The following is a 110127-nucleotide window of genomic DNA, read 5'->3' as shown; positions in this document are numbered from 1 at the left end:
TCGTCCTGGTGTCTGGGTGTGGCCACAAAAAAACCTCCCGGGTACGGGAGGCGGCGCGTCTGAGGTTCTGCTTCAGACGCGCTGTTGAATGATGATCACGAACGTGCTCATGGCAGCAGGGTACACCCCTGCCGCCACGAGCCCGTCGCGGCTCAGACGCCGCCGGACCGGTCGGCCGGCTTCGGCCCGAGGTGCGCCAGCGTCTCGGGTCGCAGGATGCGCTCCAGCTCGTCCTTCGGCAGCAGGCCCTTCTCCAGCACCAGCTCGGCCACGCCCCGGCCCGACGCCAGCGCCTCCTTGGCCAACTCGGTCGCAGTCTGGTAGCCGAGGTAGGGGTTCAGCGCGGTCACCAGCCCGATCGAGTTGGCCACCTCGATCGCGAGGTGCTCACGGTTCGCGGTGATGCCCTTGACGCAGTTCTCGGTGAGCGACGTGATCGCCGTCCGCAGGCGGTAGAGACCGGCCGACAGCGAGTAGCAGATCACCGGCTCGAACGCGTTGAGCTGCAGCTGGCCCGACTCCGCGGCCATCGAGACGGTGACGTCGTGGCCGATGATCTGGAACGCCACCTGGTTGACGACCTCGGGAATCACCGGATTCACCTTGCCGGGCATGATGCTCGAACCCGCTTGACGCGCCGGCAGGTTGATCTCGCCGAGTCCGGCGCGCGGGCCGGACGACAGCAGCCTCAGGTCATTGCAGATCTTCGAGAGCTTCACCGCGACGCGCTTGAGCACGCCCGACATCTGCACGAACGAGCCGCAGTCCTGCGTGGCCTCGATGAGGTCGACGGCGGTGACGAGCGGGAGCCCCGTGATCCGCGAGAGGTGCTGGCGCGCGAGTGGCACGTAGCCGTCGGGGGCGTTCAGCTGGGTGCCGATCGCCGTCGCGCCGAGGTTGATCTCGTGCAGCAGCATGACCGCCTCGCGCAGTCGGGTGCGGTCCTCGGCGATCATCAGCGCGTAGGTGCCGAACTCCTGGCCGAGCGTCATCGGCACGGCGTCCTGCAGCTGGGTGCGGCCCATCTTCAGCACGTCGTGGAACTCGACGGCCTTCTCCGCGAACGCGGACTCGAGCTCGCCCATCGCCGCGATCAGGTCGTGCGTCGCGTTGATGACCGCGATCTTCACGGCGGTGGGATAGACGTCGTTCGTCGACTGGCTGAGGTTGACCTGCTCGTTCGGGTGCAGGCGGTCGTAGTCGCCGAGCGGGTGACCGAGGATCTCCAGCGCCCGGTTGGCGATCACCTCGTTGGCGTTCATGTTCGTCGAGGTGCCCGCGCCGCCCTGGATGACGTCGACGACGAACTGGTCGTGCAGGGCGCCGTGCCGAATCTCCTGACAGGCCTGGACGATGGCCGCGTGCCGCTCGTCGTCGAGCAGGCCGAGGTCGTGGTTCGCCTCGGCGGCGGCCTCCTTCACGGCGGCCAGGGCCTGGGGCAGGTAGGGACTGATGGCGATGGGGACACCGGTGATCGGGAAGTTCTCCATGGCGCGCAGGGTGTGCACGCCCCAGTAGACGTCCGCCGGTACCTCACGTTCTCCGAGCAGGTCGTGCTCGATCCGAACGTTCGTGAGATCGGTCATACGACCATCCAAGCACTCGAGAGCGCCCCGCGCCCCGGTCAGCGCAGCTCGGCTCCGAGTGTCGCGGCGGCCGCGACGATCTGCTCGCGGGCGGCCTTGATGTCGGCGTCCGTGAGCGTGCGGTCCTCGGCGCGCAGGCGCACCTTGAAGGCGAGGGACTTGCGGCCCTCGCCGACCTGGTCGCCCGTGTACACGTCGAACAGCCGCACCGACTCCAGCAGGGGGCTGGCGCCGGCGATCACCGACTCCAGCTCGCCGGCGGGGAGTTCGCTCGCGACCGTGAACGCGAAGTCCTCCTTCGCCACCGGGAAGGCCGAGAAGTGGGGCTTCGGACCGATGGCCGGAGCCGCGGCGATGAGCGCGTCGAGGTCGAGCTCGGCCGCAGCGACGCGACCGGGCAGTCCGTGGGCCTCGGCGACCTTCGGGTGCAGCTCGCCGGCGTGACCGACGACCGTGCCGTCGATGCTCAGGCTCGCGCAGCGACCGGGGTGGAACGGCGCGAGCGTCGCGGCCTCGACGGTGAGCTCGACGTGCAGGTTCGCCGCGACGAGCTGGGCGATCGCGAGCGCGTCGGTCCAGGCGACGGCGCGACCCGGCCCGGCCCAGCCGGAGCGGGTGCGCTCCCCCACCAGCACGAAGCCGGCGTGGCGGGGCTGCTCGGGCAGCGCCGCGTCGAGGGCGGCGAGCTCCTCGTCGGTAGGGCGACGGTCGACGCCCAGGATCGGCGCCGCGGGGCTGCCGGGCTTCGGGCTGAAGACGCGACCGATCTCGCTCAGCGCGACCGACTCGTGTCCGCGTCCGATGTTCAGCGATGCGGCGCGCAGCAGGCCGATGAGGACCGTGGGCGTGAGCCCGGGCTCCTCCGCCGACAGCGGGTTCGCGAGCCGGACGAGGTCGCGGCGCGAGTCGTCGGCGGGCAGGCCCAGCCTGTCGAGGTCGGCAGGACCGACGAACGGCAGCGTGGTGACCTCGACCAGACCGGCCCCGGCCAGCACGTGGCCGACGCGGCGGCGCAGCTCCTGCTCGCGCGAGAGCCCGCGACCGCCCGTGGGCGTGGGCAGCACCGACGGCACGTTCTCGTAGCCGGCGGTGCGCAGCGCCTCCTCGACGAAGTCGTAGGGGTCGTTGAGGTCGAAGCGCCAGGACGGAGGCGTGACCGTGAACCGGTCGGCCTCGCGCGTGACCGTGCAGCCGTTGCGCTCGTACGTGTCCTGCGCCTGCTCGGGCGTGATCGGCAGGCCGCTGATCCGCGCGGGCAGGTCGACGGGGAACGAGACGGGCTCGCGGCCCGGAGCCGTGCCGACGACCGTGGCGCCGGGCGCCAGGGTGCCGCCGGCCAGCTCGACGAGGAGCTCGGCGACGCGCGTGGCGCCCACGAGCGGCAGCTGCGGGTCGACGCCGCGCTCGTAGCGCTTCGCGGCCTCGGACGGCAGCTTGTGCCGCTTGACGGCGCGGAAGATCGTGACCGGGTCCCAGTACGCGGCCTCGACCACGACGTCGGTGGTGCTGGCGTCGATCTCGGTGTGGGCGCCGCCCATCACGCCGGCGATGCCGATCGGGCCGCTGGAGTCGGCGACGAGCAGGTCGTCCGGGGTGAGGGCGCGGTCGACGTCGTCCAGCGTCGTGATCCGCTCACCCGCCGCGGCGCGACGCACGACGATGTCCCCGTCGATCTTGGCGCGGTCGTAGCAGTGGTTGGGCTGGCCGAGCTCGAGCATCACGTAGTTGCTCACGTCGACCGTGAGCGAGATCGGGCGCATCCCGGCGTCGGTGATCCGCTTGGCCATCCACGCGGGCGTGGTGGCGGCGGGATCGATGCCCTCGACGACGAGCGTCGTGAACACCGGGCAGCCCTCGGGGTCCTCGACCCGGACCGGATACGCGGGCGCGTCCGCGGACGGCACCTCACGGTCGGCGGGATCGGAGAACGGCACGTCGAACGCCAGGGCGGCGTCGCGGGCCACGCCGCGCAGGCTCAGCGCGTAGGCGCGGTCGGGGTTGACCTCGAGGTCGAGGGTCTGCTCCCCCAGGCCGAGCAGGGCGATCGCGTCGTCGCCGGGCTCGGCCGAGCCGGGGGGCAGCACGACGATGCCCTTCGCGGTGGTCTCGTCCTCGGCCAGCCCCAGCTCGGAGGTGGAGCAGATCATGCCGTCGGAGACGTGACCATAGGTCTTGCGCGAGCCGATCTCGAAGCCGAGCGCGGGCAGGTAGGTGCCCGGCAGCGACACGACGACGAGGTCGCCGACGCCGAAGTTGTGCGCACCGCAGACGATGCCGCGCGAGGGCACGTCCTCACCCGGGGCGTCGGGCACCGACGGGTCGTTGTGCGCGCCGACGTCGACCCGGCACCAGTTGATGGTCTTGCCGTTCTTCTGCTCCTCGGGCGAGATCGCCAGCACGCGACCGACTGTCAGCGGTCCTGACAGGCCGCCGCCGAGGATCTCCTCGAGCTTGAGGTCGTACATCGTCAGCCGGTCGGCCAGCTGCTCGGTGGTGACATCGGCAGGAAGTTCGACGAGCGACCGCAGCCACTCCACGGGAACACGCATGTCAGAGACCAACTCCGAAGGGCTCGGTGAAGCGGACGTCGCCGTCCCACAGGTCGCGCAGGTCGGCGATGTCGTAACGGCTGGTGACGGTGCGGTCGAGGCCCATGCCGAACGCGAAGCCCGAGTACTCCTCGGGATCGACCCCGCAGGCGACCAGGACGCGCGGGTTCACGACGCCGCAGCCGCCCCACTCGACCCAGCCCTCGCCGCCACACGTACGGCACGAGGCGACCTCGGCCGGATCGTTGTGGCACACGTAGCAGAGCAGGTCGACCTCGGCGCTGGGCTCGGTGAACGGGAAGTACGAGGGACGGAACCGGGTGGTGATCTCGGTGCCGTAGACGGCGCGCGCGAAGTGGTCGAGCGTGCCCTTGAGGTGCGCCATCGACAGGCCCTTGTCGATCGCCAGGCCCTCGACCTGGTGGAAGACCGGCATGTGCGTCGCGTCGGCCTCGTCGGTGCGGTAGACCCGCCCGGGGCACACGACGTAGATCGGCGGCTTGCGGGTGAGCATCGTGCGCGCCTGCACCGGAGAGGTGTGGGTGCGCAGCACCATCGCGGCCGACTCGGGGTCGAGCCAGAACGTGTCCTGCATCGTGCGCGCGGGGTGGTCGGGACCGAGGTTGAGCGCGTCGAAGTTGAGCCACTCGGCCTCGACCTCGGGTCCCTCGGCGACCTCCCAGCCCATCGCGACGAAGATGTCGGCGACGTGCTCTTGGATCGTGGTGATCGGGTGGCGCGCGCCGACGGGCTCGACGTCGACAGGAAGGGTCACGTCGACGGTCTCGGCGGCGAGCCGGCGCTCGAACTCGACGGCCTCCACCTCGGCCGTGCGGGCGGCGAGCGCCTGGTTCACGGCACCGCGGGCCTGGCCCACGCGCTGGCCGGCGTCCTTGCGCGCGGCCGGGGGCAGCGCACCGATCTCGCGGTTCGCCAGCGCGAGGGGCGAGCGGTCGCCCGTGTGGTCGATCCGCACCTGCTTGAGCGCGTCGAGGGAATCGGCGGCGGCGATGGCCGCGAGGGCCTCGTCACGCATGCGTTCGACCTCGTCGGCGCGCAGGGGCGTCACCTCGACGGGGTCGTAGTCGGAGTTGGGCGCAGACACGCCCTCCAGTCTATCGGCGCGTCAGGACGTGAGGGTGTCCGGCTCGTTGATGGGGAACCACACGCAGATCGACGCTCCCCCGCCCTCGGCGTCCTCGATGACGATGGAGCCACCGTGCTGGTCGACGACGCCGCGCACGATGAACATGCCCAGGCCGCTGCCGGCGCCCGGCCCCGACCGCCAGAAGCGGCTGAAGATGCGGACGCGGGACTCCTCGGGGATGCCCTGGCCGTTGTCCACGATGCGCACGGCGACGCCCTCGAGCTCGCCACGCTTCTCGCTCGACACGACGACCTCGCGCAGGCCCTCGCCGTGCCGGATCGCGTTCTCGATGAGGTTCGTCAGCACCTGCGTGACACGGTCGGCGTCGCCCCAGACCACGGGCGCCTCGCCGTCGACGCGCGCCGTCGGCGCAGTCTCGGAGGCGCTGAAGACCGAGCCGAGCACCCGGTCCGCCAGCTCGTCGAGCCGCACGGGCTCGGTGCGCAGCGACAGACGACCGGCGTCGATGCGAGCGGCGTCGAGCAGCTCGGTGATGAGGCGGCTCAATCGGTCGGCGTCCGCGTCGATCGTCTGCAGCATGAAGAGGCGCTGCTCCTCGGTGAAGGCGTCCCAGCGGCTCAGCAGCGTGGCGGAGAAGCCCTTGATGCCCGTGAGCGGCGATCGCAGCTCGTGCGCCACCGTGGCGACCATGTCGGACTTCTCGCGGTCGCGCTGCAGGCGCACGCGGGCGTTGCGCATGCTGACGATCACCTTGACGACCTTGCCCGCCGGGCGCTCGCGCACGAGGGAGGCGGTGATCAGGTACTCACTGCCCCGCGGGGAGTACCACGACGATTCGCTGATCCGGCTGCGGATGGCCAGACCGTCGTAGGGCTGGACCGAGTCGAACCAGCTGTTGCCGGCGAGATCGTCGAACGGGACGGCGTCGCGCAGGTGCATGCCCAGCATCTCGTCCCCGACGGCACGGGCCCAGTAGCGGACCCACCGGTTCGCCAGGGTGACCCGGGCGTCGGCGTCCGCGACGATGATCCCGTCAGGGAACTCTTCGAACGGCACGGCAGGAGCCTAGCCCTGCTCGCGCGCCGAGGTGTACAGGCAGACCGCTGCGGCCGTGGCGAGATTCAGGCTCTCGGCCCGGCCCAGGATCGGCACGTGCACCACCCGGTCGGCCGCCGCGGACCACTCCGCGGGCAGGCCGTGCGCCTCGTTGCCCATCAGCCACGCGGTGGGCGCGGCCAGGTCGAGGTCGTCGTCGAACAGCCCGGTGTCCCCCGCGCCGTCGGCGGCCAGCACCTGGCAGCCGCGTCGCTGGAGCTCGGCGATCGTCGCCTCGACGTCGCGCTCCACCGCGATCGGGAGATGGAAGATCGAGCCGGCGGTGGAGCGCACCACCTTGGGGTTGAGCGGGTCCACGCTGTCGCCGGCCACGACGACGGCCGCCGCACCGGCGGCATCGGCGCAGCGGATGACGGCCCCGAGGTTGCCGGGGTCGCGGATCTCGGCACACACGACGACGAGGCGGGCGTCCTCGGGGACGTCCTCGAGCGTCGTGAGGACCGAGCGGCAGCGGGCCACGAGGCCCTGCGGGGTGACGGAGTCGGCGATCTCCTCGACCACGTCGTCGGTGACGACGTGCCAGGTCTCGGCGAGCCCGACCAGCTCGGGGTATCGCTCCGTGGCGTCGACGGTGGCGAACACCTCGATCACCACGCCGCCCTCGGTGAGCGCTTCTCGCACTGCCTGGGGGCCTTCGGCGAGGAACTCGCCGGTCTTGGCCCGGAACGCACGCGTGGCGAGCCGCCGAGCGGTCTTGACCCGTCCTGAGCGGACGGTCAGATCGCCGGGGCTCGCCACGTGTGCTGCTGCGCCGGAGCTCAGACGGCCGAGTCGGCCTTGGGAGCGTTGACGTCCTCGGGGAGGTTCGCCTTGGCGACCTCGACGAGGGCGTTGAACGCCGCGATGTCGTTGACGGCGAGATCAGCGAGGATCTTGCGGTCGACCTCGACCTCGGCGGCCTTCAGGCCCTGGATGAAGCGGTTGTACGTGATGCCCTGCGCGCGGGCAGCCGCGTTGATGCGCTGGATCCACAGGCGACGGAAGTCGCCCTTCCTGGCCTTGCGGTCGTTGTACGAGTAGACCAGCGAATGGGTGACCTGCTCCTTGGCCTTGCGGTACAGGCGCGAGCGCTGGCCCCGGTAGCCGGAGGCCCGCTCGAGGACTTCGCGGCGCTTCTTCTGCGCGTTCACCGAACGCTTGACGCGTGCCACAGTGTTACTCCTTCAAAATCTACGAAAAGTTCGGGGCGCTCAGAGACCGAGCAGCTTCTTGACCTGCTTGGTGTCAGCCTTCGACACCTCGGTCGTGCCGGCGAGGCGGCGCTTCCGGGTCGAGGACTTGACCTCCAAGAGGTGGCGGCGGTTGGTCTGCTCGCGGCGGAGCTTGCCCTTGCCGGTGATCTTGACGCGCTTCTTCATGCCCGAGTGGGGCTTGAACTTCGGCACGGTTATGCCTCCATGTCTGGGTCGAGGTTCTCGGAGCGACGGCGCGGCTTCTTCTCCGTCGCGTTCTTCTGGTGTTCTTCGCGGTGCGCTTTCTCGGCCTCGGCCTCGGCGACACGCTCTGCCTCGCGCGCGGCGGTGGTCTCGGCCTTCTCGGCCTTGACCTCGGCCTGCGCCTCGGACTTCTTCTTGTGAGGGCCGAGCACCATCGTCATGTTGCGACCGTCCTGGCGGGCGTTCGACTCGATGAAGCCGAGATCCTCGACGTCGGCGGCCAGCTTCTGCAGCAGGCGGAACCCGAGCTCGGGTCGGTGCTGCTCGCGGCCACGGAACATGATCGTGATCTTGACCTTGTCTCCGGCCTTCAGGAACCGCACGACGTGACCCTTCTTGGTGTCGTAGTCGTGCTGGTCGATCTTCGGGCGGAGCTTCATCTCCTTGATGACCGTGTTCGTCTGGTTGCGTCGCGACTCGCGCGCCTTCTGGGCGGCTTCGTACTTGAACTTTCCGAAGTCCATGAGGCGGCAGACCGGGGGCCGGGCCTGAGGGGCGACCTCGACGAGATCGAGATCGGCCTCGGCGGCCAGGCGCAGGGCATCCTCGATGCGGACGATGCCGACCTGTTCACCGCTCGGTCCGACGAGACGGACCTCCGGTACGCGAATGCGCTCGTTGACGCGCAGATCTGTGCTGATGGATCCTCCTGAGATCGGGTTTGGAGGACACGAAAAAGGTGGCCTCCGTCGAAGCGAAAGCCACCACTCGCACCATACGGTGCCGCGCGCGGTGAATCGTTCGAGAACGACTCACTGCGGGTGACCCCCGGATCCGTGAACCCGGCAGGTGGGAGTGACCTCCACTTCGATCAACAAGCATAGCAGCCGAAACCTTCCCCGACGAACTCGACCCGGTGCGTCGTGGATCACGACTACCGTGTCGGCCATGCAGAGTGAGCTCTTCGCCCAGTCCAACCTCGAGAAGCAGACGACCGAGCGCTTCGTCGTCCAGAACCCGCAGATGCTGCGTGTGTCGCTGGGCGAGGACGTTCTCGCGGTCAAGGGCGCGATGGTCGCCTTCCAGGGTGCGGTGGCCTTTCACCACGAGAGCGCGGGCTCGATGGGCCGGCTGCTGAAGAAGGCCGTCAGCGGCGACGACGTCCCGCTGATGCGCGTCTCCGGGCAGGGCGAGGTCTTCTTCGCCGACACGGCCGGCTTCGTCTTCCTCGTGCACCTCGACGGTGACGCGCTCAGCGTGAGCGGGCACAACCTGCTCGCGTTCGACGCTTCGCTGCGCTGGGAAATCAAGCGGCTGAAGGGCGCGAACATGATGACGGGCGGTCTGTTCAACATGGAGCTCTCGGGCACGGGCACCGTCGCGCTGCACGCCGTCGGACAGCCCGTCGTGCTCGACTGCGCGCAGCAGCCCACGCACGTCGACGTGAACGCCGCCGTCGCGTGGTCGTCGTCGCTGCAGCCCCAGGTCGTGAACTCGATGAACATGACGTCGATGCTCAGGGGCGGGTCCGGCGAGGCCTTCCAGTACCGCTACCACGGGCCGGGCTTCGTCGTCGTCCAGCCGAGCGAGTGGGACAGCGGCGTGAGCGGCTCCTCCGGCGGCTCCTCGGGCGGCAGCGGCATCCTGGGCGACCTGTTCACCTGACTCGACAGGTCAATCGGCACGAAACACCGCCGTCATCCGACGCGCGCACACTCGATGCATGATGTGGCGCGTGCGGACGACCCTGGAGGACAGGCCGGGCATCCTGGCCGAGATCGCCCTGGCGTGCGGCCGGGCCGAGGTGAACATCGCGAGCATGCAGGTCTTCCCCGGGGATCCCACGGTCACGGACGAGTTCGTGGTGACCGCGCCCGAGGGCATGACCGACCTGCAGCTCGCCGAGGTCTTCGAGAAGGCCGGCGGCGGTCGCGTGGCGGTGACGCGCACCGGGCCGGACGCGCTCGACGACGAGGCCACGCGCTACCTGCGGGGCGTGCACGAGGTGCTCGAGGCCGGACGCGACGTCGAGAGCGTCCTGCGCGATCTGCTGGGCACGACTCCCCCGGACGTCCTGGACTACCGCGGGCACGACGTGCTCGACCTCCAGCGGCGCAACGGCACGAGCCTGCGGATCAGCCGAGCCGTGCCGTTCACCCCCACGGAGCGGTCGCGCGCGCAGGCGCTGCTGTCGCTCGTCAGCGACGCCGGGATGGACGTGCCGCTGCTCCAGCCCGCCGAGCGCCATCCCCTCCCTCTCGTCCGGCCGGCCACCCTGGCCGACATCGACGCGGTCGCCGCGCTCCACCAGCGCTGCAGCGCCGAGACGCTCTACCACCGCTACCAGGTGCCGCTGCGGATGCCGATGACCACGCGGATGGCCCGCCGGCTCGTCATGCCCGACAGCGGGGTGGCGATCGTCGTGCAGTCGGGCCTCGACCTCGTGGGGCACGGCCTGATCGAGCGGGTCGAGCACCGCTGGACGTTCCACCTGCTCGTCGAGGACGCGTGGCAGGGGCGCGGCGTCGGCACGATGCTCGTCAAGCAGGGCGCAGGACGGGCGCGGGCCCTCGGTGCCGAGCGACTGACCTTCGTCACGGCCACCTCGAACGACACCCTGCTGCGCACCGTGGGACGCGCGGGCTTCGTCGCGCGGGTGGAGCGGCACGACGGGAACATCCACGTCACGGTGCCGCTCGCGGGGGTGTCACCCCTCGTCGACTGATCCGCCGACCGGCTCGATCCACGCGGTGCCCGCGGGGGTGCGCACGAGGACGTGCTCGGCGGCCACGTGCTCGAGGTCCTCGGTCTCGATGACGCCGAACGTCGGCTGGCCGAGGTCGAGCAGCATGGCCGAGGCGCCATCAGCCAGCGCCGCGCGCGCGGCATCGCGACCGTGGACGGGAACGGGCCGCGACTCGGGGTTCCAGCGGCTCATCGTCTCCAGCGACGTGAACGCGAGCAGGGCCGTGCGACCGTCGGCACCCGTCATCAGCACGGCGGCCATGTCGGAGTTCTTGTCGCTCCCATCGGTGGCCAGCTCGCCCAGCACCGCCACCACCGGGACGAACACGCGCGCCGTCCCGATCGTGGCGAGCACCGTGGTGTCGTCGGTGAGGTCGAGCGAGGGGTCGAGCCCGCCGTCGTCGTCGGGGAACGCCGGCTCGGCCAGCGAGCGACCTCCGCCGAAGCTGTCGCCGTGGCTCATCGCACGTGGCCGGAGAGCCAGCTCACGGCCGCACGGGCCGGGTCGCCCTCGCTGCCCTGGATCGCGAAGAGCGCGAAGCGTTGGCCGTCCTTCGTCTCGAGCGTGGGCCAGGGGGCGCCGGGGCGCATCGACACGAGGGCGATCTCGTCCCACGCGAGCGAGCGGCGGCGCCAGCCGTTGACGAAGGTCAGCCCCTGCTCGTCGGCGGTGACGCGGCTGAGCGTGACGAACAGCGCGAACAGCGCGACGAAGCCGATCAGCACCCAGATCGTCACGGTCTGCGACGTGGTGAACTTGTAGTCCTCGGGCAGCCGCAGGCCGATCACGAGCGCCAGGATCGCGAGCACGACCGCCGCCGCCCACATGACGAGGATGACGCCGGTGGGCCGGAACGTGCGGCGGGTGGACTCGCTCATCGTCAGATCCGGCACGACAGGATGTCCGTGACGAGGATGCCGCGGCCGCCGAGGGCGTACAGCTCGTCCATGATCTTCTGGGTGGCGTCGCGCGGGACCATCGCCCGGACCGCGACCCACCCCTCGCGATGAAGGGGCGAGACCGTGGGCGACTCGATGCCGGGCGTGAGGCGCACGGCCTCGTCGACGTTCTGGACGCGGATGTCGTAGTCCATCATCACGTAGGTGCGGGCGACGATGACGCTCTGCAGGCGGCGCTGGAAGACCGCGAAGCCCTCGGGCTGCTCGGAGGCCGACCGCGAGACCAGCAGGGCCTCGGACGTGAGGATCGGGTCGCCGAAGACCTCCAGACCTGCCTGGCGCAGCGTGGTGCCGGTCTCGACGACGTCGGCGATCGCGTCGGCGACGCCGAGCCTGATCGACGTCTCGACGGCGCCGTCGAGGCGCACCACCTGGGCGTCGATGCCCAGCCGCTCGAGGTGCGCGCGGACGATGCCGGGGTACGACGTGGCGATCCGGCGGCCCTGCAGCTCGGACTCGCTGGTCATCTGGCCCTCGGGGGCGGCGAAGCGGAAGGTGGACCCGGCGAAGCCGAGCTCCATCACCTCGTCGGCCTTCGCGCCGGAGTCGAGCAGCAGGTCGCGCCCGGTGATGCCGACGTCGAGGGTGCCCTCGCCGACGTAGATCGCGATGTCTCGGGGACGGAGGTAGAAGAACTCGACGTCGTTGTCGGTGTCGACGCTGACGAGGTCCTTGGCGTGGCGGCGCTGGCGGTACCCGGCTTCGGTGAGCATCGCGGCAGCGGCCTCGGCGAGGGCGCCCTTGTTGGGGACGGCGACCTTGAGCATGTGGGGATTCCTAGAGGTGGGAGTAGACGTCATCGAGGGAGATGCCAGCGGCGATCATCATCACCTGCGCGTGGTACAGCAGCTGGCTGAGCTCCTCGGCCGCACGCGCAGGTCCCTCATGCTCGGCGGCCATCCACGACTCGGCGGCCTCCTCCACGAGCTTCTTGCCGATCGCGTGCACGCCCGCGTCGAGCTCGGCGACGGTGCGCGAGCCCTCGGGGCGGGAGGCGGCCTTCTCGGACAGTTCCGCGAACAGGCCATCGAACGTCTTCATCGTGGTCATCCTATCGGCGGGGCGTCAGGCCCCGGACGGTCACCCATGCGGACAGCGCGGCCTCGGCGGCCTCGCGGCCCTTGTCCTCGGGCGAGCCGGGCAGTCCGGCGCGGTCGAGCGCCTGCTGCTCGGTGTCGCACGTGAGCAGGCCGAACCCGACCGGCACGCCGGTGTCGAGCGCGACGCGGGACAGACCGTCGGTGGTGGCGGCGGAGACGTACTCGAAGTGCGGCGTGCCACCGCGGATGATGACGCCGAGCGCCACCACCACGTCGTATCCGGCCTTCGCGCAGGCCTGGGCGATGATCGGCAGCTCGAACGAGCCCGGCGCGCGCAGGACGGTGACGTCGGTGACGCCCGCCTCCTCGAGCGCACGCTCGGTGCCGCCGAGGAGGCCGTCCATGACCTCGGTGTGCCAGCTCGAGGCGACGACGGCGACCTTGGCGCCGCTGCCGTCGACCTTCAGCTCGGGTGCTCCGTGTCCGGCCATCTCAGTTCTCCTCGTCCAGCTGCAGGTCCGGCAGGTCATGACCCATGCGGGCGGCCTTCGTCTGCAGGTACCGCAGGTTGTCGGGGGTGGGCGCGATGACCACGGGGAGCCGCTGGGCGACCTTGACCCCGTACTGCTCCAGCTGCGTGGACTTGTCGGGGTTGTTCGTCAGCAGCCGCACCGACGTGACGCCGAGGTCGCGCAGGATCTGGGCGCCGGCGGCGTAGTCGCGCTCGTCCTCGCCGAAGCCGAGCGAGAGGTTCGCGTCGACCGTGTCCTGGCCCTGGTCCTGGAGCTCGTAGGCGCGCAGCTTGTGCAGCAGGCCGATCCCCCGGCCCTCGTGGCCGCGCAGGTAGACGACCACGCCGGCGCCCTCGGCCACGACCTGCGCCATGGCGGCCTCCAGCTGGGGACCGCAGTCGCAGCGACGCGAGCCGAAGACGTCGCCCGTCAGGCACTCGGAGTGCAGGCGCACCAGCACGTCCTCGGTGCCGGGCTCGCCGTGGACGAGCGCGATGTGCTCGGCGCCGTCGATGCGGTCGCGGAAGCCGAGGGCGCGGAAGGTGCCGAACTCGGTGGGCAGGTGGGAGTCGGCGAGGCGCGAGACCTGGGACTCGTGCAGGCGCAGGTACACCTGCAGGTCGGCGATCGACACGAGCGCGAGGTCGTGCTCGTCGGCGAACGCGCGCAGCTCGGGGGCGCGCTTGAGGGTGCCGTCGTCGTTCATGACCTCGCCGATGACGCCGGCGGGCGTCAGGCCGGCCAGGCGGGCGAAGTCGACCGCGGCCTCGGTGTGGCCGGCACGCTCCAGCACGCCGCCCGGCTTCGCGCGCAGCGGCACGATGTGCCCGGGCTGGACGAGCTCGAACGGCTCGGTGGCCGAGTCGGCCAGCACGCGGCACGTGCGGGCGCGGTCGCTGGCCGAGATGCCGGTCGTGACACCGTCGCGTGCGTCGATCGAGACCGTGTAGGCCGTGCGGAGGCGGTCGCGGTTGTGCGGGGTCATCAGCGGGATCGCCAGGCGGTCGAGGATCTCGCCGACGACCGGCGCGCAGATGAGGCCGCTGGAGTGACGGACCAGGAAGGCCATCAGCTCGGGCGTCGCCTTCGACGCGGCGAAGATGATGTCGCCCTCGTTCTCACGGTCCTCGTCGTCGACGACCACGATCGCCTTGCCGTCGCGGATGTCGGCGATCGCGCGCTCGATGCTGTCGAGGCGGACCCCGGTGTACTGCTCCTCGCTCATGAGTGAGCTCCCTTCTCGAGCAGGCGCTCGACGTACTTGGCGATGACGTCCACCTCGAGGTTGACGCGGTCGCCGGGCTTGCGGGTGCCGAGCACGGTGTCGGCGAGAGTGGTGGGGATCAGCGAGACGCTGAACCAGTCGTCGCCGGCCTCGACGACCGTGAGCGACGTGCCGTCGACGGTGATCGAGCCCTTGTCGACGACGTAGCGGGCCAGCTCGGCCGGCAGGCTGAACCGCACGACCTCCCAGTGCTCGCTGGGCGTGCGGTCGAGGAGGGCGGCGGTGCCGTCGACGTGGCCCTGCACGATGTGGCCGCCCATGCGGGCGCCGGCCTGCATCGCGCGCTCGAGGTTGACCTCGGCGCCGGGCGCCAGGTCGCCCAGGCTCGTGCGGACGAGCGACTCGCGCATGACGTCGGCGCTGAACGTGTCCTCGGTGGGGTCGATCACGGTCAGGCAGCAGCCGTTGACGGCGATCGAGTCGCCGTGGCCGGCGTCCGACGTGACGACCGGGCCGCGGATCGTGATCCGCACGGAGTCGCCGAGGTCCTCGAGGGCCACGACGGTGCCCTTCTCCTCCACCAGTCCGGTGAACATCAGTCCATGTCCTCTCTGGGCATCCGGCCGGGAGTGCCGATGATGCGGATGTCGGGGCCGACCATCGTCAGGTCGGTGATGTCGATGGGGCGGATGTCCGCCAGCGTGGTGGCCTCGCCCTCGAGGGCGGCGCGGCCGGAGCCGAGCATGGCCGGGGCCATGTAGCCGATGACACGGTCGATGAGGCCCTCGCCCCAGAACGCGCCCGCCAGGCGGGGACCGCCCTCGAGCCACACGTGGTGGATGCCCTCGGCCTGCAGCTCGGCGAGCACCTCGTGGGGATCGCGCGAGGCGATCTGGCGCGTGGGCGCGACGCGGTCGAACACGCGGTAGTAGGCCGGGATCTTGGACTCGCCGACGATGACGCGCAGCGGCTGCTGGTCGTACGGCAGCGGCTTGTCGTCCTCGTCGCGCACCGTGAGGCGCGGGTCGTCCGACAGCACCGAGTAGGTGCCGGCCATGATCGCGTCGCACTCGGCACGGAAGCGCTGCACGTCGCGGCGCGCGGTCTGGCTGGTGATCCACTTGCTGGTGCCGTCGGGAGCCGCGCTGAGCCCGTCGAGCGTGGCCGCGTACTTCCACGTGACGAACGGGCGGCCGTGCAGGTGGCGGTGCGCCCAGAAGCGAACGAGGTGGTCGGTCTCGTCGGCGAGGACGCCGCCCTCCACCTCGACGCCCGCCTCGACGAGCGCCTTCGCTCCCCCGGCACCTTCGGCCGGGTCGGTGGTGCCGAACACGACGCGGGCGACACCGGCGCCGATGAGCGCCTGCGTGCACGGGCCGGTGCGGCCCGTGTGGTCGCAGGGCTCGAGGGTGACGACGGCGGTGGCGCCGCGGGCGCGGTCGCCGGCCTGCGCGAGCGCGTCGACCTCGGCGTGCGGGGTGCCCGCGCCGCGGTGGACGCCCGTGGCGATCTCGGCGCCGTCCGCGTCGAGCAGGACACAGCCCACCTGCGGGTTGGGCAGCGTGCGGCCCACGGTGCGGGCCGCGTCGATCGCGCGACGCATCGCGTCGGTCTCGGTCTGACTGGCCACCGGTCTCCCTGCGGTCGGGCTCACGACACACCGGGGACGGCTCGGACGCACGGGGCGGCCGAGCAGCGTGCGCCTTCCATCCGGACTTTCACCGTCGGTACCGGAATTCCACCGGTTCAACCTCGGCCCTGCGAGAGGACCTCGGGTCGCGGACTGTCACCGCCGGTTCGGACTTGCACCGACCCCGGAGCACGCGAGCGAATTGCTCGTACGGGGGAAGTCTAGCGGCTCAGTGACAGGCGCCGACGGCCGTCTCACGCAGGCGCTCCACCATGGCGCCTGGATCGTCGGCGCCGTAGACCGCCGAGCCCGCCACGAAGGTGTCCGCGCCGGCCTCGGCGCAGCGCTCGATCGTCTCCAGCGAGACCCCGCCGTCGACCTGCAGCCAGATGTCGCCGCCGACCTTGTCGAGCAGGGCGCGGGTGCGGCGGATCTTCGGCAGGCACAGGTCCAGGAACCGCTGGCCACCGAAGCCCGGCTCCACGGTCATGATCAGCACCATGTCGAGCTCGGGCAGCAGGTCCTCGTAGGGCTCGATGGGCGTCGCGGGCTTGAGCGCCATCGAGGCACGAGCGCCCTGGGCGCGCAGCTCGCGGGCCAGCCGCACCGGGGCCTTCGCGGCCTCGACGTGGAACGTGACGCTGGAGGCGCCGGCCTCGACGAACTGCGGGGCCCAGCGGTCGGGGTCCTCGATCATCAGGTGCGCGTCGATGGGCTGGGTCGCGGCCTTCGCGAGGGCCTCGATCACGGGGGCGCCGAGCGTCAGGTTCGGCACGAAGTGGTTGTCCATGACGTCCATGTGCAGGAAGTCGGCCGTGGGGATCCGGGCCGCCTCCCCCGCCAGGTTCGCGAAGTCGGCGTTGAGCAGGCTCGGCGTGATGCGCATGGGGCCGAGCGTATCGGTCAGGATCGGCGCAGCAGGGCCAGGTACATGGCGTCGGTGCCGTCGGTGTGCGGCCACCAGTGGTGCTCGGACTCGACGGTGACGTCGGAGCGCTCGGCGGTGACGGCCTCGACGACCTCGCGGGTCTCGGCGGGCAGCGGCGAGCACGTCGCGTAGCCCACCACTCCCCCGGGCCGGACGAGGTCGAGCGCGCGCGTCAACAGCTGGCGCTGGAGCTCGACGAGCTCGGGCACGTCCTCGGGACGGCGGCGCCAGCGGGCCTCCGGCCGACGACGGAGCGCACCGAGTCCGGTGCACGGCGCGTCGAGGAGCACGCGGTCGAAGGACTCCTCCTCCCACGGGCCCTCGCGGCCGTCGTGGACGACGACCTGGACGTTGCTGAGCGCGCGCACGGACTGCCGGACGAGCTCGGCCCGGTGCGGCTGGACCTCGTTGGCCACGAGGCTCGCGCCACGCTCGGCGGCCAGCGCACCGAGCAGCGCGGCCTTGCCGCCGGGGCCGGCGGCGAGGTCGAGCCAGTGCGTGTCGTAGCCCTCGACGGGCGCCTCGGCCGTGGTGATGGCGACCATCTGCGAGCCCTCGTCCTGGACCCCGGCGCGGCCGTCGCGCACGGCAGGCACGAAGCCCGGGTCGCCGCCGCCGGTCATGATCCGGGCGTACGGGCTCAGCCGTCCCGTCTCGCCGGGCAGTGACCTCGGGTCGATCAGGCCGGGACGGGCGACGAGCGTGACGTGCGGCGGCACGTTGTCGGCGGCGAGCAGCTCCTCCAGCTGGTCGGGGCCCACCGCGTCCTCGAGCGCCGCGACGACCCACGTCGGGTGCGAGTACCGGATCGCCAGCGCCGCGTGCCGGTCGAGACCGGCGGTCAGCTCGGTGATCCAGGTGTCGAGGCCCTTCTGGCCGATCTTGCGCAGCACCGCGTTCGTGAAGCCGACGGGTCGGTGCCCGATCCGCCGGCGGACCAAGTTGACCGTGGTGTCGACCGCCGCGTGCGGGGGCACCCGCATCGCCAGCAGCTGGTGCACGCCGAGCCGCAGGGCGTCGCGGACCGCGGGGTGGACGGTGCCGGTGGCGACCCTGTCGATGATGGCGTCGTACGTGCCCTGGTGGCGGATCGTGTTGCTGGTCAGCTCGGTCGCCAACGCGGCGTCCCGGTCGGAGAGGTCCTTCAGCAGCGTCGGCAGCAGCAGGTTGACGTAGACCTCGCGCGTGCGGACGGCCGACATGACCTCGAAGGCCACCTCGCGGGGATCGGTGATGGCGCTCATCCGAACACCACCTCGGTCGCTCCGCCGAGGCCGCGGCCCCAGTCCGCTGCGCGCATCGCCTTCTTGCCGTGCGGCTGGACCTCGCCCAGGACGACGTCGGTCGTGGTCGTGCCCACCCGGACCTCGCGCTTGCCGATCGCGGCGACGCCGGGCTCGAGCGTGGACTCCTCGGAGATCGTCAGCGGACCGACCTTGACGCGGGCCCCGTCGAGCTCGGTCCACGCGCCGGGCGCGGGCGTGCAGCCGCGGATGTGCCGGTCGACGGCGAAGGCGGGGCGCTTCCAGTCGATGCGGGCGTCCTCGGTGGTCAGCTTGTGGGCGTACGAGACGTTGTCCTCGGGCTGGCGCACCGCGCCGATGTCGCCGTCCTCGATGTGATCGACGACGTCGACGGTCAGCACGGCGCCCTGGTCGGAGAGGCGGTCGAGCAGCGTGCCCGTGGTGTCGTCCTCGCGGATCCGCTCGGTGATCGTGCCGAGCACGGGGCCGGCGTCGAGCGCCTCGACGAGGCTGAAGACCGTGGCGCCGGTGATCTCGTCGCCGGCCATGATCGAGCGCTGGACCGGTGCGGCACCGCGCCAGGCCGGCAGCACCGAGTAGTGCAGGTTGATCCAGCCGAGCTCGAGCGCGTCCAGCACGTCGCGACGCAGCAGGGCGCCGTACGCGACGATCACGCCCAGCCGCGCCTGCGTGGCTGCGAGCGCCTCGAGGAACTCCGGATCGGAGGTCGAGGCGGGCTTGAGGACGTCGATGCCGTGCGCCTCGGCGGCCAGCGCGACGGGCGACGGCTGCAGCGAGCGGCCCCGGCCGACGCGGGCGTCGGGACGCGTGATCACCGCCGCCACCTCGTGGCGGCTGGCGACGAGCGCCTCGAGCGTCGGCACGGCGGTGGCCGGGGTCCCGGCGAAGACGATTCTCACCCGGCGAGTCTAGGTCGTCGGTCGGGAGCGCTCAGAACGCGACGGGGTCGATCTGGATCCGCACCGGCGGCTCCTTGGCCGCGCTGCGCTCGGCCGCGAGCTGCTTGAGCACGGTGGCGAGGGCGAGACCTTCGCGGCGGGGCACGCGCAGGATGAGTCGCTCGCGGCCGGGCTCGACCGGCACGGGGCCGAGCACGTCGACGAACGCGGGCCAGTCCCGCTTCGCGAGGACGCCGATGACGTCCTCGGGTCCGTCGACGGTGGCGAGCCGGCCCACGGGCGGGAGGTGTGTCTCGGCACGGTCGGTGAGCTCGCGCGCCGCGACCGTGACCGGATCGGCGCGCACGAGCGCCTGCAGGACCGTGGAGTCCCCCACCGCGACGGCTCGCGCGCCGAACGCCGCCAGGGCGAGCGCGTTGAACCAGCGGCGGTGCGACTCCTCGACGACGCGGACGTCGTCGCGGCCGAGCATGAGCCACGTGTCGAGCAGCACGACCACCGCGTAGCCACCGGAGACCGTGGGCTCGGCGCCGGGCGTGGCGAGGACGAGCGGTGAGCCGTCGCCCTCGACGTGGTCGAGCACGGCGCTGCCGCCGGAGGTCAGCACCGTGCGGTCGGGGAACGCTGCCCCGAACTCCTCGGCGGTGCGCAGCTGCCCGACCACGGGGGCGCGCAGGCGGGTGCCGCCGCACTCGCCGCAGCGCCAGGCCGGGACCTCGGTGGCGCACCAGCGGCACACGAGTGGGGCGTCGGCGCGGTGCTGCAGGAGCGGGCCGTGGCACTGCGGGCACGTGGCCGGCGTGCGGCAGTCCTGGCATGCCAGCGACGTGCGGTAGCCACGACGAGGCACCTGGACCAGCACCGGGCCCTCGGCGTTGCGGACGGCCTGGAACACGGCCGCGGGCAGCCGGGCCGCGGCCGCACCGTGCTCGGTGCCGTCGGTGACCTCGACGAGCGGCCACTCGCGGCGCCGTGAGGACTGGTCGGCGACGATCTCGGCGCACCAGCCCTGCTGGACGAGTGACTGCGCCTCGGCGGTGCGGGCGTGCCCCGCGATGAGGACGCCCGCACCGGCCTCGATGGCGCGGGTGAGCAGCACCTCGCGGGTGTGCGGGTACGGCGCTCGCGGCTCGGCGTGCAGATCGTCGCCGTCGTCCCAGATCACGACGAGGCCCAGGTCCTTCACCGGTGCGTAGGCGGCGCCCCGGGTGCCCAGCACGACCCGGACCTCGCCGCGCGTGACGCGCAGGAAGCTGCGGTAGCGCGCGGCCGGCTTGTCGGCCGCGGTGAGCACGACGTGGGCGTCCGGTCCGAGCGCCTCGGCGAAGACCTCGTGCCAGCGGGTGGCGTCGCGGACGTCGGGGACGCAGACCACCGCTCCACGACCCGATCGGACGACGGCGGAGACCGCCTCCGCGACGGCGCGCTCGGGCTCGTGGCGCGGCAGCACGTTGAGCACCGCACGCGGCGACTCCCCCTTCGCGAGGGCCTCGACGAACGTCGCACCGTGCAGGTAGGCGTGCCACGAGGCGCTGCCGATGTCGGGCGGCGTGGGCGCGGGGTCGGACGGCGGGTGCGCCTCGGCCCGCGCATGGCGCGGCGGGATCGCGAGCCTCAGGACGTCGGCGACGGTGCCGGCGTAGCGGTCGGCCAGCGTGCGGGCCAGGTGGGCCGTCTGGGGCGAGAGGACGGGCTCGGAGGAGACGACCTTGGCGACCTGGGCGAGCTTGCCCTCGTGCTCGGAGCCGTCGGCCAGCTCGAGGACGAAGCCGTCGACCAGCCGTCCCGCGAAGCGCACCTTGACCCGGCAGCCGGGGACGACGCCGTCGGCCAGCTCGTCGGGAACCGCGTAGTCGAACGGGCGGTCGAGATGCGACAGCGGCGTGTCGACGAGGATCCTCGCGACACGCCGCTGTGCTTCACTCACTCGGCTGTTCTACCAGCCGGAGCTGACATCGCTCACACCCCGGCGGCGGCGCGCAGGGCGTCGGCGCGGTCGGTGCTCTCCCACGGCAGGCCGGGGCGGCCGAAGTGACCGTAGGCGGCCGTCTCGGCGTAGATCGGGCGCAGCAGGTCGAGGTCGCGGACGATCGCGGCGGGGCGCAGGTCGAAGACCTCGAGGACCGCCTGACGGATCGTGTCCACGGGGACGACCTCGGTGCCGAACGTGTCGACGTAGAAGCCGACCGGGTGGGCCACGCCGATCGCGTACGCGACCTGGACCTCGGCCTTAGTGGCCAGACCCGAGGCGACGATGTTCTTGGCGACCCAGCGCATCGCGTAGGCGGCCGAGCGGTCGACCTTGCTCGGATCCTTGCCGCTGAAGGCGCCGCCGCCGTGACGGGCGTAACCACCGTAGGTGTCGACGATGATCTTGCGGCCGGTCAGGCCCGCGTCGCCCATGGGGCCGCCGATGACGAACTTGCCCGTGGGGTTGATGTGCGACTTGTAGCTCGACGCGTCGATGTCGTACTGGCTCAGCACCTCGTCGATGACGTGCTTCTTCAGGTCGGACGGGAGCTGGTGCTCGAGGTCGACGCCCTCCTCGTGCTGCGTGGAGATGACGATCGCCTCGACGCGGACGGGCTTGTCGTCGTCGTCGTACTCGATGGTGACCTGGGTCTTGCCGTCGGGACGCAGGTACGGGAGCGTGCCGTCCTTGCGGACCTTGGTGAGCTGCTCGGAGAGGCGGTGCGCGATCGTGATCGGCAGCGGCATGAGCTCGGGGGTCTCGTCGCAGGCGAAGCCGAACATGAGGCCCTGGTCGCCGGCGCCCTGGAGGTCGAGCGGGTCGGTGGCGCCGCCGAGGCGGGCCTCCTCGGCCTTGTCGACGCCCTGCGCGATGTCGGGCGACTGCGCGTCGAGGGTGACCTGCACCGCGCAGGACTCGCCGTCGAAGCCCTTCGTGGAGGAGTCGTAGCCGATCTCGAGCACCCGGTCACGCGCGATCCGCGCGATGTCGGCGTACGCCTCGGTGGTGACCTCGCCGCCGACGAGCACGAGGCCCGTGGTCACGAACGTCTCCGCGGCGACGCGGCTCTTCGGGTCCTGCGCGAGAAGGGCGTCGAGGATGCTGTCGCTGATCTGGTCGGCGATCTTGTCCGGGTGACCCTCGGTCACGGACTCCGAGGTGAAAAGACGGCTCACGGTTACCTCTCTGGCTGATGGACTACGACGTGCTGGACGTCGTGACGACTGTAGTGGGCGGGTGGTGACGGGGCCCGTTCATTCCACGCGTTGGACGACCGCGTCCCAGATCGCGTGGGCGATCTCGGCCTTCGCTGCGCGGGGCACCGGGTGCTCGGCACCCTCGGCCGTGAGGATCGTGACCTCGTTGTCGGGCTGGCCGAACGTGCGCTCGGAGCCGACGTCGTTGACGACCAGCAGGTCGCAGCCCTTGCGCGCCATCTTGGCGCGGGCGTGGTCGAGGACCGACCCGTTGGCGTCGCCGGTCTCGGCAGCGAACCCGACGATCACGGGCGAGCGACCGGAACGGGTGCGCACGAGCTCGACGAGGATGTCGGGGTTCTCGGTGAGCTCGATCGTGGGGGCGACGCCGTCGGCCTGCTTCTTGATCTTGGCGTCGGCGAAGGCGGTGGGCCGGAAGTCGGCCGGGGCGGCGGCCATGACGACGGCGTCGGCGGACTCGGCGGCCTTGAGCACGGCCTCGCGGAGCTCGGCAGTGGTGACGACGCGGACGACGTCGACGCCCGCGGGCACGGGGACCGAGACGTTGGCGGCGACCAGGGTGACGGTGGCGCCGCGGGCGAGCGCCGCCTCGGCGAGGGCGATGCCCTGGCGGCCGGACGAGCGGTTGCCGAGGAACCGGACCGGGTCGAGGAACTCGCGGGTGCCGCCGGCCGAGACGACCACGTGCTGGCCGGCGAGGTCGTGCGGGCGACCCCGGAGGACCTGCTGGCAGATCGCGAAGATCGCGTCGGGCTCCGGCAGCCGGCCCGGGCCGGTGTCGGCGCCGGTGAGACGGCCCGAGTCGGGCTCGATCACCAGGACGCCGCGATCGCGCAGCGTGGCGACGTTGGCGACCGTGGCGGGGTGCTCCCACATCTCGGTGTGCATGGCCGGGGCCATGACCACCGGACAGCGGGCGGTGAGCAGCGTGTTCGTGAGCAGGTCGTCGGCCAGGCCGTGCGCGGCGCGCGCCAGCGTGTTGGCCGTGGCCGGGACGACCACCACGAGGTCGGCCGTCTGGCCGAGCTTCACGTGGGGCACCTCGGGGACGTTCTCGAAGACCCCCGTCTGCACGGGGTTCCCGGAGAGGGCCTCCCACGTGGGGGCGCCGACGAACTCCAGCGCCGACTCGGTGGGCACGACGCGGACGTCGTGCCCCGCCTCGGTGAAGAGTCGCAGCAGCAGCGCCGCCTTGTAGGCGGCGACGCCGCCGGTGACCCCGAGGACGATGCGACTCATCGCCGGAAGGCTCAGGCCTCGGTGGGGGTCTCGGTCGCGACGGCGTCGGCCGGCACGTCCTCGACGGTCAGCAGGCCGGCGTTGATCTCGCGCAGCGCGATCGACAGCGGCTTCTCCTGGACCTCGGTCTCCAGCAGGGGGCCGACGTACTCGAGCAGGCCCTCGCCCAGCTGGGAGTAGTAGGCGTTGATCTGGCGGGCGCGCTTGGCGCTGTAGAGGACCAGCTTGTACTTGGAGTCCGCCTTCTCGAGCAGGTCGTCGATCGGCGGGTTGGTGATGCCTTCGGCGGCAGAACGTGTCGTGGACACTCAGAATCTCCAGAAGTTTCGAGGTTCACCCGGCAGGGTCGGCTGGCGGGCGTGATCTGAACAAGTCTACCAACTCGCGCCCCGCTTCCTCGACTTCGGTGTTGACGATGGTGGTGTCGAACTCCGACACCGCCGCCAGCTCCTCGCGCGCGGTGGCCAGGCGGCGCTCGCGCTCGGCCTCGGTCTCGGTGCCGCGTCCGACGAGGCGGCTGACCAGCTCGTCCCAGCTGGGCGGGGCCAGGAAGACGAGGTAGGCCTCGGGCAGGGCCTCGCGCACCTGACGGGCGCCCTGCAGGTCGATCTCGAGCAGCACCGACTCCCCCTGCGCCAGCTTCCTCTCCACGGGCGCGCGCGGGGTGCCGTAGCGGTTGACGCCGTGGACGGTGGCCCACTCGAGCAGGCCGTCGTTGTCGACGAGCCGGTCGAACTCCTCGGGCGAGACGAAGTGGTAGTGCGTGCCGTCGACCTCGCCGGGGCGCGGCGGGCGCGTGGTCGCCGACACCGACATGGCGATCTCGGGGTGGTGCTCGCGGATCCAGGCCGCGACGGTGCCCTTGCCGACCGCGGTGGGTCCGGCGAGGACGATGAGCCGGCCGCGCTCAGCCACGGCGGCTGATCTCGGCCACGAGCCCCTTGGCCTGGTTGGTGCCCAGGCCGCGCAGGCGCCGGCTCTCGGCGATGTTCAGCTCGGCCATGATCTGCTGCGCGGTGAGCTTGCCGATGCCGGGGATGCTCTGGAGCAGGTCGAGGACCTTGATCTTGGCGACGGCCTCGTTGCGCTTGGCCTCGGCCAGCACGTCAGCGATGCTGGCGCCGGAGTGCCGCAGGCGGTTCTTCACCTCGGCGCGCACCTGGCGCGCGGCGGCGGCCTTGGCCAGCGCCGCCCGGCGCTGCTCGTCGGTCAGTTCGGGAAGTGCCATGGTCTCCTCACTTCTTCGACAGGTCGATGCCGCACTCGTCGTGCACGTGCTCGACCACGTCCTCGCGTTCGGCCTTGGTGTCGTTGAAGGCCTCGTGGGCGGCGGTGATCCGGTCGACGTCCTGCTTGGACAGCGCGTTCACCTTCACCTCGTCCTTCATGTCCTCCAGCGCCAGGCCGGACGTGCGGTGCGCGATGACGACCTTCTTGGTCGACACGGCGATCGACTTCCACTCCTTCTTCACGTCGGCCGGCGCGACGCGCGAGATCTTCGTCGTGACGTCGGCGTAGGTGGAGAAGGCGGCGTCGCTCTGCTCGCCGAAGGTGGCCAGCGGCTCGCGCCCCGCGTCGACCGCGTCGCAGTACGGTCCCCCGCCCGAGCAGCCCGCCAGGGTCGCGAGACCGAGGACCACGGACAGCAGCAGGGAGGGTCGTCGCACCCCGACAGGTTACTAGCGCGAGCCCTCGCTCCTGCGGTCCGTGCGCCGCGTGTATCAGCGCGTCCTCTTCCTGCCTCGTCTCGGATGTGCGCACAATGAACTTCGTGACCAGTGAGAAGTCACCCGAACCAGCAGCTCCCGACGAGGGCCCGTGGATTCGCTCCGGCGAGGCCTTCGCCCGCTGGCGTGACGGGGACCGTGGAGCGATCGACGACCTCGTCCGGGAGATGACCCCCGTGCTGTGGCACGTCGTGCGGGCGTACCGCCTCGACGAGGACGTCTGCGAGGACGTCATCCAGTTCACCTGGCTGACCCTCGTGCGCAAGGCCGACGCCGTGGAGAACCCCCGCGCGGTGTCGTCCTGGCTCATCATCACGGCCCGGCGCCAGGCGTGGCGGGTCGCCTCACGGAACCGGCGCGAGGACCCGGCCGACGACGAGCTGCTCGCTCCCGTCCTGCCCAGCTCCCCCGCCGCCGAGTCCGAGGCGGTCGAGGCCGACGAGAGCCACCGGCTGTGGTCGGCGGTCGCCCAGCTCAACGAGCGCTGTCAGCGCCTGCTGCGGGTGATCGCCTTCGACGACCGTCCCGACTACCAGCACATCTCCGAGGACCTGGGCATGCCCGTGGGCAGCATCGGACCGACGCGTCGGCGCTGCCTCGAGAAGCTCAAGGCCGTCATCTCCGGCGAGGGGGCCACGTCATGACCGAGCGCGATCCGATCTTCACCGATCTGCGAGCGATGTACGAGGACCTCGATCCGCCGCCGGCCCACCTGGCCGACGCCATGATCGCGGCCATCGCCGCCGAGAACCTCGACGCCGACTACGAGCTGCTGAGCCTGTTGGGTCGCAGCACCGAGCTGGTGGGCACCCGGGGCTCGGGCGTCATCACCATCGAGTTCTCCCACGACGAGACGTCCATCCTGCTGCGCGTGGCCGAGGTCGACGAGACCACCCGCCGCGTGGACGGCTGGGTCACCGGCGCCGGCGCCAGCCACGCCCGCCTCACCGCAGGCAACCAGACCTGGAGCGCCGACGTCACCGACGGCCGGTTCGAGTTCGAGTCGCTGCCCGCCGGGCTGATCCGCATCTACTTCTCGGGTGACACCGAGCTCGCCACCCCCACCTTCGAGATCTGAGGACCCACATGGCCCCCGAGAACAACGACGAGCGTCGCGTCCCGAGGCTGGAGCAGTTCGACGAGTGGACCCGTCACCGCTCCGTCGCCGAGGAGCAGGGGCGACTGCTCGCCGCGGAGTCCGGCGCGCAGGTCGACGGCGTCCGCGCCAACGCCACCGCCTACCTCAGCACCCGCCTGCTGATCTCCACCCTGATCGACGTCGAGGCCGCGATCGAGGTGCTGCGCGAGGCGGCTCGGCCCTTCGACTGGACCGTCGAGGAGGATCCCGACTACCCCCGCATCACGCTGGAGGAGTCCGAGGAGGAGCGCCGCAGCCGCGTCGAGCGCTATCCGTGGGCCACCGGCTCTCTCGGTCTGGCCCGGGTGATCATCGCCGCGACGCAGAACTCCCCCACCCGTCCGCCGGACGCGTGGACCCTGCTGCAGGCGGCGCGTGCCAGCAACCCCGAGGGTGACCTCCTGCGGGGCATCGGGCTCGACCACGTCCTCACGACCTCCCCTTTGACCCGGGGCAACCCCCTGACGCGGGGCAATCCGCTCACCCGGGGGAACCCGCTCACGCGCGGCAATCCGCTCACGCGGGGCAATCCGCTCACGCGGGGGAACTCGTTCGCCATCGAGTCCTACGCCGACCAGGGCAGCGGTGGTCGTCAGCCGGTGGCCTTCGTGGGGCCTGCGCCGATGCGCAGTCCCGACGACCCCGACGCTCCGCGCCGGCCACGGATCGGCGTGGTCGACACCGGCTGCGGCGAGCACACCTGGTTCACGTCCGCGGTCCACGACGGCTCCGGCCTGCTGGAGGGCGCGACGATCGGCCGGACCGACGCCGAGAGCGACCCCGAGCGGGTCGGCGACGTGTCCGGGCCGCTCGACGGCTCACTCGACGAGGCGTCGGGACACGGCACCTTCATCGTGGGACTGCTTCACCAGGGCGCTCCCGACGCCGACATCCACTGGTGGCGGCTGCTCGACTCCGACGGCACGACGCCCGAGTCCGACCTGGCCACGGTGCTCATGCAGATCGCGAAGCTCGTGCGGCTGGGCGACGAGAAGGGACTGGCGCTCGACGTCCTGAATCTCTCGTTCGGCTACTACCACGAGACGCCGGTGGACCACCTCTTCGATCCCACGCTCTACGAGATCCTCGCAGCGATCGGCCGCACGGGCACCGTGGTCGTGTGCTCGGCGGGCAACGACGCCACCACGCGCCCGATGTTCCCGGCCGCCTTCGCGCCCTGGGACGGTGCGGAGCAGATCGTGAAGCACGATCCGCGCAGCACGCCGATCGTCGCGGTGGGGGCGCTGAACCCGAACCTCGTGACCGACGCGCTGTACTCGAACGCCGGCCCCTGGATCAGCGTGCACCGGCCAGGATCCTCGCTCGTCAGCACCATGCCGGCGTTCCAGGGTGGGCTGGAGCCGGTGGCCCGCATCCGCCACGGTCAGCGCGACCGCGAGGCGATCGATCCGGACGACTTCCGCGGGGGCTTCGCGGTGTGGAGCGGCACCTCGTTCGCGGCTCCCGTGTACGCCGCCGAGCTGGCTCGAAGGATCGGTCGACACCTTCCGGCGCCCGACGCCCCGGCCCTGTCGTCGGAGAAGATCGTGGAGCAGAACACCGCAATCGTGGCCAAGCTGGCAGACGCTCGACCATGATGAAGGCATGCTCGCCGCGCAGGAACTCCATCGCCGGGGCCTCGAGCACCTTCATCAGTGGCGCTTCGCATCGGCCCGCCGGGAGTTCCGCCGTGCGCTGACGCGCGATCCCTCGGACGAGCTCCGCGCGCGGATCCTCGTCAGTCTGGCCCTGGTCGTCGCCGAGCTGGGTGAGCCGGACGCGGGCCTGGAGCTCTGCGCGGAGGCGCACGCGATCGGGGTCGACTCCCCCGAGATCACCGCCCTGATCACGAGCCAGGAGGCGGCGCTGCACCAGCGGCGCGGTGAGTACGAGCGGTCGCTCGCGCTGTACGAGCAGTCGATCGACGACCTCCCCGACGGCTCGCTCGAGCTCGCGAACAGCCTGAACGACCTCGGGGTGGTGCGCCTGAGGGTGGGTGACTTCGCCGCCGCGGAGGCCGACTTCGCCCGCACCGCCGCGGCCTTCGAGGAGCTCGGGGACGCGATCGGGCACGCCACGGCGCTGCACAACCGCGGATATGCCGCGATGCGGCGCTGGGACCTCGCGGCGGCCCTGCGCCTCATGGAGGAGGCGCGACCGGTGCTGGCGGAGGGCTCGCAGGTCGGGCTCGCTCTCGTCGACCAGGACCGTGCGGAGGCGCTGATCCACGCGGGCATGTCGAGTGAGGCCGTCCCGCTGCTCACCTCGAGCGCCGCGATCCTCGGTCGACACCGCCACCACCAGATGCGGGCGGAGTGCGAGTTCGTCGCGGCCAGGGCGATGCTCGCCACCGACCCGCAGCGGGCGCTGCGTCTGGCCCGGCGCACCGCCCAGCGCCTGCGCCGGATCGGCAGCGAGTCCTGGGCCCTGCGCACCGAGGTGGTCGTCGCCGTCGCCGAGGCACGTCTGGCTCCGGTGTCGTCGGCGTGGCTCGAGCGCACGGACCGGCTTGCGGGCGACCTGCGGGGCCACCACCTGGACCACGAGGCCCAGCTCCTCGACCTGAACGCGGCCCGCGCGGCCACGGGCATCGGCGAGGTCGACGTCGCTCTCGCGCGGCTCGAGCGCGGCCGCACGAGCGAGACCGACTCGCTCACGGAGCGGCTCCTCGAACGCGCGGCACTGTGCGATCTCGAGCTCGCGGCGGACAGGAGCTCCGAGGCGCTCGTACACCTGCGCACCGGCCTCGACCTCCTGCACGACTGGCAGTCGTCGTTCGGCAGTCTCGACATGATGAGCTCGGTCGTCGGCCACGGCCGTGGCCTCGCGACGACCGGGATCCGCATCGCGCTGGCGGACGGCGATCCCGAGGTCGTGTTCGAGTGGTCGGAGAGGGCGCGAGCCCTCACGTCGCGGGTCGTGCCGGTACGGCCGCCCCGCGACGACCGAGCGGCGGCCGACCTCATGGAGATCCGCACCCTCACCGTCACCGAGCCCGAGCCCGGCACCGCGGAAGCCCGTCGGCTCGCCGAGCTGCGCGAGCGGGTTCGTCGGCGGGCCTGGCTCGACGCGGGGTCCGGTGAGGTGCACCAGATCAGCGATCTCGAGGACGTCGAACGCGCGCTCGGTGCCGATACCGCCCTCGTCAGCTACCTCTGGGACGGCGACGCCCGCCTGCTCGCGCTCGTCGTGACCGACGCCGTGCGCCAGCTCGTGGACCTCGGTCCGTCCGCACCACTCGTCCGCGTGCTCGCGGGTCTGCGTGCCGACCTGGACGTCAACGCCAGCGTGCTCGGCGACGCGATGGCTCGGGTCGTGCGCCTCGGCCTCGAACGGCGCCTGGCCGACGTTGCTGCCGCGCTCGTGCAGCCGGTGCTCGACCTGATCGGTGACCGGCGGGTCGTCCTGGCGCAAGCCGGCATCCTCGCCGGTGTCCCGTGGTCGATGCTGCCCGGGCTGGTCGGACGTCCCGTCACCGTCGCCTCGGGCGCCACTCGCTGGCTCGCCGTCCGCGGGCTGCCCCAGCCTCGCTCCGCCGGCCTCGTGGCAGGACCGGGCGTACCGCGCGCGATCGAGGAGGTCAAGCAGTCGGCAGCGCGCTGGCCGGGCGCGGTCGCTCTCACCGACGGCGACGCGACCGTCGCGGGAACCCTCGAGCTCGCCGGACGGGTGGACCTCCTGCACGTGTCGGCTCACGGCCGTCACGCCGTGGAGAACCCACTCTTCTCCGGGCTGCTCCTCGCCGACGGCCCCCTGTTCGGGTACGACCTCGACCAGCTGGCCGAGGTGCCCGAGGTCGTCGTCCTCTCGGCGTGCGAGGTGGGTCGCTCGACGCAGCGCTGGGCCGAGGAGTCGCTCGGCATGGTCAACGCGTGGCTGCACGCCGGCGCACGATGCGTGATCGCCTCGCCCGCGGCGGTGGCGGACGACGAGGCCTGTGAGGTCCTGCAGGACGTGCACCGTCTCATGGCCGCCGGCACTCCCCCGGCCGTCGCCCTCGCCGAGGCCACCGCCGACCGGCCGACCTCGTTCGTCAGCTTCGGCGCCGGCTGGTGACGGCTGGCGTCAGAGCAGGGACAGGGCGTCGTTGGTGGCGGCGGCCGCGGCGCGCAGGGCGGTGACGTCGGGTCCCTTGGACAGGACGTCGCGCGAGGTGCTCGGGACGATCTGGTCGGTGACGGTGCCGAAGAGGCGGCGCAGGTCGTCGACCGTGCCGCCCTGGGCGCCGTAGCCCGGGACCAGGATCGGTCCGTTGAACTCGAGGCGCTGGGTGTCCAGGTGCGCCACGGTGGCGCCGATGACGGCGCCGAAGGAGCCCATCGGGTCGGCGCCCTCGTTGGCGTGGCCCAGCTCGACCAGGACCTCGTCGCCCACCGACATGCCGGAGGACGTCGTGGCGGCCTGGTAGCGGATCGCCTCCGGGTTGGAGGTGAACGCGAGCACGAACACGCCCGCGTCGTTCTTCTCCGCGGCGGCGAAGAACGGCGTCAGCGAGCCGAAGCCCAGGTACGGGCTCACGGTGATCGCGTCGGCCGCCATCGGGGCGTCGTCGTCGAGGTAGGCGTCGGCGTAGGCGCCGGCGGTGGAGCCGATGTCGCCGCGCTTCACGTCGAGGATGGTCAGCGTGCCGGTGTGCCGCAGGTCCTGGAGCGTGCGCTCCAGGATCGCGACGCCGGCCGCGCCGAACCGCTCGAAGAACGCCGACTGCGGCTTCACGAACGCCACCTTGCCGGCGAACGCCTCGACGCACGTGGCGGCGAAGCGGTCGAGCCCGTCGACCGAGTCCTCCAGCCCCCACTCCTGCAGGAGGTGGGCGTGGGGGTCGATGCCGACGCACAGCGGACCGTACGCCTGCATCGCCACGTGGGCGCGGCTGCCGAAGCTCATCGCGCGACCGTCTCCGCCCAGGACTGCAGCGGCCGCACGCCGATGCTGCCGGCGATCTCGGCCTCGATGCCCTGCACCGCGGCGGCGAGCGCCTGCACGGTGGTGAGGCACGGGATGCCCTCGGCCACCGCGGCCGTGCGGATCTCGTAGCCGTCGACGCGCGCGTTGGCGCCGCTGGAGAGGCCGTGCGGGGTGTTGACGATCAGCTGGACCTCGCGGTCGTTGATCTTCTGCACGACGGTGCTGCCCTGCGAGCCCTCCTCGTGGAGCTTGCGCAGCACCGTGGCCTGCACGCCGTTGCGCTGCAGCACCTCGGCGGTGCCGCTCGTGGCGAGGATCTCGAAGCCGAGGTCGGCCAGGCGCTTGATCGGGAAGATCATGTGGCGCTTGTCGCGGTTGGCCACCGAGACGAAGACCGTGCCCGAGGTGGGCAGGCCGTTCTGAGCACCCGAGGCCGACTGGCTCTTGGCGAACGCCGAGCCGAACGACGCGTCGATGCCCATGACCTCGCCCGTCGAGCGCATCTCGGGACCGAGCAGCGTGTCGACATATCGACCGTCGTAGGTGCGGAACCGGTTGAACGGCATCACCGCCTCCTTCACCGCGATGGGCGCGGTGGCCGGCAGCCGGCCCCCGTCGCCCTCGGCGGGCAGGACGCCGGCGGCGCGCAGGTCGGCGATCGACTCGCCGAGCATGAGGCGCGCGGCGGCCTTCGCCAGCGGCGTGGCCGTGGCCTTCGAGACGAACGGCACGGTGCGCGACGCGCGCGGGTTGGCCTCGAGCACGTAGACCGTGTCGGAGCTCAGCGCGAACTGGATGTTGATCAGTCCGTGCACGCCGACGCCGCGGGCGATCGCCTCGGTGGAGGCGCGGATCTTGTCGATCTCGAGGCTGCCGAGGGTGATCGGCGGCAGCGCGCAGGCCGAGTCGCCGGAGTGGACGCCGGCCTCCTCGATGTGCTCCATGACGCCGCCGAGGAACAGCTCCTCGCCGTCGAAGAGCGCGTCGACGTCGATCTCGACCGCGTCGTCGAGGAAGCGGTCGACCAGCACCGGCCGGTCGGGCGAGATCTCGGTGGCGTTCTCGATGTAGGTCGAGAGCGACTCCTCGTCGTAGACGATCTCCATGCCGCGGCCGCCGAGCACGTACGAGGGGCGCACGAGCACGGGGTAGCCGATCTCGTCGGCGATCTGCTTCGCTCCCTCGAACGTGGTGGCGGTGCCGTGCTTCGGCGCCGGCAGACCCGCGGCGGTGAGCACGCGGCCGAAGGCGCCACGCTCCTCGGCGAGGTCGATCGCCTCGGGCTGGGTGCCGACGATCGGGACGCCGGCGGCCTTCAGGCCCGCGGCCAGACCGAGCGGCGTCTGGCCGCCGAGCTGCACGACGACGCCCGCGACGGGTCCGGCCTGCTGCTCGGCGTGCACGACCTCGAGCACGTCCTCCAGCGTGAGCGGCTCGAAGTAGAGCCGGTCGCTGGTGTCGTAGTCGGTGGAGACGGTCTCGGGGTTGCAGTTGACCATGACGGTCTCGTAGCCCGCCTCGGACAGCGCGAGCGACGCGTGCACGCACGAGTAGTCGAACTCGATGCCCTGGCCGATGCGGTTCGGGCCCGAGCCCAGGATGATGACGGCCTCGCGCTCGCGCGGCTCGACCTCGGTCTCCTCGTCGTAGGACGAGTAGTGGTACGGGGTCTTGGCCGAGAACTCGGCGGCGCACGTGTCCACGGTCTTGTAGACGGGACGGACGCCCAGCGCGTGCCGGACGCCGCGGACGACGTCCTCGGACAGGCCGCGGATCCGGCCGATCTGCGCGTCGGAGAAGCCGTGGCGCTTGGCGTGCTGGAGCAGCTCGGGCGTGAGGCGCTCGGCGGCAGTGAGCTCGGCGGCGACCTCGTTGAGCAGCGCGAGCTGGTCGACGAACCACGGGTCGATCGCGGTGGCCTCGAAGACCTCCTCGGGCGTCGCCCCGGCACGCAGCGCGTCCATGACCTCGCGCAGGCGGCCGTCGTGCGGCACCGACGCCGACTTCAGGAGCGCCTCCTTGTCGAGGTCGACCCATTCGCGCTCCCACGAGAACACGGCATCGGGACGCTCGAGCGAGCGCAGCGACTTCTGCAGCGCCTCGGTGAAGTTGCGGCCGATGGCCATCGCCTCGCCGACCGACTTCATGTGCGTGGTCAGCGTGGCGTCGGCGGCCGGGAACTTCTCGAACGCGAACCGCGGGACCTTGACGACGACGTAGTCGAGCGTGGGCTCGAAGCTCGCCGGAGTCTCCTGCGTGATGTCGTTCGGGATCTCGTCGAGGGTGTAGCCGATGGCGACCTTCGCGGCGATCTTGGCGATCGGGAAGCCGGTGGCCTTCGACGCCAGCGCCGACGAGCGCGAGACGCGCGGGTTCATCTCGATGACGACGATGCGGCCGTCGACCGGGTTGACCGCGAACTGGATGTTGCAGCCGCCGGTGTCGACGCCGACCTCGCGGATGACGCCGATCGAGATGTCGCGCAGACGCTGGTACTCGACGTCGGTCAGCGTCATCGCCGGGGCGACGGTGATCGAGTCACCGGTGTGGACGCCCATCGGGTCGAGGTTCTCGATGGAGCAGACGATCACCACGTTGTCGGCGGTGTCGCGCATGACCTCGAGCTCGTACTCCTTCCAACCGAGGATCGACTCCTCCAGGAGGACCTCGGTGGTGGGGCTCAGCGCCAGGCCGGAGCCGGCGATGCGGAGCAGGTCGTCGTGGTCGTACGCCAGGCCCGAGCCCGAGCCGCCCATCGTGAACGAGGGCCGCACGACGACCGGGTAGCCGCCGAGCGTCTCGACGCCGGCCTCGCACTCCTCCATCGTGTGGCAGATGACCGAGCGGGCCACCTCGGCGCCCCACTCCTTCGGCAGGTCCTCGACGATCGCCTTGAAGGTCTCGCGGTTCTCGCCCTTCTCGATCGCGTCGATGGACGCGCCGATCAGCTCGACGCCGTACTTCTCCAGGATCCCCGCCGCGTCCAGCTGCATGGCGCAGTTGAGCGCGGTCTGGCCGCCCAGGGTGGCCAGCAGCGCGTCGGGGCGCTCGGCGGCGATGACCTTCTCGACGTACTCGGGGGTGATCGGCTCGACGTAGGTCGCGTCGGCGAACTCCGGGTCGGTCATGATCGTGGCCGGGTTGGAGTTCACCAGGACGACGCGGATGCCCTCCTCGCGCAGCACGCGGCAGGCCTGCGTTCCCGAGTAGTCGAACTCGCACGCCTGGCCGATGACGATCGGGCCGGACCCGATGACCAGGACGGACTCGATGTCAGTGCGCTTCGGCACGGGCTGCCTCCATGAGGTCGGTGAAGCGGTCGAAGAGGTAGCCGGCGTCGTGCGGACCCGCGGCGGCCTCGGGGTGGTACTGGACGCTGAACCCCGGGCGGTCCAGCAGGGCGATGCCCTCGACGACGTCGTCGTTCAGGCACACGTGGGTGACCCGGGCCGGGCCGTAGGGCGTCTCGAAGTCCTCGTCGAGGGGCGCGTCGACGGCGAAGCCGTGGTTGTGCGCCGTGATCTCGACCTTGCCGGTGGTGCGGTCCTGCACGGGCTGGTTGACGCCGCGGTGGCCGTACTTGAGCTTGTAGGTCCCACGGCCGAGCGCACGGCCGAAGATCTGGTTGCCCAGGCAGATGCCGAAGTAGGGTGTGCCGCGCTCGAGGACGCCCTGCACGAGCTCGACCTGGTGGTCGGCGGTGGCGGGGTCGCCGGGGCCGTTCGACATGAACACGCCGTCGGGGTTCAGCTCGAGCACCTCGTCGAGCGTGGAGGTCGCGGGCAGCACGTGCACCTCGATGCCGCGCTGCGCCATCAGCCTGGGGGTCATGCCCTTGATGCCGAGGTCGAGCGCGACGACCGTGTACTTCTTGTCGCCCTCGGCCGGCACGACGTGCGCCTCGGGGACGGTGACGTCGGCGAGGTAGTTCGACCCGGTCATCTCGGGAGCGGCCGTGACCTGCGCCAGCAGCTCCTCGGCGTCGAGCTCGGTGCTGATGCCGGCCCGCATCGAGCCGCGCTCGCGCAGGTGACGCGTGAGGGCGCGGGTGTCGATGCCGCTGATGCCGACGACGCCGCTGTCGGTGAGCAGGTCGTCGAGGCTGCGGTCGGCGCGCCAGTTCGAGCGCTGGCGGGCGGGGTCGCGCACGACGTATCCGTCGACCCACACCTGCCGGGACTCGAAGTCCTCGGCGTTCGCGCCGGTGTTGCCGACGTGCGGGGCCGTCATCACGACGATCTGGCCGCGGTACGAGGGGTCGGTGAGCGTCTCCTGGTAGCCGGTCATGCCGGTGTTGAAGACGATCTCGGCCACGGTGGTGCCGGTGGCGCCGTAGGAGCGGCCGCGGAACGTGCGACCGTCCTCGAGGACCAGGATGGCGGGGGGATGCGTCACTGACCGATTCCTTCCACGAGATGTCCGTCCAGGACGGTGGCCTTCCCGGCGAGGAACGTCGCGACCACGCGGCCCGGCAGCTCCCGTCCGGCATAGGGGGTGTTGCGCGACAGGCTGGCCGTGTCGGCGGGTTCGATCGTACGCGTGGCCGCCGGGTCGTAGAGCACCACGTGGGCCGGTTCGCCGACCGCCAGCGGGCGGCCGTGATGTGCGACACGCCCGATGCGCGCCGGGGTGGCGCTCATGACCTCGGCGACGCGCTCCCAGCTGAGGGCGCCGGTGTCGACCATCGTCTGCTGGACGATCGACAGGGCGGTCTCGAGACCGATCATCCCGAAGGCGGCGGCGCCCCACTCGCACTCCTTGTCCTCCATGGGGTGCGGGGCGTGATCGGTGGCGACGATGTCGATCGTGCCGTCGGCCAGACCCTCGCGGACGGCGAGGACGTCGTCCTTGCTGCGCAGCGGCGGGTTGACCTTGAAGATCGGGTCGTAGCTGCGCACCAGCTCGTCGTCGAGCAGCAGGTGGTGGGGCGTGACCTCGGCGGTGACGTCGATGCCGCGGCTCTTGGCCCAGCGCACGATCTCGACCGAGCCGCGCGTGGACAGGTGGCACACGTGCAGGCGGCTGCCGACGTGCTCGGCGAGCAGGACGTCGCGGGCGATGATCGCCTCCTCGGCGACCGCGGGCCATCCGGTGAGGCCGAGCTCGCCCGACAGTGGGCCCTCGTTCATCTGCGCGCCCTCGGTGAGGCGCGGCTCCTGGGCGTGCTGGGCGATGACGCCGTCGAACGCCTTGACGTACTCCAGCGCCCGACGCATGAGGACCGCGTCGCTCACGCACTTGCCGTCGTCGCTGAAGACGCGGACCTGGGCGGCCGAGTCGGCCATCGCGCCGAGCTCGGAGAGCCGCTCCCCCTCCAGGCCGACGGTGACGGCGCCGATGGGCTGCACGTCGGCGTAGCCGTGCTCGCGGCCGAGGCGCCAGACCTGCTCGACGACGCCGGCCGTGTCGGCGACGGGCTCGGTGTTGGCCATCGCGAACACGCACGTGAAGCCGCCGCGGGCGGCGGCCTGGGTGCCGGTGCGGACGGTCTCGGCGTCCTCGCGGCCGGGCTCGCGCAGATGGGTGTGCAGGTCGACGAGGCCCGGCAGGGCGATCAGGCCCGCCGCGTCGACCGTCTCCTCGCCGCTGAGGTCGGCGCCGATGGCGGTGATGACGCCGTCCTCGACGAGGATGTCGGCGGCCTCGCCGCCCAGGATCCGGGCGCCCTTGATGACCGTGCTCATGTGTTCTCTCCTTCAGTGGCTCCACCGAGGAGCAGGTACAGGACGGCCATGCGGACGGCGACGCCGTTGGTGACCTGCTCGACGATGACGGAGCGGTCGCTGTCGGCGACGTCGGCGTTGATCTCCATGCCCCGGTTCATGGGTCCGGGGTGCAGGACGATCGCGTGGTCGGGCAGCCGGTTCATGCGGGCGACGTCGAGCCCGTAGCGACGGCTGTACTCGCGGGCGCTGGGGAAGAACGAGGCGTTCATCCGCTCGCGCTGGACGCGCAGCATCATGACGGCGTCGGCCTTCTCCAGGCTCGCGTCGAGGTCGTAGGAGGTCTCGACCGGCCAGGTCTCGACGCCGACCGGAAGCAGCGTGGGCGGGGCCACCAGCGTGACGTTGGCGCCGAGCGTGTCGAGCAGCAGCGCGTTCGAGCGGGCGACGCGGCTGTGCAGGACGTCGCCGACGATCGTGACGTTCTTGCCGGCCAGGTCACCGAGGCGGCTGCGCATCGTGAAGGCGTCGAGGAGGGCCTGCGTGGGGTGCTCGTGGGTGCCGTCGCCGGCGTTGACGACCGCGCCGCGCGTCCACTCGGAGGTGGCGAGGCGGTGCGGGGCGCCGGACGCGTGATGGCGGATGACCACCGCGTCGGCGCCCATGGCCTGCAGCGTCAGCGCCGTGTCCTTCAGGCTCTCGCCCTTGCTGACGCTCGAGCCCTTGGCGCTGAAGTTGATGACGTCGGCCGAGAGACGCTTCGCGGCGGCCTCGAAGCTGATGCGCGTGCGGGTGGAGTCCTCGAAGAAGAGGTTGACGATCGTGCGGCCGCGCAGGGTGGGCAGCTTCTTGATGGGGCGCTGGGCGACGCTGAGCAGCTCCTCGGCGGTGTCGAGGATGCGCACCGCCTCGTCGCGGGTCAGGTCGCCGGCGCTGAGGAGGTGCTTCACGCGTCGCTCCCCTCGATCGTGACCGAGTCGTCGGTGCCGTCCGTGTCGCCGAGGCGGACGCGGACCTTCTCGGTCTTGGAGGTCGGGAGGTTCTTGCCGACGAAGTCGGCGCGGATCGGCAGCTCGCGGTGGCCGCGGTCGACCAGGACGGCCAGCTGCACGGCCTTCGGGCGACCGAGGTCGCTGAGCGCGTCGAGCGCGGCCCGGATCGTGCGGCCACTCATGAGCACGTCGTCGACCAGGACGACGACGCGCCCGTCGATGTCCTCGGGGACGTTGGTGTGCTCGAGCGCGCGAGGTGCCTTCAGGCGCAGGTCGTCGCGGTACATCGTGACGTCGAGCGCGCCCGGCTTGATGGTGGTTCCCTCGACCTCGGCCATCTTCGCGGCGATCCGCTCGGCGAGCTCGACCCCGCGGGTGGGAATCCCGAGGATCACCACGCCTTCGGCGTCGCGATTCCGCTCGAGGATCTCGTGGGTGATGCGTGTCAGCGCACGCGAGATGTCGGTGGCATCCATGACGGTGCTCAAAGCCGACCTCCTTCTCCGCCTCACGGGACGGTGGTTAAAGGATGGTTCGGGGCGACTTTATCAGTGGGCGACGTTCGGCTCCGCGCACGGTCCGCGCGCCGGACGGGGCCCGGGGGACGAGTCTTTCTACCTCTCGTTCGCTGGGGCGACATCTTGGTACCAAGATGTCGGCGCGAGCGCGACGACGCCTGCCGCCAGGCCGGTGGCCAACAGCAGGTAGACGGTCAAGAAGGTCGCTCCACCGTCCACGACCGATGCGAAGGCCCACGCGAGGGACGCCAGCGACGTCACCGCCCACACCCACCGCGTACGCCCCAGCCGTCCGACCCGCAGCCCGGACAGACCGAGCAGAGCCGCCAAGAGACCAAGTCCTGATCCGAGGGCGGTCACCAGCACGAACGCGGCGTTGACCTCCGACTCGAAGACCACGCCCCCGAGGACCTGCCGGTCGCTCGACGCGTAGGCGACGGCACAGAGGATCATCCAGACGGCGAGGACGAAGCCCGAGAGCGCCGCGACGACCATGGCTGCTCTCGCGCCCCACGAAGGGAGTGTCGGACCTGTTGCGTGCATCCGTCGATGGTGGCAGGCCGGAAGCGCGCACCGCAGGTGAGCGCCGAGGTGCGCTAGAACGAGACATGCGCACCTTCGAGATCCGACCGATCGGTGTCGTCCGGAACCACCGGACGGACGTGCAGCACTCCGATCAGTGGGGCGCGGTCCACAGCACGATCACCGTCGACGAGCGGTTCGGGGAGGCCTGCCTCCAAGGACTCGAGAGCTTCTCCCACGTGGAGGTGCTGTTCGTGTTCGACCAGTTCGACGAGCCCAGCGAGCCCGGTGAGCCGCAGCCGTACCGCGGGCGCGCCGACCTCCCGACCATGGGGATCTTCGCGGGGCGCGGGCCACGACGGCCGAACCGGATCGGCGTGACCTGCTGCCGCATCGATGCGGTCGACGGACGCGAGCTCACCGTGGTCGGCCTGGACGCCGTGGACGGCACGCCCGTGATCGACCTCAAGCCGACGATGGTCGAGTTCGTGCCGACCGACGCGCGTCAGCCGGCGTGGGTCAGCGCGTTCATGTCCGAGTACTTCGACGACTGAGCGTCAGAGCTCGCCGAGCAGCTTCTTCCAGAACGGCCGCCACCGCTCGCGATCCTCGGCGGAGCCGAGGGCTGCGTGCTGGACGGCCACCCGGTCCGCGGAGATGTCGACGTTCACCGACGATCCGTCGGCGAGTTTGGCGCGCCAGTAGCGCCACTTCTCGGTGGACCTCACCCGCGGTTCGGCCGCGAGGGCCACGCCGTCGAACTCCTCGCGGCCCGAGACGACCGCGAGCCACCGGTCGAGCAGCTCGTCGAGCGACCCGACCACCTTCTTCGAGGCCGTCACGGCGTGGTCCCCCGCCGCCAGCTGGCCCTTCTCGCGCAGGCCGTGCTGGTGCCCGTACTCGATCGCGATGGTCTGGGACCACCAGCCGTCGTTGAACGGCTTGCCGTTGCCGGCGTGCGTCGTGATGCCGAGATCGTGCACCCGCTGCAGCGCGAGCCGCGCGATCTCGGCATGAGGCGCGGTCAGCCCTCCCTGCGCGGTGAGCCACGTGTCCCAGTCGGTCCAGTCGGTTCCGGTCGCCGTGGAGATGCTCGCCGCCTTCGATGCCATGGGGACGAGCCTGCCATCAACCTCGGCCGATGATGCCCGCTTCTCGAGCGGCGGCCACCGCGGCGGTGCGCGAGCTGACGCCGAGCTTCGGGTAGATGTGCGCGAGGTGGGACTTCACGGTGGTCTCGCTCAGGTGCAGCCGCTGGGCGATGTCGGTGTTGCTGTGGCCGGCGGCGACGAGGCTCAGCACCTCGAGCTCGCGCGCGCTCAGCGACGTGTGGGGCTGCTGCATGCGGGCGAGCAGGCGCGTCGCCACCGAGGGCGACAGCGCGGTCTGGCCCGCGGCGGCGGCGTGGATCGCGGCGGTGATCTCCTCGGGCGCGGCGTCCTTCAGCAGGTAGCCCGCGGCACCCGCCTCGATCGCCTCGATGATGTCGGCGTCGGTGTCGAAGTTGGTCAGCACGAGCACCGCGGGTGGGTCGGGCAGCGCGCGGATCTCGCGGGTCGCGACCGCGCCCTCGAACACGCGCTGGAACTGCAGGTCCATCAGCACCACGTCGGGCCGCGCGCGCCGGGCCTCGACGAGAGCCTCGGCGGTGGTTCCCACCGCGCCGATGACCTCGATCTGCGGATCGGTCTCGAACAGGGCGGACAGGCCCGTCCGCATGAGCGGATGGTCGTCGACGATCAGGACGCGCACGCTCATGGGCTCACCCCGAAGCTCGCCACGACGCTCGTGCCCCGGCCGGGCTGGGACTCCACGACCACCCGTCCGCCGAGGTCGGCCGCGCGCTCCTGCATCGCGGCCAGCCCGAACGACCGGGACGCTCCGTCGCGCCTGGTCAGGGTCTCCGCGTCGAAGCCCACCCCGTCGTCGACCACGTCGAGGATGATCTCGTCGTCGAGCCGCGTGAGCGTCAGGTCGACGCGCTCGGCCCGCGCGTGCTGGATGACGTTGGCCATCGCGCCCTGGGCGATCCGCAGCAACGCGGTCTCCACCGGCGTCGGCACGGCCCGCCCGTCGGAGGGCACGTCGACCTCGACACGCAGGCCGGTCGTCTCGCGGGTCTGCTCCCCCAGCCGCTCCAGCGCGTCGCCGATGCCGCCGTCGCGCAGGGCCGGGGGCGCGAGGGCATGGATGAACTCGCGGGTCTCGGCCAGCGCCTCCGCGGCCGCCTCGCGTGCCTGCTCGAGCCGCTCGCGCCCCTTCGGCGTTCCGGGATCGCTTCGCTGGGCGGCGTGCAGCAGCATGATGACGCTCGACAGCGACTGCGAGACGGTGTCGTGGATCTCGCGCGCGAGCCGCTCCCGCTCGGCCACCACCCCGGCGGCGTGCTCCGCGATCGCCAGCTGGTCGCGGGTGCGTGTCAACTCCTCGATGAGACGCTGCCGACGGGTCACCTCGCGGTTCAGTGCCTCGTAGCCCAGTCCGATGACGATGGCGACGCCTGCGCCGAGGGCAGGGCCGATGATGCCCGCGACGTCGAACCCGCGGTGCAGCCCGAACGCGCCGACGGCGACGACCGTGGCGACCACCACCGCCACGATGCCGCGCACCGTGCCGAGCAGTCGCAGGTAGAGGAAGAACAGCGCGAACGCCAGGTAGGTGGCCTCCACGCTCCACGCCAGCAGCACGATCCACTCGACGGTCAGGGCGCCGACCCACCACCAGCCCCACCGGCCGGACTCGGGCAGCGCGCCGTCGGGCCACACCCCCACGACGTAGGTGGCGGCGAACAGGATCGCCAGGGCGATCACCGCGATGCTCTCGGCTCGCGTGCCGTCGGCGGAGGTCAGCACCAGCACCGTGAGCAGGGCGCCCACCAGCAGGTGCAGGGACAGCGAGAGCCACGCCGAGATCGAGCCGATCCCCCGGCGTCCGTCGTGCGATCTCACGCCCACATCACGGCTCCAGTCTAGGCGTCGCGGTTCTCGCGGGCGTCGTACGAAAGGTGGAGTTCCCGTCCATCCTTCGGGTCCGGGAAAGCGTTCCCGCGCACGATGGCCCGGCCCCGGAAACGAGACACCGTGGAGACAGTGCACGAGGTCATCAGGACCCGTGCCCGACCCAGCCCGGAGGACCCGCCCATGTTCGTCGCCTGGCGCGATCTGAGAGTGGCCAAGGGGCGCTTCGCCCTCATCGCCACCGTCGTCACGCTCATCACGATTCTCGTCACCTTCCTGGCCGGCCTCACCGGAGGACTGGCCCAGCAGAACGTCTCGGCCATCACCTCGCTCCAGGCCGACCGCATCGTGTTCTCGGCGGAGGATGCGCAGTCGCCGTCCTACGCCGACTCCGCGATCACGCGCGACCAGGCCGACGCGTGGGAGCGTCGCGACGGCGTCACCGCCGTCGACCCGTTGGGCATCAGCACGACACGGGTGTCCGCGGGCGATCGGCACGAGACGGTCACCGCGTTCGGCGTCGCGCAGGGCGCGTCGGCCGTGCAGGCTCCCGCCCCCGGTCACGTGACGATGAGCACCGAGACCGCGCAGGAGCTCGAGGTCGAGAAGGGCGACCACGTGCGCATCGGCGCGAAGTCGTTCGTCGTCACCACCGAGCCGGACATCACCTGGTACTCCCACCTGCCGGTCGTGCGACTCGACCTGAGCGATTGGCAGGACGTGGGCGCCCGACCCGGCGAGCCCGCGCCCTTCGCCACCGTGCTGGCCGTGTCCGCGTCGGACACCGACTTCGCGGCAGCCGACGCGGTGGCCGGCACCACCTCCGAGGGCGTGCTGTCCTCGCTGACCGCGCTCGGGTCGTTCCGGTCCGAGATCGGCTCGCTGCTGCTCATGGTGGGGATGCTGTTCGGGATCTCGGCGCTGGTCGTCGGCGCGTTCTTCACCGTGTGGAGCATCCAGCGTCAGCCCGACGTGGCCGTGCTCAAGGCGCTCGGCGCGACGAACCGCATGCTCACCCGAGACGCCCTCGGGCAGGCGGCGGTGGTGCTGCTCCTCGGCGTGAGCGCCGGCATCGCGGTGACCGCCGCGCTCGGCGCCGTGGCCGGCAGTGCGTTGCCCTTCGTCCTCAGCCCGCTGACGACCCTGCTGCCCGGCCTGATCATGACCGCGCTCGGACTCGCCGGCGCCGGACTCGCCACCCGCTCCATCACCCGCACCGACCCCCTCAACGCCCTGGGGAGCAACCGATGATCGACCTGTCCCACGTCACCCTGACCTTCCCCGACGGCGCCTCGCGCGTGACCGCGATCGACGACGCGAGCCTGCGCGTCGAGGCCGGAAGCACGGCCGGCGTCACCGGTCCCTCCGGCTCCGGGAAGTCCAGCCTGCTGGCCGTCGCGTCCACCCTGATCACCCCCGACCGGGGCACCGTGACCATCGACGGCGTCGAGACCACCGACCTCAGCCTGACCGAGAAGGCCGAGCTGCGGCGCACGAAGATCGGCCTGGTCTTCCAGCAGTCGAACCTGCTCGGCTCGCTGACGGCGTACGAGCAGCTGCTCGTGATGAACGAGCTGACGACCGATCCGAAGCGACGCGCCGAGCGACACGCCACCCGCGAGCGCGCCGCCGAGCTGCTGGACGCGGTCGGCCTCGCGGGCGACCGGGACAAGCGGCCCGCCCAGCTCTCCGGCGGGCAGCGCCAGCGCGTGAACATCGCCCGCGCGCTGATGCACCGTCCGTCGGTCCTCATCGTCGACGAGCCGACCAGCGCCCTGGACCAGGAGCGCGGCGGCCAGATCGTCGACCTGCTGCTTCGGCTGACCGAGGAGAACCACACCGCGACGATCCTGGTGACGCACGACCAGCGGATCCTGCCGCGCCTGACCAGCGCCCACCGCATGGTCGACGGGCGGCTGCGGGCCCTCAGCGCGTCGGATCGATGATCGTCATCCCGGCGAGCGTCGCGCGGTCGAAGACCGGCAGCAGCTCGGCGGCCTCCTCGAGGCCGATGGTGCGCTCGATGAGTCGCTGGGGCTGGAGGGCGCCCTGCTCGATGAGCGCCATCATCCCCGGATAGTCGGCGGCGGCCATGCCGTGACTGCCGAGGAGGTCGAGCTCCCAGCCGATGACGCGCTCCATCGGCACGCGCGGGTGCCCCTCGATGGCGGGTAGGAGTCCCACCTGGGCGAGTCGACCACGTCGGCGCAGGCTGAGGATCGCATCGGCGCAGGTCTGCTCGCTGCCGACGGCGTCGACCGCGACGTGGCTGCCGCCTCCGGTCAGCTCGGCGACCGCGGAGGGAATGTCGCGGCCGTCGGCCAAGAGGACGTGCTCGGCACCGAGGTCGGTCGCGACGCCGAGCGCCTCGGAGTTCCGGTCGACCGCGATGACCCGGGCGCCGAGCGCGCGGGCGATCATGACCGAGCTCAGGCCGACTCCCCCGGCGCCGACCACGGTGACCCACTCGCCCTCGGCGACGCGGGACCGGCCGACGAGTGCGCGGTACGCGGTGGCGAACCGGCAACCCAGACTTGCCGCGGTGGCGAAGTCGACCGAGTCGGGGATGCGCACGAGGTTCGTGTCGGCGGCGTGGACGACCACCCGCTCGGCGAACGAGCCCCCATAGGTGAAGCCGGGCTGCTCCTGGTCGGGGCACACCTGCGCGTCGCCTACGAGGCACCACTCGCACGTGCCGCAGCCCGCGACGAACGGGACGGTGACGCGGTCGCCGACCTGCCAGTCGCGCACGTCGGGGCCGAGCTCGACGATCTCCCCGGCCAGCTCGTGGCCCGGCACATGCGGGAAGGCGACGCCGTCGTCGTGCCCCGCCCACGCGTGCCAGTCGCTGCGGCACAGGCCGGTCGCGACGACCCGCACCACGACTCCGCCGTCGGGCGCCGAGGGCTCGGGGACGTCGCGGACCTCGGGACGGGACCGGGCGGAATCGAGGACGAGCGCGCGCATCCGGCCATCTTCGCAGGATGCGCGCGCTCTCCGCGGGATTCAGCCCTGGGCGCCCACGAGGTCGGCCAACGGCGTGGGCGTGCGGCCGCCGACGCGCTCGACGACGTCGGTCACCCGGGCCAGCTTGCCCAGGCGGATCGACGTGCCGAAGGAGACGAGCAACGGCGCGAACTCCTCAGGGACGCCTGCGGCGACGAGTCCGCCCCGGTAGGCCTCGTCGTCGACGTTGAGCACCTCGATCGGCCGGCCGGCGAGCTGCTCGGCGAGCGCGGCGAAGTCGTCCGCGGTGATCGCGGCGGGACCGGTCACGTCGTAGACCTCGCCCTCGTGGCCGTCGCCAGTCAGCACGGCCGCGGCCACCGCGGCACAGTCGGCGCGCGTGACGTAGGCGGCGCCGCCGTCGCCCGTGTTCACGAACAGCTGGCCGCTGGCGGCCGCCTGGCGGATCGTGTCGACCTGCATCTCGGCGTAGAGGTTGTTGCGCAGCATCGTCCACGCGAGGCCGCTGGCGCGCAGCGCGTCCTCGGTGGCGGCGTGGTCGGGCACGACACCGGACGGGTTGTCGGGCGTCGGCTCCGGGATCGACGTGTAGGCGACGTGGCTGACACCCGCACGGGAGGCGGCGTCGATCGCGGCCAGGTGGCCGTCGAGGCGGGCGCCCACGATGTCGGTCGAGATCAGCAGCATCCGGTCGACGCCGGCGAGCGCCTCGACGAGGGCGTCGGGCTGGCCGAAGTCGGCCTCGCGGACGATCGCGCCGCGCTCGGCGTAGGTGGCGAGCTTGGAGGGGTCGCGCGTGAGCAGCACGACCTCGGAGGGATCGACGGTGGCGAGGAGCTGGTCGGCGACGAGGCGGCCGAGCTGGCCGGAGGCACCGGTGACGGCGATGGTCATGAGCATTCCTGATCTGTAGTCACGATGATGGCGATTCGTTCGCAACTGTAGTCATCATGGTGGCGATATGGCAAGATGGGGTCGTGGCCCGTTCGACCAACACCCAGTTCGCGGTGGCAGTGCACGTCCTCACGTACCTCGCCGCCGGTGCTGCGGCGGGTCGCACCACACCCGTCGGCTCCGAGGAGCTCGCCGGCAGCACGGCGGTGAACCCCGTCCACGTGCGCAAGGTGCTCGGCCCCCTGCGCGAGGCCGGTCTCACGGCGTCGCGGCCCGGCGCGCACGGCGGCTGGGAGCTGGCCGTCGACCCCGCCGCGGTCACGCTGGCCCAGGTCTGGAGCGCCCTGCAGGGCGAGGACCCGGTGCTCGGCATCCACGGTCCCAACCCGGCCTGCCCCGTCGGGAGCAGCATCCAGGGCGTGCTCGTCGCGCTGGAGCGACGCGTGGCCGACGCGATCGTCGCCGAACTCGACTCGATCTCGCTGAGCGACGTCCTCGACGAGGGCGGGTTCGACGCTGCCGACTTCGCGGCGCTGGACGACATCGCCTCGGCCTAGTCTGGCCACGTGCCCGAGGGAATCTGGTGGACGTCGTCCGGTGAGGGACCCGCCGTGGTCGTGCCGCGGCTCAACGTCGACTGGACCGCCGTCGACCTCTCTCCCCTGACCGACCGCTTCCGCGTGGTGATCGTGTCGCCGCGAGGCTTCGGTCCCAGCGAGCGGCCCGGCGGCTACGCGATGAGCGGCTTCGTCGCCGACATCGAGCAGGTCCTCGACCATCTGGACGTCGACTCGTACACCGCGTTCGGCTACTCGATGAACGGGGTCATGGCCGCGCGACTGGCGCAGAGCACCCCGCGCGTGGTCGCCGTGGCGTGCGGCGGCTTCCCTCTCACCGCCGACCTCGCCGGCATGGGTGACCGGGCGCGCGCCCGCAACGAGGCGGCACGGCACGATCCCGATGCCTGGGCCGAGGTCCTCGCGACCTACGACCCCGTGGCGGCCGAGGCCTTCTGGGACGACGTCGCCGCGCTTCCGCGGAACGCGCTGGCCGACCTCGACCGCCCCCTCCGCACGTGGTGGGGAGAGGAGGACGCCCTGGTGGCGTCGTTCCTCTCCCCTGCCGAGCTCCGCAGCGATCTGGACGCACGCGGCATCCCGTACGAGGTCGCGCCGGGGCTCGACCACGACGTCATGCTGCGGCGCCTCGACCTCGTCCTGCCGTCCGTCGCGGACTGGCTGGCCGTGCACCTCGACTAGCGCAGCGCCCTCGCCAGCGCGGGAATCATCACGGCCGCCGCGACGAGGTGGAGCGCGATCAGCGCCAGCGCCGTCGCAGCGCTCGCGCCCACCACCAGCGGCGGCACCAGCGAGATCGCCGTGAGCGTCACCGAGACCCGCACGAACCACGCCGCCGGCCGAGGGCTCCAGCGAGCCAGCCCGAGCGCCATCGCGACTCCGGCCAGCGAGAGCATGGTCGTCACCGACGTGAACCCGGCGACCGGGATGGACTCGCCACCGTCGGGGATCTCGAAGTCGACGCCCGCCGCCTTCGCGAGCGCGCCGCCGGCCGTGGTGACGGCCGCCGCCACGACCGTCGCGACGATCCCGGTGAGGGCGACCCGGCCCAGCCGCGGGCGCACGGCCTGCGCCAGCGCCGCGCGGCTCACGACTCCTCCAGGCGCTCGGGCAGCCCCAGCCGCGGGAACTGGTCGTCGTGGAAGGTGACGATCTCGGCGATCTGCCCGTCCTCGACACGCAGCACGTCGACGGTCAGCGGCAGGTACGCCTTGTCGGCCTCGCGCCAGAGGTAGGCGCCGATGGCGGGCTGCCGGTTGACCGAGGTCGGCACGATCCGCAGGCCTCGCATCTCCGGGAACCCGCCCGCGGTCCAGTCGGCGACGACCGCGTCGCGACCGATCTGCACACCGGGCGTCGGCGGCATGGAGCACCGCACGTCCTCGCGCAGCATCTCGGCGATCGCGTCGATGTCGGTGGCGAGGCAGGCCTCGCTGTAGCGGCGCACGACCTCGCGTGTCTGCGTGTCGTCGGCGCCGCCGGTCCAGTCCTGCCGCTCGGCGGGGAGGTGCTCGCGCATCCCCGCGCGAGCCCGCTGGAGCGCGCTGTTCACGGAGTTCACCGAGTCGCCCAGCAGCTCGGCGACGTCCTTCGCCGGCCAGCCGATCACGTCGCGCAGGACCAGCGCGGCTCGCGGGCGCGGCGCCAGGTGCTGGAGCGCGACGATGTACGCGAGCTCGATCGTCTCGCGGGCGACCGCGGCCGTCTCGGGCTCCTCGGACTCGTCCGCGCGCAGCTCGTCGAGCAGCCGGTCCGGGTACGGCTGCAGCCACAGCACCTCACCACCGGTCGCGGGCTCGGGGCGCCGCTTCGCGATCAGGTCGAGCGCCGCGTTCGTCGCGATCCGGTACAGCCACGCGCGGAACGTGGAGCGCCCCTCGTAGGTCTCACGCCGTCGCCACGCCCGCAGGAACGTCTCCTGCACGGCGTCCTCGGCGTCCTCGAACGAGCCGAGCATCCGGTAGCAGTGCACGTGCAGCTCTCGCCGGTGCCGTTCGACCATCGCGGAGAACGTCGGCTCGTCGACCTCGGTCATGTCGCTCCGCTCCCCCACTCGCGTGTCCACACTCATGGTCATCCTCTTCCGTCTCGTCATGTCCTGTCACAGGTATGACGGCGGGGAGCGCCGGAACTCATCACCGGCGCGAGAGGCCGGCGCCGTCCTAGGCGCCGCGGTCGGCGGTGCCTCGGCTGAGCGCGAGGTGACCGCCGAGGAAGCCGGCCCCCGCCGCCACGAGGTTCCCCGCGAGCGCGAACCGCGCCCCGGCCCCGTCGTTCCCGCGCAGTCGCGCGACCAGCGAGCCGAGGAAGAGGAAGGTGGCCACGTCGGTGGCGGCCGAGTGCGCCGCGCCGATGCGGCGCTCCGGCCCGGCCAGCTCGGTCCAGTCCCCCGCGCCCGCGAGGGCGGTCGGCACCGAGGCCGCCAGGCCCGCAGCGGTGAGCACCGTGGCGCTGCGACGTGCGCTCTCGCCCCCGACGACGTCGAGGATCGTGGCGCTGAGCCAGCAGCCGAGGGTGACGTCGGTCAGCGGCGGGTGCACCGAGTGCCCGAACGCGTCGGTGTGGAGCGGACTGCGTCGTGCCCAGTCGAGCAACGGCCCGTAGACCCGCTGCTGGGCGTTCCCGATCGCCTCCGCCACCGGGCTCTCGCCCACCCTGCGGATCACGCGCTCTGCCAGCGACGCGGACACGCTCTCACGGTACGCCCGCCGCGCGCCCGGGAACAGGCCTCAGGAACGCGGACGCCGCAGCACGACCTCGTCGTCCTCCTGCTCCCCGGTCTCGACGAAGCCGAGCGAGCGGTAGAGCCCCAGCGCGCCCTCGTTCTCCGGAGCGACCGAGAGCGCGGCTTCGCGGTACGCCGTGCGCGACAGCGACGGCTCCTCGCGCTCCCACAGGTCGAGCAGCGTCCGCACGGTGGCGCGACCGAGACCCTGCCCCTGGCGCTCGGCGTCAATGACGAGGCCGCCGATCCAGTGACTGCCGTCGTCGGTGTCCACGGCCCACATCACGTGGCCGACCACGGCGCCGTCGTCGTCCTGGACCGCGTACGAGCGCCAGAGCCCGTCATACGCCGAGAGGCACAGGTAGTACGCGGCGTCGGCGACCCACTCGCGCTGGGTCTCCGCGGCCTTCACTCGGGTGATGTCGCGCCAATTGCCGGCGGCGGCCGGAGCCAGGGTCACCATGTCTGCGTCCTTCGTTCGGTGTGACTGGTGAGCCTAGCGAGGCGAGGCCAGCGTGAGATGCGTCACGTCGGCCAATTTTCGTCTCTCGCATTTTTCCCTCGAACGGCAGGTCGGACGTCGAGTAACTCCGCGTTCCGTCCGAAACCCTCCGGTTGGGGTTCGGCCCAGAAGCCTGCCTAGTCTCCCTGAGGCCCCAACGGGCCAGGTCGTGAGCGCGCTGAACTCGCCGAGGCTCACGGGACCAGTCAACGCATCTCAATCGGCGAGCCGGGGAAACCAGCACGGCGTCGCGCCCAGCGCGCGACTTGGGGCTCACCACCGCACGGTGGGGCACACCTTCACTGCCAGCCCGACAGGTCTCTCCTCGAAGGCGTTGAAGGAGATCCCCCATATGCGACACGTCGCACGAGTGCTCGCTGCCACCATGGCCGCGTCCGTCCTGTCCATCGCCGCTCCCGCCGCCCAGGCGGCCCCGGTGACCACCTCCGCCGCCGCGACCTCCGCGGTCGCCTCCTCCACCAGCTCGCCCACCGCGGCCGAGCTCCGCAAGCAGCGCATCCTCAAGAAGAAGAAGGCGCTCAAGCGCAAGAAGTACGTCATCGCGCGCAAGAAGGCGATCAAGCGCAAGCGCGCGATCATCCGCGGCAAGAAGATCATGAACGCCGCAGCGAAGCAGAAGGGCACCCCGTACCGCTGGGGCGGCTCGAGCCCGTCCGGCTTCGACTGCTCCGGCCTCGTCAAGTACGCCGTGAAGAAGTCCGTCAAGAAGAGCATGCCGCGCGTCGCCGGTGCCCAGATGAAGAAGGGCAAGAAGGTCTCCAAGGGCGACAAGCGCAAGGGTGACCTGATCGGCTTCTACAACGGGTCGGGCGTCTACCACATCGGCATCTACGCCGGTGACGGCAAGATCTGGCACTCCCCCCGTCCGGGCAAGAGCGTCGAGAAGGTCAAGATCTGGACCGGCTCCTACAAGGTCCGCCGGGTCTGATCCCGCAGCACCCCGTCGAAGGGCGAGTCACCGATGGTGACTCGCCCTTCGTGCGTTCACCCCGCCCTACGGCGTGACGACGACCTTGCCGAGGGCGCGACCCGCGCCGACGTGCGCGAGCGCCTCGGGCACCTCGTCGAGCGTGAACGTGCGGTCCACGTGCACCCGCACGTCGCCGGCGGTGACGAGGTCCGCGAGCGGCAGGAAGTGCTCCGGGCCCTCCTTCACGACGAGCACGCCGAGGGAGCGACCCGTCGCGAGGCCGAGGACCGATCCCGCCGTGAGCACCCGCAGCAGGGTGACGACCGAGCCGCCGACGCAGCGGTAGGTGCCTCCGCGCGTGACCGACCGGCGGTACGCGAAGACGGAGCGGTGCGCGACGAGGTCGAGCACGAGGTCGTTCGGCTGCCCGCGGGTGAAGTCCTCGCGCTCGTAGTCGATCACCTCGTCGGCGCCGAGCGAGCGCATGTGGTCGAGCTTCGAGGCATGGTCGACGGCGGTGACGTGGGCGCCTCGCTGCTTCGCCAGCTGGATCGCGAAGGTGCCCGAGCCGCCACCTGCTCCGTTGATCAGGACGCGGGCGCCCGGCCGCACCCTCGCCATCCCCTGGAGCGCGATCGCGCCGGCCTGCGGGATCGTCGAGGCCTCCACGAAGCCGAGTCCCTGCGGCAGCGGCGCCAGCGCGGACTCCGGTGCGAGTGCGAGCTCGGCGAACCCACCCTTGAGCGCGAGGTTGTCGCCGAACACCCGATCTCCCGGGCGGAAGCGGGTGACACCCTCTCCCACGCTCTCCACGACCCCTGCGATGTCCGAGCCGAGCGTCGGTCGCGCGGGCGCGCGCAGACCGCCGATCCGCGCATAGAGCGGTGAGCCGGTCAGGCACTCCCAGTCGCTGAGGTTCAGCGACGTCGCCGCGACCCGGACCAGGACCTGCCCCGCGGCCGGCGACGGCACGGGCACGTCCTCGACGCGCAGCACCTCAGTCCCGCCGTAGCGGTCCTGGACCACGGCTCTCATGGGGTCTGACGCTCCCGCCATCGGGTGATCCGCTCGCGCACGGTGGCCAGCAGGCGCGGATCGTCGATGCCGTCGCTATCCGAAGTCCAGGTCCAGCCGTCCGCGGTGGTCCAGCTGGACTCGTTCGTCTCCTCCGGATCCGGCACCGAGGTTCCCCAGACGGAGAGGAAGCCACGCGACATGAACGAGAGCGAGACCGTGTCCGGATCCCCGGTGTCCACGCTGAGCTTCAGTGGAACGACGGCCGAGAGGCCATGAAGGTCGAGCTGATGCTGGATCTCGGCGTCTCGCCGAGCGATCTCACCGAGTCGTCGACGCGCTCCTTCGGGGATCGGCCCGTCAGAGGTCACCTCGCCGTCCGGGCCGACACCGACGTAGGCGACCCACCCGCTCTCCGTGACCTCGCCGTCCCACCTCAGGAGCTGCGGATCGATCGCGTCGACCACCTCGAGCTCGTGCCAGCGCAGGATCTCCTCGCCGTCCTCGACGATCTCGAGCGGCATGCCGGTCGTGACGTCGAGGACGTACGTGAGACCGAGCTCCTCGTCCTCCGGGTCCGGGAGCGTGAAGGTCGCGGTCTCCCGGCCGAAGCGCTGACCCCGGACCACGGTTCCGTCGAGCCGTCGTTCGCGCAGGTCCAGCTCGCCCAGCTCCGGCCGGCGGATCAGCACCCACGGCTCGTCCTCCTCGTCGTGGTCGAACGCGCCGGGACCGCTCTCCACCGGAACGCCTCCGCCCACGGGGAACTCCAGGCTCCGCTCCGGCTCACGGATCGAGCGCAGCTCGCCCTCGACCGTCTCCACCCGACGACGCTCCCCGTGCTTCCAGACCCGGAAGCGCTCGCCATGGAGCGCGACCGTTCCGCGCACCGGCGGCTCCGCGGCCTCCCCACACGTCAGACGCACCAGCAGCTCGACGATCTCCTCGTTCACACCGCGACGCTAGCGCTCGGCGGTGCCGCGACGGGGCGGTTCAGCCCAGCGGACCGCCCGGCGCCAGCGCGAGCCTCGCGAAGCGCTCGCCCATGAGCCGGTGCGTCTCGGCGCTCGGGTGCAGCGCGTCGGGCAGCGGGTGCGCCTCGGCGTCAGCCTCGCCGTAGAGGCTGAGCCCGTCGAGCAGGTACAGGTGCGGGTCGTCCACGCGGCGGGCCTCGACGATCTGGCGCAGCTGCTCGCGGATGACCCGAAGCGTCAGCCTCCCCATCGCGACGTCGGCCGGGTCCCCCGTGGCCATGAAGCGCACGGCGTCCGTGCCCAACGTGGACGGGTCAGGGAGGCCCGGACCGGGCGTGTCCTCGTGGATCGGACACAGGATCGGCGAGACCACCAGCAGCGGGGTGTGCGGGTGGCCCTCGCGGATCGTGTCGAGGAACCCGTGCACCGCCGCGACGAATCCCCGGACGCGCATCAGGTCGGCATTCACGAGATTGATCCCGATCTTCACGCTGATCACGTCGGCCGGCAGGTCGCGCATCGTGCGCGCGGTGGCCGGATCGAGCAGGGCACTGCCGCTGAAGCCGAGGTTCACCAGGTCCACGCCAACCGACGCCGCGGCGATCGCCGGCCACGTGCCGGTCGGCGTCAGCGCGTTGGAGCCGTGGCTGATCGAGCTCCCGTGGTGCAGCCAGACGCGACGGCCGGACGCGCCGACGGGCTCCACCGCGGCGTCCGCGCGCAGCGAGACCAGCTCGGTGAGCTCGTTGTGGGGCAGCCAGAGCTCGAGGGTCTTGGATCGCGCCGGGAGGTCGCCGAACGTGATCGTGCCCGGCTCGCCGCGCGTGACCTCGCGACCACCGGTGGTCATGTCGATCATGAGCAGGTCTCCGCCGTCGACCGAGGCACGCCCGAACGGCTCGCCGTCGACGACGAGCTCGTACACCCCCGCGGGGCGTGCGGGCGCTCCGACGTAGCCGACGCGCGTCGGACGGGCGGTCAGCTCGATCGTCGACGCGGTCGTCCGCATGACGAGGCGGACACCGGACGGCTGGGCCTCGGCCATGAGCAGCTGTGGGTCGGGCAGCTGACGCCGTGCCCACGCCGGCAGCCGGTGTGGCTGGACGCCGGTCGCGGTGTGCTCGAGCTCGACCACCCCGCGGAACAGCTCGCCGGTCAGGGGGACGTCGTGCAGGTCGGGGTCGGTCATCGGGTGGTGTCCTCGTCGGTGGGCCAGTGGGTCAGGGCGCTGTCGAGCGCCTGGGTCATGCGGAGCCACGACGCCTCCGGGTCGGGCTCGGAGCGGTCGAAGCCGCTGTTCACGTGCAGGCGGACGAAGCCGTTGATCGTGCTGCCGATCAGGCGGACGGCATGGGTCAGCTCCGCCTCGGGGAGGTCGTAGCCGCGCACGACTGCAAGCATCAGCGCGGCCACGCGACCACCCGGCGCCTCGGCGTCCGGGGCGGTGATGCGGACCTGCGTGGCCTCCCATCGGCCCGGGTGGTCGTTCGCGTACGTGCGGATCGTGTCGACGAGGGCGCCCAACGCGTCACGACCGGCGCGACCGGCGAGAGCGAGCCCGAGCCGGTCCGCGAGCTCGGCCAGGGCGAGCGTGCTGACCCGACCTCGCAGGTCGTCGGTGCCGCGGAGGTGGAAGTACACGCTGGCCGGCTTCACACCGACGCGCCGGGCGACCTCCGAGACGGTGACCTGGTCGAGGCCGAGCTCGTCGGCGAGGCCGGCAGCCGTCTCGGTGAGCGACTCGGCCGTGAGCGGGGTGCGGGCGTCCATCCATCTACTTCCTGTAGTTCCTCACCTACAGGGTATAGGTGCACACAACGCGGCACCCCGCCGGTGCGACGATGTGGCGATGGACGTGCTGGAGTTCGCCGACGGCCAGGCGTGGGACACGTGGCTCGAGGAGCATCACGACACCGCGACGGAGGCCTGGCTGCGCATCCGACGCAAGCACGCCGACCTGCCGCTCATCACGATCGGCAACGCCCTCGACGGCGCACTGTGCCACGGCTGGATCGACGGGCTCCGGCGAGATGCGGCCAGGCGGGCTCGCGTCGCTCGAGGCAGCCCGCGCTGATGGCCGGTGGGCCTCCGCCTACGCGCCCCAGTCCTCGGGCGAGGTCCCGCCCGACCTCCGAGCGGCACTCGCAGCGGTCCCCGAGGCCGCTGCGGTCTTCCGTCAGCTCAGTCGCACCGAGCAGTACGACCTGGTGCTGCCACTGCTCAAGGCACGCAGCGCCGAAGCCCGGTCGCGTCACGTGGCGGCCGCGGTCGACCGACTCCGTCCCGACTAGGGCTCAGCCCGACACCCTTGCGCGCTCCACCCGGACCAGCCACTGCCGGATCAGGGCGCCCAGCACCTCGGGCTCCTCGTGCGGCAGCGCGTGACCGGCCTCGTCCACCACCGCGACCGTCGCGCGCGGGTGGACGTGCAGCAGGTCGGCCGCCGCGGCGTATCCCACCGTCGAGTCGAGCCGCCCCGCAACGACGAGCGTCGGACCCGGGTAGGGCTTGGCCGCGAGGGAAAGACCCCAGTTCTCGCCCATGCGCTCCATCGCCTCCTCGTCCACGAGGTCGGCGGCCGGTGCCACGTACCGCTCGTAGCGCTCGTACATCTCGGGCGTCTGCACCACGAAGTAGCCCCGGAACACGTGGTCGCCGATCCCGTTCGACGTCACGACGGGCCGGTGCTCGGGGACGTCCTGCTCGTCGGGGAGCACCGGGCAGACGAGGGCGAGCCCGGCCACCTGCTCCCACAGCCGGGCCGCCATCGCCTGGGCCAGGTAGGCGCCCCACGAGTGACCGACCAGGAGGAACGGCTCGGGTCCGACCTCGGCCAGGACGAACCGGATCATGAGGTGCAGGACGTCGTCGGACGAGTGCAGCTCATCCGCAGCCGGCGACCGACCCATCCCCGGCAGGTCCGGGTAGATCCGGCGCAGGCCCGCAGCCTCGAGGATCGGGTCGAAGCAGGCCTCGGCCTCGCGGTGGTCGACTCCCGCACCGTGCAGCACCACCGCCGGGCGGCCCTCCCCGTGCCGGACGACGTGGAGTTCCCCGGGCTCCATGTCTCGCAAGATAGTCCTCGTCGCCGAGGAAGTCAGCCCATCTTGTCGACCCACCGCGTGAGCAGGCCGCGCTCGTCGACGTCGTGGTAAGCCGGCGGACCCGGCACGGGGTCGCCGCGCAGGCACGCGATGACCTCGGCCGGGCCGTAGAGGTGCTCCTCGACCGCGGTGGTCCAGTGCACCTCGGGCGAGAGGCTCCGCTCCAGCCGCGTCCAGTCCCTCCGCTCGATGAGGCTCAGGATGTTGCCGACGGCGGGCACGAACTCAGCCACGGGTCCTCCGGGACGGGTCGGGGTCACGCGGGTCGCCGAGGCCGAACGGGCCGGCCGCCGTGACGCGGAGGTCGTCGACACCGACCGCGTGCCCGGCCGCGCACCTCACGGCGATCTCGACGGGCTCGCCGCAACCGTCGTGGCTGAGCTCGGGCGGGTAGGGCGGCGGGTCGTGCCGGTTGCCCCACTGCAGCAACGCGAACACGGCGGGGAGCAGGTCGGCGCCCGCCTCGGTCAGCACGTAGGCGTGACGCAGACGGCTGCCGGGCTCACGGTACGGATGCTTCTCGAGGATCCCGACAGCTGTCAGCTCACGCAGCTGCGCGGCCGTGGTGGCGTCGGTCAGTCCGGCACGCGCGGCGAACTGGTCGAACCGCGTGGCGCCGTAGAACGCCTCGCGCAGGACGAGCATCGCCGAGCGCGTGCGCAGCGCCGCCATCGCGCGCTCGATCGGGCAGTAGGCGCCGATGGGCTCCTCGCCGCGCGACGCCAGTGCACCCCCGAGCTTGATGGGCATACCCGCACAGTACGCCTGACTCGCGTGCCGTGAAGTCAGGTTCCGGCACTCGGATCCTCGCTCCCCGGGCGGGCGACGGCGTGCGCCCTCGCCCACTCCAGGGCGCGGTCCGCGACCTCCTCCCACCCGGGTGCGGCGCACGTCCAGTGGTCGCGTCCGGGCAGCTCGACGTACTCGGTGAGAGCCGGCGACTTCCGGTAGTGCTTGGCGTTGGAGCGGTTCACCGAGGGAGGCATGATGTGGTCGCGCTCCCCCGCGATGAACAGCAGCGGCGCACGGTCGGCCGCGTAGTCCACCCACGTCTCCTGGTGGCCGGGCTTGAAGTTCGCGAACAGGCCGTACTCCCAGATCCACCGCCCCGGCGCCGGGATGTGGAACCGGTCCCACACCGCGCGCGACTCCTCGGCCGTGAGCGTGTTCGTGAACGCGTAGTGGAACTCCTTGGGCGTGAAGCCCACGGCCCGGCGGATGTTCGCGGGGCTCTTCAGCGCGGGCAGCAACGACCGCGCCTGCGAGATCGGGCTCACGCGGACCCCCTCGGTCGGCGCGGAGTCGATGACGACGCCGGCGGCGCCGAGGCCCCGCGCCAGCAGGAGCTGCGTGAGCGTCCCGCCGAAGGAGTGACCCATGATGATCGGCGGCTCGTCGAGTGCCTCGATCACCGAGGCCAGATGGTCCACAGTCTCCGGCACGGTCAGGTCGGCGATGACCTGCGGTTTCTCGCGGAGCGCCTCCACCTCGATCTCGAAGCCGGGATAGGCGGGCGTCAGGACGGTCAGCCCTGCGACTCGTAGTAGGTCTTCCAGTGACTCCAGCTGCGCGGCGTCATCCAGAGTCCGTGGACGAGGACGACGGTGGGGGGTTCGGACATGGGGATGCCTCTCGACGGCATGGGTTCGTGCTGCCCTGGCGGGCGGTGGGAGGGCCGTTCCCCGTGAGCTCGGGCCTGGTCCCGCGCGTGGTGTCGCGCTGCGCTCTCGTCGCTGACTCTAGTGCGCTGTAGTCAGATAGCACCAGACCACGCTTCGGGTGAATTCCCGGGTTTCCGTCCAGTGACGGCACGGGCGTGACAGCCTTCGCTGGTGAGCTTCAGGGGTCTCGGGATGCGGCGTCTGCTCGGACTGTCGGCAGCACTTGCGACGGTCGCGGCCTTGCTGATCGCGCTCGAGCGCAGGTCGCCGGATCTCGATCCCGTCTCGTTCGGGAGTGGCCCCAGCGCCTTCGGCGTGTACGCGCCGAGGGGAACCGGGGCCTGGACCGCCCACTCGGGTGGCTTCACGACGTGCCTCACCCGTCCGGGCCAGGCCGTCATCACCGGGGCCGAGCTGATCGATGCGCAGGGAGTCCTCGACTCCCGCTTCGTCGTCCGCCGCGTGACGGGCGCCGCGCACGAGGGCGGCGCGGTCCCGATCTACAGCGCGACCGGCGTTCCCGAGAAGGAGGCCGGTCACGCCACGGGCGTCCGGGTCGAGCCGGCGGTCGGGGCCGCCGTGGCACGCGAGTGCCCCTCGAGCTCCGAGCCGGACGCGCCGTTCACCGAGCTCATGGTCGTTCTCACGACCGGTGAAGGCGGTGCCACCGTCCGCAAGGCGCGGGTGGAGTACACCTTCGACGGCGAGGCCTTCGAGACAGAGCTCGACTGGACCTTCCGCCTCTGCGGCCGCAGCGAGAGCGACGAGGAATGCGGCGAGGGCATCCCCTGACGAGTCGCGCGTTTCTGTCAGTGCCGCCCACTAGGTTGGGTGCATGACTTCGGGGAGCGTGGCTGACGTGTGCGACCTCGTGCGTCGCGCCCGCGCCGTGGCCGAGCACGAGGAGTGGGACTGGGTCGTCGCGCACCACGCGCGCCGGGTCGCCGAGATCGACCGCTCCGACGAGATCCCGCTGTCGAAGGACCTCGCCCGCCGCGAGGTCGTCCTCGAGCTCGCCCAGGGCCTGCACGTCACCGAGCAGACGGTGTGGGCGATGGTCCACGAGGCCGCCACCCTCAAGGAGAGGGCCCCTCGCGTGTGGAGCTCCTTCCGCGTCGGCGACATCGACGGGGTGCGAGTGTCCGCGATCGCCGACACCGCCGAGCGGCTCCGCACGCCGGAGGCGCTGGCGATGCTCGAGCAGACCGCACCCGAGTACGCCGCCACCCACACGATCACCGAGCTGCGCGCCTGGCTGCGCCGCCTCCGCGCCCGGCTCGAGCCCGAGCAGGTCGCCACCGAGACGGCGGAGGCGCTCCAGCAGCGCCGGGTCTCCATCACACACCTGAGTGACGGCACCAGCTGGCTCAACGCCCTGCTGCCGACCGGCCTGGCCATCGCGATCGGCGAACGGCTCCGCAAGGCCGCCCGGGCGGTCCCGTCGGTCGATCCCGAGACCGGCGCTCGCGACGCGCGCACGCGCGACCAGAAGCAGGCCGACCTCGTCGCCGACTGGCTCACCTCGTGCACCGGCACCACCAGCGACATCCGCGCCGAGATCGCCATCAGCATCGCCGCCACCGACCTCATCGGCCTCACCGAGGGGCCGGGCCTCACCCACGACGGCGAGCCCGTCGGCGCCGAGTGGGTCCGCGCGCTCGCGCAGTCCGAGCACACGATCCTGAGGCGCCTCGTCCTCGACCCCGTCGGCGAGGTGCTCGACACCACGGTCCTCAGCTATCGACCACCCGAGTCCCTGCGCCGGGCACTGCGGTGGAGGGACGGAACCTGCCGGGTCGCCGGCTGCCGCGCACCGGTGTTCGAGACCGATCTCGACCATGCCGAGGCCTACGACAGTGGCGGAGCGACGTCCGCGTCGAACCTGCGATGCCTCTGCCGCCGTCACCACAACATGAAGAGTCACGGTCACCTCGCCGACCGCTACCTCGACGCGCCCGTCCGACGGATCGAGCGCTATCTGCCCTGCCCGCCGATCATCATCGAGACCGACATCGTCGACCCCCGTCGCGCCGCGTGACCCACGTCCGACGGCAGACTGGCGATGTCCGGTCTTCGGGGGAGGCGCCATGGATGTCAGCACGTTCCACCTGGCGTTCCTGCTCCCGGCGCTGATGGGCCTCTTCGCGCAGGTCGGCGGCGTGGGAGGAGCCGGCGATCTGGCGGAACAGCTCCATCGTCATCGCCCTCGGCGGCTGCGCCACGACCCTGCGCCTGCTCGCGACCGACACCGATCCCGCGCTCCTGGCCATCCGGGTCGGCCAGCAGGCGACTCAGACACCCTGAGGCACGCGGTCCCACCAGGGCGCCGCCCGTTCGAGCTGCGCGGCGAGCTGAAGAAGAAGCGCGTCGCTGCCGAGCGGGCCGACGAACTGCGCGCCGATCGGCAGTCCGTCAGGCGTCCAGTGCAGCGGGACACTGGTCGCGGGACGACCGGTGAGGTTCGCCAGCTGCGTGTAGGGCACCCAGCCGAGGTTCTCGCTGATCAGCTGGTCGACGATCGGCGTGAACCGCAGGATCGACCCCGCGCGCGCCTTCAGCAGCACCCGCTGCAGCCGCTCGATACGGGCCGGCAGGTCGAAGGCGCCGATCCGCGGCGGCGGCGTGGCGGTGGTCGGCGTGAGGAGCAGGTCGTGGTCCTCGTGGAACGCGGCGAGACGACGGACGTGCTCGTGGCGCCCCTCGACGGCGCGCACGTAGTCGGTGGCGCTGGTGGCCCGGCCGAGCGCGGCCATGACGCGCGTGTCGGGCTCGAAGGCGTCCTCGCCGAGACCCGACAGCTCGCGCGCCTCGGCGACGGAGACGGCGCAGTGGACGAACCACGAGGTCAGGAAGTCCTGCGCCAGACGCGCGTCGTCGACGGGCACCGGGACCTCGACGACCTCGTGTCCCAGCTCGGTCAGGAGCGCGGCCGCGTGCTGGACCGCGGCGCGGGCCTCCGGGTGCGGGTCGGGGTTGATCGAGCTCTGCCACGACATGCCGATGCGCAGGCGCCGCGGCTCCTCGGCGAGCGCGGCGGCGAAGCCCTCGCCCGGCAGCCCGCCGGGCAGGTAGGCCGACACGCTCGTCGAGCCGGAGAGCACGTCGAGCATGGCCGCCGTGTCGCGCACGCTGCGCGAGACGACGCCGTCGGTGGCGGTGCCACCCAAGGGCTCGCCGTGGCTGGGGCCGAACGGAATCACGCCGCGGCTCACCTTCAGGCCGAAGAGTCCGCACGCCGAGGCGGGGATGCGGATCGAGCCGCCGCCGTCGCTCGCGGCCGCGCAGGGGACGATGCCCGCGGCGACCGCGGCCGCGCTGCCGCCGGACGAGCCACCGGGCGTGTGGTCGGTGTTCCACGGATTGCGCGTGGGACCGAAGACGTGCGGCTCGGTGATGCCCTTCGCTCCGAACTCCGGGCTGTTCGTCTTGCCGAAGACGACCAGTCCGGAGTCGATCCAACGCTTCACGACCTCGGCGGTCTCGGCCGCCGGAACGTCACGCAGCGACCGGCTGCCGCCACTGGTCGGGACGCCAGCGAGGTCCTGGTGGAGGTCCTTGAGCAGGAACGGCACGCCGTCGAACGGCCGGCCGCCCTCCGGCTCGGGGCCCGGCACCGGAGGCTCGACGTCCCGCACGATCGCGTTGAGCCGCGGGTTGACCTCGGCGGCGCGAGCGCGCGCCAGCCCGAGCAGCTCCTCGCGCTTGATCTCCCCCGCCCGCACCATCTCGGCGAGCCCGACGGCGTCGCGGCTGCGGTAGTCCTGGAAGTCCTGCGTGGAGGTCATGGCCGTCCCCTCTTCGTGATGGCGATCCTCAGAACCTACCGAGTCAGGAAGTCCACCAGGGCTCGATTGAACTCGTCGGCGTGCGAGACGTTGAGGCCGTGGGGCGCGCCGGGGACGAGGACCAGCTCGCTGTGGGCCACGGCCTCGTGCGTGCGACGTCCGGAGCCCTCGAAGGGCACGATCCCGTCGGCGTCGCCGTGCAGCACGAGAGTCGGGACGGTGATCAGCTTCAAGTCCTCGCGGAAGTCCGAGAGACCGAAGGACTGCATCGCCTCGAGCGCGGCCAGCTGGTCGGCCATGGCCGTCAGGCGCAGCGCGTCCTGCCGCTGCGCCTGCGTCACCAGTACGGGGCCCTCGCCGTTCGCCGCGAAGAACTGGTCCACGAACCCGTCGAAGAACGTCCCGCGGTCGGCCGTCAGCTGGGCGCTCATCTCGGCCGCCTCGGACGGTTCCAGCGGGCCCTGCGGGTTGTTCGGCCCCTTCATCATCATCGGCGGCACCGCGGCGGCGAAGACGACGCTGCGCAGTCGCTCCTCGCCGTGGCGGGCGACGTAGCGCGCGACCTCGCCGCCACCCATCGAGAAGCCGACGAGGGACACGTCCCGCAGGTCGAGCGCCTCGAGCAGGCTGGCGAGGTCGTCGGCGAGCGAGTCGTAGTCGTATCCGGTGCGGGGCTTGTCGCTGCGGCCGAATCCGCGGCGGTCGTAGGTGATCACGCGCAGGCCCGCGTCCGTCAGGGCACCGATCTGCTCGCTCCACGACTCCCCCGACAGCGGCCAGCCGTGGATCAGCACGACCGGCCGTCCCTCACCGCCGTGGTCGTCGACGTGCAGGTCGACGTCCTTGAGTCCGAAGAGTCGCGAGTCCACCGTGATGTCCGCCATGTCGCCTCCTGAGCGATCGGTTGCTCGGTGGAGTACCCACGAGCCCCGGGCGCAATCGGCGCTCGGGGCGATCACTCGCCGTGGTCGCTCTGGGTCGATACGGCCCAGATCACCGCGACGTTGAAGGCGATCAGCACGATCGACCACAGCGGGTAGTAAGGCATGAAGGCGAACTGGGCGACGATGCCGATCGACGCGATGATGACCGCGCCGATGCGCGCCCAGTTCCGGCTGCCGAGCAGGCCCGCACCGACGGCCAGGGCCAGCACGCCCAGCACGACCTGGATCCAGCCCCACGTCGTCAGGTCGAACGCGAAGGCGTACTCGGCGCCAACGACGAAGACCTCGTCCTCGGCGATCGCCGAGAAGCCTTGGATGAGCTGGACGACACCGATGCTCAACAGCATCACCGCCCCGAACCCGACGATCCCCCACGTCCACGCCTGCTTCGCCGAGCCCTCGTACGGCCGTCGATCACTCATGATGTCGTTCCTCTCGGTGGTCCTGTCGGTCACGCTAGGCGCGGCGCCGGGACGAGGAACTCACCCCGCTCGGATGATTCAGGCGGGCGTCAGCGCATCGGTGAGCAACGCCACGAGGGTCTCGAGCTGCAGGTCGGCCGAGTCGGCGATCTCCTCGTCGGAGCCGTCGAGCGCGCGGGCGGCGAGGCCGGCCTTGCTGTCGATGAGCTCGACGATCTTGGTGTCGATCGTGCGCGACGCGACGATGCGCCACGCGGTGACGGGCTCGTCCTGGCCGATGCGGTGGACGCGGTCGATCGCCTGCGTCTGCTCCGCGTCGGTCCACGACAGCTCCGCGAGGACCATGTCGGAGGCGACCTGCAGGTTGACGCCCACGCCGGCGGCCGACAGCGAGCAGACCACCACGGAGACGTCGGGGTCGTTGACGAAGGCGTCGATGCTCTTCTGGCGCGCCGAGGGCGTCTGGTTGCCGCGGATCGACGAGTAGCGCAGGCCGCGCTGCTCGAAGGTCTGCTCGGCCACGTCCATGACGTCGACGTGCTTGGCGAAGAAGACGACCTTGCCGACGCTGTGCGCCAGCTGGGCCGTGTAGTCCGCCGCGAGGCTCGCCTTCGCCTGACCGATCCGCCGCATCATCGTGAAGACGTTCTCCTCGGACTTCGAGGAGTCCTCGCGCTCCGACGCGGCGATCCGGCGCACGAGGTCGTGGTCGATCCCGTCGGTCCTCTCGTCGCGGGCCTCGATGGCGCGCTCGTACCGCGAGACGAGCCGCCGGACGAGCTCGGCCTCGGCCGCCCGGATCGAGCGTCCGGCCTCGTCGTCCAGCTCGACCCGCAGGTCGGCTATGCGGCGGGCCGGGATGTCGGCGGCGACGTCGACCTTGCGGCGCCGCACGATGCCCATGTCGATGACGCGGGAGCGCGCGGCTGGGAAGAAGCCGGGGTCGAGCGGCGTCAGGCCGGTCTCCTCGAGCGCGTGCATCAGCTCGGGACGGGGCTTCTTCTCGTCGATCCAGCCCAAGTACTGCCAGATGGCGCGGAAGTCCTCGATGTCGTTGATCAGCGGCGTGCCGGTCAGGGCCATCAGCAGGGGTCGCGGGGTGCGGGCGCGGATCCGCTCGGAGAGCTGCAGGACGTGCTGCGAGCGCTGCGACGACTTGTTCTTGATGAAGTGCGCCTCGTCGAGGACCATGCCGCGGAAGCCCAGGTCGCCCAGCCAGCCGACGTGGCGGTCGAGCACCTCGTAGTTGACGATGACGATGTCCGCGAAACCGTCGATCGTGTCGCCGTCGCCGTGGATCACGGTGGCCGCGTGCCGCGGGGTCCAGATGTTCGCCTCGCGCGCCCAGTTGGCCTTCACGACGTTCGGCACGACGACGAGCAGCGGGTAGGCGTTCGCGGCCTGCGCGGCCAGCAGCGACTGGGCGGTCTTGCCGAGTCCGGGCTCGTCGGCCAGCAGGAAGGTCCGGTGTCCGTCCGCTGCCGCGGCGACGAGCTCGGCCTGGTGGCGCATCAGCTCCATGCCCTCGGGGACGGGGACGTCGATGGGCTCCGGCAGATCCATGCACGCAGGGGCGCCGCTGGCGGCGCGCTCGAACGACGAGAGCAGCGGTCCGATGAGCTCCCAGCCGGCCAGCCGGCGCGGCGGCGGCGTGCGACGCTCGACGGTCTCGAACTGCGGGGCGAGGAACGGGTCGGCGAGGCGGCGCGAGATGACCGACTGCGGCACCACCTGACGCGACACGGGCGCCGGGGTGGGGTCCTCCTCGACCGGCTCCTCCGGCTCCTCGGGAGCCTCCATTCCGGCCGCGGCCAGCATGTCCCGCTTGAGGTCCTTGGCGGCGTCGGACACCGCGGCGTCCTCGGCCAGCAGGGACAGCAGCGAGGTGTCGAGGGCGGCCGTCTTCGCGAGGATCGTGCCGATGCCGTCCAGCCGCTTGAGCTGCTCGGCCCGCTGGGGCTCGCTCATGCTCGCGTCGGTCTTGATGCGGGTGCGCTCCTCGCGCGCCAGCAGGGCGACGGTCTGGAACTTGGTCCGGTTCGTCTGCGTCGCGCGTCCGCGCTGGACACCCGACTCGACCTCACGCACGGCGCGCGCGAGCACGGGGATGATGCCCTCGTTACCGGCAGCGCGTCCGCGCCGCTGGTTGCGGGAGCCGGCCCCGGTGGAGCCTGACTGACGTCGGCCTCGAGTGGCCAAGCTTCTCTCCTCTGATCACACGCTGACCACACAGGACGACAGCGCAGCAGGAGCCTGCGAAGGCCCCTGATCGGTTGCTCTGCACGACCAGCGAGCTGAATGAGCGGCCGTCCCGGGCTCGTGGCTGCGCGATGCAGCACCAGAAGACTGGCAACGGGGGAAGCGACGCTCTGACAAGACCAGTTTACGCAGATGGGCGCGCCCGACCCGCAGCACCCGAGCGCGCGCCGCGCTGGCGCTCGCCCGGCGCCGCTGAATTCCCGTGGCGAACGCCGGACACCACGTCCCGCTGACCACTACGGTCACTGGGTGAGTGACAAGACGGCCCGATGCGCGTGAGCCGCGGCATGCATCACCTGAGCATCGGCTTCGTTCCGAACTGGTCGGCCGTGGGCGGCGGATGGTTCGCGACCAAGCCCAGTGGGGCCACGGCTCGGGGCGACCGCAGCGCGCCGCCCTTCATCGCCAGCATCTGGCGTCGCCTGTCGAGCGGCCACGAGCACGCGGGCCTGCCGGACAGCTGCGAGGACCTTACGCCCGTCGTGGACCGGGCGGTGGCGCTGTTGACCGAGTCATACCGCCCGGTGGACTTCGACGAGCTCGATCTGACCCTCGGGTGGACCGACGAGAAGTCGCGGCTGGAGTTCCTCGAGGTCACGAGGCGTCTGGAGACGAGACTGCGGCGCAGGCTCCGTCGTCAATGGACCGTGAGGGTGAGCCCGAGTCCCGGGGTCGTGGAGGTCACTCTCATGGGCGAGTACATGTGCGACTGGCCCCTGTGGACCCACGACGGTCTCAGTGACCCCGACGACTGGACGATGCTCTCCGACGACCTGAAGGAGAAGCTTCGCGCGTGGGCGGTGACGGCGGATCCGGACCACGTGCCCGGACCGGACCCGCTCGTCACCGAGCAGCTGCTCCAGGAGCTGCGGAGCGTGTTGGGAAGCCGTTTCGTGGTCTACGGATTCGACTCCGACGCGTAGACGGTCCTCAGCCGAGGACGGACGCGACGTCGACGGTGCCGTCCGCCTCGTCGATCGCCTTCGCCAGGCTGTCGACATGCTGGTCGTCGAGCGTCAATCCGGCCTCTTCGAGGCCCTTGCGCAACTCGTCGCCGATCGTGCCGCCGGGTGCGCCGTCCTGGTAGGCACCCACGCGGTTCACGACGAACTGGATCGCCTCGAGCTTCTCCGGTGTCAGATCAGTCATGCCCGCGACGCTACGCGAACTCGACGGCTTCGCATCCCGAGCGGAAGTCGGCGCGTGCGGTCGTCCGTCTCGACGCTGCCGCCACCGACTCACTCCGAACCCGAGCCAGAAGATCGGCAGGGCGAAGAAGACCGCAACGATCCCGAACGTCCACATCGCGAACTCCAGCGACTCTCGTCCGCCGTGGACCACGTCCTGGTAGACCTTCGTCTGACGTCCCTCCGGCACCCTGATCACCTCGACCCTCTCGCCCACCTCGTTCCAGTTGCAGACCTCCTCTTCGGTGAACTCGGCCGGCAGCCCGGGCGGAGGATGTTCGGACCTCCACGTGACGTCCCATTTCGGGTCAGAGCGTCCGCGCCCACCCGACGGGCAGTAGCCAGCCCCGGCTTTCTGCCGTTCGATGACCGTGGCCATCTCCCTTGGGCCATCGGCCGACTGTCGGAACTCCCAGTACGAGCCGAGTCCCACCACGGCGGCGAACACCAGCCCGAACGCGATCGAGGAGCGAGTGGGCCGATCCTTGCCTGGCCGGAGGAGGTTCCAGATCCCCGATCTCATGGGCGGCGCTTCATCCATGCAACTCAGATCGCCCGGACTTTCTCGCCAGGGAGCCCCGATGCGCCAGGACGAACGCCACGGCATAGACGACTCCGATCACCGCCATCATCCGCAGCGCGATGAAGATGTAGGCGTTCTCTTCGTCAGCGATCGGCCCGAGAGCGACGTACGCCAGGTAACCGGTCACCAGCGCGACCGCCGCGAAGCCGAGGCGAGCACCGATCGACATGACACTCATCGCGGCAGCGACCGCGGTCGCTGCAGCGAGCATCCAGCCGACCCCGAGCGCGACGTACGGCATGTTCACGAGCCAGCCCAGCGCGGCACCGGCGGCGAGGTACGCCGAGACGACAGCCACGGCAGGCACATGCCCGTCCCCAGCCGTCATCGAATCTCCCCCGCCGTCGTCGCGTCACCGGGCCTCGCGGCCGTAGTCAGACTAGGGCCAACGTGCCGAGGCCACGCCGCTTTGGCTCAGGCCAGGACGCTGGGGCCGAGCGGAAGGTCAGGCGCGAGCTCGCCCAGCAGCGCCCGCACCCGAGCGTCGAGGTCGGCGACGATGCGTCGCACGGTCGCCTCGTCCTGTCCGCCCGGGTCGTCGACCGGCCAGTCGCGGTAGGTGACGCCGGGAACGTAGGGGCACTCCTCGCCGCAGCCGAGGGTGATGGCGAGGTCGCTGGCCGCGATCATCTCCCGCGTCAGGTGCTGAGGGTGCTCGCCCGAGGTGTCCAGGCCAAGGGACTCGAGGACGTCGGCGACCTCCGGGTGGATGTGCTCGCCGGGCTGGGTGCCCGCCGACAGCGCGACGACGCGGCCCTGGGCGTAGTGCTCGGTGAGCACCCGGGCCGCGACCGAGCGGCCTCCGTTGCGGACGCAGGCGAAGACGACCTGCGGGACGTGCTCGGTCATGGACGTGCTCCTTCGGTGGTGTCGGGGAACCAGCGACGCGCCCAGAGGCTGACGTACACCAGTCCGACGAGGATGGGAACTTCGATGAGGGGGCCGACCACCCCGGCGAGCGCTTGACCGCTGGTCACGCCGAAGACGCCGATCGCGACGGCGATGGCGAGCTCGAAGTTGTTGCCGGCCGCGGTGAACGCGACCGTGGTGGCGCGCGGGTAGCCCAGTCCGACGGCGCGAGCGAGGGCGAGCGAGCCGGCCCACATCAGCGCGAAGTAGACGACCAGCGGCAGGGCGATGCGAGCGACGTCGAACGGCTGACTCGTGATGGTCTCGCCCTGAAGGGCGAACAGGACGACGATCGTGAACAGCAGCCCGTACAGCGCCCAGGGGCCGAGACGTGGCAGCAGCTCGCGCTCGTACCAGCTCCGGCCCCGGCGGGCCTCACCGATCCGGCGCGTGAGGTAGCCGGCGGCGAGCGGCACGCCGAGGAAGATCAGCACGCTGCGCGCGATCTCCCAGGCGGACACGTCCAGTCCGGTCGTGGACAGGCCCAGCCAGCCGGGCAGGACGTCGAGATAGAACCAGCCCAGACCGGCGAACGCCACGACCTGGAAGACGGAGTTCACCGCGACGAGGACCGCGGCGGCCTCCCGGTCGCCGCAGGCGAGGTCGTTCCAGATGATCACCATGGCGATGCACCGGGCGAGCCCGACGATGATCAGGCCCGTGCGGTACTCCGGCAGGTCGGGGAGGAACAGCCACGCCAGCGCGAACATGAGCGCCGGGCCGATCACCCAGTTGAGCCCGAGTGACAGCGCCATCATGCGGCGGTCGCGGGCGACGTGGCCGACCTCGTCGTAGCGGACCTTCGCCAGCACCGGGTACATCATGACGAGCAGGCCGAGCGCGATCGGCACGGAGATCCCGCCCACCGTCACGGCATCCAGTGCGTCGGCCACGCCCGGCACCGACCTCCCCACCAGGAGCCCGGCCATCATCGCCAGTCCGATCCACACGGGCAGGTATCGGTCGAGGGTGCCGAGCCGACGCTCGGCCTCGGCCTGTGGAGTCGCGGTCATGCGACAGGCTTGGTGGCGCGGACGATCGCGCCGTGCATGCCGGGGACCGCCTCGTGGGTGAACTCGACCTCGGCGTCGACGAATCCGACCGCGGCGAGCCCCGTGAGGTACTCCTGCTTCGACAGGGCTCCCGCGATGCAGCCGACGTAGGAGCCCCGATCGGCGCGATCGTCGGACGTCAGGTGGTCCTCGGCGACGACGTCGGAGATGCCGATGCGGCCGCCGGGAGCCAGCACGCGGAACATCTCGGCGAGCACCTTCGGCTTGTCCACCGACAGGTTGATGACGCAGTTCGAGATCACCACGTCGACCGAGGCATCGGGCAGCGGGACGTCCTCGATCGTCCCCTTCAAGAACTCGACGTTCGTCGCGGCGGCCTTCTCCGCGTTGGCGCGAGCGAGCTCGAGCATCTCGTCGGTCATGTCGACGCCGTAGGCGAACCCGGTCTCCCCCACCCGGCGGGCCGAGAGCAGCACGTCGATGCCACCGCCCGATCCGAGGTCCAGGACCTTCTCCCCCGCTCGCAGCTCGGCGACCGCCGTGGGGTTGCCGCAGCCGAGGCTCGCCGCGATCGCCTCCGCGGGCAGCACTTCTTGATCGGTGCTGTCGTAGAGCGCGGCGCCGAAGGACTCGTCGACCGTCGCGTCGCCCGTGCAGCAACCGGTCGCTTTGCCTCCCCCGACGGCCGTGGCGGCCTGCGCATAGCGCTGGCGCACCTCGTCGAGCAGCTGTTCCTTCGTGGGCGATGCGCTGGTCATGGCGGACTCCTTCTCATTCGATCGACGGTCATCGATGTATCGAGATTCATCTATCTATCGACGTTTGTCAATACGTCTGCCAGACTGGGGTCATGACCGTCCGCAGTGCCCTCCCCGTCATCGACCAGGTCGACTGCTGCTCCCCCGTCACCGGTGGAGCGCTCGAGGTCGACGAGGCCGAGCACCTCGCGCGCATGTTCAAGGCGTTGGGCGACCCGACGCGCGTCCGACTGCTGTCCCTCATCGCCGCCCAAGCTGAGCGCGAGGCGTGCATCTGCGACCTGACCGAGCCGGTCGGCCTCTCCCAGCCCACGGTCTCCCACCACATGAAGCAGCTCGTGGACGCAGGCCTCGTCGTCCGCGAACAGCGCGGTCGCTGGGCGTTCTACCGGGTCGTCGACGACACCCTGCGCTCGCTCAGCAGCGCCCTCAGGCCTTGACCTCCGGCTGCAGCCACAGCACGCCGCTGGGCGGCAGCTGCAGGAGTGCCGACGCCGGCTGGCCGTGCCACGGCTCGTCGGTGGCCTGCACCGCTCCGAGGTTGCCGACACCCGAGCCGCCGTAGATCTCGGCATCGGTGTTGATCACCTCGGTCCACGTGCCGGCGAGCGGCAGACCCACGCGATAGTCGTGGTGGGGTCCTCCGGAGAAGTTGGCGACGCAGGCCAGCTGCGAGCCGTCCGAGCCGAGGCGCAGGAAGCAGATGACGTTGCCGGCGGTGTCGCTGGCGTCGATCCAGCGGAACCCGTCCGGCGTTGCGTCTGCCGACCACAGCGCGGGGTCCGAGCGGTAGTGCGTGTTGAGGTCGGTGACCAGGCGCAGGATGCCCGCGTGCAGCGGATCGTCGAGCGCGGCCCAGTCGAGGGAGCCCGACTCGGCCCATTCGCTCGCCTGGCCGAACTCGCCTCCCATGAAGAGCATCTGCTTGCCCGGGTGGGCCCACATGAAGGCGAGCAGTCCGCGCACCCCGGCCGCCTTGTTCCACTCGTCGCCCGGCATCCGCTGCCAGAGCGACCCCTTGCCGTGCACGACCTCGTCGTGCGACAGCGGCAGGATGAAGTGCTCGCTCCAGGCGTAGTCGATCGAGAACGTCATCTCGCCGTGGTGGTAGGAGCGGTGGATGGGGTCGTGGCCCAGGTACGAGAGCGTGTCGTGCATCCAGCCCATGTTCCACTTGAAGCCGAACCCCAGGCCGCCGCTGCTGGTGGGGCTGCTGACGCCCGGCCACGCGGTGGACTCCTCGGCCACCATGACGACACCGGGATGGTGCTTGTAGACGGTCGCGTTGAGCTCCTGGAGCAGCTGGACGGCCTCGAGGTTCTCGCGTCCCCCGTGCCGGTTGGCCACCCACTCCCCCTCGTTGCGCGAGTAGTCGAGGTAGAGCATCGAGGCGACCGCGTCCACGCGCAGCCCGTCCAGGTGGAACTCCTCCAGCCAGTACAGCGCGTTCGCGACCAGGAAGTTGCGCACCTGCGGGCGCCCGAAGTCGAAGACGTAGGTCCCCCAGTCGGGCTGCTCGCCGCGGCGCGGGTCCGGGTGCTCGTACAGCGGGGTGCCGTCGAAGCGGGCCAGCGCCCACTCGTCGCGCGGGAAGTGGGCCGGAACCCAGTCGACGATGACGCCGAAGCCGCGCCGGTGCAGCTCGTCGACGAACCAGCGGAAGTCGTCCGGCGAGCCGAATCGCGACGTGGGCGCGTAGTAGGACGTGACCTGGTAGCCCCATGATCCCCCGAACGGGTGCTCCGCGATCGGCATGAGCTCGACGTGCGTGAATCCCGTCTCGGCCAGGTAGTCCGCCAGCGCACCGGCCAGCTCGCGGTAGTCGAGGCCGGGCCTCCACGAGCCGAGGTGCACCTCGTAGATGCTCATCGGCGCGTCGAGCCACGACGTCGCGTCGCGCTGGGCGATCCAGGTGTCGTCGGACCACGCGTGGCGCGACTCCACCACCACCGAAGCCGTGGCGGGCGGCACCTCCGTGCCGAAGGCCATCGGGTCGGCCTTCTCGCGCCAGTGGCCGTCCGGGCCCTGGATGCGGAACTTGTAGCGGGAGCCCTCCCCCATCCCCGGGATGAAGAGGTCCCACACGCCCGAGCCGCCCAGCGGTCGCATGGCGTGCTCGTCACCGTGCCAGCCGTTGACGTCGCCGATGACCTGCACGGCACGCGCGTGCGGCGCCCAGACCGCGAGGCTCGTGCCGCGCACCGGGCCGTCCTCGGAGTCGTGGGTGGTGACGTGGGCGCCGAGGACGTCCCACAGCCGTTCGTGTCGTCCCTCGCCGATCAGGTGCAGGTCCAGCTCTCCGATGGACGGGGGCCACGCAGAGGTCTCGCTCACAGGCTCACTCACCTTCGGTCACGATCCGGGCGATCGATGCCAGCGGCACGGTCAGCCACTCGGGTCGGTTGGCGTGCTCGTACGCGACCTCGTAGACCGCTTTGTCGAGCTCGAGGGCACGCAGCACGTCGGCACTCTCGCGCGGGTCCCGGCCGGCCACCTTGCCGTAGCCGTCGCAGAACGCGTCGCGGTTGCGTCGCGCCCAGGCCATCGCGCCCGCGGCCCGCTCGGGGTCCTCCGGCTGGCCGACGAGCAGCTGCTGCGCGGCGTAGTCGAACGACCGCAGCATCCCGGCGACGTCGCGCAGGGGCGAGGCCAGGGCCGCGCGCTCGGCGTGGCTGGCCGCGGGCTCGCCCTCGAAGTCGAGCAGGAGCCACCCGTGGATCGTCCTCAGGACCTGTCCCAGGTGCAGGTCGCCATGGATGAACTGGGTCGCGATCGGTACGGGCGCGTCCAGGATGCGCTCGAACACGGGGCGCAGGGCATCCGCGTGCTGCGCCAGCTCCGGCACCTGCGCGGACACCCGCTCGAGCCGGCCGAGCATCGAGTCGAGCACGCTGTGGAGCCTGTCCTCACCGACCTCCTCGGTGCCGAGCGCGCGAGCCAGGTCGGCGTGCACCGTCGCGACGGCCTTGCCCAGCCTGTAGGCCTCGCCGGCGAAGTCGCCGCCGGACTCCTCGGGCGGCAGTCCCGTCGGATCGGTCAGGTAGTCGCGCACGCTGGTCGTCGCCATGACCCACCCGTCGGCCGCATCGGGCATGAACCGCTGGAGCATGCCGATCGTGACCTCCTCGCCGTCGACCTCGGCGCTGATCGATCCCAGCGGCTCGGCGATCTGCTCCGAGCCGATCTCGTGCAGGGCGCGATGCAGCACCAGGTCCTTGTTCACACCGGGGACCAGCTTGCGGAAGAGCTTGAGGATGTACTGGCTGCCGTAGACCAGGGACGTGTTGCTCTGCTCGGTCGTGATGGGGTGGGCGCGCAGGCCGGTGGCGAGGTCGGCACCGGACTCGTGCTCGAACGTCAGCGCCTCGACCTGTGCCCCCTCGGCCATGAGGTCGAGCAGGCACGACGTCAGATCGGCATCGCCGCTCGCCTCGTAGCAGGTGAGACCGTCCTCGAGCCCGATCGACGCCGGCGCGGGCACGTTCGGCAGCTGGGACTGGCGACTGCCGATGAGCAGCTGGTACAGCTCGCGACGGTCGTCCTGCTCCACCCGGACCACGAGGTGCAGCAGCAACGGGTCGCCCTCGAGCAGGGTGGTCCACGAGACGGGGTGCACCGCGGTGATCTCGCGGTCCTTGCCGCCGAACCATCGCTGGGTCGGCAGCCAGGCCGGGAGGGCGGCCGCGAGCTGGGCCACCAGCTCGTCACGCGGGACGGTCGGATGCGCGTCCTGTCCGCTCATATCTGGCTCCTCCTCTCGCCCTCGTCGCCGATCTCCACCAGCTGGAACCAGTAGAAGCCGTGACCGGGCAGGGTCAACAGGTAGGGCAGCTCGCCGATGCGCGGGAAGCGCACGCTGCCGGTGAGCTCGACCGGCGTGCAGTCGAGGTGCTCGGAGAGGTCGAGCTCCACGGGCTGCGGGAACCTCGACAGGTTGTTGACGCACAGGACCACGTCGAGCCCGCCGTCGGCGCGCTCGTACACGCGCTTGTACGCCAGCACACTGGGGTTGGAGCCGCCGAGGTCGACGAACTCGCCCTCCGCGAACGCCGTGTGCTCCTTGCGCACCGCGATCATCTGGCGCGTCCAGTTGAGCAGCGACGCGGCGTTGCCCTGCTGCGCCTCGACGTTGATCGCCTCGTAGCCGTAGGTGGGGTCCATGATCGGCGGCAGGTAGACGCGGCCCGGGTCCGACCGGGAGAAGCCGGCGTTGCGGTCGGGCGACCACTGCATCGGCGTCCGGACCGCGTCGCGGTCGCCGAGCCAGATGTTGTCGCCCATGCCGATCTCGTCGCCGTAGTAGAGGACCGGCGAGCCGGGCAGGCTCAGCAGCAGTGCCGTGAACAGCTCGAGCTGGTTGCGGTCGTTCTCCAGCAGCGGCGCCAGCCGGCGTCGGATGCCGATGTTGGCCTTCATCCGCGGGTCCGATGCGTACTCGCGGTACATGTAGTCGCGCTCGTCGTCCGTGACCATCTCGAGGGTCAGCTCGTCGTGGTTGCGCAGGAAGATGCCCCACTGCGTGCCGGACGGGATCTGCGGCGTCTGCGCCAGGATCTCCGAGATCGGGAAGCGCGACTCGCGGCGCACCGCCATGAAGATGCGCGGCATCAGCGGGAAGTGGAACGCCATGTGGCACTCGTCGCCGCCGACCGCGGGATCGCCGAAGTACTCGACGACGTCCGCGGGCCACTGGTTGGCCTCGGCGAGCAGGATCCGTCCCGGGTACTCCTCCTCGACCGTCGCCCGGACCCGGCGGAGGTACTCGTGCGTCCGCGGGAGGTTCTCGCAGTTGGTGCCCTCCTCCTCGAACAGGTACGGCACGGCGTCCAGCCGGAAGCCGTCGATCCCGAGATCGAGCCAGAAGCGCAGGGTGTCCAGCATGGCCTCCTGCACCTCCTCGTTCTCGAAGTTGAGATCGGGCTGGTGGCTGAAGAAGCGGTGCCAGAAGAACTGTCCGCGCACCGGATCGTAGGTCCAGTTCGACGACTCGGTGTCGACGAAGATCACGCGCGCGTCGCTGTACGCCGAGTCGTCGTCCCGCCAGACGTAGTAGTCGCCGTAGGGGCCGTCGGGGTCGTTGCGCGACTGCTGGAACCACGGGTGCGCGTCCGAGGTGTGGTTGAGGACCAGGTCGGTGATGACCCGGATGCCCCGCTGGTGGGCCTCCTCGAGGAGGTGGACGAAGTCGTCGACGGTGCCGAACTCGGGCAGCACCGCGCGGAAGTCGCTGATGTCGTAGCCGCCGTCGCGCAGCGGTGAGGCGTAGAACGGCGGCAGCCACAGGCAGTCGACGCCGAGCCACTGGAGGTAGTCGAGCCGGCCGGCCAGGCCGCGCAGGTCACCCGTGCCGTCGCCGTTGGAGTCGGCGAACGCTCGCACGAGGACCTCGTAGAACACTGCCCGCTTGAACCACTCCGGGTCGTCGGGCGCCTGCTCGGCGTGCGCGAACTCGTCGGCCTGGGGCTCGGTGAGGGTGCCGTCGTCGGCGATCGACTCGCCGGTGTGCGGGGTGTCCTCCAGCCCGACCAGGGCTGCGTCCGGGGCTGTCGTGACGTCGTGGACCTCGTCGTTCACCTCAGGCCCCCTTCCTGGTCAGGCTGATGATGTGGGCGCAGGCGCGCGTGGGGTCGAGTCGCACGTAGTTGGAGTCGCTCCAGTCGTACGTCTCGCCGGTGACCTCGTCGTGGGCGACCAGGTGCTCGCCCGGCTCGAAGCCCAGGCTCGGCAGGTCGAGCCACATCGTGGCCTCCCGCGACTCGTGCGGGTCGAGCGAGACGACGACCACGACGGTGTCGCCGGACTCCGGATCCTGCTTCGAGTAGGCGATCAGCGCCTCGTGGTCGACCTCGTGGAAGCGCAGCGTGCGCATCTGCTGCAGCGCGGGGTGCGCGCGACGGATCTCGTTGAGCCGCGTGAGCCATGGCTGGAGCGACCGGCCCTCGGCCAGCGCGGCCGCGTAGTCGCGGGGGCGCAGCTGGAACTTCTCCGAGTCGAGGTACTCCTCCTTGCCGGGCCCGAGCGGCTCATGCTCGTACAGCTCGTAGCCGGAGTAGACGCCCCACGTCGGGGAGAGCGTCGCCGCCAGTGCCGCCCGGAGGGCGAACATGCCGGGGCCGCCGACCTGCAGGTGCTCGGGGAGGATGTCGGGCGTGTTGACGAACAGGTTCGGCCGACCCTCGTCCCACCGGTCCCGGTGGTCCTCGCCGAACTCGATGAGCTCCTGCTTGGTCGTCCGCCACGTGAAGTAGGTGTAGCTCTGGGTGAAGCCGAGCCGCGCGAGCCCCCACAGGCGGGCCGGACGCGTGAACGCCTCGGAGAGGAACAGCACGTCGGGATGCTCGCGCTTGACCTCGTCGATCAGCCACGCCCAGAAGTTCGGCGGCTTGGTGTGCGGGTTGTCGACCCGGAAGATCCGGACCCCGCGCTCGACCCAGTGCAGCGTCACCCGCAGCATCTCGGCGTAGATCGCGTCCGGCGCGTTGTCGAAGTTGAGCGGGTAGATGTCCTGGTACTTCTTCGGCGGGTTCTCCGCGTAGGCGATCGTGCCGTCGGGGAGCGTCGTGAAGAACTCGGGGTGCGCCGCCACCCAGGGGTGGTCCGGCGCGACCTGCAGGGCGAGGTCCAGGGCGACCTCCAGCCCCAGCTCGGTCGCTCGCGCGACGAGGGCGGCGAAGTCCTTCTCCGTGCCGAGCTCGGGGTGGATCGCGTCGTGTCCGCCCTCCGCGGCGCCGATGGCCCAGGGCGAGCCGGGGTCGTCCGGCCCCGGCGTCAGCGTGTTGTTGGGGCCCTTGCGGTTGACGCGGCCGATCGGGTGGATCGGCGGGAAGTACACGACGTCGAAGCCCATCTCGGCGACCCGGTCGAGCTCCTTGGCGGCGGTCGCGAAGGTGCCGTGGACGGGCACGCCCTTCGCGTCCACGCCGCCGGTCGAGCGGGGGAAGAACTCGTACCAGGACCCGTAGGCCGCACGGGTGCGGTCGACCCACACGGTGCGCTCGGGGCCCGTCGTGACGAGCTCGCGGACCGGGTGGTCGTGCATGATCCGGCGGACCTCGTCGGCCAGGGCCGGCCCGGTGCGTGCGCCGAGCGGGAGGCTCGCGTCGCGCAGCGCCGTGGCGGCGCCCCCGAGCGTCGGCCGGTCCTTGGCGCGCTCCTTGCGCGCGGCGACCTCGTCCAGCAGGCGCGCCGCCACCTCGAGATCATTCGCGAGCTCGTCCGCGGTCTGCCCCGCCGCCAGCTTCACCTCGATGGCGTGCACGACGGTGGCCCACGGGTCGCTCCACGCGTCGACGCGGAAGGTCCATAGCCCGACGGAGTCCGGGACGATCACGCCGCCGAACGTGTCCGTGCCCGGGTCCTGCTCGCGCAGGCGGGACGTGCGGTCGCGCCGCGCCCCCGGGCCTCGCCACACGACCTCGGCCGCGACGGCGTCGTGCCCCTCGCGCCACACGGTCGCGGTGACCGGCACGTGCTCTCCCACCACCGCCTTGGACGGATAGGTGCCGTCTCCGGACACCGGCTTCACGTCGTCGATGCCGATTCGAGCTGTCATGCAGTGCACTCCCCCACGCGTAGATGGCTTCGCTCGCCCCACCAACGTTGGTGTACCCCGCGACTGCCCGCAACACGCGGACCCGGCGGTGTGCCGTGGACTACTTCGTCGCGGTGACGGTGAGCCGCTCGTGTTCGAGGACGATCTCGCCCTCCACGGGGGGTGCCACGTCGCCGAACCGGCACGCGACGCGGAAGCGGCCTCGATGCATCACGAGCCACGAGTCGTCGTCCGCCACGTCGACGGTGAAGTCGCTCAGGGACGGGTCGGAGAGCTCGGGGTGCTGCCGTCGCAGCGCGATGAGCGAGCGGTACACGTCGAGCATCCGCGCATGCTCGGGATCGGCGAGCTCGTCCCAGTCGAGGGTGGAACGCTCGACGGTGGCCGGGTCCATCGGATCGGGCACCTCGGACTCGCCCCAGCCGTGCCGCCCGAACTCGCGGCGCCGGCCCGCGCGCACCGCCTCGGCCAGCTCGGGATCGGGGAACGAGGCGAAGAACTGCCACGGCGTCGAGGCCGCCCACTCCTCGCCCATGAAGAGCATCGGCGTGTAGGGCCCGAGCAGCACGATCGCGGCGCCGCACGCCTGGAGATCGGGTGTGAGCGTCGCCGAGATGCGATCCCCCGTGGCGCGGTTGCCGATCTGGTCGTGGTTCTGGAGGTAGGCCAGGAACGACGTGCCGGTGAGCTCGTGGACGTCCACGGGCCTGCCGTGCGTGCGGCCGCGGAAGGACGACCAGGTCCCGTCGTGGAAGAACGCGCCGCGCAGCGTCTTGGCGAGGGCTCCCGGCGCGGCGAAGTCGGCGTAGTAGCCGTCGGTCTCGCCGGTCAGTCGCACGTGCAGCGCGTGGTGCAGGTCGTCCGACCACTGGGCGTCCATGCCGAGTCCGTGGCTCGACCTCGGGCGCACCGTGCGAGGGTCGTTCAGGTCGGACTCCGCGACGAGGCTGAGCGGCCGGCCGAGGACGGCCGACATCCGCGCGGTCTCGGCCGACAGCTCCTCCAGGATCGGCATCGCGCGCGTGTCGACCAGGGCGTGGACGGCGTCGAGTCGCAGTGCGTCGACGTGGAAGTGCTCGAACCACATCATCGCGTTGTCGACCACGAAGCGGCGGACCTCGTCGGACTGCGGCCCGTCGAGATTGAGCCCCGGCCCCCAGTCGCTCTGACCGGCGAAGTACGGCCCGAATCGGTCGAGGTAGGCGCCGGACGGACCGAGATGGTTGTAGACGACGTCGAGGACGACCCCGAGCCCACGGGCGTGGCAGGCGTCGACGAGCCGCTTGAAGCCGTCGGGTCCGCCGTAGGGCTCGTGGACGGCGCTCCACAGCACGCCGTCGTAGCCCCATCCCGCGGTGCCGTCGAAGGAGTTGACCGGCAGCACCTCGACCAGGTCGACGCCCAGCTCGACGAGGTGGTCGAGGCGCTCGATCGCGGTGTCGAAGGTCCGGCCCGGCGTGAAGGTGCCGACGTGGAGCTCGTAGATCACGGAGCGCTCGAGCGAGCGTCCGGCCCAGTCGTGGTCGGACCACGCGAAGGCATCCTGGTCGTAGACGCGCGAGGCGCCGTGCACGCCGTGCGGCTGCCACGTCGAGCGCGGGTCGGGCAACGGGGTGTCGTCGTCGCCGAGCAGGAAGGCGTACTCGGTCCCGGCGGACGCCTCGACGTCGGCCGTCCACCAGCCGTCGTCAGCCCGTCGCATCTCGTGATCGACGTCGCCGATCCGCACGCGCACCCGCTCGAGGTCGGGACTCCAGACCGTGAACGTCATCGGCCCTCACCCCGGACGAGGAGTGCCATGGGGTAGCGGCCGAGCACGGACGCCACGCGCACCTGCCCGGCGTCGACCGAGGCTCCGGTGAGCGCGTCGGTCCAGGGCCCCTCCGGGAGCTCCAGCGTGGTCTCGCCCCACCCGCCGGCGCGCTCGAGCCCCACGGGCAGTCGGGTCGCCAGCACGACGAGGTCCTCACTGCGTGCATAAGCCAGCAGGTGGTCGGCCGCAGGACCGTCAGCGGCGAGCGGTCGATAGCCGCGGAAGAGCTCGGGCCGGCCCCGACGCAGACGGAGCGTGCGTCGGACCAGCAGCAGCTTGGCCGTGCCCGACGCGTCGACCTCTGGGAGCTCGCCTTGAGCTCCCCGCTCGAGCAGCTCGCGGCGCAGGCCGTGGTCGACCTCACGTCGGTTGTCCGGATCGACGAGCGAGAAGTCCCACAGCTCGGTGCCCTGGTAGACGTCGGGGACGCCGGGCATCGTCAGCTGGACGAGCTTCTGGCTGAGCGAGTTGGACCATCCCGGCGCCTCGATGCGGGCGACGAACTCGTCGATCTCGCCACCGATCTCGTCACGGACCCTGCGCGGCCACTCCGCCACAGCGTCCTCGAACGGCTCGTCGGGCTCGGTCCACGTGGTGCGGAGCTTGGACTCCCGCGCCGCCTTGAGCAGGTAGTCGGCGAGCCGCTCGTCGCTGATCGGCCAGGCGCCGACGAGCGTCTGCCACGCGAGCAGGTTCAGCGCCGGCTCGTCGAGGCCGCAGCGGTCGGTCCACTCGACGACCTTCCCGGCGAACTCGTCGGCCACCTCGGCGAGCACGGCCAGGCGCGCCCGGGTGTCCTCCGAGCGCTTGGTGTCGTGCGTCGTCAGTGCCGTCATCGCGGTCGGCTGGGACGCCTCGCGTGCGGCGGCGAGCCGGTGGAACTCCTCCACCCCGACGCCCCAGACGTCCGGCGAGCCGCCGACCTCGTTGAGCGCGGCGAAGCGGGTGTACCGGTAGAAGGTCGTGTCCTCCGTTCCCTTGGCCACGACCATCCCGGACGTCTGCTGGATGCGCGTCGCGAGCTCGCCGCCCGGGTCGGCACGGACCTGACGATCGAGGGCCGTGAGCGCGTCGCCGAGGGCGGGACGTCGGAACCGTGCCCTCGCGATCGCCTCGCCCCACGGGGACTCGACCTCGGGGAGGTAGGAGCGGTAGACGCCGAACGCGATCATCGTCTCGGCCACGGCCGCCCGAGCGGCCTCCCCGTCGACCCCCTCGACCAGCCCGGCGATCCGGCGCACCTCGGCGACCAGGATCTTGTCCGTGACCATGCGCCGGGCGTCCTCCTCGACCGCCGCGTAGTCGGTGGGCACGCCGAGCCGGTCGGCCAGCGCGGTGAACGTGGGCTCTCCCGCGGGGTCGAGCAGCACGCCGAACACCTCGCGCATCGCGTCGTAGCCGGTGGTGCCGTCGACCGGCCAGCCGGCGGGCAGGCTCTCCCCCGGATGCAGGATCTTCTCGATCACGATCCAGGCATCGGGTGCAGCCTCCCGCAAGCGCCGCACGTATCCGCCGGGGTCGGCGAGTCCGTCGGGGTGGTCGACCCGCAGTCCCGTGACGTCGCCGCGCTCGACCCAGCGCAGGATCTCCCGATGAGCCTGCTCGAACACCTCGGGGCGCTCGACGGTCACCGCGGCCAGCGTCGTGATGTCGAAGAACCGGCGGTAGGTGAGCTCGGCGTTGCCGCGGCGCCAGTCGACCAGCTCGTAGTGCTGGCGGGCGTGCACCTCCTGCGGCGTGCCGCGGCCGGTGCCGGGGGCCAGCGGGAAGCGGTGGTCGAAGTAGGTCAGGTGGTCGCCCTCGACCGACAGCTGCGCGACGTCCGCGTCACTCGCGAGGATCGGCACGAGGATGCGCCCGCGCGACCAGTCGATGTCGAAGTGGTGGGCGTACGGGGACGCCTCTCCCTCGCGCAGCACGCTGAGCCACCACGGGTTCGCCTCGGGCACCTCGACCGACATGTGGTTCGGCACGATGTCGACGACGACGCCGAGGCCAGCCTCGCGCGCGGCGTCCACGAGGTCGCGGAAGGCGCGCTCGCCGCCGAGCTCGTCGCGCAGTCGCTCGGGGTCGACGACGTCGTATCCGTGGGTCGATCCCGGCGTCGCCTCCAGCACCGGGGACAGGTACAGCGCTCCCACGCCCATCGTCGCCAGCTGGACCACCAGCCCGCGCGCGTCGTCGAAGCCGAACCCGGGCCGCAGCTGCAGCCGGTACGTCGACGACGGTGCGGTCATGAGCCGACTCGTTGCAGCACCACGAGCGAACGCGGCGGAGCCGTGAAGCTGGCGAGGGCGCTGAGCGTCTCGGCACCCGGCTGCTCGACCGAGCCGGTCGAGCTGTCCACGACGACCTTCCATCCGGAGCCGTAGTCCTCGGGTGGGAGGGTGAACTCCGCCGGCTCGCTGTGGGCGTTGAACGCCAGGACGAACGAGTCGTCGGTGACCCGCATGCCGCGCGCGTCGCGGTCGGCGATCGCGTCACCGTTCAGGAACACCGCGATGGACTTGCCGAGCTCGTCCTCCCAGTTCTGCTCCTCCATCTCGTCTCCGGAGGGGGTGAACCACTCGATGTCCCGCAGCTCGTCGGCCTTGCGGACCGGCTTGCCCTCGAAGAACCGCCGGCGACGGAAGATCGGGTGACGCTGGCGGAAGGCCGCCAGCGCGGAGGTGAACTCCAGCAGCGCGCGCTCCTCCGCACGCGAGTCCCAGTCGACCCAGCTGACCTCGTTGTCCTGGCAGTACACGTTGTTGTTCCCGCCCTGGGACCGGCCGAGCTCGTCCCCGTGCAGGATCATCGGCACGCCCTGGGACAGCAGGAGGGTCGCCATCAGGTTGCGGCGCTGGCGGCGACGCAGCTCGAGGACCTCCTCGTCGTCGGTCGGCCCCTCGACGCCGCAGTTCCACGACCGGTTGTCGTCGGCACCGTCACGGCCGTCCTCGCCGTTCGCCTCGTTGTGCTTGTCGTTGTAGGTCACGAGGTCGTTGAGGGTGAACCCGTCGTGCGCCGTGACGAAGTTGATCGAGGCGTACGGCCGCCGGCCGTTGTCCTGGTAGAGGTCGGACGATCCGGCGATGCGGGAGGCGAACTCGCCCAGCGTCGCGGGCTCCCCGCGCCAGAAGTCGCGCACGGTGTCGCGATAGAGGCCGTTCCACTCCGACCACAACGGCGGGAAGTTGCCGACCTGGTAGCCGCCGGGACCGACGTCCCAAGGCTCGGCGATGAGCTTGACCTGGCTGACCACCGGGTCCTGCTGGACGAGCTCGAAGAACGTCGCGAGCTTGTCGACGTCGTAGAACTCGCGGGCGAGGGTCGCGGCGAGGTCGAAGCGGAAGCCGTCCACGTGCATCTCGGTGACCCAGTAGCGCAGCGAGTCCATGATGAGCTGCAGCGTGTGCGGGTGACGCACGTTCAGCGAGTTGCCGGTGCCGGTGTAGTCCATGTAGTGCTGCTCGTCGCCCTCGACGAGCCGGTAGTAGGCGCAGTTGTCGATGCCGCGCATCGACAGGGTCGGTCCGAGGTGGTTGCCCTCCCCCGTGTGGTTGTAGACGACGTCGAGGATGACCTCGATGTCGGCCTGGTGCAGCGCCCGCACCATGCCCTTGAACTCCTCCACCTGGCGGCCCGGGTGGGCGGCGTAGTCCGCGTGCGGCGCGAAGAAGCCGATCGTGTTGTAGCCCCAGTAGTTCGTCAGGCCCTTCTCGACCAGGTAGTGGTCGTTCAGGAACTGGTGCACGGGCAGCAGCTCGATCGCGGTCACGCCGATCGACTTCAGGTGCTCGACGATGGACGGATGCGCGATGCCGGCGTACGTGCCACGCAGGGACTCCGGGACGTCGGGGTGCGTCATCGTCAGGCCCTTGACGTGGGCCTCGTAGATCAGCGACTCGTTGTACGGCGTCCGCGGCAGCCGGTCGTTCGCCCAGTCGAAGTAGGGGTTGATGACGATCGAGTACGGCACGTGTCCCGCCGAGTCGTCCTCGTTCATCTGCTCGGGGTCGTCCAGGTCGTACGCGAACAACGATCGGTCCCACTGGACCGGTCCCGAGATCGCCTTCGCGTACGGGTCGATCAGCAGCTTGGCGGGGTTGCAGCGGAACCCGCGCTCGGGCTCGTACGGGCCGTGCACCCGGAAGCCGTAGCGCTGTCCCGGGGCCACCCCGAGCAGGAACCCGTGGTGGACGAAGCCGTCGACCTCCTCGAGGCGGACGCGTGTCTCGTTGCCGGACTCGTCGAACAGGCAGAGCTCGACGAACTCGGCCGACTCGGAGAAGACGGCGAAGTTGGTACCGGTCCCGTCGAACGTCGCGCCGAGCGGGTAAGCCGATCCGGGCCAGGGCTGCACAGGTTCTCCTCGATGGGTTGAGTCACACGGACGGCCGCGAGGCCTGTAGGGGGGCAATGCTTGCACGTACCCGGTGGTCGGCGAAGAACTCGTCGAGGCCCATCGGGAGCCGGATCCGCCAGTTGGGATACTCGTCGACCGTCCCGGGAAGGTTGGGCTGCTGGACCTGGCCCGCGGCGTCGGCCGGTGAGCTGAGGACCAGGCGGGACGCGGCACGGGCGATCACCGCGTGGAGCGCGACGACGGGATCGTCCTCGTCGATGCCCTCGGCGCGGAGCAGGTCGAGCATGGCTGCACGATCGGCCGCGGCCTCGGCGTAGGCCTCCTCTGCCGACCCGGCCAGCAGGCCGAGCTCGGCCTGCACGCGGACGCGCTCGTCCCGGAGCCAGCCGGTGGCGGTGGGGAGGTCATGGGTGCTGATGCTGGCCAAGGTCTCGGGTTCCCACTGCTCCGGCGGCACGTGAGGCTGGCCGGGCGCCTCCCAGTCGCGCTCGAACCAGAGCACGGCCGAGCTCAGCATCCCGCGCTCGTGCATCGTCTCGGTGACCACGTCCTCGACGGTCCCGAGATCCTCGCCCACCACGATGGCGCCGACTCTCCACGCCTCCAGGGCCAGGATGCCCAGCATGACGTCCGCGTCGTAGTGGACGTAGGTGCCGCGGTGGGCCGGCTCGCCCGGCGGGATCCACCACAGTCGCCAGAGTCCGGCGATGTGATCGACACGGATGCCGTCGGCGTGGCGCAGGACGCTGCGGATGACGTCGCGGAAGGGCGCGTAGCCCGAGGCGGCGAGCCGGTCCGGGCGCCATGGGGGCAGCCCCCAGTCCTGGCCGAGCGGGTTGAAGGCGTCGGCCGGACACCCCACCCGGACGTCGGAGGCGAAGGCGTCCTGCTGCGCCCAGGCGTCCGCGCCGCCCGGATCCACGCCGACCGGCAGGTCGTGCACGATCCCGACGGCCATGCCCGCGTCGTGGGCGGCCGCGCGCGCGGTGTCGAGCTGCTCCCGGCACATCCCTTGGAGCCATGCATGGAAGGCGATGCGATCGGCGAGCGAGTCCTGCGCCTCGGCCACGGCGTCCCCGGCCGGGTCCCGCAGTGCCTCCGGCCACTCGCGCCAGTCGGCCCCGTGCAGCTCCGCCAGGGCCGAGAAGGTGGCGAACGCCCTCAGGTCAGGGTCGATCTGCTCCTGGTTCGGCGGTCGGGTCGCCCAGAGCAGCTCGAGGGCGGCCAGCTTCGCGGTCCAGACCTCGTCGTAGTCGATCAGCTCCGTCCTGGAGTCGGGCCTGAGCGCCAGCACGTCCCGCCGGGTCGTCTCGTCCGCTTCGAGGAACGCCGCCGTCTCGGTGACCCGGAGGTAGAGCGGGTTGGCGTAGCGCCGGCTGGACGGGGAGTAGGGCGACCGCTGCAGCGGCTTCGAGGGCACGAACGCCTGGACCGGGTTGACGAGCAGCACCCCAGCGCCCTGCTCGGTGCCGGCGCGCCGGGCCATCTCGGCGAGGTCGCCGTAGTCCCCCATGCCCCAGGACCGGTCGCTGCTCAAGGAGTACAGCTGCAGCATCCAGCCCCAGGTCCGCGGCACCTCGGGCATGCGGCTCGGCGCGACGATCAGGGTCACGTCCTGGGTGTCCGTCATCAGTCGGTGCCACCCCAGCGGCAGGTCGGAGAGGCGCTCCACGCGTGACGAGGTGCCGTCCTCGAGCACCAGCGTCGCCGGGACATCCAGCTCGCGTGTGGCGCCGTCGGTCATCACGATCGTCGGCGGGAGGGCGGCCCGCGCCTCCCTCTGGCGCACCGCCTCGAGCTCACGCCGGATCGCCTCCGGGCCACTCGCGTCGACGCCGAGCTGGGCCAGGACCGCCACGACGATGTCGTCGTCCACCTGCACCATCTGGCGATCGGAGCCACGGAACGACGTGGCGACGTGGTGCGCGGCCGCCAGGTCGGCCAGCGCGCGGGAGGTCGTCACCCGTCAAGCATGGTCGGCTTCGACGGCCGCCGCCAACCGAGGAGTGCGGGTTCCGACTCCCCGACCGGATAGAGTCCGGCCATCGATCGAGGAGAAGATGCTCGTGTTCACCCAGCGTCATGACTCACGTCCCGCACTCCAACAGGCCTTGGACGCAGCCTCCGGGCTGAAGCCCGGTTCCTGGGCCAGCGTCGAGGCACTGTCCATGCTGGCCGTCGAGGCGAGAGCCCAGGGACGTCCCGAGGCGGACGACCTGTACGCGACCGCACGGAAGGCCGCGCAGGGCCTGAAGCACGGGTCGGTCGAGAGCGTGCGGGCCCTCACCTGGCTGGCCCGAGCCGAACGCGATCCGGGGCGCACCCCCTGATCACCGGGGTCGCCGGAGAGGGCCGTCAGCTCGAGGACACCGAGTGACTTTCACTCCACGGTGAGGTCCGGCGCCCGAGACGTGCCGCTGGCGGCTGACGGAGTAGGCGAGTGACCCGTCAAGCGTCAATCCTTGTCAGGAGTCACGATGGCGAAGTCCGGGTCGCCCGGATCGAGCACGCCCGCGAGGCGGGACAGAACCGTCGCATCGCCACTGAGCTCGATGCCGGCGGACGCCAGCCTCTCCGCCGTCACGTCGCCCAGGGCGAGCGCGGGGAGCGAAGCTCGGGTCGCGGTCAGGGGTGGCGTCGGCTCCAGTCGGCTGCTCACCCTGATCGGGCTGACGGGGGTCATCGTGACGGCGCCCGGACCGTGGGAGAGCCGGCCACTCGCCGAGTCCCGAGGCAGGGACGCCTGGACTCCCTTGCTCGAGGTGCTCCTGGTCGCCGCGACCTTGGGCTGGGTCTCCGCACACGGCGCCACCGTTCCGGCCGCACATGCAAAGTGGCCCCGTCTGCGTTTGCGCAGATCAGGGGCCACTTCGCAGGTGTGTCCGAGGGGGGACTTGAACCCAAGCGTGATCCCTTGGCATTCCAGGCAGAATCCGTTTCTCCCTGCAATTCCACTGCGCGGTTACCTACCGTTGTGTCCCGTTACCTCGGGACTGTGCCCCCTGGGGGTGCACCGATCTTCAGTTCGTGTTGTCGAGAGTAGTCGTCACCCCATTGCTCCCCGGCGGGCAGGCTATGGCCTGTTCGCCGCGCCGTTCCCGGACGCTCGCAAGACTCCGACTGCGAACTAGAGCGAGCACGGTCGACATCCCTCCGTCAGCGCACCACAGTTCAGTTGTCACCACAATGGCTGACTGCCGAATTGCCACACAAAGCTGACGGTGGTCGGTGTAGGGACGCTCCATCGACGGCGCATACAGGGACAGCGTTTCGAGGAAGTCCTCGAACTTCTCCTTATGGGGGTGGTAGGCGTGAAGCGCTTCTTCAAGGGCCGCGGCTGCGACTGCGGAGTCGTCCCCGTCGAGAATCCGACGGGCCGCGGCGGTAACCTCTGGCGCGATTGCCATCGAACCATCACCCTCACAACGTGCATCGGTCCCAAGTCGCGGATGGCGACCCAGTCCTTATCTTGATAGACGCGGATCGTGCCGTTCGGGCGCATTATCGTTCTCGTCGGGTTGTCGAGGATGTCACATACGGCGAGACCACGCGGACGCTCGGATCAACACCACGCGTTGTGGGGACCCGACTGCGGGAGCCAACGTGCCGCACCGCGTCAGACTGGTTTCTTGCTCAGCGCGCGATCACGTCGCTCTCACCCAGCGGTAATCCCGACCACAAGGTCCTCAAAGTCAGGCTCGCCCTCGCCGTCACTGCACCTGAGCACCAAAGCTGTTGGTTCGTCAGATCGATCGACCTGAATTGCGGAGTTGCCTAGCCAGGCTTGAGTCACGTCGAGGCCGCCGCGCCAGACGTTCCAGAGCTTCAGCGTGGTGCTGCGCCCCGTCGCGTGAACCGTCACAGTGACAGTTTGAGGAGCCGTGTCCGTCCACAGTACGAAGTCAGTGGCCTTGACTCCGTCAATCTCCAACTCGCCTCCGCGGCAACGCAACTGCACGCCCTGCACCGGGCGTGGCTTGAATGCGAGGAACTGAAGGCGGAGTTGGTCCGGCACACTCTCGAACTCGAGAAGTCCGTGGAGCGTCATACCCTTCCACTCGATGACATTGGATTGCTGCTCGGCGAAGGTGGCAGAAAGGTCGGTCACGGTCAGTACCCCGGGAATCTGAATGGATCGACGTTCGCATGGTCTTGCGGCCAACGCGGGACAACATTGGTTCCGCCGTCGCGGTACGGGATGGGTTCATGGCTAAGTTCCATGGACTCTAGCCCGCCCTTGTCGCGGTTGTATCGCTGCGGTGCGAGCCCACGCCTCATACGGTCGAGGTTGGCCGCGCTCCAGTTATCGATCTGCGGTTTCGCGGCTTCGTTCTTCCAGAACCGCCCCCTGACGGTCGACCATGCCGGCGCATCGCCTGCCTTGGTCAGCGCATTAATGTCCTGGCCGGTGCTCCAGCCCAGCCTGCTACCCGCGGTTGCGGCCGTCTGCGTGACTTCGTCGCTAAGGCGCGCAAGCTTCGCGGCGCCCGCTGCGGCACCCACGCCAGGGAGCATGGCTGCGGCAGAGAGCAGGGCGTTGGAGGTGTCCCCCTCGATGAGGTAGAGGACTGCATCGGCCCCGTCGGCGAACTCACCTATGCCCGGGATGAGCCCCGCAATCGCGAGCGAGGTGTGTACATCGGAGGCGTTCCGGGGCCGAAACAACAAATGGCCCTGACCGCGTTCCCGCTGGTCAGAGCCATCTGGTCAATCTGTGTCCGAGGGGGGACTTGAACCCCCATGCCCGTAACCGGGCACTAGCACCTCAAGCTAGCGCGTCTACCAATTCCGCCACCCGGACAGGTGCGTTGTTCAACAGCAGTGAACTCTATCAGGCCCCTCGCGAGGCCATGAAGAAGGCCCCGGGAAGTATGAGTTCCCGGGGCCTTCGGATCGATGGTGCGTGATGGCTGCCTTCGTTTCCGGTCGCCCGTAAGGTTCCTTCCCACACCTGCATCACCAGGGGTGCTGCGTCGGGCTTGCGCCGTCTACGTGGAGGGAGTCGGGGCTTCCTTCCCGCTCTCCCGGAGGAGTGCGTGAGTCATTTCTAGGGCACCGTGACCCACGACACAAGAGCCTTTTTCGAAGTCACCGCAGGAATTTTCGCGTCCACAGGTTGTCCACACTCACTCGCGCTCCGATCCACAAGCCGTCCACAGCCGCCGTCCACACCTGTGGATCACAGGACCTGCGCGACGGCGTGGATGACGAGTCCCGCGAGGCCTCCGACGACCGTGCCGTTGATGCGGATGAACTGCAGGTCGCGGCCGACGTGCAGCTCGATGCGCTCGGCGGTCTCCTGCCCGTCCCACCGCTCGACCGTCGCCGAGATCACCGTGGCGATCTCGGATCCGTAGTGCTCGACCACGTAGGCCGCGGCGTCGCCGGCCCAGCCGTCGATGCGGGCGGCGAGGGCGGGGTCGGACTGCAGCCGCTCCCCCAGGGTCTCGATCTCCTCGACCACCCGACGACGCAGCACGCCGTCCTCGGCGGCGAGCGCATCGATCAGTCCGCGGCGGAACGAGTCCCACAGCTTCACGGCGGTCGTGGCGGCCTTCGTCTGGGTCAGCAGACGCTCCTTGAGGCGCTCGGCCCGCGCCATCGCCTCGGGGTCGTGCTGCAGGTCGTGCGCGAGCGCGACCAGCCAGTGGTCCAGCGCGATCCGGGCGTCGTGGCGCGGATCGTCGCGGATGTCCTCCACCCACGTGAGCACCTCGCGGAACAGCCGCTCGGCGATCAGCGCGTTCGCCCAGCGCGGGGCCCAGTCGGGCGCGCGGGCGATGATCAGGTCGGTGATGCGCTCGGGGTGACGCTGCAGCCAGCCGTGCAGCTCGTCCAGGCCGAGGTCGACCAGTCCCGTGTGCGCCCCTTCGTCGAGGACTTCCGCCAGCAGCTGGCCCACCGCGGGGCTCAACGGCTCCTCGAGCATGCGCGGCACGATCAGCTCGGTGACCACCGCCTGCACGTCCTCCTCCTTGACCCGCCCGAGCAGGTCCGAGGCGACCCGAGCGCCCTCGTCGACGAGCCGGTGCGCGCGACCCGGCACGCCGATCCACGCGCCGACACGCTCGGCCGGGCCGGCGGCGGCGATCCGGTCGCGGATGACGTCCTCGCGCAGGAAGTTCTCCGAGACGAAGTCCTGCAGGCTCGCGGCGAGCTGGTCCTTCTTCCGCGGGATGAGCGCCGTGTGCGGGATCGGCAGCCCCAGCGGGTGGCGGAACAGCGCCGTGACGGCGAACCAGTCCGCGATCGCGCCCACCATCGCGGCCTCGGACGCCGCGTTCACGTATCCCCACGCCCCGTCGCGACCGTGCGTCAGCGCGAAGACGATCGCGGCGACGACGAGCAGCGACGTGGCCAGCGTCCGCATGCGCCGCAGGCCCGCGCGCCGCGCCTCGTCGTCGCCCGTCATCGGCAGCACCGGGCTCATCACATCCGTCATGGCGACACCCTAGGCGCGCGCGCTCGGCGAGGCGCGCAGGCGATCTCCACCTAGAATCTGGCGCATGACGTTCAACGAGGGCGCACGCCTCGACACGAGCCAGGTCACCGGCGGCAAGGGCGGCGCCGTGATCGGCGGCGGCATCGGCGGCCTGGTCCTGATGCTGCTGTTCGCGTTCCTCGGGGGCAACCCGCTCGACGGCGGCTCGTCGTCGGGCTTCGACGTCAACCAGATCCTCACGGGCGGCAGCAACTCCTCGTCGATCGACGTCAGCGAGTGCCAGACCGGCGCGGACGCGAACGAGAACGACGTCTGCCGCATCGTCGGCACCGTGAACAGCGCCCAGGACTACTGGACCGACGCGCTGCCGGCCGACATCAACCGCCAGTACCGCGAGGCGCAGACCGTGATCTACTCCGGCGCCACGCAGTCGCCGTGCGGCACCGCCTCCAACCAGACCGGCCCGTTCTACTGCCCGTCCGACGAGCGCGTCTACATCGACGCCTCGTTCTTCGACCAGCTGAGCAGCCAGTTCGGCGCCGACGGCGGCAATCTCGCGCAGATGTACGTCGTCGCCCACGAGTACGGCCACCACGTCCAGAACATCCTCGGCATCCTCGCCCGCGGTCAGGACGGCCAGACGGGCCCGCAGAGCGGCGGCGTCCGGATCGAGCTGATGGCCGACTGCCTCGCCGGCGTCTGGGCCCACCACGCGGCCAGCACGCAGGACGAGCAGGGCACGGCGCTCATCCAGCCGCTGACCCGGGCCGACATCGAGTCGGCACTGTCGGCCGCAGCCGCCGTCGGCGACGACCACATCCAGGAGACGCTGGGCGGCGGCCGGGTCAACCAGGACTCGTGGACGCACGGCTCGAGCGAGTCCCGTCAGCGCTGGTTCACGACGGGCTACGAGTCCGGCAACCTGAACTCGTGCGACACGTTCAACACGAACGACCTGTGACGACCGCACCCCGGCGCCTGCGCGCCGAGGTCTGGATCGTCCTCGGCCTGTCCCTCGGCCAGTCCGCCGTCTACGCGGTCGTCAGCCTGCTGCGCAAGCTCTACGAGGGCTCGTTGCGCGACGCCACCGCGAGCCTGAACCAGTCGCGCGACGCGATCCCCTGGATCGACCTCACGTACCAGCTGCTGGCGATCGGCTTCGCGCTCGTGCCCGTCGCGCTCGCGCTCTACCTGCTGAGCCTCGACCAGGCTCCGCCGGTGCTCCGGCGGCTCGGGCTCGACCGCGGTCAGCCGTGGCGCGACCTCGGCTTCGGCGCGGCCCTCGCGGCCGTCATCGGCATCCCCGGGCTCGCGGTCTACTTCGGCGGCCGTGCTCTGGGCATCACCGCCGACATCGTGACGAGCCCCGAGCAGCTGTACTGGTGGTCGGTGCCCATCCTCATCCTCTCGGCCGTGCAGAACGCACTGCTGGAGGAGGTCATCGTCGTCGGTTACCTGATGACCCGGCTCAAGCAGTTCGGCTGGGGACTGCCGGCGATCATCGCCACCTCGGCCCTGCTGCGCGGCAGCTACCACCTGTACCAGGGCTTCGGCCAGTTCCTCGGCAACGCGGCGATGGGCGTCGTGTTCGCGTGGTGGTTCCACCGCACCGGACGGGTCATGCCGCTGGTGATCGCACACACCATCCTCGACGTCGTCGCGTTCGTCGGGTATGCCCTCTTCGCCGACGCCATCGGCCTCCGGTGAAGATGGGAGCGATGAGACTCGAGTTCGACCCCGCCCTGCCGATCGCCGCCCGGCACGACGAGATCCGTGACGCCCTCCGCGACCACCAGGTGGTCGTGGTGGCCGGCGAGACCGGATCGGGCAAGACGACGCAACTGCCGAAGATCCTCGCCGAGCTCGGCCGGAAGCGGATCGCGCACACCCAGCCGCGCCGGATCGCCGCGCGCTCCGTGGCCGCCCGCATCGCACAGGAGGTCGACGTCGAGCTGGGCGCCGAGGTCGGCTACGCCGTGCGCTTCGACGACCGCTCCGGCCCCGACACGGTCATCCGGCTGGTCACCGACGGCCTGCTGCTCACCGAGCTGCAGCACGACCGCCGCCTGCAGCGCTACGACACGATCGTCATCGACGAGGCTCACGAGCGGTCACTCTCGATCGACTTCCTGCTGGGCTACCTGCGCGAGCTGCTCCCCCGCCGCCCCGACCTCAAGGTCGTCGTCACGTCGGCCACGATCGACGTCGAGCGGTTCGCCCAGCTGTTCAGCACCCCCGAGCGACCCGTGCCGGTCATCGAGGTGAGCGGCCGCACGTACCCGGTCGAGGTCCGCTACCGCCCGCTCGAGCGCGACGACGACGTCATCGACGGGATCGTCAGCGCCGTCCGCGAGCTGCCGCGCGAGGGCGACGTCCTCGTGTTCCTGCCCGGTGAGCGCGACATCCGCGACACCGCCGAGGTCCTCGAAGGCACGTCGCTCGGCGACGTCGTGCCCCTCTACGGCCGCCTCTCCGCCCATGAGCAGCAGCGCGTGTTCCAGACGGGTCCGCGACGACGGATCGTGCTGGCCACCAACGTCGCCGAGACCTCGATCACCGTCCCCGGCATCCGGTACGTCGTCGACCCGGGCCTCGCGCGCATCTCCCGCTTCAGCGCCCGCCTGAAGGTGCAGCGGCTGCCCATCGAGCGGATCTCGCAGGCCAGCGCCGCCCAGCGCGCCGGCCGCTGCGGCCGCGTCGCCGACGGCATCTGCATCCGCCTCTACGACGAGGAGGACTTCGAGTCCCGCCCGGAGTTCACCGACCCCGAGATCCAGCGGACCAACCTCGCCAGCGTCATCCTGCAGATGGCCGCGCTCGACCTCGGCGACATCCGGGAGTTCGGCTTCCTCGACGCGCCCGACCACCGTGCCGTCGCCGACGGCCTCACGCTGCTGCGCGAGCTCGACGCGCTCGCTCCGCGGCTCGACGGCGGCGATCGACTGACGAGGATCGGTCGCACGATGTCCCGGCTGCCGCTCGACCCCCGTCACGCGCGCATGGTGCTGGCCGCCGACCGGCTGGGCGTCCTGCCCGAGGTGCTCGTCATCGTGGCGGGACTCTCGATCCAGGACGTGCGCGAGCGCCCGCTCGACAAGCAGCAGGCCGCCGACACGATGCACGCGCGCTTCCGACAGCCCGACTCGGACTTCCTGAGCCTGTTGAAGCTCTGGGGCTACCTGCAGGAGCAGCGTGACGAGCTCTCGCACACGAAGTTCCGCCGGATGTGCCACGACGAGTTCCTGCACTACCTGCGCGTGCGCGAGTGGGCCGACGTGAACTCCCAGCTGCGCCGCACGGTGCGCGAGCTCGGCCTCAAGCCGGGCAAGGTCCGCAGCGAGCCCGACGCCGACGCGATCCACCGCGCCCTCCTGCACGGCCTGCTGTCGCACGTGGGCCTGCGCGACGCCGAGACCCGCGAGTACCTCGGCGCCCGTGGTGCGCGCTTCATGGTCTTCCCCGGCTCGGGCCTGGCGAAGAAGCCGCCACGCTGGCTGATGGCCGGCGAGCTGGTCGAGACCTCGCGCCTCTTCGCGCGCGACAACGCCCGCATCGACCCGGCGTGGATCGAGAAGGCCGGCGGCCACCTGCTGAAGCACCAGTACTCCGCGCCGCGCTGGTCGGCGAAGCGCGGCGCGGCCGTGGCCACCCAGCGGTCCACGCTCTACGGCCTGCCCGTCGTGGTCGACCGCACGGTGATGCTCGCCCAGCACGACGCCCCGCTGGCCCGCGAGCTGTTCATCCGGCACGCGCTCGTGGGCGGCGAGTGGCGCACCCATCACCGCTTCTGGCAGCGCAACCAGGACCGGCTCGCGACGATCGAGGAGCTCGAGGAGCGCGTCCGCACCCGCGGCATCCGGGTCGAGGACGAGACCCTCGTGGACTTCTACGACGCTCGCGTCCCCGCCGACGTCGTCTCGGTGCGCCACTTCGACGCGTGGTGGAAGAAGCAGCCCGACAAGCGCATCCTCGACTTCACCGACGACCTGTTCCGCACCGACGTGGACGCGGAGGCGTTCCCGACGTCCTGGACCTCACAGAGCGCCCACTTCGACGCCGTGCTCGATGTGTCCTACCGCTTCGACCCGCAGGCCGCCGACGACGGCATCACGATCACGGTGCCGGTCGACGACCTGCTGACGATCGACGGCGACGAGTTCGCGTGGGGCGTGCCCGGGCGGCGTCTCGAGCTGGTCACCGAGCTGATCCGTGGACTTCCCAAGTCCGAGCGACGGCGGTTCGCTCCGGCCGCGCAGTCCGCCGAGCGCGTGCTGCCGTCGCTGGACACGTCGCGCGACCTGCGCGGTGAGCTGGGGCGCGCCCTCGAGGTGGACCCCTCGCTCATCGACCCCACGGCGCTGCCGGCGCACCTGCGCCCCACGTTCCGCGTGGTCGACGGCGAGAAGGAGCTGGCCTCGGGCAAGGACCTGGAGGCGCTGCGGCGGGAGCTGGAGCCGCGCCTGCGCCGCGACCTCCAGCAGCGCGCCCGGCGCGAGGAGCGCACGGGCATCAAGGACTGGGACTTCGGCGAGCTGCCCGTCAGCATCACCGCCGGTCAGGTCACCGGCTACCCCGCGATCGTCGACGAGGGAGACAGCGTGGCGCTGCGGGTGCTGCGCACCGAGGCGGAGCAGCGCGTCGCCACCGTGCGCGGCACGGCGCGGCTCATCGCGCTGTCCACCGGCTCACCGCTCAGCACGGTCGGGCGGGCGCTGTCGCTGCAGGACAAGCTGCTGCTGTCCACGTCGCCGCAGGGCGACGCGGCGGCCGTCATCGAGGAGTCGTGGCTGACGGCTCTGGACCACCTCGTGGTGCAGCACGGCGGTCCGGTGCGCGACGGGGCCGCCTACCGCGCCCTGCGCGATCTCGTGCGCGCCGATGCGGTGCCGCTGACGGAGCGGATCGTGCGCCAGGTGATCACGGCGCTCCAGGCGCTCGGCGACCTGAACCCCGGTACCGGCGAGGCCGCCGAGGACGTGCGCGTGCAGGTCTCGTGGCTCGTCCACCCCGGGTTCATCCGCGACATGGGCGCCGACCAGGTGGGCCGGCTCGCGGTCTACCTGCGGGCCGCGGCCAAGCGCCTGACGTCCACGAAGGACGCCGGCGAGATCTGGGACCTCGAGGCACGGTTCCACGAGCGCACGAAGGACCTGCGCCCGTGGCAGCGCCTCACGCCGCCGGTGCGACGCGTGCGCTGGATGCTCGAGGAGCTGCGGGTGAGCACCTTCGCGCAGGAGCTGCGGGCCGTTGGGCCGATCTCGCCCCAGCGGGTGGCGAAGGCGCTCGCCGAGATCTAGCTCAGCCGACGCCGAGCAGGTCGATCACGAAGACCAGCGTGCGACCCGAGAGGCGGTGTCCGCCGCCGGCGGGGCCGTAGGCCAGCTCCGGCGGGGCGATGAGCTTGCGACGGCCGCCGACCTTCATGCCGGGGATGCCCTGCTGCCAGGCGCCGATCAGCTGGGGCAGCGGGAAGCGGGCCGACTGGCCACGGTCCCAGGAGGAGTCGAACTGCTCGCCGGTCTCGAAGTCCACGCCCACGTAGTGGACGTCGACGACGCCGCCGTTGACCGCCTCGTCGCCGTCACCGATGGTGATGTCCTCGATCACGAGGTCGGTCGGGGCGGGGCCGGGGGTGAAATCGACTTCGGGCTTTTCACTCATGTCTGCCATCCTTGCACGCATGCGCGCGACAGTCCTTCACTCCCCCGGCGACATCCGACTCGACACTCTCCCCGATCCCGACCTCGAGGCCGACACCGACGCGATCGTGCGCGTCGTGGCCGCGTGCGTGTGCGGCAGCGACCTGTGGCCCTACCGTGGGCTCAACAAGCCGCAGACCGAACCGCACCAGATCGGCCACGAGCACGTGGGCGTCGTGGAGCGGGTCGGCAGCGACGTCTCCGCGCTCTCGGTGGGCGACTTCGTCATCGCGCCCTTCATGTACAGCGACAACACGTGCGTCCACTGCCGCAACGGCGTGCAGACCTCGTGCGTCAATGGCGGCGGCTACACCGGCTGCCAGGCCGAGCTGGTCCGCGTCCCGCAGGCCGACGGCACCCTCGTCACCGTCCCGGGCGAGGTCGGCGACGACCTCCTGCCCCACGTCCTGGCGCTGACCGACGTGTTCCCCACGGGCCACCATGCGGCCGTCAGCGCCGGCGTCACCGCCGGCTCCACCGTCGTGGTCGTCGGTGACGGCGCGGTCGGCCTCTCGGCGGTGCTGGCCGCGAAGCGCCTCGGTGCCTCCACCGTGGTGGCGATGTCGCGCCACGCCGACCGGCAGGCGCTCGCCACCGAGTTCGGCGCCGACCACATCGTGGAGAAGCGCGACAAGGAAGGCGCCGCCGAGGTGCGCGAGATCCTCGACGGCATCGGCGCCGACGCCGTGCTGGAGTGCGTGGGCACGAAGGAGTCGATGAAGCAGGCGTTCCTGTCGCTGCGTCCCGGCGGCACGGTCGGCTACGTGGGCGTCCCCCACGGCGTCGAGCTCAACGTCCCGGCGATGTTCGGCCGCAACCAGGGCCTCGCCGGCGGCGTCGCGCCGGTGCGCGCGTACCTCGACGAGCTGCTGCCCGAGGTGCTCTCGGGCGACCTGCGGCCCGGCGCGGTCTTCGACCGCACGTTCGCCCTCGACGAGGTCGCCGACGCCTACACGGCGATGGACGAGCGGACCGCGATCAAGGCGCTGCTGCGTCCCTGATCGCGGCCCGTCGGGTCACCGCAGCTGCGAGCTGCTCAGGCCCAGCAGTCGTCGCGCGACGATGAGCTGCTGGATCTGCTGCGTGCCCTCGAAGATGTCGAGGATCTTGGAGTCGCGCGCCCACTTCTCGAGGAACTCGGTCTCGCTGTAGCCCAGCGAGCCCGCGAGCTCGACGCACTTGAGCGTGATCCGGTTGCCCGCGCGGCCGGCCTTCGCCTTGGCCATCGAGGCCTGCAGCGAGTTGGCCTGCCGGTTGTCGGCCATCCAGGCGGCCTCGAGGGTCAGCAGCAGCGCGGCCTCCCAGTCGGCCTCCATCTGGAGGAACTCGGCCACGACGTGCGGCTGGAGGGCCGGCGCGCGGTCGTAGTCCACGACCAGGCCCGACTGCTCGATGAGGTCGCGCATGACCTCCAGCGACGCGCGGGCGCAGCCCACGGCCATGCCGGCGACGAGCGGCCGGGTGTTGTCGAACGTGGCCATCGCGCCCGCAAAGCCCTGCTTCGTGTCGATCTCGGGACTGCCGAGCAGGTTCTCGGCGGGCACGCGGCAGTTCTCGAGCACGATCACGGCAGTGTCCGAGGCGCGGATGCCGAGCTTGTGCTCGAGGCGCTCGACCCGGATGCCGGGCAGCGACTTCGGCACCACGAACGACTTGACCGCGGCGCGGCCGAGCGACTTGTCGAGGGTGGCCCACACGACCACCGAGTCCGACCGCTCGCCCGACGTGACGAAGATCTTCTCGCCGTTGAGGATGTAGTGGTCGCCATCCTTGATGGCCGTGGTCTTGATGGCCGCCGAGTCCGAGCCGAAGCTGGGCTCGGTGATGGCCATCGAGGCCCACGTGCCCTTGAAGCGCTCGGCCTGCTCGTCGGTGGCGACCGAGGCGATCGCCGAGTTGCCCAGCCCCTGGCGGGGCATCGACAGCAGCAGGCCGACGTCGCCCCAGCACATCTCGATGACCGAGAGCACCGATGCCATGTTCGTGGCGTTGCGGACGCCCTGGTCCTTCTTCTTCGTGTCGTCCTTGACGCGCACGCCGGCGGCACCGGCGCCCGTGCTGTTGCCCGACTCGTTGAGGCCGTCGATCAGCGAGGCCAGGAGGTCGAGCTCCTTGGGGTAGCTGTGCTCGGCCAGGTCGTACTTGCGCGAGTTGGCGCGCAGGAACTCGTTCGCGACGTCGTGCGCCTGCTGGACGAAGCCGCGGAACTTCTTGGGGGTCTCGAGGTAGATCATGATCGCTGCGCCCTCAGACGAGGACTGCTCCTTCCATCACGCCGACGGCACGCAGGTCGCGGTACCACCGTTCGACCGGGTGCTCCTTGACGAACCCGTGGCCACCGAGCATCTGCACGCCGTCGGTGCCGATCTTCATGCCGTACTCGGCCGCCAGCCGGCGGGCCAGCGCGGTCTCACGGGCGAAGTCGGCGCCGCGCTCGGCGCGCGACGCGGCCTTCAGGGTGACCAAGCGCATTCCCTCGAGCTCGATCGCCATGTCGGCGACCGTGAAGGCCACGGCCTGGCGGTGGGCGATCGGCTCGCCGAACGCCTCACGGGTCTTCACGTACTCGCTGACGTACTCCAGCACCGCGCGGCCGGTGCCGAGCGCGAGGCCGGCCCAGGCGATCCGCGAGAGGCGGACCATCTCGCGGTAGTCGTCGGCCGAGCCGAGGATCGCGTCCTCGGCCACGTGGACGTCCGTGAGCTGGATGCGCGAGAGACCGGCGGCCCGCAGGCCCATGCCCGGGTCGGCCGCGACGGCGACGCCGTCGGTGCCGGTCTCGACGATGACCATCGACGGGCCACGGCCCTCGACGTCGGCCGCGACGACCAGCAGCTCGGCCTCGGCGCCGCGGACCGCTCCGGACTTCACGCCGTTGAGGACGTAGCCGGACTCGGCGCGCTTCGCGACCGTGGCGAGCGTGAACGGATCGAACATCGGGACCGGCTCGGTCACGACGAGTGCGGCGGCCGGGACGTCGCCGTCGGTGAACGACGGCAGGTAGGTCTGCTGCTGTCCCTCGGTGCCCCACAGCGAGATCGCGGTGGCGACGGCCGACGGCGCCAGGCACGCGACGGCCTGGCCCATGTCGCCGTGCGCGAGCGCCTCCGCGACGAGGACGCCGGTGACGGCGGAGCGCTGCTCGGCCAGTCCTCCGAGAGCCTCGGGGATGTTGACGAGGCTGAGCCCGAACTCGGAGGTCTGCGCCAGCACCTCCTTGGGCGTGTCGTCGGCGGACTCGGCCTGCTCGGCACCGGGGCGCAGCACCTCGGCGGCGAACTCGCCGATGACGTCGACCATCATCTGCTGGTCCTCGGTGGGCGTCAGGTCGAACACGCCGGACGGTTGCGCCGACTCGGCACGACTGCCCTGCGAGCTGCCGGAGACCTTGGTGAACGTGCGCTGTGCCGCGCCGATCGCCTGGAATCCTGCCTTCGTCGATCCGTGGACCGCCCGCTCGGCGAACTTGCGCAGACCGATGCGATCCAGCGTCTCGGAGGCCGCCAGCTTGTTCAGTGCGCGAAGTCCGTAGGCCATGGGGTCTCTACCCGCCACGTTCACTCCCTTGGTGATTGAAGACTCGGTGATTGGAGACTCAGAGGAAACTGTCGTTTACAGTTTCACATACCGAGAGTATCTGAAACACGAGTCAGTTGCCAGCGTTTGCGCGTGTCGGCCAGTCGATAGGCTGAGGCGTGCCCGAAACGCCCTCCGCCGACCAGTCCCGCCCGCTGCCCACCGGTGGCTCCGTCCGCCCCATCACCCGCTGGGGAACGCCGGTCATGCACCACGAGCTGCGCGACGTCACCGCGTTCGACGACGAGCTCGCCACCCTCGTGGCCGACATGGTGGCCACCATGTACGCCGCCGAGGGCGTCGGCCTCGCCGCGAACCAGGTCGGCGAGGACCTGAAGGTCTTCGTCTTCGACTGCCCCGACGCCGACCACCAGCGCATCACGGGCGTCGTGTGCAACCCCGTGCTCCGTCTCCCCGACGGTACCGACCGCAAGCTCGACGTCGCCGACGAGGGCTGCCTCTCGCTGCCCGGCGCGTTCACCGAGTGCGGCCGCCCCGACCACGCCTGGGTCACGGGCGTCGACCACACCGGCGAGCCCGTCGCGTTCGAGGGCACCGGCCTCCTGGCCCGCTGCCTCCAGCACGAGACCGACCATCTGTTCGGCACGGTCTTCGGCGACCGGGTGCCCGAGAAGGCGCGCAAGAAGCTCTACAAGCAGCACAAGTCGCTCGCCGAGGACTACCCCGACGACTGGCCCGTGGGCGAGGACCCTAGCGACGACTGAAGTGCCAGCAGGCGATCGCCGTCGACGCCGCCACGTTGAGCGAGTCGATGCCGGCCGCCATCGGGATGATCACCCGGTGGTCGGCCTCGCGCTGCCAGTGCTCGGTCAGTCCCGGCCCCTCGGAGCCGACGATCACCGCCGCGCGCTCCGCCGGCTCGACGTCCTCGAGGCTGACCGCGTCGTCGGCCAGCGTCATCGCGTAGGTCGTGAAGCCCAGCTCCCGCAGCAGCGCGGGCGCGCCGTACCAGTCGTCGAGACGGGCCCACGGCAGCGAGAACACCGCACCCATCGCCACCTTGATCGAGCGCCGGTACAGCGGGTCGGCGCAGCGCGGTGAGAGCAGCACGGCGTCGAATCCCAGCGCCGCCGCGTTGCGCATGATCGCGCCGATGTTCGTGTGGTCGACGAGGTCCTCGGCCACGAGCACGCGGCGGGCCGCGGCCAGCACCTCGCGGGGCTCACGCTCCTGCGGCCGCTGCATCGCCGCGAGCGCCCCGCGGTGCACGTGGAAGCCGGTGACCTGCTCGATCGCCTTCTCGGTCAGCACGTAGGCGGGCGCGTCGGTCGTCTCGAGGACGTCGGACAGGTTGTCCAGCCAGCGCGGGGCGAGCAGCAGGGACTTCGGCGTGTGCCCGGCGGCGACCGCACGGTGGATCACCTTCTCGCCCTCGGCGATGTAGATCCCCCGCTCCTGCTCGACGGTCGTTCGCAGCTGCACGTCGCGCAGGTCGGTGTAGTCGCGAAGCCGCTCGTCGCGGGCGTCATCGAGTGCGATCAGGTCGGCCACCGCACTAGGTTAGGTGGCATGAGCCTCGACCGACCCGTGACTCCCGATCCGTACCCGCTGCTGCCCGCCGCCGCGTCCTTCACCGTCACCAGCGACGACGTGACCGACGGCGCCTCCCTCAAGGAGGACCAGGTCAACGCGCACGGCGACACCTCGCCGCAGCTGGCGTGGAGCGGAGCCCCCGAAGGCACGAAGTCCTTCGTCGTCACGTGCTTCGATCCCGACGCGCCGATCGTGTCGGGCTTCTGGCACTGGGTGGCCGTCGACATCCCGGCCGACGTCACCGAACTGGCCACCGGCGCCGGCGCGAGCGACGAGACGCTGCCCGGCGGCGCCTTCCACGTGCGCAACGACGGCGGCGGCCTCAACTTCATGGGCGCGGCCCCGCCGGAGGGCGACCAGCCCCACCGCTACTACTTCGTGGTGCACGCCGTCGGCGAGGAGACGCTGGGCGTGGACCCGTCGGCCTCCCCCGCCGTCGTCGGCTTCAACCTGGCGTTCAAGACGCTGGGTCGCGCCATCATCCACGGCACCTGGCAGTGGTGACCCCGGGTCGCCGGCGCTACTTCGCGTAGCTGTCGGCGATGCCACGGACCTTCTTCACGTAGGCCATCGAGTTGTTGTAGGCGAACACCGCCGGCACCCAGCCCTCGCCGGCGAGGTCGCGCTCGCGGTCGCACAGGTGGTTCGCGGCGCCCAGGGCCGCGTCGTCGATGTCGTGCGGGTCGGCGCGGCCGTCACCGTCCGCGTCGGCCCCGTACTGCTCCCACGACGAGGTGAGGAACTGGAACGGGCCGACCGCGCGGTCCCACTCCTCGTCACCGTGCAGGGCCGTGGACTCCTTCGTCGCCTCGATGGCCCGCGTGCCGTTCTCGCCGTTGAGCGGCGGACCGATGATCCGCTTGCTCGGCACGCCGGCCGCGTCGAGGCCGGCGCCACCCAGCGTGCCGTGCGCCGACTCGACCGAGCCGACGCCCGCGAGGGTGTTCCAGCGGAGGTTGCACTCGGGCGCCGCCTCGCGCTGACTGATCTCGGTGCGCGCGTAGGCCTGCATCGCGCGCACCGGGATCTGCCGGTCGGCGGCCGTCTCGGTGACCCAGTCCGCGTCGGGCTCGGTGGTCGAGCCCTCGGCGAGGGGCACCTCCTCGGCCTGCTGCGCCGCCGGCCCGCTGATGGGGTCGTCCTCGCCGCCGCGGCCCACCACGAGCCACGCGACGAGGATGCCCACCGTGGCGAGCACGGCGGCACCGAGCAGCAGGATCCGTGAGGTCATGCCCCCGGCGGCTGGTCCGTCGGCGGCACGTCCTGCGTGGAGACCGGCGACTCCGCCTGCTTGGCGGCCCGGATGGCCTCCTCGACCGCGCTGGACGTCTCGGCCGGGCCGGACGACGCCGTCTCGACGGGCTCGTCGAGGTCGACCCGCTTCTGCGAGCCGCCACCGTCGACCGGGATCGACCCGACGACGTTGCCGATCGAGCTGAGCGCGGCGGTGACCTCGGCCGGGATGATCCACGTGGAGGCGTTGTGCCCCTGGGCGATCTTCGGCAGCGTCTGCAGGTACTGGTAGGACAGCAGCTTCTGGTCGGGGTTGCCGTCGTGGATCGCCTGGAAGACGGTCTCGATGGCGCGGCCCTCGCCCTGCGCGGTCAGGATCGCGGCGGTCTTCTCGCCCTCGGCGGTGAGGATCGCCGACTGCTTCTGGCCCTCTGCGGTGAGGATCGCGGCCTGCTTCTGGCCCTCGGCGCTCAGGATGGCCGACTGGCGCTCGCCCTCGGCCGTGAGGATCGCGGCGCGCTTGTCACGCTCGGCGCGCATCTGCTTCTCCATGGCGTCGATGATGGTCGGCGGCGGATCGATGCTCTTGAGCTCGACCCGGCTGACCTTGATGCCCCAGCGGCCCGTGGCCGCGTCGAGCTCGGCGCTCAGCGTGCGGTTGATCTGGTCGCGGCTGGTGAGCGCGTGCTCCAGCGTCATGCCACCGATGATGTTGCGCAGCGTGGTGGTCGTGAGCTGGTGGATGCCCTCGATGTAGTTGACGATCTCGTACGTGGCCGCCACCGGGTTGTTGACCGTGTAGAGGATGACCGTGTCGATCTCGACCGTCAGGTTGTCCTCGGTGATGACGCCCTGCGGCGGGAAGGAGACGACCTGCTCACGCTGGTCGACGCGGTACTTCACGCGGTCGAGGAACGGCACGATCAGGTGCGGCCCGGGGGTCAGGGTGGTGCGGTACTTGCCGAGTCGCTCGACGATCCCCGCGAAGTTCTGCGGGATGATCTTCAGGCTCATCGCTGCGGTGACGATCAGCAGGACCACCAGCAGGACGAAGAAGATCACGAGGGCGGATTCGAACATTCAGCTCTCCTTCCGGACGACGCGGGCCACCGCACCGTCGATGTCGGCGACGAGGAGCTCGTCGCCAGGTTCGTAGGTCGCCTCGGGGTCGATCGGGCGAGCGGTCCACAGGACGTCGTTGATGACGACGCGGCCGGCGTGGCGGCTCACCCGCTCGTCGACGATCGCCAGCTGCCCGACGAGGCCGTGCTGGCCCAGGGGCAGCGAGGGACCGTCGTGGACCCGGGCAGCGATGCGCGGGCGGACGAGCGCCAGGAGCGCGACCGAGAGGATGCCGAAGAGCGCCATCTGCAGCACGATCGGTGCCCCGAAGCCGGCGGCGAGGGCGGCCGAGAAGGCCGCGATGCCGAACATGAGGAAGATCAGCTCGCCACTGGCGAGCTCGATGAGGCCCATGAGCACGCCGAGCGCAGCCCACGTGAGCCAGATGTCGTCCCCGAACCAGTCCATGTGCCCTCCTAGTTCGCCCGCCGGCGCACCGGGGGGCGTCGTGCCGAGAATCGTCCCGCGTCGTGCGTGACGTCGAGGCGCTGGCGGAACGCCGTCGACAGGTTCTGCGAGGTCAGGACGTCGGCGATGGGGCCCGAGGCCACGACGCCGCCGCCGGCCAGCAGCAGCGCATGGGTGAAGCCGGGCGCGATCTCCTCGAGATGGTGCGACACCATCACGAGCGACGGGCCGAGCTCGTCGGAGGCCAGCGCCTCCAGGCTCTCGACGAGGTCCTCGCGGGCGCCGACGTCCATGCCGGCCGCGGGCTCGTCGAGCAGCACGACCTCGGGATCGGTCATCAGGGAGCGCGCCAGCAGGACGCGCTTCTTCTCGCCCTCGGACAGCGTGCCGAAGGTGCGGTCGGCCAGCGGTGCGATCCCCAGCTCGGCCAGCATCGACATGGCACGGCGGTGGTCCTCGTCGTCGTACTCCTCGTTCCAGCGACCCAGGACCGCGTAGGCCGCGGAGAGGATGAGGTTGCGGACGGTCTCCCCAGCGGGGACGCGCTCGGCGATCGCGGCGCTGGTGTGGCCGATCCGGGGGCGCAGCTCGAACACGTCGACCGCGCCGAGGCGCTCACCGAGGATCTCCGCCGACCCGGACGTGGGGTGCATGTTCGCAGAGGCCACCTGCAGGAGGGTGGTCTTGCCCGCACCGTTGGGACCCACGATGACCCAGTGCTCCCCCGGTTCCACGCGCCACGAGACGCGGTCGAGGAGAGTCTTGCCCGAGCGCACGATGGTGACGTCGGTCAGGTCGAACACGGCGGTCACACCACCAACCTATCGGTTGGGCTCAACCTTCTGCCGATACCCTCGACACGATGAGCACGCCTGACTCGGGACACGTCCCCACGCTGCACCTGACCGAGCCCACGGTGCTGGTGACCTTCAGCGGTCCCGACCGCTCCGGCGTCTCCGGTCGCGTCTTCTCCGCCCTGGCCGCCCACGACGTCGAGGTCATCGACGTCGAGCAGCTGGTCGTGCGCGGCCGGCTCGTGCTGAGCGTCCTCGTGACCACCCCGGGCGAGCTCCCGGGCTTCCAGTCCGATCTCGACGCCGTGGGCGCCGACCTGGGACTCGAGGTCGAGGTCGTCCACGGCACGGGCGACAACCGCCCCCGGCGGGTGGGCCGCTCGCAGGTGGTCGTGCTGGGCGCCCCGCTGCGACCCGAGGCGATGGCCGCGCTGACCAAGGGCATCAACGCCCTCGGCGGCAACATCGACCGCATCGTCCGGATGGCCCGCTACCCCGTCACCGCGATCCGCATGGAGGTCTCGGGCGCCGATCCCGACGCGCTCCAGTCCGAGCTGGCCTCGATCGCCCACGACCACGGCACCGACGTGGCCGTGCAGGAGCACGGCATCCTGCGGCACGCGCAGCGGCTCGTGGTGATGGACGTCGACTCCACCCTCATCCAGGGCGAGGTCATCGAGATGCTCGCCGCCCACGCCGGCTGCGAGGAGGCCGTCGCCGAGGTCACCGAGCGGGCCATGCGCGGCGAGCTCGACTTCGCCGAGTCGCTGCACGAGCGCGTCGCCCAGCTGCAGGGGGTGCCCGCCGCGGCGCTCGACGAGGTCTACGAGAACCTCTCCTACACCCCCGGCGCGCGCACGATGATCCGCACGCTCAAGCGTCTGGGATACCGCTTCGCGCTGGTCAGCGGCGGCTTCACGCAGATCATCGAGCGGATCGCCGCCGACCTCGGCATCGACTACTTCGCCGCCAACGACCTCGAGGTGGTCGACGGCGCACTCACCGGCCGCGTCCTGGGCCGCGTGGTCGACCGCGCGGGCAAGGCCGAGGCCCTGCGCGACTTCGCGGCGCAGGCCGGCATCAACGTGCGCAACACCGTGGCCATCGGCGACGGCGCCAACGACCTCGACATGCTGGCCGCCGCGGGGCTCGGCATCGCGTTCAACGCCAAGCCGCTCGTGCGCGACCAGGCGCAGACCTCGGTGAACGTCCCCTACCTCGACGCGATCGTGTACCTCATGGGCATCACGCGCGAGGAGGTCGAGGCGGCCGACGCCGCCGACGTGACGACGGCGCCGTAGCCGTTCCTACTCGTCGTCCTCGAGGCGGAAGCCGATCTTGAGGGTGACCTGGTAGTGCTCGACCTCGTCGTCGACGATCTGGCCGCGGATGCCCACGACCTCGAACCAGTCCAGGTGCCGCAGGGTCTGCGACGCTCGCGCGATGCCGCTGTCGATGGCCTCGCTGACGCCCGCCGGGGAGGTGCCGACGATCTCGGTGACTCGATAGGTGCGGTTGCTCATGGGCTCATCGTCCCACCCGGCGGCGGGTGCCGTGCAGGACCCACGGCGTAGACTCGGGACATGGCCCGGCGCGAACCCGAAGAGGTGCACTCGATCACGAGTGCGCGCGAGCCCTACAGCTCCCAGGTCGACCATCGCGAGCGCAACTACCTGATCTCGATGGCCGTCCGCGTCGCCTGCTTCATCGGCTTCGTCGCGGTCGATCACTGGACCCGTTGGATCCTGCTCGTCGGCGCCGTGTTCCTGCCGTACGTCGCCGTCGTGATCGGCAACTCCGCCATCCGGAGCTCCGGCGACGGGCCGTCACCGTTCGGCGTCGACCGCAAGCAACTGGACCAGTAGGTGCTGCGCTTCCTGGTGAGCCCGCGCTGGATCGGGCTCGCGATCTTCGTCGTGCTGATGGCCGTCACGTGCTACGTCCTGGGCGGCTGGCAGTACGACCGCTGGGAGCAGCGCAAGGCCGACAACGCGATCGTCGAGGCGAACGTCGCCGGCGACCCCGCTCCGGTCGAGGACGTCCTCGCCGACGGCTGGGACCCCGACCTCGAGTACCGCACGGTCACCGCCACGGGCACGTTCGACAGCTCGCGCGAGATCACCGTCCGGTTCGCCCACCGCGACGGCGCCCCGGGCGTCCAGGTCATCACTCCCCTGCGGCTCACCGACGGTCAGGTCGTCCTGGTCGACCGCGGCTGGATCGCGGGACCGCGCGACGGCACGGCTCCGGACGACGTGCCGGCCGCCGCCCAGGGTCCCGTGACGATCACCGGCTGGCTGCAGCGCGCGAGCACCGCCGACCAGGCCGCCACCACGCCGCGCGACGGCCAGGTCCGTGCCGTGAACGGCGAGCGCTGGACCGACTTCCTCGGTGCCGAGCCGCTGCCCGGCTACGTCGCACTGACCTCGCCGGAGCAGGAGGGCCTGACCGGCCCGCCGCAGCCCGACCTCGGCACCGGACCCCACCTGTTCTACGCGATCCAGTGGTGGTTCTTCTCCGGCCTCGCGGTCGTCGGCTACTTCCTGTTCGTCCGCGCCGAGCTGCGCGAGCGCCGCCCGAAGGCGTCCGCCGAGGTCACGCCAGGCTGATCAGGTCGGCGTACGAGTCGTTCCAGATGTCCTCGTCGCCGTCCGGCAGCAGCAGCACCCGGTCGGGGTCGAGCGCGCGCACGGCGCCCTCGTCGTGGGAGACCAGCACGATGGCGCCCTCGTAGGAGCGGATCGCGGCCAGCACCTCCTCGCGCGACGCGGGGTCGAGGTTGTTGGTCGGCTCGTCGAGCAGCAGCACGTTGGCGCTCGAGACGATGAGTCCCGCCAGCGCCAGTCGCGTGCGCTCGCCGCCCGACAGCACCCCAGCCGACTTGTCGGAGTCGTCGCCGGTGAACAGGAACGCGCCCAGCACGCTGCGCGCCTGGGTCTCGGTCAGGTCGGGCGCCGCCCGCTGCATGTTGTCGAGCACGGTCCGGCTCAGGTCGAGCGTCTCGTGCTCCTGGGCGAAGTAGCCGATCTTCAGGCCATGCCCGGGGACGATCTCGCCGGTGTCGGGCTGCAGCGTGCCGGCCAGCATGCGCAGCAGCGTGGTCTTGCCGGCGCCGTTGAGGCCCAGCACCACGACGCGGCTGCCGCGGTCGATCGCGAGGTCGACGTCGGTGAAGATCTCCAGCGATCCGTACGACTTCGACAGACCCTCCGCCATCAGCGGGGTCTTGCCGCACGGAGCGGGCTTCGGGAAGTCGATCTTGGCGACCTTGTCGACCTGGCGGACGTCCTCGAGGCCGGCCATCATCTGCTCGGCGCGACGCAGCATCTGCTGGGCCGCGGAGGCCTTCGAGGCCTTGGCGCGCATCTTGTTGCCCTGCGCGATGAGCCGCTCGGCCGTCTTGGTGGTGATCTCGCGCTCGCGCTTGCGGCGCGCCTCGTCGGACTCGCGCTGGCGCAGGTAGTGCTTCCAGCCCATGTTGTAGATGTCGATCGTGGCGCGGTTGGCGTCCAGGTAGAAGACCTTGTTGACGGTCTCCTCGACCAGGTCCACGTCGTGGCTGATGATGATCAGCCCGCCGGAGTACGTCTGCAGGAAGCCGCGGAGCCACACGACCGAGTCGGCGTCCAGGTGGTTGGTCGGCTCGTCGAGCAGCATCGTGTCCGCGTCGCTGAACAGGATCCGCGCCAGCTCGATGCGGCGGCGCTGACCGCCGGACAGGGTCTGCAGCGGCTGCTCCAGGACACGGTCGGGCAGACCGAGGGCGTGCGAGATCGTCGCGGCCTCGGCCTCGGCGGCGTAGCCACCGGCGGCGCCGAAGTCGGCGTCCGCCCGGGCGTAGCGACGCATGGCGTCCTCGGCGACCGAGGAGTCCTCCGAGGCCATGTCCTTCTCGGCCTGGCGGATGCGGCGCAGGGCGTCGTCGAGTCCGCGCGCCGAGAGGATGCGGTCACGCGCCGTGATCGACAGGTCGCCCGTCTTCGGGTCCTGCGGCAGGTAGCCGACGGTGCCCGACCGGGTGATCGAGCCCGACGCGGGCTCGCCGCCGGCGCCCGCCAGCATCTTCGTCAACGTGGTCTTGCCGGCGCCGTTGCGCCCGACCAGGCCGATCTTGTCCCCCTTCGTGACACGGAAGGAGACGTCGGACATCAGGACGCGCGCGCCGAAGCGCAGCTCCACGTGGGAAGCGGTGATCATGGAAGAGCCTTCGTGAGGGGTGAACGGGGCGAGGACGCGGGGTCGAGCAGGTGCTCGTGCGTCACTCCAGCCGGATCATGTCCACCGAGCCAGTCTACGGACCCAGCACCGGTGGCGCGAAATCCCGCCGAGCGTGGCTCGCCCGTTCCCACCTTTGGAACGCGATGCACGCTTTCAGGGGCGCGGAAGGTGCAACGCGTTCCAAAAGTGTCGGGATGCGGTGGCGCGTCAGCCGATGTTGAAGCCGAGGGCGCGCAGCATCTCGCGGCCGTCGTCGGTGATCTTGTCGGGGCCCCACGGCGGCATCCAGACCCACTCGATCCGGAAGTCGTTGACCAGGCCGTCGAGCGCGGCGCGGGTCTGGTCCTCGATGACGTCGGTCAGCGGGCAGGCCGCGGACGTCAGCGTCATCTGCAGGATCGCGTTGCTGTGCTCGTCGACGTGGACGCCGTACACGAGGCCGAGGTCGACGACGTTGATGCCCAGCTCGGGGTCGACGACGTCCTTCATGGCCTCCTCGACGTCCTCCTGCGTGGTGGCGCCGGGGGCGACGGCGACGTCGGGCAGATCGCTGTGATCGGTCATGCTTCCTCCTTGGCCGAAGCCTGGGCGACGGCGTCCTTCCAGGCCATCCAGGACAGCAGGGCGCACTTGACGCGCGCCGGGAACTGGGCGACGCCCGCGAAGGCGATGCCGTCCTCCAGCACGTCCTCGTCAGGCTCGACCTGTCCGCGGCCCTGCATGAGCTCCTGGAAGGCGTCGAGTGTGGTCAGGGCGTGGTCGACCTGCTGGCCGACCACGAGGTCGTTCAGGACCGAGGCCGAGGCCTGGCTGATCGAGCAGCCGGCCGCGTCGTAGGACACGTCGGCCACCCGGCCGCCCTCGAGGTGCACGCGCAGCGTGATCTCGTCGCCGCACGTGGGGTTCACGTGGTGCACCTCGGCCTCGAAGGGCTCGCGCAGGCCCGCACCGTGCGGGTTCTTGTAGTGATCCAGGATGATCTCCTGGTACAGGGCGTCGACGTTCGATGCGTTCATGATCAGGCTCCGAAGTACGACTGGGTGTGCCGGATCCCCGCGACGAGCGCGTCGATCTCGGCCTCGGTCGTGTAGAGGTAGAACGAGGCACGGGTCGTGGACTGCACCCCGAAGCACGCGTGCAACGGCTTGGCGCAGTGGTGACCCGCGCGCACCGCGACGCCCTGCGAGTCGAGCAGCTGCGCCACGTCGTGCGGGTGCACCCCGTCGATCGTGAAGCTGATCGCTCCCCCGCGGTCGACCGGCTCCTTGGGGCCGACGATCGTCACGCCGGGCAGGTCGTTCATCGCCTCGAGCGCGTACGCCGTGATCTGCTGCTCGTGCGCGGCGACGTTCTCCATGCCGATCGCCGAGAGGTAGTCCACGGCGGCGCCGAGTCCGACCGACTGCGCGATCGGCGGCGTGCCCGCCTCGAAGCGGTGCGGCGGCGCGGCGAAGGTCGTGGCCTCCATCGACACCGTCTCGATCATCTCGCCGCCGCCGAGGAACGGCGGCAGCTCGGCGAGCAGGTCGTAGCGACCCCATAGGACGCCGATGCCCGTCGGGCCGACCATCTTGTGACCCGTGAAGGCCACGAAGTCGGCACCGAGCGCGGCCACGTCGACCGGAAGTTGCGGCACGGCCTGCGACGCGTCGATGACGACGAGCGCGCCGACCTCGTGCGCGCGGCGGACGATCTCCGCGACCGGGTTGATCGTGCCGAGCATGTTCGAGACCCACGTGACCGAGACGACCTTCGTCCTCTCCGTCAGCGTGAGCGAGTCGAGGTCGAGACGGCCCTCGGGCGTGACGCCGTACCAGCGCAGGTCGGCACCCGTGCGCTGCGTGAGCAGCTGCCACGGCACCAGGTTGGAGTGGTGCTCCATCTGGGTGACGACGACCTCGTCGCCGGCGCCCACGCGTCCCGCGTCACCGAGGACGCGAGCCACGAGGTTGAGCGCCTCGGACGCGTTCTTGGTGAACACGACCTCCTCGCGCCGCGGCGCGCCGATGAACGACGCCACCTTGTCGCGACCGAGCTCGAACGCCTCGCTCGCCTCCGCACCGAGCTGGTGCATCGCCCGCGCGACGTTGGCGTTGTGCTCGAGGTAGTGACGCTCGATGGCCTCGACGACGTCACGCGGCTTCTGCGACGTGTTGGCGCTGTCCAGGTACACCAGAGGGCGGTCCCCCGCCATCGTCCTGGACAGGATGGGGAAGTCCTTGCGGATCGCCTCGACGTCGTAGCCGGCCATGATCAGACGGCCGCCTTGGTGAACTTGTCGTAGCCCTCGGCCTCGAGCAGCTCCGCGAGCTCGCGGCCGCCGGTCTCGGCGAGCTTGCCCGCGACGAAGACGTGCACGTAGTCGG

General features: G+C 71.1%; 114 protein-coding genes, 1 tRNA gene and 1 riboswitch (1 of these 116 only partly in view). Of the genes, 28 read left to right on the top strand and 87 right to left on the bottom strand.

The window, feature by feature from the left end; translation table 11 throughout:
* Nucleotides 1-152 precede the first annotated feature (152 nt).
* From aspA to infC, 8 genes are read right to left on the bottom strand one after another with little or no spacing between them, the layout of a single operon-like run.
* Entirely contained in the window at nt 153-1586 is a 1434-nt protein-coding gene (gene aspA / locus ACGWYL_RS13345; protein ID WP_269306879.1) for an aspartate ammonia-lyase, read from the bottom strand.
* A 38-nt stretch (nt 1587-1624) separates the two neighbouring features.
* On the bottom strand, nt 1625-4135 hold the full coding sequence (pheT, locus tag ACGWYL_RS13340) for a phenylalanine--tRNA ligase subunit beta (protein ID WP_395487419.1): 2511 nt from the start codon (nt 4133-4135) through the stop codon (nt 1625-1627).
* A gap of 1 nt (nt 4136) precedes the next feature.
* Complete coding sequence (pheS, locus tag ACGWYL_RS13335) at nt 4137-5240, bottom strand: phenylalanine--tRNA ligase subunit alpha (RefSeq protein ID WP_269306876.1); 1104 nt, start codon at nt 5238-5240, stop codon at nt 4137-4139.
* A 21-nt stretch (nt 5241-5261) separates the two neighbouring features.
* Nucleotides 5262-6299, bottom strand: coding sequence for an ATP-binding protein (locus ACGWYL_RS13330; protein ID WP_179424485.1), 1038 nt, complete (start codon nt 6297-6299; stop codon nt 5262-5264).
* A gap of 9 nt (nt 6300-6308) precedes the next feature.
* Nucleotides 6309-7097 (bottom strand): TrmH family RNA methyltransferase, encoded by a 789-nt coding sequence (locus ACGWYL_RS13325; protein ID WP_395487418.1) that lies wholly within the window; start codon nt 7095-7097, stop codon nt 6309-6311.
* 20 nt (nt 7098-7117) lie between these two features.
* Nucleotides 7118-7510, bottom strand: a complete 393-nt coding sequence (rplT, locus tag ACGWYL_RS13320; RefSeq protein WP_269306870.1) for a 50S ribosomal protein L20 — start codon at nt 7508-7510, stop codon at nt 7118-7120.
* 39 nt (nt 7511-7549) lie between these two features.
* Entirely contained in the window at nt 7550-7744 is a 195-nt protein-coding gene (rpmI, locus tag ACGWYL_RS13315; protein ID WP_179424488.1) for a 50S ribosomal protein L35, read from the bottom strand.
* A 2-nt stretch (nt 7745-7746) separates the two neighbouring features.
* Nucleotides 7747-8406 carry a translation initiation factor IF-3 gene (infC, locus tag ACGWYL_RS13310; RefSeq protein ID WP_269307049.1) on the bottom strand — a complete coding sequence of 220 codons (660 nt, stop codon included), beginning with the start codon at nt 8404-8406 and terminating at the stop codon, nt 7747-7749.
* Between the two features lie 277 nt (nt 8407-8683).
* Between infC and ACGWYL_RS13305 the strand changes: the two genes are divergently transcribed.
* The gene (locus ACGWYL_RS13305; protein WP_395487417.1) at nt 8684-9400 is read left to right on the top strand and encodes an AIM24 family protein; all 717 of its coding nucleotides are present in this window, start codon (nt 8684-8686) and stop codon (nt 9398-9400) included.
* A 70-nt stretch (nt 9401-9470) separates the two neighbouring features.
* Complete coding sequence (locus ACGWYL_RS13300) at nt 9471-10460, top strand: GNAT family N-acetyltransferase (RefSeq protein WP_179424490.1); 990 nt, start codon at nt 9471-9473, stop codon at nt 10458-10460.
* Here ACGWYL_RS13300 and ACGWYL_RS13295 read toward each other — a convergent pair.
* The 18 genes from ACGWYL_RS13295 to ACGWYL_RS13210 all read right to left on the bottom strand — a co-directional run bounded on the left by ACGWYL_RS13295 (nt 10443) and on the right by ACGWYL_RS13210 (nt 25034).
* Complete coding sequence (locus tag ACGWYL_RS13295; RefSeq protein ID WP_179424491.1) at nt 10443-10943, bottom strand: SseB family protein; 501 nt, start codon at nt 10941-10943, stop codon at nt 10443-10445. The two genes, ACGWYL_RS13300 and ACGWYL_RS13295, sit on opposite strands and share 18 nt — an antisense overlap.
* The gene (locus tag ACGWYL_RS13290; RefSeq protein ID WP_179424492.1) at nt 10940-11359 is read right to left on the bottom strand and encodes a PH domain-containing protein; all 420 of its coding nucleotides are present in this window, start codon (nt 11357-11359) and stop codon (nt 10940-10942) included. The genes ACGWYL_RS13295 and ACGWYL_RS13290 overlap by 4 nt, the downstream gene beginning before the upstream one ends.
* Before the next feature lie 2 nt (nt 11360-11361).
* A complete protein-coding gene (gene hisG, locus ACGWYL_RS13285) occupies nt 11362-12207 on the bottom strand; it encodes an ATP phosphoribosyltransferase (protein ID WP_179424493.1) in 846 nt (281 codons plus the stop codon).
* A gap of 10 nt (nt 12208-12217) precedes the next feature.
* Nucleotides 12218-12481: a phosphoribosyl-ATP diphosphatase gene (locus ACGWYL_RS13280; protein ID WP_179424494.1), complete on the bottom strand. Its 264-nt coding sequence runs from the start codon at nt 12479-12481 to the stop codon at nt 12218-12220.
* Nucleotides 12482-12491: 10 nt separating this feature from the next.
* Nucleotides 12492-12971, bottom strand: coding sequence for a 6,7-dimethyl-8-ribityllumazine synthase (gene ribH / locus ACGWYL_RS13275; RefSeq protein ID WP_179424495.1), 480 nt, complete (start codon nt 12969-12971; stop codon nt 12492-12494).
* Between the two features lies 1 nt (nt 12972).
* On the bottom strand, nt 12973-14217 hold the full coding sequence (locus ACGWYL_RS13270; protein ID WP_179424496.1) for a bifunctional 3,4-dihydroxy-2-butanone-4-phosphate synthase/GTP cyclohydrolase II: 1245 nt from the start codon (nt 14215-14217) through the stop codon (nt 12973-12975).
* Nucleotides 14214-14813, bottom strand: a complete 600-nt coding sequence (locus ACGWYL_RS13265) for a riboflavin synthase (protein ID WP_395487416.1) — start codon at nt 14811-14813, stop codon at nt 14214-14216. The genes ACGWYL_RS13270 and ACGWYL_RS13265 overlap by 4 nt, the downstream gene beginning before the upstream one ends.
* Nucleotides 14813-15847, bottom strand: coding sequence for a bifunctional diaminohydroxyphosphoribosylaminopyrimidine deaminase/5-amino-6-(5-phosphoribosylamino)uracil reductase RibD (gene ribD, locus ACGWYL_RS13260; RefSeq protein ID WP_269306857.1), 1035 nt, complete (start codon nt 15845-15847; stop codon nt 14813-14815). The genes ACGWYL_RS13265 and ribD overlap by 1 nt, the downstream gene beginning before the upstream one ends.
* 63 nt (nt 15848-15910) lie before the next feature.
* A riboswitch (FMN riboswitch) is annotated at nt 15911-16044 on the bottom strand.
* A 32-nt stretch (nt 16045-16076) separates the two neighbouring features.
* A complete protein-coding gene (gene rpe, locus ACGWYL_RS13255) occupies nt 16077-16733 on the bottom strand; it encodes a ribulose-phosphate 3-epimerase (RefSeq protein WP_179424498.1) in 657 nt (218 codons plus the stop codon).
* A 17-nt stretch (nt 16734-16750) separates the two neighbouring features.
* The gene (locus tag ACGWYL_RS13250) at nt 16751-18019 is read right to left on the bottom strand and encodes an RsmB/NOP family class I SAM-dependent RNA methyltransferase (RefSeq protein WP_395487415.1); all 1269 of its coding nucleotides are present in this window, start codon (nt 18017-18019) and stop codon (nt 16751-16753) included.
* On the bottom strand, nt 18016-18939 hold the full coding sequence (gene fmt, locus ACGWYL_RS13245; RefSeq protein WP_395487414.1) for a methionyl-tRNA formyltransferase: 924 nt from the start codon (nt 18937-18939) through the stop codon (nt 18016-18018). Before fmt ends, ACGWYL_RS13250 begins: the two co-directional genes overlap by 4 nt.
* Nucleotides 18940-18970: 31 nt before the next feature.
* Nucleotides 18971-20866 (bottom strand): primosomal protein N', encoded by a 1896-nt coding sequence (locus tag ACGWYL_RS13240; RefSeq protein WP_395487413.1) that lies wholly within the window; start codon nt 20864-20866, stop codon nt 18971-18973.
* A 32-nt stretch (nt 20867-20898) separates the two neighbouring features.
* Nucleotides 20899-22086, bottom strand: a complete 1188-nt coding sequence (gene metK / locus ACGWYL_RS13235) for a methionine adenosyltransferase (protein WP_179424501.1) — start codon at nt 22084-22086, stop codon at nt 20899-20901.
* Between the two features lie 78 nt (nt 22087-22164).
* Nucleotides 22165-23367, bottom strand: coding sequence for a bifunctional phosphopantothenoylcysteine decarboxylase/phosphopantothenate--cysteine ligase CoaBC (gene coaBC / locus ACGWYL_RS13230; RefSeq protein ID WP_395487412.1), 1203 nt, complete (start codon nt 23365-23367; stop codon nt 22165-22167).
* Between the two features lie 11 nt (nt 23368-23378).
* Nucleotides 23379-23675, bottom strand: coding sequence for a DNA-directed RNA polymerase subunit omega (gene rpoZ / locus ACGWYL_RS13225; RefSeq protein WP_179424503.1), 297 nt, complete (start codon nt 23673-23675; stop codon nt 23379-23381).
* A gap of 25 nt (nt 23676-23700) precedes the next feature.
* Nucleotides 23701-24282: a guanylate kinase gene (gene gmk / locus ACGWYL_RS13220; protein ID WP_179424504.1), complete on the bottom strand. Its 582-nt coding sequence runs from the start codon at nt 24280-24282 to the stop codon at nt 23701-23703.
* Nucleotides 24275-24595 (bottom strand): integration host factor, actinobacterial type, encoded by a 321-nt coding sequence (gene mihF, locus ACGWYL_RS13215; protein ID WP_179424505.1) that lies wholly within the window; start codon nt 24593-24595, stop codon nt 24275-24277. Before mihF ends, gmk begins: the two co-directional genes overlap by 8 nt.
* 7 nt (nt 24596-24602) lie before the next feature.
* A complete protein-coding gene (locus ACGWYL_RS13210) occupies nt 24603-25034 on the bottom strand; it encodes a hypothetical protein (RefSeq protein WP_395487411.1) in 432 nt (143 codons plus the stop codon).
* A gap of 104 nt (nt 25035-25138) precedes the next feature.
* Here ACGWYL_RS13210 and ACGWYL_RS13205 point away from each other — a divergent pair, with 104 nt between their 5' ends.
* Genes ACGWYL_RS13205 through ACGWYL_RS13190 form a run of 4 tightly spaced genes read left to right on the top strand, consistent with a single transcriptional unit; the run spans nt 25139 to nt 30288 of the window.
* Nucleotides 25139-25738, top strand: coding sequence for an RNA polymerase sigma factor (locus tag ACGWYL_RS13205; protein WP_269306845.1), 600 nt, complete (start codon nt 25139-25141; stop codon nt 25736-25738).
* On the top strand, nt 25735-26172 hold the full coding sequence (locus tag ACGWYL_RS13200) for a hypothetical protein (RefSeq protein ID WP_395487410.1): 438 nt from the start codon (nt 25735-25737) through the stop codon (nt 26170-26172). The genes ACGWYL_RS13205 and ACGWYL_RS13200 overlap by 4 nt, the downstream gene beginning before the upstream one ends.
* Before the next feature lie 8 nt (nt 26173-26180).
* On the top strand, nt 26181-27830 hold the full coding sequence (locus ACGWYL_RS13195; protein WP_395487409.1) for a S8/S53 family peptidase: 1650 nt from the start codon (nt 26181-26183) through the stop codon (nt 27828-27830).
* 7 nt (nt 27831-27837) lie between these two features.
* The gene (locus tag ACGWYL_RS13190) at nt 27838-30288 is read left to right on the top strand and encodes a CHAT domain-containing tetratricopeptide repeat protein (protein ID WP_179424510.1); all 2451 of its coding nucleotides are present in this window, start codon (nt 27838-27840) and stop codon (nt 30286-30288) included.
* 9 nt (nt 30289-30297) lie between these two features.
* Here the strand turns inward: ACGWYL_RS13190 and pyrF are convergent, their stop codons facing one another.
* The 7 genes from pyrF to ACGWYL_RS13155 all read right to left on the bottom strand — a co-directional run bounded on the left by pyrF (nt 30298) and on the right by ACGWYL_RS13155 (nt 38808).
* Nucleotides 30298-31119: an orotidine-5'-phosphate decarboxylase gene (gene pyrF, locus ACGWYL_RS13185; RefSeq protein ID WP_395487408.1), complete on the bottom strand. Its 822-nt coding sequence runs from the start codon at nt 31117-31119 to the stop codon at nt 30298-30300.
* Nucleotides 31116-34430: a carbamoyl-phosphate synthase large subunit gene (carB, locus tag ACGWYL_RS13180; protein WP_179424512.1), complete on the bottom strand. Its 3315-nt coding sequence runs from the start codon at nt 34428-34430 to the stop codon at nt 31116-31118. The genes pyrF and carB overlap by 4 nt, the downstream gene beginning before the upstream one ends.
* Complete coding sequence (gene carA / locus ACGWYL_RS13175; RefSeq protein WP_179424513.1) at nt 34414-35535, bottom strand: glutamine-hydrolyzing carbamoyl-phosphate synthase small subunit; 1122 nt, start codon at nt 35533-35535, stop codon at nt 34414-34416. Before carA ends, carB begins: the two co-directional genes overlap by 17 nt.
* Nucleotides 35532-36824 (bottom strand): dihydroorotase, encoded by a 1293-nt coding sequence (locus tag ACGWYL_RS13170; protein ID WP_395487407.1) that lies wholly within the window; start codon nt 36822-36824, stop codon nt 35532-35534. The genes carA and ACGWYL_RS13170 overlap by 4 nt, the downstream gene beginning before the upstream one ends.
* Entirely contained in the window at nt 36821-37753 is a 933-nt protein-coding gene (locus ACGWYL_RS13165; protein ID WP_395487406.1) for an aspartate carbamoyltransferase catalytic subunit, read from the bottom strand. Before ACGWYL_RS13165 ends, ACGWYL_RS13170 begins: the two co-directional genes overlap by 4 nt.
* Nucleotides 37750-38283, bottom strand: a complete 534-nt coding sequence (gene pyrR, locus ACGWYL_RS13160) for a bifunctional pyr operon transcriptional regulator/uracil phosphoribosyltransferase PyrR (protein WP_395487405.1) — start codon at nt 38281-38283, stop codon at nt 37750-37752. Before pyrR ends, ACGWYL_RS13165 begins: the two co-directional genes overlap by 4 nt.
* A 126-nt stretch (nt 38284-38409) precedes the next feature.
* Nucleotides 38410-38808 (bottom strand): hypothetical protein, encoded by a 399-nt coding sequence (locus ACGWYL_RS13155; protein ID WP_395487404.1) that lies wholly within the window; start codon nt 38806-38808, stop codon nt 38410-38412.
* 113 nt (nt 38809-38921) lie between these two features.
* Here ACGWYL_RS13155 and ACGWYL_RS13150 point away from each other — a divergent pair, with 113 nt between their 5' ends.
* Entirely contained in the window at nt 38922-39389 is a 468-nt protein-coding gene (locus tag ACGWYL_RS13150) for an SAM-dependent methyltransferase (protein WP_179424517.1), read from the top strand.
* Between the two features lie 3 nt (nt 39390-39392).
* On the opposite strand, the gene ACGWYL_RS13145 is transcribed toward ACGWYL_RS13150, so the two are convergent.
* From ACGWYL_RS13145 to ACGWYL_RS13135, 3 genes are read right to left on the bottom strand one after another with little or no spacing between them, the layout of a single operon-like run.
* Nucleotides 39393-39947, bottom strand: coding sequence for a hypothetical protein (locus ACGWYL_RS13145; protein WP_395487403.1), 555 nt, complete (start codon nt 39945-39947; stop codon nt 39393-39395).
* Between the two features lie 16 nt (nt 39948-39963).
* Nucleotides 39964-40593: a response regulator gene (locus ACGWYL_RS13140; protein WP_395487402.1), complete on the bottom strand. Its 630-nt coding sequence runs from the start codon at nt 40591-40593 to the stop codon at nt 39964-39966.
* Nucleotides 40590-41783, bottom strand: a complete 1194-nt coding sequence (locus tag ACGWYL_RS13135) for a histidine kinase (RefSeq protein ID WP_395487401.1) — start codon at nt 41781-41783, stop codon at nt 40590-40592. The genes ACGWYL_RS13140 and ACGWYL_RS13135 overlap by 4 nt, the downstream gene beginning before the upstream one ends.
* A gap of 192 nt (nt 41784-41975) precedes the next feature.
* On the opposite strand from ACGWYL_RS13135, the gene ACGWYL_RS13130 reads away from it, so the two are divergent.
* Together ACGWYL_RS13130 and ACGWYL_RS13125 are read left to right on the top strand one after the other, a co-directional pair.
* Nucleotides 41976-43043 carry an FtsX-like permease family protein gene (locus ACGWYL_RS13130; protein WP_395487400.1) on the top strand — a complete coding sequence of 356 codons (1068 nt, stop codon included), beginning with the start codon at nt 41976-41978 and terminating at the stop codon, nt 43041-43043.
* The gene (locus ACGWYL_RS13125) at nt 43040-43738 is read left to right on the top strand and encodes an ABC transporter ATP-binding protein (RefSeq protein WP_179424522.1); all 699 of its coding nucleotides are present in this window, start codon (nt 43040-43042) and stop codon (nt 43736-43738) included. Before ACGWYL_RS13130 ends, ACGWYL_RS13125 begins: the two co-directional genes overlap by 4 nt.
* On the opposite strand, the gene ACGWYL_RS13120 is transcribed toward ACGWYL_RS13125, so the two are convergent.
* Nucleotides 43719-44759 (bottom strand): alcohol dehydrogenase catalytic domain-containing protein, encoded by a 1041-nt coding sequence (locus ACGWYL_RS13120; protein WP_395487399.1) that lies wholly within the window; start codon nt 44757-44759, stop codon nt 43719-43721. The two genes, ACGWYL_RS13125 and ACGWYL_RS13120, sit on opposite strands and share 20 nt — an antisense overlap.
* Before the next feature lie 39 nt (nt 44760-44798).
* The gene (locus tag ACGWYL_RS13115; protein ID WP_395487398.1) at nt 44799-45653 is read right to left on the bottom strand and encodes an SDR family oxidoreductase; all 855 of its coding nucleotides are present in this window, start codon (nt 45651-45653) and stop codon (nt 44799-44801) included.
* A gap of 83 nt (nt 45654-45736) precedes the next feature.
* Between ACGWYL_RS13115 and ACGWYL_RS13110 the strand changes: the two genes are divergently transcribed.
* Together ACGWYL_RS13110 and ACGWYL_RS13105 are read left to right on the top strand one after the other, a co-directional pair.
* Nucleotides 45737-46210 (top strand): Rrf2 family transcriptional regulator, encoded by a 474-nt coding sequence (locus tag ACGWYL_RS13110; protein WP_395487397.1) that lies wholly within the window; start codon nt 45737-45739, stop codon nt 46208-46210.
* Between the two features lie 9 nt (nt 46211-46219).
* Entirely contained in the window at nt 46220-46912 is a 693-nt protein-coding gene (locus ACGWYL_RS13105; RefSeq protein WP_395487396.1) for an alpha/beta fold hydrolase, read from the top strand.
* Here the strand turns inward: ACGWYL_RS13105 and ACGWYL_RS13100 are convergent.
* From ACGWYL_RS13100 to ACGWYL_RS13085, 4 genes are all read right to left on the bottom strand, one after another.
* The gene (locus ACGWYL_RS13100; protein WP_395487395.1) at nt 46909-47322 is read right to left on the bottom strand and encodes a DUF6069 family protein; all 414 of its coding nucleotides are present in this window, start codon (nt 47320-47322) and stop codon (nt 46909-46911) included. The two genes, ACGWYL_RS13105 and ACGWYL_RS13100, sit on opposite strands and share 4 nt — an antisense overlap.
* Nucleotides 47319-48302, bottom strand: coding sequence for an RNA polymerase subunit sigma-70 (locus tag ACGWYL_RS13095; protein ID WP_395487394.1), 984 nt, complete (start codon nt 48300-48302; stop codon nt 47319-47321). The genes ACGWYL_RS13100 and ACGWYL_RS13095 overlap by 4 nt, the downstream gene beginning before the upstream one ends.
* A gap of 91 nt (nt 48303-48393) precedes the next feature.
* Entirely contained in the window at nt 48394-48921 is a 528-nt protein-coding gene (locus tag ACGWYL_RS13090) for a hypothetical protein (RefSeq protein WP_395487393.1), read from the bottom strand.
* A 39-nt stretch (nt 48922-48960) separates the two neighbouring features.
* Nucleotides 48961-49419 (bottom strand): GNAT family N-acetyltransferase, encoded by a 459-nt coding sequence (locus ACGWYL_RS13085; RefSeq protein WP_395487392.1) that lies wholly within the window; start codon nt 49417-49419, stop codon nt 48961-48963.
* A 424-nt stretch (nt 49420-49843) separates the two neighbouring features.
* Here ACGWYL_RS13085 and ACGWYL_RS13080 point away from each other — a divergent pair, with 424 nt between their 5' ends.
* On the top strand, nt 49844-50407 hold the full coding sequence (locus tag ACGWYL_RS13080; protein WP_179424530.1) for a C40 family peptidase: 564 nt from the start codon (nt 49844-49846) through the stop codon (nt 50405-50407).
* A gap of 66 nt (nt 50408-50473) precedes the next feature.
* Here ACGWYL_RS13080 and ACGWYL_RS13075 read toward each other — a convergent pair whose 3' ends face one another.
* From ACGWYL_RS13075 to ACGWYL_RS13060, 4 genes are read right to left on the bottom strand one after another with little or no spacing between them, the layout of a single operon-like run.
* The gene (locus tag ACGWYL_RS13075) at nt 50474-51424 is read right to left on the bottom strand and encodes an NAD(P)-dependent alcohol dehydrogenase (RefSeq protein ID WP_395487391.1); all 951 of its coding nucleotides are present in this window, start codon (nt 51422-51424) and stop codon (nt 50474-50476) included.
* On the bottom strand, nt 51421-52356 hold the full coding sequence (locus tag ACGWYL_RS13070) for a hypothetical protein (protein WP_395487390.1): 936 nt from the start codon (nt 52354-52356) through the stop codon (nt 51421-51423). Before ACGWYL_RS13070 ends, ACGWYL_RS13075 begins: the two co-directional genes overlap by 4 nt.
* 40 nt (nt 52357-52396) lie before the next feature.
* Entirely contained in the window at nt 52397-53566 is a 1170-nt protein-coding gene (locus ACGWYL_RS13065; protein ID WP_395487389.1) for an SGNH/GDSL hydrolase family protein, read from the bottom strand.
* A complete protein-coding gene (locus ACGWYL_RS13060) occupies nt 53563-54147 on the bottom strand; it encodes a TetR/AcrR family transcriptional regulator (protein WP_395487388.1) in 585 nt (194 codons plus the stop codon). Before ACGWYL_RS13060 ends, ACGWYL_RS13065 begins: the two co-directional genes overlap by 4 nt.
* A 79-nt stretch (nt 54148-54226) precedes the next feature.
* Between ACGWYL_RS13060 and ACGWYL_RS13055 the strand changes: the two genes are divergently transcribed.
* Together ACGWYL_RS13055 and ACGWYL_RS13050 are read left to right on the top strand one after the other, a co-directional pair.
* Nucleotides 54227-54451 carry a YdeI family protein gene (locus ACGWYL_RS13055; protein WP_395487387.1) on the top strand — a complete coding sequence of 75 codons (225 nt, stop codon included), beginning with the start codon at nt 54227-54229 and terminating at the stop codon, nt 54449-54451.
* A complete protein-coding gene (locus ACGWYL_RS13050; RefSeq protein WP_395487386.1) occupies nt 54408-54668 on the top strand; it encodes a YdeI/OmpD-associated family protein in 261 nt (86 codons plus the stop codon). Before ACGWYL_RS13055 ends, ACGWYL_RS13050 begins: the two co-directional genes overlap by 44 nt.
* 3 nt (nt 54669-54671) lie before the next feature.
* Here ACGWYL_RS13050 and ACGWYL_RS13045 read toward each other — a convergent pair whose 3' ends face one another.
* From ACGWYL_RS13045 to ACGWYL_RS13030, 4 genes are read right to left on the bottom strand one after another with little or no spacing between them, the layout of a single operon-like run.
* On the bottom strand, nt 54672-55442 hold the full coding sequence (locus ACGWYL_RS13045; protein WP_395487385.1) for an alpha/beta fold hydrolase: 771 nt from the start codon (nt 55440-55442) through the stop codon (nt 54672-54674).
* Between the two features lie 32 nt (nt 55443-55474).
* Nucleotides 55475-55714: a hypothetical protein gene (locus ACGWYL_RS13040; protein WP_179424536.1), complete on the bottom strand. Its 240-nt coding sequence runs from the start codon at nt 55712-55714 to the stop codon at nt 55475-55477.
* Nucleotides 55707-56231: a helix-turn-helix domain-containing protein gene (locus ACGWYL_RS13035; protein ID WP_179424537.1), complete on the bottom strand. Its 525-nt coding sequence runs from the start codon at nt 56229-56231 to the stop codon at nt 55707-55709. The genes ACGWYL_RS13040 and ACGWYL_RS13035 overlap by 8 nt, the downstream gene beginning before the upstream one ends.
* A gap of 35 nt (nt 56232-56266) precedes the next feature.
* Nucleotides 56267-56968: an alpha/beta hydrolase gene (locus ACGWYL_RS13030; protein ID WP_395487384.1), complete on the bottom strand. Its 702-nt coding sequence runs from the start codon at nt 56966-56968 to the stop codon at nt 56267-56269.
* 345 nt (nt 56969-57313) lie between these two features.
* On the opposite strand from ACGWYL_RS13030, the gene ACGWYL_RS13025 reads away from it, so the two are divergent.
* A complete protein-coding gene (locus ACGWYL_RS13025) occupies nt 57314-57934 on the top strand; it encodes a hypothetical protein (protein WP_269306793.1) in 621 nt (206 codons plus the stop codon).
* Nucleotides 57935-57977: 43 nt separating this feature from the next.
* The gene (locus tag ACGWYL_RS13020) at nt 57978-59180 is read left to right on the top strand and encodes a DUF222 domain-containing protein (protein WP_395487383.1); all 1203 of its coding nucleotides are present in this window, start codon (nt 57978-57980) and stop codon (nt 59178-59180) included.
* Nucleotides 59181-59433: 253 nt separating this feature from the next.
* Here the strand turns inward: ACGWYL_RS13020 and ACGWYL_RS13015 are convergent, their stop codons facing one another.
* The 4 genes from ACGWYL_RS13015 to ACGWYL_RS13000 form a co-directional block, all read right to left on the bottom strand.
* Nucleotides 59434-60927 carry an amidase gene (locus tag ACGWYL_RS13015; protein ID WP_395487382.1) on the bottom strand — a complete coding sequence of 498 codons (1494 nt, stop codon included), beginning with the start codon at nt 60925-60927 and terminating at the stop codon, nt 59434-59436.
* 35 nt (nt 60928-60962) lie between these two features.
* Complete coding sequence (locus ACGWYL_RS13010) at nt 60963-61811, bottom strand: alpha/beta fold hydrolase (protein ID WP_179424543.1); 849 nt, start codon at nt 61809-61811, stop codon at nt 60963-60965.
* Between the two features lie 71 nt (nt 61812-61882).
* A complete protein-coding gene (locus ACGWYL_RS13005) occupies nt 61883-62293 on the bottom strand; it encodes a hypothetical protein (RefSeq protein WP_269306783.1) in 411 nt (136 codons plus the stop codon).
* Between the two features lie 78 nt (nt 62294-62371).
* On the bottom strand, nt 62372-64492 hold the full coding sequence (locus ACGWYL_RS13000; RefSeq protein WP_395487381.1) for a DEAD/DEAH box helicase: 2121 nt from the start codon (nt 64490-64492) through the stop codon (nt 62372-62374).
* Between the two features lie 329 nt (nt 64493-64821).
* Between ACGWYL_RS13000 and ACGWYL_RS12995 the strand changes: the two genes are divergently transcribed.
* Complete coding sequence (locus tag ACGWYL_RS12995) at nt 64822-65475, top strand: hypothetical protein (protein WP_179424546.1); 654 nt, start codon at nt 64822-64824, stop codon at nt 65473-65475.
* Between the two features lie 7 nt (nt 65476-65482).
* Here the strand turns inward: ACGWYL_RS12995 and ACGWYL_RS12990 are convergent, their stop codons facing one another.
* The 5 genes from ACGWYL_RS12990 to arsM form a co-directional block, all read right to left on the bottom strand.
* Nucleotides 65483-66262, bottom strand: coding sequence for a hypothetical protein (locus tag ACGWYL_RS12990; RefSeq protein WP_395487380.1), 780 nt, complete (start codon nt 66260-66262; stop codon nt 65483-65485).
* Nucleotides 66263-66272: 10 nt separating this feature from the next.
* Entirely contained in the window at nt 66273-66620 is a 348-nt protein-coding gene (locus ACGWYL_RS12985; protein ID WP_395487379.1) for a hypothetical protein, read from the bottom strand.
* Between the two features lie 116 nt (nt 66621-66736).
* On the bottom strand, nt 66737-67171 hold the full coding sequence (locus ACGWYL_RS12980; RefSeq protein WP_179424548.1) for a low molecular weight phosphatase family protein: 435 nt from the start codon (nt 67169-67171) through the stop codon (nt 66737-66739).
* Nucleotides 67168-68244, bottom strand: coding sequence for an ACR3 family arsenite efflux transporter (gene arsB / locus ACGWYL_RS12975; RefSeq protein WP_269306769.1), 1077 nt, complete (start codon nt 68242-68244; stop codon nt 67168-67170). Before arsB ends, ACGWYL_RS12980 begins: the two co-directional genes overlap by 4 nt.
* The gene (gene arsM / locus ACGWYL_RS12970) at nt 68241-69002 is read right to left on the bottom strand and encodes an arsenite methyltransferase (protein WP_179424550.1); all 762 of its coding nucleotides are present in this window, start codon (nt 69000-69002) and stop codon (nt 68241-68243) included. The genes arsB and arsM overlap by 4 nt, the downstream gene beginning before the upstream one ends.
* A 92-nt stretch (nt 69003-69094) precedes the next feature.
* On the opposite strand from arsM, the gene ACGWYL_RS12965 reads away from it, so the two are divergent.
* Nucleotides 69095-69442 carry a helix-turn-helix transcriptional regulator gene (locus ACGWYL_RS12965; protein WP_179424551.1) on the top strand — a complete coding sequence of 116 codons (348 nt, stop codon included), beginning with the start codon at nt 69095-69097 and terminating at the stop codon, nt 69440-69442.
* On the opposite strand, the gene glgB is transcribed toward ACGWYL_RS12965, so the two are convergent.
* The 8 genes from glgB to malQ all read right to left on the bottom strand — a co-directional run bounded on the left by glgB (nt 69432) and on the right by malQ (nt 84678).
* Nucleotides 69432-71336 carry a 1,4-alpha-glucan branching protein GlgB gene (gene glgB / locus ACGWYL_RS12960; protein WP_395487378.1) on the bottom strand — a complete coding sequence of 635 codons (1905 nt, stop codon included), beginning with the start codon at nt 71334-71336 and terminating at the stop codon, nt 69432-69434. The two genes, ACGWYL_RS12965 and glgB, sit on opposite strands and share 11 nt — an antisense overlap.
* 4 nt (nt 71337-71340) lie before the next feature.
* Nucleotides 71341-72744, bottom strand: coding sequence for an aminoglycoside phosphotransferase (locus ACGWYL_RS12955; protein ID WP_395487377.1), 1404 nt, complete (start codon nt 72742-72744; stop codon nt 71341-71343).
* The gene (gene treS, locus ACGWYL_RS12950) at nt 72741-74576 is read right to left on the bottom strand and encodes a maltose alpha-D-glucosyltransferase (RefSeq protein ID WP_179424554.1); all 1836 of its coding nucleotides are present in this window, start codon (nt 74574-74576) and stop codon (nt 72741-72743) included. Before treS ends, ACGWYL_RS12955 begins: the two co-directional genes overlap by 4 nt.
* Nucleotide 74577: 1 nt before the next feature.
* Nucleotides 74578-76554 carry a maltotransferase domain-containing protein gene (locus tag ACGWYL_RS12945; protein ID WP_395487376.1) on the bottom strand — a complete coding sequence of 659 codons (1977 nt, stop codon included), beginning with the start codon at nt 76552-76554 and terminating at the stop codon, nt 74578-74580.
* A 100-nt stretch (nt 76555-76654) separates the two neighbouring features.
* On the bottom strand, nt 76655-78325 hold the full coding sequence (treZ, locus tag ACGWYL_RS12940) for a malto-oligosyltrehalose trehalohydrolase (RefSeq protein WP_395487375.1): 1671 nt from the start codon (nt 78323-78325) through the stop codon (nt 76655-76657).
* Nucleotides 78322-80604 (bottom strand): malto-oligosyltrehalose synthase, encoded by a 2283-nt coding sequence (treY, locus tag ACGWYL_RS12935; protein WP_395487374.1) that lies wholly within the window; start codon nt 80602-80604, stop codon nt 78322-78324. Before treY ends, treZ begins: the two co-directional genes overlap by 4 nt.
* Nucleotides 80601-82712 (bottom strand): glycogen debranching protein GlgX, encoded by a 2112-nt coding sequence (gene glgX / locus ACGWYL_RS12930; protein WP_395487373.1) that lies wholly within the window; start codon nt 82710-82712, stop codon nt 80601-80603. Before glgX ends, treY begins: the two co-directional genes overlap by 4 nt.
* A gap of 22 nt (nt 82713-82734) precedes the next feature.
* A complete protein-coding gene (gene malQ, locus ACGWYL_RS12925; RefSeq protein ID WP_395487372.1) occupies nt 82735-84678 on the bottom strand; it encodes a 4-alpha-glucanotransferase in 1944 nt (647 codons plus the stop codon).
* A gap of 97 nt (nt 84679-84775) precedes the next feature.
* Here malQ and ACGWYL_RS12920 point away from each other — a divergent pair, with 97 nt between their 5' ends.
* Nucleotides 84776-85045: a hypothetical protein gene (locus ACGWYL_RS12920; RefSeq protein ID WP_395487371.1), complete on the top strand. Its 270-nt coding sequence runs from the start codon at nt 84776-84778 to the stop codon at nt 85043-85045.
* Between the two features lie 125 nt (nt 85046-85170).
* On the opposite strand, the gene ACGWYL_RS12915 is transcribed toward ACGWYL_RS12920, so the two are convergent.
* The 6 genes from ACGWYL_RS12915 to ACGWYL_RS12890 form a co-directional block, all read right to left on the bottom strand.
* On the bottom strand, nt 85171-85374 hold the full coding sequence (locus ACGWYL_RS12915) for an alkyl sulfatase C-terminal domain-containing protein (protein ID WP_269306749.1): 204 nt from the start codon (nt 85372-85374) through the stop codon (nt 85171-85173).
* Between the two features lie 361 nt (nt 85375-85735).
* Nucleotides 85736-86122 carry a hypothetical protein gene (locus ACGWYL_RS12910; protein WP_269306747.1) on the bottom strand — a complete coding sequence of 129 codons (387 nt, stop codon included), beginning with the start codon at nt 86120-86122 and terminating at the stop codon, nt 85736-85738.
* 248 nt (nt 86123-86370) lie between these two features.
* The gene (locus ACGWYL_RS12905; RefSeq protein WP_269306745.1) at nt 86371-86823 is read right to left on the bottom strand and encodes a hypothetical protein; all 453 of its coding nucleotides are present in this window, start codon (nt 86821-86823) and stop codon (nt 86371-86373) included.
* A 2-nt stretch (nt 86824-86825) separates the two neighbouring features.
* Nucleotides 86826-87218: a hypothetical protein gene (locus ACGWYL_RS12900; RefSeq protein WP_269306743.1), complete on the bottom strand. Its 393-nt coding sequence runs from the start codon at nt 87216-87218 to the stop codon at nt 86826-86828.
* A 212-nt stretch (nt 87219-87430) separates the two neighbouring features.
* Nucleotides 87431-87516, bottom strand: a tRNA-Leu gene (locus tag ACGWYL_RS12895).
* Nucleotides 87517-87894: 378 nt separating this feature from the next.
* Nucleotides 87895-89157, bottom strand: coding sequence for a DUF445 domain-containing protein (locus tag ACGWYL_RS12890; protein WP_269306741.1), 1263 nt, complete (start codon nt 89155-89157; stop codon nt 87895-87897).
* Between the two features lie 64 nt (nt 89158-89221).
* Here ACGWYL_RS12890 and ACGWYL_RS12885 point away from each other — a divergent pair, with 64 nt between their 5' ends.
* From ACGWYL_RS12885 to hrpA, 3 genes are read left to right on the top strand one after another with little or no spacing between them, the layout of a single operon-like run.
* Nucleotides 89222-90118, top strand: a complete 897-nt coding sequence (locus tag ACGWYL_RS12885; protein WP_179424697.1) for a neutral zinc metallopeptidase — start codon at nt 89222-89224, stop codon at nt 90116-90118.
* Entirely contained in the window at nt 90115-90864 is a 750-nt protein-coding gene (locus tag ACGWYL_RS12880) for a CPBP family intramembrane glutamic endopeptidase (protein ID WP_395487370.1), read from the top strand. Before ACGWYL_RS12885 ends, ACGWYL_RS12880 begins: the two co-directional genes overlap by 4 nt.
* An 11-nt stretch (nt 90865-90875) precedes the next feature.
* A complete protein-coding gene (gene hrpA / locus ACGWYL_RS12875; RefSeq protein ID WP_395487369.1) occupies nt 90876-94454 on the top strand; it encodes an ATP-dependent RNA helicase HrpA in 3579 nt (1192 codons plus the stop codon).
* Nucleotide 94455: 1 nt separating this feature from the next.
* On the opposite strand, the gene ACGWYL_RS12870 is transcribed toward hrpA, so the two are convergent.
* On the bottom strand, nt 94456-94818 hold the full coding sequence (locus ACGWYL_RS12870; RefSeq protein ID WP_179424703.1) for an FKBP-type peptidyl-prolyl cis-trans isomerase: 363 nt from the start codon (nt 94816-94818) through the stop codon (nt 94456-94458).
* A 19-nt stretch (nt 94819-94837) separates the two neighbouring features.
* On the opposite strand from ACGWYL_RS12870, the gene ACGWYL_RS12865 reads away from it, so the two are divergent.
* Nucleotides 94838-95857 carry a zinc-dependent alcohol dehydrogenase family protein gene (locus ACGWYL_RS12865; RefSeq protein ID WP_395487368.1) on the top strand — a complete coding sequence of 340 codons (1020 nt, stop codon included), beginning with the start codon at nt 94838-94840 and terminating at the stop codon, nt 95855-95857.
* 15 nt (nt 95858-95872) lie between these two features.
* Here the strand turns inward: ACGWYL_RS12865 and ACGWYL_RS12860 are convergent, their stop codons facing one another.
* Both ACGWYL_RS12860 and ACGWYL_RS12855 read right to left on the bottom strand, forming a co-directional pair.
* On the bottom strand, nt 95873-97090 hold the full coding sequence (locus ACGWYL_RS12860) for an acyl-CoA dehydrogenase family protein (RefSeq protein WP_395487367.1): 1218 nt from the start codon (nt 97088-97090) through the stop codon (nt 95873-95875).
* 13 nt (nt 97091-97103) lie between these two features.
* The gene (locus tag ACGWYL_RS12855) at nt 97104-98393 is read right to left on the bottom strand and encodes an acyl-CoA dehydrogenase family protein (RefSeq protein ID WP_395487366.1); all 1290 of its coding nucleotides are present in this window, start codon (nt 98391-98393) and stop codon (nt 97104-97106) included.
* A 158-nt stretch (nt 98394-98551) separates the two neighbouring features.
* Between ACGWYL_RS12855 and def the strand changes: the two genes are divergently transcribed.
* The gene (gene def, locus ACGWYL_RS12850; protein ID WP_395487365.1) at nt 98552-99157 is read left to right on the top strand and encodes a peptide deformylase; all 606 of its coding nucleotides are present in this window, start codon (nt 98552-98554) and stop codon (nt 99155-99157) included.
* On the opposite strand, the gene ACGWYL_RS12845 is transcribed toward def, so the two are convergent.
* Complete coding sequence (locus ACGWYL_RS12845; RefSeq protein WP_395487364.1) at nt 99144-99944, bottom strand: TrmH family RNA methyltransferase; 801 nt, start codon at nt 99942-99944, stop codon at nt 99144-99146. The genes def and ACGWYL_RS12845 overlap by 14 nt on opposite strands.
* A gap of 18 nt (nt 99945-99962) precedes the next feature.
* On the opposite strand from ACGWYL_RS12845, the gene ACGWYL_RS12840 reads away from it, so the two are divergent.
* A complete protein-coding gene (locus ACGWYL_RS12840; RefSeq protein ID WP_395487363.1) occupies nt 99963-100490 on the top strand; it encodes a YbhB/YbcL family Raf kinase inhibitor-like protein in 528 nt (175 codons plus the stop codon).
* 16 nt (nt 100491-100506) lie between these two features.
* Here the strand turns inward: ACGWYL_RS12840 and ACGWYL_RS12835 are convergent, their stop codons facing one another.
* Genes ACGWYL_RS12835 through ACGWYL_RS12820 form a run of 4 tightly spaced genes read right to left on the bottom strand, consistent with a single transcriptional unit; the run spans nt 100507 to nt 103561 of the window.
* Nucleotides 100507-101217, bottom strand: coding sequence for a lytic transglycosylase domain-containing protein (locus ACGWYL_RS12835; protein ID WP_179424716.1), 711 nt, complete (start codon nt 101215-101217; stop codon nt 100507-100509).
* The gene (locus ACGWYL_RS12830) at nt 101214-102299 is read right to left on the bottom strand and encodes an SPFH domain-containing protein (RefSeq protein ID WP_179424718.1); all 1086 of its coding nucleotides are present in this window, start codon (nt 102297-102299) and stop codon (nt 101214-101216) included. Before ACGWYL_RS12830 ends, ACGWYL_RS12835 begins: the two co-directional genes overlap by 4 nt.
* Nucleotides 102300-102749 (bottom strand): NfeD family protein, encoded by a 450-nt coding sequence (locus tag ACGWYL_RS12825; protein ID WP_179424720.1) that lies wholly within the window; start codon nt 102747-102749, stop codon nt 102300-102302.
* Nucleotides 102750-102757: 8 nt separating this feature from the next.
* Complete coding sequence (locus ACGWYL_RS12820; protein WP_395487362.1) at nt 102758-103561, bottom strand: ABC transporter ATP-binding protein; 804 nt, start codon at nt 103559-103561, stop codon at nt 102758-102760.
* A 50-nt stretch (nt 103562-103611) separates the two neighbouring features.
* Here ACGWYL_RS12820 and serB point away from each other — a divergent pair, with 50 nt between their 5' ends.
* Nucleotides 103612-104844: a phosphoserine phosphatase SerB gene (serB, locus tag ACGWYL_RS12815; protein WP_179424724.1), complete on the top strand. Its 1233-nt coding sequence runs from the start codon at nt 103612-103614 to the stop codon at nt 104842-104844.
* Nucleotides 104845-104850: 6 nt separating this feature from the next.
* Here serB and ACGWYL_RS12810 read toward each other — a convergent pair whose 3' ends face one another.
* Nucleotides 104851-105066, bottom strand: a complete 216-nt coding sequence (locus ACGWYL_RS12810; RefSeq protein ID WP_179424726.1) for a dodecin — start codon at nt 105064-105066, stop codon at nt 104851-104853.
* Nucleotides 105067-105126: 60 nt separating this feature from the next.
* Between ACGWYL_RS12810 and ACGWYL_RS12805 the strand changes: the two genes are divergently transcribed.
* Together ACGWYL_RS12805 and ACGWYL_RS12800 are read left to right on the top strand one after the other, a co-directional pair.
* Entirely contained in the window at nt 105127-105408 is a 282-nt protein-coding gene (locus ACGWYL_RS12805; protein WP_179424728.1) for a DUF3099 domain-containing protein, read from the top strand.
* Entirely contained in the window at nt 105409-106152 is a 744-nt protein-coding gene (locus tag ACGWYL_RS12800) for an SURF1 family protein (protein ID WP_395487361.1), read from the top strand.
* Here ACGWYL_RS12800 and abc-f read toward each other — a convergent pair.
* From abc-f to sufC, 5 genes are all read right to left on the bottom strand, one after another.
* Nucleotides 106139-107740 carry a ribosomal protection-like ABC-F family protein gene (gene abc-f / locus ACGWYL_RS12795; RefSeq protein WP_179424732.1) on the bottom strand — a complete coding sequence of 534 codons (1602 nt, stop codon included), beginning with the start codon at nt 107738-107740 and terminating at the stop codon, nt 106139-106141. The genes ACGWYL_RS12800 and abc-f overlap by 14 nt on opposite strands.
* Before the next feature lie 228 nt (nt 107741-107968).
* Nucleotides 107969-108325, bottom strand: coding sequence for a metal-sulfur cluster assembly factor (locus ACGWYL_RS12790; RefSeq protein WP_179424734.1), 357 nt, complete (start codon nt 108323-108325; stop codon nt 107969-107971).
* The gene (gene sufU / locus ACGWYL_RS12785; protein WP_179424736.1) at nt 108322-108777 is read right to left on the bottom strand and encodes a Fe-S cluster assembly sulfur transfer protein SufU; all 456 of its coding nucleotides are present in this window, start codon (nt 108775-108777) and stop codon (nt 108322-108324) included. The genes ACGWYL_RS12790 and sufU overlap by 4 nt, the downstream gene beginning before the upstream one ends.
* Nucleotides 108778-108779: 2 nt before the next feature.
* Entirely contained in the window at nt 108780-110012 is a 1233-nt protein-coding gene (locus ACGWYL_RS12780; RefSeq protein WP_395487360.1) for a cysteine desulfurase, read from the bottom strand.
* Between the two features lie 2 nt (nt 110013-110014).
* Nucleotides 110015-110127: the 3' portion of a Fe-S cluster assembly ATPase SufC gene (sufC, locus tag ACGWYL_RS12775; protein WP_179424740.1), read on the bottom strand. The gene runs 646 nt beyond the window's last position; the window shows 113 of its 759 coding nt (coding positions 647-759); its start codon lies beyond the right edge, outside the window; the stop codon is at nt 110015-110017.

Origin of the sequence: Aeromicrobium sp. JJY06 (assembly GCF_044069275.1) — a bacterium.
GTDB lineage: Bacteria > Actinomycetota > Actinomycetes > Propionibacteriales > Nocardioidaceae > Aeromicrobium > Aeromicrobium tamlense.
The sequence above is the reverse complement of the archived record's forward strand: the minus strand, read 5'-3'. Positions and strand labels throughout refer to the sequence as shown.

Coding starts and splice junctions, on each gene's coding strand:
- ACGWYL_RS13095 (WP_395487394.1), bottom strand. CDS start 48,302: ATGAGTGTGGACACGCGAGTGGGGGAGCGGAGCGACATGACCGAGGTC.
- ACGWYL_RS13065 (WP_395487389.1), bottom strand. CDS start 53,566: ATGACCGACCCCGACCTGCACGACGTCCCCCTGACCGGCGAGCTGTTC.
- ACGWYL_RS12995 (WP_179424546.1), top strand. CDS start 64,822: ATGCGCGTGAGCCGCGGCATGCATCACCTGAGCATCGGCTTCGTTCCG.
- ACGWYL_RS13195 (WP_395487409.1), top strand. CDS start 26,181: ATGGCCCCCGAGAACAACGACGAGCGTCGCGTCCCGAGGCTGGAGCAG.
- ACGWYL_RS12965 (WP_179424551.1), top strand. CDS start 69,095: ATGACCGTCCGCAGTGCCCTCCCCGTCATCGACCAGGTCGACTGCTGC.
- ACGWYL_RS12840 (WP_395487363.1), top strand. CDS start 99,963: ATGAGCCTCGACCGACCCGTGACTCCCGATCCGTACCCGCTGCTGCCC.
- ACGWYL_RS13305 (WP_395487417.1), top strand. CDS start 8,684: ATGCAGAGTGAGCTCTTCGCCCAGTCCAACCTCGAGAAGCAGACGACC.
- ACGWYL_RS12885 (WP_179424697.1), top strand. CDS start 89,222: ATGACGTTCAACGAGGGCGCACGCCTCGACACGAGCCAGGTCACCGGC.
- ACGWYL_RS13075 (WP_395487391.1), bottom strand. CDS start 51,424: ATGAGAGCCGTGGTCCAGGACCGCTACGGCGGGACTGAGGTGCTGCGC.
- coaBC (WP_395487412.1), bottom strand. CDS start 23,367: ATGAGTCGCATCGTCCTCGGGGTCACCGGCGGCGTCGCCGCCTACAAG.
- ACGWYL_RS13035 (WP_179424537.1), bottom strand. CDS start 56,231: ATGCCCATCAAGCTCGGGGGTGCACTGGCGTCGCGCGGCGAGGAGCCC.
- mihF (WP_179424505.1), bottom strand. CDS start 24,595: ATGGCACTTCCCGAACTGACCGACGAGCAGCGCCGGGCGGCGCTGGCC.
- ACGWYL_RS13055 (WP_395487387.1), top strand. CDS start 54,227: ATGGACGTGCTGGAGTTCGCCGACGGCCAGGCGTGGGACACGTGGCTC.
- ACGWYL_RS13120 (WP_395487399.1), bottom strand. CDS start 44,759: ATGCGCGCGCTCGTCCTCGATTCCGCCCGGTCCCGTCCCGAGGTCCGC.
- ACGWYL_RS12780 (WP_395487360.1), bottom strand. CDS start 110,012: ATGGCCGGCTACGACGTCGAGGCGATCCGCAAGGACTTCCCCATCCTG.
- treY (WP_395487374.1), bottom strand. CDS start 80,604: ATGACCGCACCGTCGTCGACGTACCGGCTGCAGCTGCGGCCCGGGTTC.
- ACGWYL_RS12790 (WP_179424734.1), bottom strand. CDS start 108,325: ATGACCGATCACAGCGATCTGCCCGACGTCGCCGTCGCCCCCGGCGCC.
- ACGWYL_RS13125 (WP_179424522.1), top strand. CDS start 43,040: ATGATCGACCTGTCCCACGTCACCCTGACCTTCCCCGACGGCGCCTCG.
- ACGWYL_RS13140 (WP_395487402.1), bottom strand. CDS start 40,593: ATGAGCGTGCGCGTCCTGATCGTCGACGACCATCCGCTCATGCGGACG.
- ACGWYL_RS13010 (WP_179424543.1), bottom strand. CDS start 61,811: ATGGCGGACATCACGGTGGACTCGCGACTCTTCGGACTCAAGGACGTC.
- hrpA (WP_395487369.1), top strand. CDS start 90,876: ATGAGACTCGAGTTCGACCCCGCCCTGCCGATCGCCGCCCGGCACGAC.
- ACGWYL_RS12805 (WP_179424728.1), top strand. CDS start 105,127: ATGGCCCGGCGCGAACCCGAAGAGGTGCACTCGATCACGAGTGCGCGC.
- ACGWYL_RS12810 (WP_179424726.1), bottom strand. CDS start 105,066: ATGAGCAACCGCACCTATCGAGTCACCGAGATCGTCGGCACCTCCCCG.
- ACGWYL_RS13130 (WP_395487400.1), top strand. CDS start 41,976: ATGTTCGTCGCCTGGCGCGATCTGAGAGTGGCCAAGGGGCGCTTCGCC.
- ACGWYL_RS13150 (WP_179424517.1), top strand. CDS start 38,922: ATGCGCACCTTCGAGATCCGACCGATCGGTGTCGTCCGGAACCACCGG.
- aspA (WP_269306879.1), bottom strand. CDS start 1,586: ATGACCGATCTCACGAACGTTCGGATCGAGCACGACCTGCTCGGAGAA.
- ACGWYL_RS13115 (WP_395487398.1), bottom strand. CDS start 45,653: ATGACCATCGCCGTCACCGGTGCCTCCGGCCAGCTCGGCCGCCTCGTC.
- ACGWYL_RS12890 (WP_269306741.1), bottom strand. CDS start 89,157: ATGACGGATGTGATGAGCCCGGTGCTGCCGATGACGGGCGACGACGAG.
- ACGWYL_RS12865 (WP_395487368.1), top strand. CDS start 94,838: ATGCGCGCGACAGTCCTTCACTCCCCCGGCGACATCCGACTCGACACT.
- ACGWYL_RS12910 (WP_269306747.1), bottom strand. CDS start 86,122: ATGGCAATCGCGCCAGAGGTTACCGCCGCGGCCCGTCGGATTCTCGAC.
- ACGWYL_RS13015 (WP_395487382.1), bottom strand. CDS start 60,927: ATGACCTCCACGCAGGACTTCCAGGACTACCGCAGCCGCGACGCCGTC.
- ACGWYL_RS13060 (WP_395487388.1), bottom strand. CDS start 54,147: ATGGACGCCCGCACCCCGCTCACGGCCGAGTCGCTCACCGAGACGGCT.
- ACGWYL_RS13170 (WP_395487407.1), bottom strand. CDS start 36,824: ATGAGCACGGTCATCAAGGGCGCCCGGATCCTGGGCGGCGAGGCCGCC.
- arsB (WP_269306769.1), bottom strand. CDS start 68,244: ATGACCGCGACTCCACAGGCCGAGGCCGAGCGTCGGCTCGGCACCCTC.
- ACGWYL_RS12955 (WP_395487377.1), bottom strand. CDS start 72,744: ATGAGCGGACAGGACGCGCATCCGACCGTCCCGCGTGACGAGCTGGTG.
- ACGWYL_RS13270 (WP_179424496.1), bottom strand. CDS start 14,217: ATGAGCGAGGAGCAGTACACCGGGGTCCGCCTCGACAGCATCGAGCGC.
- serB (WP_179424724.1), top strand. CDS start 103,612: ATGAGCACGCCTGACTCGGGACACGTCCCCACGCTGCACCTGACCGAG.
- ACGWYL_RS12835 (WP_179424716.1), bottom strand. CDS start 101,217: ATGACCTCACGGATCCTGCTGCTCGGTGCCGCCGTGCTCGCCACGGTG.
- abc-f (WP_179424732.1), bottom strand. CDS start 107,740: ATGATCACCGCTTCCCACGTGGAGCTGCGCTTCGGCGCGCGCGTCCTG.
- ACGWYL_RS13290 (WP_179424492.1), bottom strand. CDS start 11,359: ATGAGCGAGTCCACCCGCCGCACGTTCCGGCCCACCGGCGTCATCCTC.
- ACGWYL_RS12990 (WP_395487380.1), bottom strand. CDS start 66,262: ATGAGATCGGGGATCTGGAACCTCCTCCGGCCAGGCAAGGATCGGCCC.
- ACGWYL_RS13045 (WP_395487385.1), bottom strand. CDS start 55,442: ATGGAGCCCGGGGAACTCCACGTCGTCCGGCACGGGGAGGGCCGCCCG.
- ACGWYL_RS12870 (WP_179424703.1), bottom strand. CDS start 94,818: ATGAGTGAAAAGCCCGAAGTCGATTTCACCCCCGGCCCCGCCCCGACC.
- treZ (WP_395487375.1), bottom strand. CDS start 78,325: ATGACGTTCACGGTCTGGAGTCCCGACCTCGAGCGGGTGCGCGTGCGG.
- ACGWYL_RS13020 (WP_395487383.1), top strand. CDS start 57,978: ATGACTTCGGGGAGCGTGGCTGACGTGTGCGACCTCGTGCGTCGCGCC.
- ACGWYL_RS13200 (WP_395487410.1), top strand. CDS start 25,735: ATGACCGAGCGCGATCCGATCTTCACCGATCTGCGAGCGATGTACGAG.
- ACGWYL_RS12830 (WP_179424718.1), bottom strand. CDS start 102,299: ATGTTCGAATCCGCCCTCGTGATCTTCTTCGTCCTGCTGGTGGTCCTG.
- pyrF (WP_395487408.1), bottom strand. CDS start 31,119: ATGAGCTTCGGCAGCCGCGCCCACGTGGCGATGCAGGCGTACGGTCCG.
- sufU (WP_179424736.1), bottom strand. CDS start 108,777: ATGAACGCATCGAACGTCGACGCCCTGTACCAGGAGATCATCCTGGAT.
- ACGWYL_RS13050 (WP_395487386.1), top strand. CDS start 54,408: ATGCGGCCAGGCGGGCTCGCGTCGCTCGAGGCAGCCCGCGCTGATGGC.
- ACGWYL_RS13080 (WP_179424530.1), top strand. CDS start 49,844: ATGGCCGCGTCCGTCCTGTCCATCGCCGCTCCCGCCGCCCAGGCGGCC.
- ACGWYL_RS13280 (WP_179424494.1), bottom strand. CDS start 12,481: ATGAAGACGTTCGATGGCCTGTTCGCGGAACTGTCCGAGAAGGCCGCC.
- ACGWYL_RS13250 (WP_395487415.1), bottom strand. CDS start 18,019: ATGAGCGCCATCACCGATCCCCGCGAGGTGGCCTTCGAGGTCATGTCG.
- ACGWYL_RS13085 (WP_395487392.1), bottom strand. CDS start 49,419: ATGGTGACCCTGGCTCCGGCCGCCGCCGGCAATTGGCGCGACATCACC.
- ACGWYL_RS12980 (WP_179424548.1), bottom strand. CDS start 67,171: ATGACCGAGCACGTCCCGCAGGTCGTCTTCGCCTGCGTCCGCAACGGA.
- ACGWYL_RS12855 (WP_395487366.1), bottom strand. CDS start 98,393: ATGGCCTACGGACTTCGCGCACTGAACAAGCTGGCGGCCTCCGAGACG.
- ACGWYL_RS12920 (WP_395487371.1), top strand. CDS start 84,776: ATGCTCGTGTTCACCCAGCGTCATGACTCACGTCCCGCACTCCAACAG.
- ACGWYL_RS12825 (WP_179424720.1), bottom strand. CDS start 102,749: ATGGACTGGTTCGGGGACGACATCTGGCTCACGTGGGCTGCGCTCGGC.
- hisG (WP_179424493.1), bottom strand. CDS start 12,207: ATGCTCAAGGTCGCCGTCCCCAACAAGGGCGCCCTCGCCGAGGCCGCT.
- rpe (WP_179424498.1), bottom strand. CDS start 16,733: ATGCGCATCACGCCGAGCCTGCTCAACGCCGACTTCGCGAACCTGGCG.
- ACGWYL_RS13190 (WP_179424510.1), top strand. CDS start 27,838: ATGCTCGCCGCGCAGGAACTCCATCGCCGGGGCCTCGAGCACCTTCAT.
- ACGWYL_RS12945 (WP_395487376.1), bottom strand. CDS start 76,554: ATGACAGCTCGAATCGGCATCGACGACGTGAAGCCGGTGTCCGGAGAC.
- pheT (WP_395487419.1), bottom strand. CDS start 4,135: ATGCGTGTTCCCGTGGAGTGGCTGCGGTCGCTCGTCGAACTTCCTGCC.
- ACGWYL_RS13005 (WP_269306783.1), bottom strand. CDS start 62,293: ATGAGTGATCGACGGCCGTACGAGGGCTCGGCGAAGCAGGCGTGGACG.
- ACGWYL_RS13155 (WP_395487404.1), bottom strand. CDS start 38,808: ATGGTCGTCGCGGCGCTCTCGGGCTTCGTCCTCGCCGTCTGGATGATC.
- ACGWYL_RS13145 (WP_395487403.1), bottom strand. CDS start 39,947: ATGGCATCGAAGGCGGCGAGCATCTCCACGGCGACCGGAACCGACTGG.
- ACGWYL_RS13265 (WP_395487416.1), bottom strand. CDS start 14,813: ATGTTCACCGGACTGGTGGAGGAGAAGGGCACCGTCGTGGCCCTCGAG.
- ribH (WP_179424495.1), bottom strand. CDS start 12,971: ATGGCCGGACACGGAGCACCCGAGCTGAAGGTCGACGGCAGCGGCGCC.
- ACGWYL_RS13295 (WP_179424491.1), bottom strand. CDS start 10,943: ATGAGCCACGGCGACAGCTTCGGCGGAGGTCGCTCGCTGGCCGAGCCG.
- ACGWYL_RS12860 (WP_395487367.1), bottom strand. CDS start 97,090: ATGATCTACCTCGAGACCCCCAAGAAGTTCCGCGGCTTCGTCCAGCAG.
- arsM (WP_179424550.1), bottom strand. CDS start 69,002: ATGACCAGCGCATCGCCCACGAAGGAACAGCTGCTCGACGAGGTGCGC.